96 protein-coding genes and 1 tRNA gene (2 of these 97 cut by a window edge) are annotated in these 113,184 nt (G+C 72.6%); 41 read left to right on the top strand and 56 right to left on the bottom strand.

Annotated elements, in window-relative coordinates:
* A protein-coding gene (locus ACIQGQ_RS11540; RefSeq protein WP_402393702.1) for a hypothetical protein crosses the window boundary here: on the bottom strand, nt 1–83 show its 5' end (the start). The gene continues 100 nt to the left of window position 1, outside the view; only the first 83 of its 183 coding nucleotides appear in the window; it begins with the start codon at nt 81–83; the stop codon falls past the left edge of the window.
* A gap of 261 nt (nt 84–344) precedes the next feature.
* Nucleotides 345–1,601: an MFS transporter gene (locus ACIQGQ_RS11545; protein WP_402393705.1), complete on the bottom strand. Its 1,257-nt coding sequence runs from the start codon at nt 1,599–1,601 to the stop codon at nt 345–347.
* Between the two features lie 88 nt (nt 1,602–1,689).
* On the opposite strand from ACIQGQ_RS11545, the gene ACIQGQ_RS11550 reads away from it, so the two are divergent.
* The gene (locus ACIQGQ_RS11550; RefSeq protein WP_402393708.1) at nt 1,690–2,670 is read left to right on the top strand and encodes an ArsR/SmtB family transcription factor; all 981 of its coding nucleotides are present in this window, start codon (nt 1,690–1,692) and stop codon (nt 2,668–2,670) included.
* A gap of 83 nt (nt 2,671–2,753) precedes the next feature.
* Here ACIQGQ_RS11550 and ACIQGQ_RS11555 read toward each other — a convergent pair whose 3' ends face one another.
* From ACIQGQ_RS11555 to ACIQGQ_RS11565, 3 genes are all read right to left on the bottom strand, one after another.
* Nucleotides 2,754–3,563 carry a maleylpyruvate isomerase N-terminal domain-containing protein gene (locus ACIQGQ_RS11555; RefSeq protein WP_402393711.1) on the bottom strand — a complete coding sequence of 270 codons (810 nt, stop codon included), beginning with the start codon at nt 3,561–3,563 and terminating at the stop codon, nt 2,754–2,756.
* Between the two features lie 125 nt (nt 3,564–3,688).
* On the bottom strand, nt 3,689–4,468 hold the full coding sequence (locus ACIQGQ_RS11560; protein WP_402393714.1) for a GntR family transcriptional regulator: 780 nt from the start codon (nt 4,466–4,468) through the stop codon (nt 3,689–3,691).
* Entirely contained in the window at nt 4,465–5,001 is a 537-nt protein-coding gene (locus ACIQGQ_RS11565; protein ID WP_402393716.1) for a GntR family transcriptional regulator, read from the bottom strand. The genes ACIQGQ_RS11560 and ACIQGQ_RS11565 overlap by 4 nt, the downstream gene beginning before the upstream one ends.
* A 153-nt stretch (nt 5,002–5,154) precedes the next feature.
* On the opposite strand from ACIQGQ_RS11565, the gene ACIQGQ_RS11570 reads away from it, so the two are divergent.
* The gene (locus tag ACIQGQ_RS11570; protein ID WP_402393718.1) at nt 5,155–5,556 is read left to right on the top strand and encodes an ATP-binding protein; all 402 of its coding nucleotides are present in this window, start codon (nt 5,155–5,157) and stop codon (nt 5,554–5,556) included.
* A gap of 66 nt (nt 5,557–5,622) precedes the next feature.
* On the opposite strand, the gene ACIQGQ_RS11575 is transcribed toward ACIQGQ_RS11570, so the two are convergent.
* On the bottom strand, nt 5,623–6,858 hold the full coding sequence (locus ACIQGQ_RS11575) for a PucR family transcriptional regulator (RefSeq protein ID WP_402393722.1): 1,236 nt from the start codon (nt 6,856–6,858) through the stop codon (nt 5,623–5,625).
* Between the two features lie 174 nt (nt 6,859–7,032).
* On the opposite strand from ACIQGQ_RS11575, the gene ACIQGQ_RS11580 reads away from it, so the two are divergent.
* Nucleotides 7,033–7,671, top strand: a complete 639-nt coding sequence (locus tag ACIQGQ_RS11580; RefSeq protein ID WP_402393725.1) for an AMP-binding protein — start codon at nt 7,033–7,035, stop codon at nt 7,669–7,671.
* The gene (locus tag ACIQGQ_RS11585) at nt 7,671–7,967 is read left to right on the top strand and encodes a hypothetical protein (protein ID WP_402393728.1); all 297 of its coding nucleotides are present in this window, start codon (nt 7,671–7,673) and stop codon (nt 7,965–7,967) included. Before ACIQGQ_RS11580 ends, ACIQGQ_RS11585 begins: the two co-directional genes overlap by 1 nt.
* A 39-nt stretch (nt 7,968–8,006) precedes the next feature.
* Here the strand turns inward: ACIQGQ_RS11585 and mfd are convergent, their stop codons facing one another.
* Nucleotides 8,007–11,540: a transcription-repair coupling factor gene (gene mfd / locus ACIQGQ_RS11590; protein WP_402393731.1), complete on the bottom strand. Its 3,534-nt coding sequence runs from the start codon at nt 11,538–11,540 to the stop codon at nt 8,007–8,009.
* A gap of 491 nt (nt 11,541–12,031) precedes the next feature.
* On the opposite strand from mfd, the gene ACIQGQ_RS11595 reads away from it, so the two are divergent.
* On the top strand, nt 12,032–13,033 hold the full coding sequence (locus ACIQGQ_RS11595) for a helix-turn-helix transcriptional regulator (RefSeq protein ID WP_402393734.1): 1,002 nt from the start codon (nt 12,032–12,034) through the stop codon (nt 13,031–13,033).
* 88 nt (nt 13,034–13,121) lie between these two features.
* On the opposite strand, the gene ACIQGQ_RS11600 is transcribed toward ACIQGQ_RS11595, so the two are convergent.
* Both ACIQGQ_RS11600 and ACIQGQ_RS11605 read right to left on the bottom strand, forming a co-directional pair.
* Nucleotides 13,122–13,391 carry a hypothetical protein gene (locus ACIQGQ_RS11600; protein WP_402393737.1) on the bottom strand — a complete coding sequence of 90 codons (270 nt, stop codon included), beginning with the start codon at nt 13,389–13,391 and terminating at the stop codon, nt 13,122–13,124.
* Nucleotides 13,388–14,638, bottom strand: a complete 1,251-nt coding sequence (locus ACIQGQ_RS11605) for an amidohydrolase (protein WP_402393739.1) — start codon at nt 14,636–14,638, stop codon at nt 13,388–13,390. The genes ACIQGQ_RS11600 and ACIQGQ_RS11605 overlap by 4 nt, the downstream gene beginning before the upstream one ends.
* A 205-nt stretch (nt 14,639–14,843) precedes the next feature.
* Here ACIQGQ_RS11605 and ACIQGQ_RS11610 point away from each other — a divergent pair, with 205 nt between their 5' ends.
* Entirely contained in the window at nt 14,844–15,020 is a 177-nt protein-coding gene (locus tag ACIQGQ_RS11610; protein WP_352276917.1) for a thiazolylpeptide-type bacteriocin, read from the top strand.
* A gap of 122 nt (nt 15,021–15,142) precedes the next feature.
* Here ACIQGQ_RS11610 and ACIQGQ_RS11615 read toward each other — a convergent pair whose 3' ends face one another.
* The 13 genes from ACIQGQ_RS11615 to ACIQGQ_RS11675 form a co-directional block, all read right to left on the bottom strand.
* Entirely contained in the window at nt 15,143–17,152 is a 2,010-nt protein-coding gene (locus ACIQGQ_RS11615) for a TOMM precursor leader peptide-binding protein (RefSeq protein ID WP_402393742.1), read from the bottom strand.
* Complete coding sequence (locus ACIQGQ_RS11620) at nt 17,149–17,904, bottom strand: ABC transporter permease (RefSeq protein WP_402393745.1); 756 nt, start codon at nt 17,902–17,904, stop codon at nt 17,149–17,151. The genes ACIQGQ_RS11615 and ACIQGQ_RS11620 overlap by 4 nt, the downstream gene beginning before the upstream one ends.
* 53 nt (nt 17,905–17,957) lie before the next feature.
* Entirely contained in the window at nt 17,958–18,923 is a 966-nt protein-coding gene (locus ACIQGQ_RS11625) for an ABC transporter ATP-binding protein (RefSeq protein WP_402393747.1), read from the bottom strand.
* A 39-nt stretch (nt 18,924–18,962) separates the two neighbouring features.
* On the bottom strand, nt 18,963–20,087 hold the full coding sequence (locus tag ACIQGQ_RS11630; RefSeq protein ID WP_402393749.1) for a M50 family metallopeptidase: 1,125 nt from the start codon (nt 20,085–20,087) through the stop codon (nt 18,963–18,965).
* Nucleotides 20,084–21,157: a lantibiotic dehydratase C-terminal domain-containing protein gene (locus tag ACIQGQ_RS11635; RefSeq protein ID WP_402393752.1), complete on the bottom strand. Its 1,074-nt coding sequence runs from the start codon at nt 21,155–21,157 to the stop codon at nt 20,084–20,086. Before ACIQGQ_RS11635 ends, ACIQGQ_RS11630 begins: the two co-directional genes overlap by 4 nt.
* Nucleotides 21,154–23,895 carry a lantibiotic dehydratase gene (locus tag ACIQGQ_RS11640; protein WP_402393755.1) on the bottom strand — a complete coding sequence of 914 codons (2,742 nt, stop codon included), beginning with the start codon at nt 23,893–23,895 and terminating at the stop codon, nt 21,154–21,156. Before ACIQGQ_RS11640 ends, ACIQGQ_RS11635 begins: the two co-directional genes overlap by 4 nt.
* Before the next feature lie 48 nt (nt 23,896–23,943).
* A complete protein-coding gene (locus tag ACIQGQ_RS11645) occupies nt 23,944–25,524 on the bottom strand; it encodes a nitroreductase family protein (RefSeq protein WP_402393757.1) in 1,581 nt (526 codons plus the stop codon).
* A 14-nt stretch (nt 25,525–25,538) separates the two neighbouring features.
* Nucleotides 25,539–27,506: a TOMM precursor leader peptide-binding protein gene (locus ACIQGQ_RS11650; RefSeq protein WP_402393760.1), complete on the bottom strand. Its 1,968-nt coding sequence runs from the start codon at nt 27,504–27,506 to the stop codon at nt 25,539–25,541.
* Nucleotides 27,496–29,844 (bottom strand): TOMM precursor leader peptide-binding protein, encoded by a 2,349-nt coding sequence (locus tag ACIQGQ_RS11655; RefSeq protein ID WP_402393763.1) that lies wholly within the window; start codon nt 29,842–29,844, stop codon nt 27,496–27,498. Before ACIQGQ_RS11655 ends, ACIQGQ_RS11650 begins: the two co-directional genes overlap by 11 nt.
* Before the next feature lie 5 nt (nt 29,845–29,849).
* Nucleotides 29,850–31,730, bottom strand: coding sequence for a BTAD domain-containing putative transcriptional regulator (locus ACIQGQ_RS11660; RefSeq protein WP_402393766.1), 1,881 nt, complete (start codon nt 31,728–31,730; stop codon nt 29,850–29,852).
* Nucleotides 31,731–31,741: 11 nt separating this feature from the next.
* Entirely contained in the window at nt 31,742–31,951 is a 210-nt protein-coding gene (locus tag ACIQGQ_RS11665) for a hypothetical protein (protein WP_402393769.1), read from the bottom strand.
* A gap of 272 nt (nt 31,952–32,223) precedes the next feature.
* Nucleotides 32,224–34,812, bottom strand: a complete 2,589-nt coding sequence (locus ACIQGQ_RS11670) for an ABC transporter permease (protein ID WP_402393771.1) — start codon at nt 34,810–34,812, stop codon at nt 32,224–32,226.
* On the bottom strand, nt 34,809–35,597 hold the full coding sequence (locus tag ACIQGQ_RS11675; protein WP_402393774.1) for an ABC transporter ATP-binding protein: 789 nt from the start codon (nt 35,595–35,597) through the stop codon (nt 34,809–34,811). Before ACIQGQ_RS11675 ends, ACIQGQ_RS11670 begins: the two co-directional genes overlap by 4 nt.
* Nucleotides 35,598–36,118: 521 nt before the next feature.
* On the opposite strand from ACIQGQ_RS11675, the gene ACIQGQ_RS11680 reads away from it, so the two are divergent.
* The 3 genes from ACIQGQ_RS11680 (at nt 36,119) to ACIQGQ_RS11690 (ending at nt 39,673) form a co-directional block, all read left to right on the top strand.
* Complete coding sequence (locus ACIQGQ_RS11680) at nt 36,119–36,529, top strand: DUF485 domain-containing protein (protein WP_402393777.1); 411 nt, start codon at nt 36,119–36,121, stop codon at nt 36,527–36,529.
* Complete coding sequence (locus ACIQGQ_RS11685; protein ID WP_402393780.1) at nt 36,526–38,151, top strand: cation acetate symporter; 1,626 nt, start codon at nt 36,526–36,528, stop codon at nt 38,149–38,151. Before ACIQGQ_RS11680 ends, ACIQGQ_RS11685 begins: the two co-directional genes overlap by 4 nt.
* 181 nt (nt 38,152–38,332) lie before the next feature.
* Entirely contained in the window at nt 38,333–39,673 is a 1,341-nt protein-coding gene (locus ACIQGQ_RS11690) for a multicopper oxidase family protein (RefSeq protein ID WP_402393783.1), read from the top strand.
* Between the two features lie 57 nt (nt 39,674–39,730).
* On the opposite strand, the gene ACIQGQ_RS11695 is transcribed toward ACIQGQ_RS11690, so the two are convergent.
* A complete protein-coding gene (locus ACIQGQ_RS11695; RefSeq protein WP_402393786.1) occupies nt 39,731–40,246 on the bottom strand; it encodes a GNAT family N-acetyltransferase in 516 nt (171 codons plus the stop codon).
* 286 nt (nt 40,247–40,532) lie between these two features.
* Here ACIQGQ_RS11695 and ACIQGQ_RS11700 point away from each other — a divergent pair, with 286 nt between their 5' ends.
* On the top strand, nt 40,533–41,081 hold the full coding sequence (locus tag ACIQGQ_RS11700) for a GNAT family N-acetyltransferase (RefSeq protein WP_402393789.1): 549 nt from the start codon (nt 40,533–40,535) through the stop codon (nt 41,079–41,081).
* A 64-nt stretch (nt 41,082–41,145) separates the two neighbouring features.
* On the opposite strand, the gene ACIQGQ_RS11705 is transcribed toward ACIQGQ_RS11700, so the two are convergent.
* From ACIQGQ_RS11705 to ACIQGQ_RS11720, 4 genes are all read right to left on the bottom strand, one after another.
* Entirely contained in the window at nt 41,146–41,931 is a 786-nt protein-coding gene (locus ACIQGQ_RS11705) for a MarR family transcriptional regulator (protein ID WP_402393792.1), read from the bottom strand.
* A 939-nt stretch (nt 41,932–42,870) separates the two neighbouring features.
* Complete coding sequence (locus ACIQGQ_RS11710; RefSeq protein WP_402393795.1) at nt 42,871–43,782, bottom strand: cellulose-binding protein; 912 nt, start codon at nt 43,780–43,782, stop codon at nt 42,871–42,873.
* 215 nt (nt 43,783–43,997) lie between these two features.
* Entirely contained in the window at nt 43,998–46,553 is a 2,556-nt protein-coding gene (locus tag ACIQGQ_RS11715; RefSeq protein ID WP_402393798.1) for an SUKH-4 family immunity protein, read from the bottom strand.
* Nucleotides 46,554–46,558: 5 nt separating this feature from the next.
* Nucleotides 46,559–47,536: an SMI1/KNR4 family protein gene (locus ACIQGQ_RS11720; protein WP_402393801.1), complete on the bottom strand. Its 978-nt coding sequence runs from the start codon at nt 47,534–47,536 to the stop codon at nt 46,559–46,561.
* 359 nt (nt 47,537–47,895) lie between these two features.
* On the opposite strand from ACIQGQ_RS11720, the gene ACIQGQ_RS11725 reads away from it, so the two are divergent.
* Together ACIQGQ_RS11725 and ACIQGQ_RS11730 are read left to right on the top strand one after the other, a co-directional pair.
* Nucleotides 47,896–48,420 (top strand): YwqJ-related putative deaminase, encoded by a 525-nt coding sequence (locus ACIQGQ_RS11725; protein ID WP_402393804.1) that lies wholly within the window; start codon nt 47,896–47,898, stop codon nt 48,418–48,420.
* Between the two features lie 10 nt (nt 48,421–48,430).
* Entirely contained in the window at nt 48,431–48,964 is a 534-nt protein-coding gene (locus tag ACIQGQ_RS11730) for an SUKH-3 domain-containing protein (protein ID WP_402393806.1), read from the top strand.
* 109 nt (nt 48,965–49,073) lie between these two features.
* Here ACIQGQ_RS11730 and ACIQGQ_RS11735 read toward each other — a convergent pair whose 3' ends face one another.
* Nucleotides 49,074–50,390: a sensor histidine kinase gene (locus tag ACIQGQ_RS11735; RefSeq protein ID WP_402393809.1), complete on the bottom strand. Its 1,317-nt coding sequence runs from the start codon at nt 50,388–50,390 to the stop codon at nt 49,074–49,076.
* A gap of 155 nt (nt 50,391–50,545) precedes the next feature.
* On the opposite strand from ACIQGQ_RS11735, the gene ACIQGQ_RS11740 reads away from it, so the two are divergent.
* From ACIQGQ_RS11740 to ACIQGQ_RS11770, 7 genes are all read left to right on the top strand, one after another.
* Nucleotides 50,546–51,418, top strand: a complete 873-nt coding sequence (locus ACIQGQ_RS11740) for a hypothetical protein (RefSeq protein WP_402393812.1) — start codon at nt 50,546–50,548, stop codon at nt 51,416–51,418.
* 11 nt (nt 51,419–51,429) lie between these two features.
* Nucleotides 51,430–51,500, top strand: a tRNA-Gln gene (locus ACIQGQ_RS11745).
* A gap of 148 nt (nt 51,501–51,648) precedes the next feature.
* Entirely contained in the window at nt 51,649–53,097 is a 1,449-nt protein-coding gene (gene glmU / locus ACIQGQ_RS11750) for a bifunctional UDP-N-acetylglucosamine diphosphorylase/glucosamine-1-phosphate N-acetyltransferase GlmU (protein WP_402393814.1), read from the top strand.
* Between the two features lie 118 nt (nt 53,098–53,215).
* Complete coding sequence (locus ACIQGQ_RS11755; protein WP_352276880.1) at nt 53,216–54,190, top strand: ribose-phosphate diphosphokinase; 975 nt, start codon at nt 53,216–53,218, stop codon at nt 54,188–54,190.
* Nucleotides 54,191–54,369: 179 nt separating this feature from the next.
* Entirely contained in the window at nt 54,370–54,954 is a 585-nt protein-coding gene (locus ACIQGQ_RS11760) for a 50S ribosomal protein L25/general stress protein Ctc (RefSeq protein WP_366292296.1), read from the top strand.
* Between the two features lie 127 nt (nt 54,955–55,081).
* Nucleotides 55,082–55,675, top strand: a complete 594-nt coding sequence (gene pth / locus ACIQGQ_RS11765; protein WP_366292299.1) for an aminoacyl-tRNA hydrolase — start codon at nt 55,082–55,084, stop codon at nt 55,673–55,675.
* A 126-nt stretch (nt 55,676–55,801) separates the two neighbouring features.
* Nucleotides 55,802–56,275 (top strand): hypothetical protein, encoded by a 474-nt coding sequence (locus ACIQGQ_RS11770; protein ID WP_402393818.1) that lies wholly within the window; start codon nt 55,802–55,804, stop codon nt 56,273–56,275.
* Nucleotides 56,276–56,312: 37 nt separating this feature from the next.
* Here the strand turns inward: ACIQGQ_RS11770 and ppc are convergent, their stop codons facing one another.
* On the bottom strand, nt 56,313–59,042 hold the full coding sequence (gene ppc, locus ACIQGQ_RS11775; protein ID WP_402393821.1) for a phosphoenolpyruvate carboxylase: 2,730 nt from the start codon (nt 59,040–59,042) through the stop codon (nt 56,313–56,315).
* A 325-nt stretch (nt 59,043–59,367) separates the two neighbouring features.
* Between ppc and ACIQGQ_RS11780 the strand changes: the two genes are divergently transcribed.
* From ACIQGQ_RS11780 to ACIQGQ_RS11790, 3 genes are all read left to right on the top strand, one after another.
* Nucleotides 59,368–60,387, top strand: a complete 1,020-nt coding sequence (locus ACIQGQ_RS11780; protein ID WP_402393824.1) for an acyl-CoA desaturase — start codon at nt 59,368–59,370, stop codon at nt 60,385–60,387.
* Nucleotides 60,384–61,070, top strand: a complete 687-nt coding sequence (locus ACIQGQ_RS11785) for a TetR/AcrR family transcriptional regulator (protein ID WP_402393827.1) — start codon at nt 60,384–60,386, stop codon at nt 61,068–61,070. The genes ACIQGQ_RS11780 and ACIQGQ_RS11785 overlap by 4 nt, the downstream gene beginning before the upstream one ends.
* A 255-nt stretch (nt 61,071–61,325) precedes the next feature.
* Complete coding sequence (locus ACIQGQ_RS11790) at nt 61,326–61,928, top strand: Uma2 family endonuclease (RefSeq protein ID WP_402394802.1); 603 nt, start codon at nt 61,326–61,328, stop codon at nt 61,926–61,928.
* 25 nt (nt 61,929–61,953) lie between these two features.
* Here the strand turns inward: ACIQGQ_RS11790 and ACIQGQ_RS11795 are convergent, their stop codons facing one another.
* Nucleotides 61,954–62,319 (bottom strand): VOC family protein, encoded by a 366-nt coding sequence (locus ACIQGQ_RS11795; protein ID WP_402393830.1) that lies wholly within the window; start codon nt 62,317–62,319, stop codon nt 61,954–61,956.
* On the bottom strand, nt 62,316–63,125 hold the full coding sequence (locus ACIQGQ_RS11800; RefSeq protein ID WP_402393833.1) for a trans-aconitate 2-methyltransferase: 810 nt from the start codon (nt 63,123–63,125) through the stop codon (nt 62,316–62,318). Before ACIQGQ_RS11800 ends, ACIQGQ_RS11795 begins: the two co-directional genes overlap by 4 nt.
* Before the next feature lie 88 nt (nt 63,126–63,213).
* Here ACIQGQ_RS11800 and ACIQGQ_RS11805 point away from each other — a divergent pair, with 88 nt between their 5' ends.
* Nucleotides 63,214–63,708 carry a MarR family transcriptional regulator gene (locus ACIQGQ_RS11805; RefSeq protein WP_352276865.1) on the top strand — a complete coding sequence of 165 codons (495 nt, stop codon included), beginning with the start codon at nt 63,214–63,216 and terminating at the stop codon, nt 63,706–63,708.
* Here ACIQGQ_RS11805 and ACIQGQ_RS11810 read toward each other — a convergent pair.
* The 4 genes from ACIQGQ_RS11810 to galT form a co-directional block, all read right to left on the bottom strand.
* Nucleotides 63,670–64,467: a response regulator transcription factor gene (locus tag ACIQGQ_RS11810; RefSeq protein WP_366292323.1), complete on the bottom strand. Its 798-nt coding sequence runs from the start codon at nt 64,465–64,467 to the stop codon at nt 63,670–63,672. The genes ACIQGQ_RS11805 and ACIQGQ_RS11810 overlap by 39 nt on opposite strands.
* A gap of 287 nt (nt 64,468–64,754) precedes the next feature.
* Nucleotides 64,755–65,924, bottom strand: a complete 1,170-nt coding sequence (gene galK, locus ACIQGQ_RS11815) for a galactokinase (protein WP_402393836.1) — start codon at nt 65,922–65,924, stop codon at nt 64,755–64,757.
* The gene (gene galE, locus ACIQGQ_RS11820; protein WP_402393839.1) at nt 65,921–66,901 is read right to left on the bottom strand and encodes a UDP-glucose 4-epimerase GalE; all 981 of its coding nucleotides are present in this window, start codon (nt 66,899–66,901) and stop codon (nt 65,921–65,923) included. The genes galK and galE overlap by 4 nt, the downstream gene beginning before the upstream one ends.
* A complete protein-coding gene (galT, locus tag ACIQGQ_RS11825) occupies nt 66,898–67,941 on the bottom strand; it encodes a galactose-1-phosphate uridylyltransferase (RefSeq protein ID WP_402393842.1) in 1,044 nt (347 codons plus the stop codon). Before galT ends, galE begins: the two co-directional genes overlap by 4 nt.
* Nucleotides 67,942–68,207: 266 nt before the next feature.
* Between galT and bla the strand changes: the two genes are divergently transcribed.
* The gene (bla, locus tag ACIQGQ_RS11830; protein ID WP_402393845.1) at nt 68,208–69,155 is read left to right on the top strand and encodes a class A beta-lactamase; all 948 of its coding nucleotides are present in this window, start codon (nt 68,208–68,210) and stop codon (nt 69,153–69,155) included.
* A gap of 26 nt (nt 69,156–69,181) precedes the next feature.
* Here bla and ACIQGQ_RS11835 read toward each other — a convergent pair whose 3' ends face one another.
* From ACIQGQ_RS11835 to ACIQGQ_RS11855, 5 genes are all read right to left on the bottom strand, one after another.
* Nucleotides 69,182–69,859, bottom strand: coding sequence for a LuxR C-terminal-related transcriptional regulator (locus tag ACIQGQ_RS11835; RefSeq protein WP_402393848.1), 678 nt, complete (start codon nt 69,857–69,859; stop codon nt 69,182–69,184).
* 168 nt (nt 69,860–70,027) lie between these two features.
* Complete coding sequence (locus tag ACIQGQ_RS11840) at nt 70,028–71,947, bottom strand: PQQ-binding-like beta-propeller repeat protein (protein ID WP_402393851.1); 1,920 nt, start codon at nt 71,945–71,947, stop codon at nt 70,028–70,030.
* A 169-nt stretch (nt 71,948–72,116) separates the two neighbouring features.
* Nucleotides 72,117–73,955, bottom strand: coding sequence for a PQQ-binding-like beta-propeller repeat protein (locus ACIQGQ_RS11845; protein ID WP_402393853.1), 1,839 nt, complete (start codon nt 73,953–73,955; stop codon nt 72,117–72,119).
* Between the two features lie 283 nt (nt 73,956–74,238).
* Complete coding sequence (locus ACIQGQ_RS11850; protein WP_402393856.1) at nt 74,239–76,023, bottom strand: PQQ-binding-like beta-propeller repeat protein; 1,785 nt, start codon at nt 76,021–76,023, stop codon at nt 74,239–74,241.
* 145 nt (nt 76,024–76,168) lie between these two features.
* The gene (locus ACIQGQ_RS11855; RefSeq protein ID WP_402393858.1) at nt 76,169–77,986 is read right to left on the bottom strand and encodes an ABC-F family ATP-binding cassette domain-containing protein; all 1,818 of its coding nucleotides are present in this window, start codon (nt 77,984–77,986) and stop codon (nt 76,169–76,171) included.
* Nucleotides 77,987–78,117: 131 nt separating this feature from the next.
* On the opposite strand from ACIQGQ_RS11855, the gene ACIQGQ_RS11860 reads away from it, so the two are divergent.
* On the top strand, nt 78,118–78,369 hold the full coding sequence (locus tag ACIQGQ_RS11860; RefSeq protein WP_376685884.1) for a type II toxin-antitoxin system Phd/YefM family antitoxin: 252 nt from the start codon (nt 78,118–78,120) through the stop codon (nt 78,367–78,369).
* Entirely contained in the window at nt 78,366–78,626 is a 261-nt protein-coding gene (locus ACIQGQ_RS11865) for a Txe/YoeB family addiction module toxin (RefSeq protein ID WP_376685883.1), read from the top strand. The genes ACIQGQ_RS11860 and ACIQGQ_RS11865 overlap by 4 nt, the downstream gene beginning before the upstream one ends.
* On the opposite strand, the gene ACIQGQ_RS11870 is transcribed toward ACIQGQ_RS11865, so the two are convergent.
* The 5 genes from ACIQGQ_RS11870 to rsmI all read right to left on the bottom strand — a co-directional run bounded on the left by ACIQGQ_RS11870 (nt 78,614) and on the right by rsmI (nt 82,945).
* Entirely contained in the window at nt 78,614–79,531 is a 918-nt protein-coding gene (locus ACIQGQ_RS11870) for a 4-(cytidine 5'-diphospho)-2-C-methyl-D-erythritol kinase (protein WP_402393861.1), read from the bottom strand. The two genes, ACIQGQ_RS11865 and ACIQGQ_RS11870, sit on opposite strands and share 13 nt — an antisense overlap.
* Nucleotides 79,528–80,424: a 16S rRNA (adenine(1518)-N(6)/adenine(1519)-N(6))-dimethyltransferase RsmA gene (gene rsmA, locus ACIQGQ_RS11875; protein WP_402393863.1), complete on the bottom strand. Its 897-nt coding sequence runs from the start codon at nt 80,422–80,424 to the stop codon at nt 79,528–79,530. Before rsmA ends, ACIQGQ_RS11870 begins: the two co-directional genes overlap by 4 nt.
* 44 nt (nt 80,425–80,468) lie before the next feature.
* Nucleotides 80,469–81,335, bottom strand: coding sequence for a TatD family hydrolase (locus tag ACIQGQ_RS11880; protein WP_402393865.1), 867 nt, complete (start codon nt 81,333–81,335; stop codon nt 80,469–80,471).
* Nucleotides 81,336–81,383: 48 nt separating this feature from the next.
* Nucleotides 81,384–81,770, bottom strand: a complete 387-nt coding sequence (locus ACIQGQ_RS11885; RefSeq protein ID WP_402393868.1) for a hypothetical protein — start codon at nt 81,768–81,770, stop codon at nt 81,384–81,386.
* Nucleotides 81,771–82,027: 257 nt separating this feature from the next.
* Nucleotides 82,028–82,945 (bottom strand): 16S rRNA (cytidine(1402)-2'-O)-methyltransferase, encoded by a 918-nt coding sequence (gene rsmI, locus ACIQGQ_RS11890; protein ID WP_402393870.1) that lies wholly within the window; start codon nt 82,943–82,945, stop codon nt 82,028–82,030.
* 53 nt (nt 82,946–82,998) lie between these two features.
* Between rsmI and ACIQGQ_RS11895 the strand changes: the two genes are divergently transcribed.
* The 5 genes from ACIQGQ_RS11895 (at nt 82,999) to ACIQGQ_RS11915 (ending at nt 89,083) form a co-directional block, all read left to right on the top strand.
* Complete coding sequence (locus tag ACIQGQ_RS11895) at nt 82,999–84,768, top strand: dolichyl-phosphate-mannose--protein mannosyltransferase (protein ID WP_402393873.1); 1,770 nt, start codon at nt 82,999–83,001, stop codon at nt 84,766–84,768.
* 717 nt (nt 84,769–85,485) lie between these two features.
* A complete protein-coding gene (locus ACIQGQ_RS11900; protein WP_402393876.1) occupies nt 85,486–85,815 on the top strand; it encodes an SH3 domain-containing protein in 330 nt (109 codons plus the stop codon).
* Between the two features lie 228 nt (nt 85,816–86,043).
* Entirely contained in the window at nt 86,044–87,684 is a 1,641-nt protein-coding gene (locus tag ACIQGQ_RS11905) for a penicillin-binding transpeptidase domain-containing protein (RefSeq protein WP_402393879.1), read from the top strand.
* A 53-nt stretch (nt 87,685–87,737) separates the two neighbouring features.
* Nucleotides 87,738–88,235 (top strand): YbaK/EbsC family protein, encoded by a 498-nt coding sequence (locus ACIQGQ_RS11910; protein ID WP_402393882.1) that lies wholly within the window; start codon nt 87,738–87,740, stop codon nt 88,233–88,235.
* Nucleotides 88,232–89,083 carry an EamA family transporter gene (locus tag ACIQGQ_RS11915; RefSeq protein WP_402393884.1) on the top strand — a complete coding sequence of 284 codons (852 nt, stop codon included), beginning with the start codon at nt 88,232–88,234 and terminating at the stop codon, nt 89,081–89,083. Before ACIQGQ_RS11910 ends, ACIQGQ_RS11915 begins: the two co-directional genes overlap by 4 nt.
* 38 nt (nt 89,084–89,121) lie before the next feature.
* Here ACIQGQ_RS11915 and ACIQGQ_RS11920 read toward each other — a convergent pair whose 3' ends face one another.
* On the bottom strand, nt 89,122–89,691 hold the full coding sequence (locus tag ACIQGQ_RS11920) for a GNAT family N-acetyltransferase (protein ID WP_402393887.1): 570 nt from the start codon (nt 89,689–89,691) through the stop codon (nt 89,122–89,124).
* Nucleotides 89,692–90,120: 429 nt separating this feature from the next.
* Here ACIQGQ_RS11920 and ACIQGQ_RS11925 point away from each other — a divergent pair, with 429 nt between their 5' ends.
* Together ACIQGQ_RS11925 and ACIQGQ_RS11930 are read left to right on the top strand one after the other, a co-directional pair.
* Entirely contained in the window at nt 90,121–91,287 is a 1,167-nt protein-coding gene (locus ACIQGQ_RS11925) for an SGNH/GDSL hydrolase family protein (protein WP_402393890.1), read from the top strand.
* A 324-nt stretch (nt 91,288–91,611) separates the two neighbouring features.
* On the top strand, nt 91,612–92,124 hold the full coding sequence (locus ACIQGQ_RS11930) for a hypothetical protein (RefSeq protein ID WP_402393892.1): 513 nt from the start codon (nt 91,612–91,614) through the stop codon (nt 92,122–92,124).
* On the opposite strand, the gene ACIQGQ_RS11935 is transcribed toward ACIQGQ_RS11930, so the two are convergent.
* The gene (locus tag ACIQGQ_RS11935; protein ID WP_402394804.1) at nt 92,057–93,652 is read right to left on the bottom strand and encodes an MFS transporter; all 1,596 of its coding nucleotides are present in this window, start codon (nt 93,650–93,652) and stop codon (nt 92,057–92,059) included. The two genes, ACIQGQ_RS11930 and ACIQGQ_RS11935, sit on opposite strands and share 68 nt — an antisense overlap.
* A gap of 308 nt (nt 93,653–93,960) precedes the next feature.
* On the opposite strand from ACIQGQ_RS11935, the gene ACIQGQ_RS11940 reads away from it, so the two are divergent.
* Entirely contained in the window at nt 93,961–94,953 is a 993-nt protein-coding gene (locus ACIQGQ_RS11940; RefSeq protein ID WP_402393895.1) for an Lrp/AsnC family transcriptional regulator, read from the top strand.
* Nucleotides 94,954–94,966: 13 nt separating this feature from the next.
* Here the strand turns inward: ACIQGQ_RS11940 and ACIQGQ_RS11945 are convergent, their stop codons facing one another.
* From ACIQGQ_RS11945 to ACIQGQ_RS11970, 6 genes are all read right to left on the bottom strand, one after another.
* Nucleotides 94,967–95,410: a nuclear transport factor 2 family protein gene (locus tag ACIQGQ_RS11945; protein ID WP_402393897.1), complete on the bottom strand. Its 444-nt coding sequence runs from the start codon at nt 95,408–95,410 to the stop codon at nt 94,967–94,969.
* A gap of 132 nt (nt 95,411–95,542) precedes the next feature.
* A complete protein-coding gene (locus ACIQGQ_RS11950; RefSeq protein ID WP_402393900.1) occupies nt 95,543–96,367 on the bottom strand; it encodes an SDR family NAD(P)-dependent oxidoreductase in 825 nt (274 codons plus the stop codon).
* Nucleotides 96,364–97,533, bottom strand: a complete 1,170-nt coding sequence (locus ACIQGQ_RS11955; RefSeq protein ID WP_402394807.1) for a serine hydrolase domain-containing protein — start codon at nt 97,531–97,533, stop codon at nt 96,364–96,366. The genes ACIQGQ_RS11950 and ACIQGQ_RS11955 overlap by 4 nt, the downstream gene beginning before the upstream one ends.
* A gap of 78 nt (nt 97,534–97,611) precedes the next feature.
* Entirely contained in the window at nt 97,612–98,391 is a 780-nt protein-coding gene (locus tag ACIQGQ_RS11960) for an energy-coupling factor ABC transporter ATP-binding protein (protein WP_402393903.1), read from the bottom strand.
* Complete coding sequence (gene cbiQ / locus ACIQGQ_RS11965) at nt 98,388–99,149, bottom strand: cobalt ECF transporter T component CbiQ (RefSeq protein WP_402393906.1); 762 nt, start codon at nt 99,147–99,149, stop codon at nt 98,388–98,390. Before cbiQ ends, ACIQGQ_RS11960 begins: the two co-directional genes overlap by 4 nt.
* Before the next feature lies 1 nt (nt 99,150).
* A complete protein-coding gene (locus ACIQGQ_RS11970) occupies nt 99,151–100,215 on the bottom strand; it encodes an energy-coupling factor ABC transporter permease (RefSeq protein ID WP_402393909.1) in 1,065 nt (354 codons plus the stop codon).
* Nucleotides 100,216–100,415: 200 nt separating this feature from the next.
* On the opposite strand from ACIQGQ_RS11970, the gene ACIQGQ_RS11975 reads away from it, so the two are divergent.
* The gene (locus tag ACIQGQ_RS11975) at nt 100,416–100,739 is read left to right on the top strand and encodes an SsgA family sporulation/cell division regulator (RefSeq protein WP_402393911.1); all 324 of its coding nucleotides are present in this window, start codon (nt 100,416–100,418) and stop codon (nt 100,737–100,739) included.
* Nucleotides 100,740–100,833: 94 nt separating this feature from the next.
* On the opposite strand, the gene ACIQGQ_RS11980 is transcribed toward ACIQGQ_RS11975, so the two are convergent.
* Both ACIQGQ_RS11980 and ACIQGQ_RS11985 read right to left on the bottom strand, forming a co-directional pair.
* On the bottom strand, nt 100,834–103,068 hold the full coding sequence (locus ACIQGQ_RS11980) for an MMPL family transporter (RefSeq protein ID WP_402393915.1): 2,235 nt from the start codon (nt 103,066–103,068) through the stop codon (nt 100,834–100,836).
* 238 nt (nt 103,069–103,306) lie between these two features.
* Complete coding sequence (locus ACIQGQ_RS11985) at nt 103,307–103,879, bottom strand: TetR/AcrR family transcriptional regulator (RefSeq protein ID WP_352276814.1); 573 nt, start codon at nt 103,877–103,879, stop codon at nt 103,307–103,309.
* 264 nt (nt 103,880–104,143) lie between these two features.
* Here ACIQGQ_RS11985 and ACIQGQ_RS11990 point away from each other — a divergent pair, with 264 nt between their 5' ends.
* From ACIQGQ_RS11990 to ACIQGQ_RS12000, 3 genes are all read left to right on the top strand, one after another.
* A complete protein-coding gene (locus ACIQGQ_RS11990) occupies nt 104,144–107,506 on the top strand; it encodes a S41 family peptidase (protein WP_402393919.1) in 3,363 nt (1,120 codons plus the stop codon).
* A 240-nt stretch (nt 107,507–107,746) separates the two neighbouring features.
* Nucleotides 107,747–109,294 carry a serine/threonine-protein kinase gene (locus ACIQGQ_RS11995; RefSeq protein ID WP_402393922.1) on the top strand — a complete coding sequence of 516 codons (1,548 nt, stop codon included), beginning with the start codon at nt 107,747–107,749 and terminating at the stop codon, nt 109,292–109,294.
* A gap of 212 nt (nt 109,295–109,506) precedes the next feature.
* The gene (locus ACIQGQ_RS12000; RefSeq protein ID WP_402393925.1) at nt 109,507–109,911 is read left to right on the top strand and encodes a hypothetical protein; all 405 of its coding nucleotides are present in this window, start codon (nt 109,507–109,509) and stop codon (nt 109,909–109,911) included.
* 75 nt (nt 109,912–109,986) lie between these two features.
* On the opposite strand, the gene ACIQGQ_RS12005 is transcribed toward ACIQGQ_RS12000, so the two are convergent.
* On the bottom strand, nt 109,987–110,658 hold the full coding sequence (locus tag ACIQGQ_RS12005; protein ID WP_402393928.1) for a hypothetical protein: 672 nt from the start codon (nt 110,656–110,658) through the stop codon (nt 109,987–109,989).
* A 241-nt stretch (nt 110,659–110,899) separates the two neighbouring features.
* Here ACIQGQ_RS12005 and ACIQGQ_RS12010 point away from each other — a divergent pair, with 241 nt between their 5' ends.
* From ACIQGQ_RS12010 to ACIQGQ_RS12020, 3 genes are all read left to right on the top strand, one after another.
* Nucleotides 110,900–111,625: a hypothetical protein gene (locus ACIQGQ_RS12010; protein ID WP_402393931.1), complete on the top strand. Its 726-nt coding sequence runs from the start codon at nt 110,900–110,902 to the stop codon at nt 111,623–111,625.
* Between the two features lie 224 nt (nt 111,626–111,849).
* Nucleotides 111,850–112,560 carry a chitinase gene (locus tag ACIQGQ_RS12015; protein WP_402393934.1) on the top strand — a complete coding sequence of 237 codons (711 nt, stop codon included), beginning with the start codon at nt 111,850–111,852 and terminating at the stop codon, nt 112,558–112,560.
* A 161-nt stretch (nt 112,561–112,721) separates the two neighbouring features.
* Nucleotides 112,722–113,184, top strand: the 5' portion of a protein-coding gene (locus tag ACIQGQ_RS12020; RefSeq protein ID WP_402393936.1) for a hypothetical protein. 17 nt of this gene lie beyond the right edge of the window; 463 of the gene's 480 nt are visible here — the first part of the coding sequence; it begins with the start codon at nt 112,722–112,724; the stop codon falls past the right edge of the window.

Here is a 113,184-nt window from a genome sequence, read left to right on the forward strand (position 1 = left end):
AGGAGCCCCGAGAGGCCCTCGTTCCACGACTCCGGCGTCTCGGCCTCATCGTCAGGGCCAGGATGCCATTCGACGCGGCCCACACCATGCCGGTATCGGAGATACAAGTACTGGTCGTCTGCGGTCCAGGCATCCCACTGCGACGGGTGGGCGGAACACGTCTGCACAACCCTCGACAGCTTCCGGCTCCCGTCCGTGCCCACCCGACGATGATCGCGCGGCATCGGACCCCTGACAACCGACGTCGGACCGCCGTCACGGGCACCGAGCACCGGTGGTCCCCTGTGGACGTGTCCGGGCTCCGGCCCGCCGAATCCCAGGAGACGGTCCGATCGTCGAGCGGCTCATGGGGCGGGGACCGGGGAGGCGGACGGGTGCCAGGTGAGCATCCAGCCGGCGGCAAGCGCCGCCGCGCCGCCGGCCAGGGCGATCGCGCCGCCTGTTCCGATGCCCGCGGCCACCGCGCCGAAGCAGACCGGTCCGACGCCCTGCAGTGTCATGCTGCCGGAGCCGAGCAGACCGAAGGCCTGGCCCTGGCCCTCCTTCGGCAGGGCGTCCAGGAACGGCCGTTGCAGGCCGAGACCGTAGGCGAATCCGAAGCCGCAGAGCAGCAGCAGGCAGGACGAGGCGCCCACCCCGGGCCCGGCGGCGAAGCCGACCAGCGGCAGTCCCATCAGCGCGGTCAACGGGACCACCAGCCGCTCCCGGGTGGGCGGCCGCAGCAGTCGCCCCACCAGCAGGTCGCCGACCAGCATGCCAACGGGCAGACAGCCCATCAGCACCGCGTACCAGCCGGGCGCGAAGTGGCGGCCTCCCGCGTAGGCGACGATCAGGCCTTCCCCGCCCGCCACGAACGCGGGCGGCAGCCACTGGGCCAGCATCAGTCGTCGCACCGTGGGTTCGCGCAACAGCAGACCGGCGCCGTGCAGGCTTGCCCGGACAGTGCCGTCACCGCCCCGAGCACCGTCGGCCGTGCCGCCGGACTCTCCCCGCTGGAGCCGGGGCAGCCCGATGCGGACAGCGAGCGCGCAGCCGAGGTAGAGGGCGGCACCGACCGCGAGCGCCCGGCGCGGGCCGAGTACCGCGACGACCGCGCCTCCCAGCGCCAGGCCGAACAATTGCGCGCCGGAGGCGGCGATGTTGTTCAGTGAGCGCCCCAGTACATAGGCGTCGCCCTCCAGCGACTGCGCGACCAGCCGACTCGACGCGCCGTGAAACACCGGTGTGGCGAGGGCGACCACCGCCACCACACCGAGGCTTGCCGCGACCGGCATCCGCACCAGGGCGAGCAGCAGGGCGGAGGCGCACGTCACGGCGTAGCCACCGGTGAGGAGCGCGCGGGCCGGCAGCCGGTCGGCCAGTGAGCCCAGCAGCAGCGAGCCGAAGAGCTGCGGGACGAAGCCGATGCCGAAGGCCAGTGCGCTCAGCGGCGCGGAGCCGGTGGACGAGAAGACCAGGACCGAGAAGGTGGTGATCCGCAGCGCGTCTGCGGTGATCGCGACGGTGCGGGTCGAGAAGAGCAGCCGGAACCGCGGCTCGGCCAGCACTTCCCGGTAGGTGGCACGGTGGTTGCCCTGCGCGGGCTCGGCGGTCGGGTTCATGACGCGCAGCCTCGCCGTACGCCCACACCCCCACCAATGATTCGTCGCTGGACGAATCGGAGCGGATGCCCCGCAGTAGCATGGCCGGATGCTGCGCTTCGAGGTATCCGTCGAGGACCTGCTGCGCAGCCGCTTCGCGCTGTCGCCCGCGATGGACCTGTGTTTCCTGTTGCGTTCGCTCGCCGGCCGGGAAAGGCCACTGCCGCGATCCTGGGCCGCCCGGCTCCTGCCGGCTTTTGAACGGCTCCGCCGCGAGAGCGAACTGGACGCCGTCCTCGCCCTGCACAGCCCGCGAGGCGGACCGGACTTCATCGCTCCGCCCCCGCGCGGCCTCAACCAGACCTGGGCGGACGACCTGGCCGTGATCCGGGCCACCCCGCTGGAGGCGGCCCGCCAGGAATGCGCCACCGCCGCGACCGGCCCGTTGGCCCGTGATCCCCGCGTACGCGCGGTGCTGGACTCGCCGAACGCCGTCTCCAGGATCGCCGGGGCGATGGACCGGGCGTGGCGGGAACTGCTCGCCCCGGACTGGCCGCAACTGCGCGCGATCTGTGAGCGCGACATCGTGCACCGGGTGGGCGTGATCGGCGAACGCGGCTGGGCCACGACCATCGAGGGCCTGCACCCGAGCATCGCCTGGCAGGCCGACCGCATCGAGATCGGCCACTTCCCACAAGCCGGAACAGTCCGCCTCACCGGCGACGGGCTCCTGCTGATCCCTTCGGCCTTTGTCAGGGACATCGCCGCCCACACGGAGGACCCCTGGCCCCGGACCTTGATCTATCGCGCCCGCGGCACCGCCGCCCAGTGGGGCGAACAGGACACCGTCCCCCAGCCGGACGCGCTGACCGCCCTGGTCGGCCGGTCCCGGGCCCGGCTGCTGTTGGCGCTGGACGCCCCGGCCAGCACCAGCCACCTCGCCCGGAGCCTCGCCATGGCACCCGGCGCGGTAGGAGACCACCTGGCCATCCTGCGGGGCTCGGGGCTGCTCGTCCGCGCCCGGTCCGGACGGTCCGTGCTGTACCGGCGCACCCCGCTCGGTGAGGCGCTGGTCGCCGGTTCGGGCTGAGGGCCGGGACAGCCCTCGCGCGGAGGTCATGAGATCCGCGGCGAGGACGGGCCGGCCCCGCTCCAGTGCGAGGGCCTGGACGCCTACTCGTCCGGCTCCCAGGCGCTGAGCTGCTCGAAGAGGCTCCGGTCGCCGTCGAGCTCCAGGGAGTCGATCGGGATGCGGTCGTGCAGGATGAGGACCAGCTCGTTGGCCGTGCCCCGGACGGAGGCGAAGGCGGCGGGCGTGTCCGGGTGCCGGCTCTGGTCGGCCGTGGCCGCCGGGGGCGTGCCGGGCCGGGGAAGACGGGCGGACCGTGCGCCGTCGGCGGAGAGCGAGAGGCGCCAGGAGTGGCCCTCGGAGGCATGGAAGTCGATCGCTGCGGGCTGGTGCGGCCAGGCACTCGCCGTCGCGACGCAGGTGGACAGGAACTCGTCGACACCGTCGAGCGCCACCTCCTCCAGCAGCGGCTGCGGGACGCCTGAGGTGATCTGGGCGTCGTACGTGTGCACCGCCAACTGCTGGAGCTGGTGCCGGGCCACCGCGCCGGAGGTGTGCGGCGACTGCAACGTCTCCCACCACGACCAGCAACCGCGATCCGGACCGGCCTCCCGCAACGCGTCCAGCAGCTGCCCCGTGGACTCCGCCAACCAGGCCAGCAGGGCCTCGCGCTCCCGGGGCGCGGCCGGGGCGCCCTCCGCCGCGGACTTGGCCGGGGCGGGCCCCGCGGCGACGGTGACGGCCCAGTCGCGGCGTCCCTCGCCTATGTGCTGCGCCAGGTCGAACAGCGTCCACTCGGGGCAGGTCGGCACCTGTGCGTCGAGGCTGGGCGCGGAGGCGACCGCGGCACGGAAGGCGGTCGACCGTTCTTCGATCAGTCGCAGCAGATCGGGGAACTCAAGTGTCATGGTCACGGTGAGTCTCTATCACCGCGTTCCGATCATCGGACAGCGATTTTCGCTGCCCGCCACTGCGGGCGGACCCGTACGCCTCGGATGTCCCGCCCCATTCGACGGACGTCGGCCCCGCACCGCCGCACTCATCCGGCGGCAAACTCGTACTGCAACTCGTACAAGTGCCCCGCCTTGACCATGACGGTCGCCTCAATGGGCCGGTCGTCGTCGCTGAACACCACACGCAACGTTCGGAGTACCGGCAGGCCGCCGGGCAGCCGCAGGGCCCGGTGCTGTTCCTGCGTCGGAATCCGCGCGGAAACCCGGTCCACAGCGAGCCTCGGCGGATATCCCAGCCCGGCAAGGAAGGTGGGAGTCCCGCCGGGGATCTTCCGGCGTTCCGTCATCGCCGTACCACTCACGATCTCCATCGGGTAGTACGAGGAGACCAATTCGGCCGGTTCGTCGTCGATGGTGAGCAGTTGGTGTCGCAGGAGCGCGGTCCCGGACGCCTCAAGCCCGAGGGCCTCCGCCACGTCCGACGGCGGAACGCGCTCGGCGACCTCCAGAAGGGTGACGCGGCCCCGAAGACCGTTCCTCTCGTTCTCCGTCAGCCAGCGGTACGGGTCACCCGCGGTCGCCGGGGCCATGAACGCGGCGGGGCGGACCGTGCGCTGCCGGTGCTCGCGGGCCGTCACCGCGGCACCCGGCCTGCCCACCACCAACTGCTCGTCCTTGAGTAGTTGCAGGGCCTTCTGGATCGTGGCATTCGAGGCGTCGAATCGTTCCTTGAGCCGTGCGGTGGAGGGCAGGGCGGCGCCCGGAGCGAGGTCACCGCTCAGGATCCGGTCCCTGAGGTCGGCCGCGATCCGCTCGTGCAGCGAACGGCGGTCAGCAGCATCAGCTTCGGCTCTGGGCACGGTCATCCGATCCTGATCTCGTACCGCAACTTCTGACGTCGCGGCGGCATGGCCATCATGTCGACCTGGATGGGCCGATTCGTGTCATCCATCGTGAGCCTGGTCAGTTGCAGAACCGGCTCCCCCGGCCCCAGCAGCAGTGTCTCCTGCTCCTGGCCGGTCGCCGGTCTCGCGGTCACGTCCTCGCGGACACGCGCGCCGACGTAGCCCATCTCCGACAGAAGTCGGATCGCCCCGCCCCGGATCTTCGCCGTCCCGGCGAGGGCTGTGCCGTCCGCGATGGCCAGCGGGTAGTACGTGTCCGTCAGCTCGCAGGGCTCGTCGTCGAGATACATGACCCTCCGGCGCGCCACGACCGGTTCGCCGACCGGTACGCCCAGCAGGTCGGCGACCTCCTGCGGGGCTGCGACCCGGCCCGCCCGGACGATGCGCTGACTGCCCCGCCGGCCTTCCGCCGCCGCCTCCGCGGCCCACGCGTCTCCCCCGGAGGCCGCAGCGAGATACGGCAGCGACGTGCTGGTCCATCCGTCCGTCCCCATGTCTTTCCCCTCCGCCACCGACGCCCGTACCTACCCGCCGCACCGCGCGGCAGGTGTCTCGGTCCCACTATCACAGAGCCACCTTGCCACCTTTCGCGAATAGCAGTACAGCCACCGTCACATCACAGACCGTGAGCAAGGCGGTGAGCCACCATGCCCCTGTCGCAGCGACAGCGATTCCCTCGCGGACGCGCCTCTGTCGGCGCTTCGCGCGATTTCGTCAGAGATGTCCTCTCCGAGTGGGATCTCCACTCCCTGATCGATGACATAGCGCTGTGCGTCTCGGAGCTCACCACCAACGCGTTGCTGCATGGTGTGCCGCCGGGGCGGGAGTTCTGCGTCGACCTCCAGCGGAACGGGAACTCGGTGCGGCTGGAAGTCCGCGACAGCGGCCCCGGGCGGCCGGCGATCCGACATGCCGACCCCGACGCCTGCTCAGGGCGGGGATTGCACATCGTGAACGAGCTCGCCGACAGTTTCGGGGTCGACGACCACGTCGTCGGCAAGACCGTGTGGCTCACCTTCGAAGCACCTCCACCGCCTCGCACCCAATGAAGTCCCGCCCTGTCCGCAGCCCTGGCACGGCGCTGCGGACAGGGCGCCGGGCCGAGGCGGAGCGTCCTACGCGCTCCGGGGCGGGACAGAGGGCTGGTTGGGCTCCAGGAGCATGGGGAAGGTGCCGACCGCGTCGAGGGCCATGGAGAGTTCGGCGACGATCTTGGGGTCGTCCAGGGGGCCGCGCAGGAACTCCTCCAGGCGGTGCATCCGGTAGCGGACGGTGTTCTGGTGGCAGAAGAGGCGGCGGCCCGCCTCGGCCGCCGAGCCGTGGGCCTCCAGCCAGCCTCGGGCGGTGGCCAGGAGAGTGGTGCGGTCCTCTTCCGGCAGGGAGAGGACGCCGCCGAGGATGCGCTGGACGGCGCGCTGGGTCGTCTCCAGGTTGTTCATCACCAGCTCGGTCAGCGGGGTGTCGTCGAGCTGGCGGACCGCGGCGCTGTCGGCGGCGAGCGACTGCTCGGCGACCTGGGCGTAGCGCAGGGCGCGGCTGGTCTGGTCGAGGCGTTCGTAGAGCGGGCTGACGCCCACCCGGCCGGTCGCGACGGCCCGTACCGCTTCGAGGATCTCCTCCACGGGCCGGCGCGCGGGGCAGGAGAGCACCCCGATCTCGGAGCCGGGCTGGGCCCGCCAGGCGTGGCCGACGTCGAGTGCGCGCAGTCGGCGGTCCAGGCCCGGGAGGGGCGGTTGGCCGCTGACGCGCACCTCCGCCGCCACGACGAGGAACCGTCCCTGGAAGGGGAAGTCGAGCATGCGCGCGACCTCCCACACGGTGTCGCTGCTCAGGGAGGGGCCGTCGATGAGTTCGGATACCAGGGCGGAGCGTCGGCGGTCCGTCTCCACCATCCGTTCCGCGCAGGTCTCGCGGTAGGCGTCGGTGAGGGCCGAGGAGTAGACGTCCGCCAGCTCCCAGATGTGCGAGGCGCAGTCCAGCAGCGCGTCGGGGGCCTCCCCTCCCATCTCCCTCGCCACGTCGAGGAGTTGTTCCCAGAAGTAGCGGAAGCTGATTCGGTACGCGCGCAGGACCTCGGGCAGCGGGGCGTTCTGGAGGGCGCGTTTGCGGCCGGTCTCCGTGGGGCCGATCAGGTCGACGCCCGAGGAGGTGTGGTCGGTGAGGTGCGCGAGGGTGTGGCCGACGTTCAGGCGCATCGAGGCGTGCAGGTCTTCGGGCCCCACGACCATGGACCGGTAGAAGTCGATGTTCTCGTAGGTGAGTTCCGACATGGCCGCCGCGATGGCGTCCAGTCGGGGCGTCAGGACCTTGGCCAACTCGGCCACCAGGAGGCGGGGTTCTTTCGGGGGCACGGGGGTGAGCCTAGGTCAGTCGGAGTCGCCCTCCGGTCACAACGAGAGAAAAGTGGACGAGGTGTTTGTCGGCTGCTACAGAGGTCCCTGTAGCCGTCGACATGGCGTGCGACGTCCGCCGACTGTGAGGATCGTCGGGTTGAGACCGACGTGTGCGCATGAAAGCGGAATGACGTGAGCAATCTCGCCAGTGTCCTGACCGGTGCGGCCGGACCGCATCCCCGGCGGCCGGTGCTGCGGATCGACGGGACCGTCCTGACCCTGCTCGACCTCGACGAGCTGAGCGCCCGCGTCGCCGGTGGGCTGGTGGCGCACGGGGTGCGTCCCGGTGACCGGGTGGAGCTGGCGGTGGCCGGTGCTCCGGTGCTGCCCGTCCTGTACTTCGGGGCGCTGCGCGCCGGGGCGGTCGCCGTGGTGGCGGCGCCCCGGCCCGTCACGGCCTGCGGTACGCGGCTGGTGTTCACCACCGGCGAGGGGGCGCACGGGGCGGGTACGGATGCCGTCCGGGTGGGGGCCGGCTTCCTCGACCAGCTGGTTTTCTGGCCGCAGCATTCCGAGGTCGTCCGCCGGGAGGACGACGAGGCCGCGGTAGTGGTCGGCTCCTGGGCCGGCCGGGGGCGGAGGGGGCGGCGGGACACGTACACGCACGGGGCGGCCCGTTCGGTGGTGGCGGCCGGGGGTGGCTGCCCCTTGTCCGCGCCGGGGCTCACCGGCCCCCGCGCGGTGCGGGAGTTCCCGGGCCGGGGCGCGGCCGGACACGTTCCGGCGGACCGGGTCGCACCGCTCGCCCGCGCGGCGGGGAGAGGCCGGTGATGCTGTGGCGGCTGGTCCTGAGCGCGCTCAAGGACGACACATTGGACGAGGACCGGCGACTGGCGATCCTGGCCCGGGGGGCCGCCCAGCTCGCCGCCCACCGCCTCCCCGACGGCCGGCGGCCCACGTCCGAGGACGTCGTACGGGCGGCGTTCGAGGAGTTCGCCGTCGTGATCGACGCCGCCCAGGCGCGTACCGCCCTGCGCCACCAGGAAGAATCCTCGCGCCGCCGGAAGGAGGGCCCGCACCATCAGGAGGAGGGCCCGCGCCGGGAGGCGTGGGGGCAGGAGTCCTGAGCCCGGGGCCCGCCGGTCGTCCGGCGGGCCCCGGGGTCGTCACGAGCCCAGGATCGTGGTCAGGAACTCGCCCGTCCAGGCCAGGAGTTCGCGGCCGACGACGGGCTTCCCGCCCACCTTTCCGGTGGTCGGGCGGGGCACCAGGATCTGGTGGACGGCGGGCTTGATGACCGTACGCGGGTACAGGCGCTTCAGGCGGAGCTCCTGGGACTCGCGCAGTTCGACCGGGGCGAAGCGGATGTTCGGACCCTGGAGGACGATCTCGCCGACGCCGCAGGCGCGGGCCAGCATGCGCAGACCGGCGACCAGGAGCAGGTTCTCGACCGGCTCGGGCAGCTTGCCGTAGCGGTCGGTCAGCTCCTCCCGTACGGCCCGGATGTCGTCCTCCGTGTTGGCGGAGGCGATGGCGCGGTACGCCTGGAGGCGCAGCCGCTCGCCGGGGGCGTAGTCGTGCGGGACGTGGGCGTCGACCGGGAGCTCGATCTTGACCTCCAGCGGCGGCTCCTCCTCCACGCCGCCTTCGAGGGAGGCCCGGTAGTCGGCGACCGCCTCGCCCACCATGCGGACGTACAGGTCGAAGCCGACGCCCGCGATGTGTCCGGACTGCTCGCCGCCCAGAAGGTTTCCGGCGCCCCGGATCTCCAGGTCCTTCATCGCCACGTACATGCCCGCGCCCATCTCGGTGTGCTGGGCGATGGTGGCGAGGCGTTCGTGGGCGGTCTCGGTGAGCGGCTTCTCCGGCGGGTAGAGGAAGTAGGCGTAGCCGCGCTCGCGGCCCCGGCCGACCCGGCCGCGCAACTGGTGGAGCTGGGAGAGGCCGAAGTTGTCGCCGCGCTCCACGATCAGGGTGTTGGCGTTGGAGATGTCGATGCCGGACTCGACGATCGTCGTGGAGACCAGGACGTCGAACTTCTTCTCCCAGAAGTCCACCACCACCTGTTCCAGGGCCTGTTCGGACATCTGACCGTGTGCCGTGGCGATCCGGGCCTCGGGGACGATCTCGCGGAGCCGGGCGGCGGCGCGGTCGATCGACTCGACCCGGTTGTGGATGTAGAACGCCTGGCCCTCGCGGAGCAGTTCGCGGCGGATGGCGGCGCCGATCTGCTTCTCCTCGTACGGGCCGACGAAGGTGAGGACGGGGTGGCGCTCCTCGGGGGGCGTGGTGATCGTCGACATCTCGCGGATGCCGGTCACGGCCATTTCGAGGGTACGGGGGATGGGGGTCGCGGACATGGTGAGGACGTCCACGTTGGCGCGGAGCTTCTTCAGCTGCTCCTTGTGCTCGACACCGAAGCGCTGCTCCTCGTCGACGATGACCAGGCCGAGGTCCTTGAACCGGGTCTCGGAGGAGAAGAGGCGGTGGGTGCCGATGACCAGGTCGACGGCGCCGTCCTTGAGCCCTTCGAGGGTGGCCTTGGACTCGGCCTCGGACTGGAAGCGGCTGAGCGCCCGGACGTTGACCGGGAACTGGGAGTAGCGCTCGGTGAAGGTGCCGTAGTGCTGCTGGACCAGAAGGGTCGTGGGGACGAGGACGGCGACCTGCTTGCCGTCCTGGACCGCCTTGAACGCCGCCCGGACCGCGATCTCCGTCTTGCCGTAGCCGACGTCGCCGCAGATCAGCCGGTCCATCGGGACCGACTTCTCCATGTCCTCCTTGACCTCGGCGATGGTGGAGAGCTGGTCGGGCGTCTCCGCGTACGGGAAGGCGTCCTCCAGTTCGCGCTGCCAGGGGGTGTCGGGGCCGAAGGTGTGGCCGGGGGCCGCCATCCGGGCCGAGTAGAGCTTGATCAGGTCGGCGGCGATCTCCTTGACGGCCTTCTTCGCGCGGGCCTTGGTCTTCGTCCAGTCGGCGCCGCCGAGCCGGTGCAGGGTGGGGGCCTCGCCGCCGACGTACTTGGTGACCTGTTCGAGCTGGTCGGTCGGGATGTAGAGGCGGTCGCCGGGCTGGCCGCGCTTGGCGGGGGCGTACTCGACGAGCAGGTACTCGCGGGTGGCGCCCTGCACGGTGCGCTGGACCATCTCGATGTAGCGGCCGACGCCGTGCTGCTCGTGGACGATGTAGTCGCCGGGCTCCAGGGTCAGCGGGTCGATCGTCTTGCGGCGGCGGGCCGGCATCCGGCCCAGGTCCTTGGTGGCGGTGCGCTGGCCGGTGAGGTCGGTCTCGGTGAGGACGGCGAGCCGGAGCGCCGGGTCGACGAAGCCGTGGTCGATCGCGCCGCAGGAGACGTGGACGACGGACGGGGAGATCTCCGCGAGGTCCGGGTCGAGGCGGGCGGCGATGCCCTCGCCGCTCAGCACCTCGACGGTGCGGGAGGCGAGGCCCTGGCCCTCGGTGACGTAGACCGTGCGCCAGCCGGCGGCGATCCGTTCCCGGGTGTCGGCGAAGGCGCGGGCGGTGTCGCCCCGGTACGCCTCCGGGGCGTGCATGCCGAGCTGGAGCGTGTCCTCGTCGACCTCGGCGTCGTCGGCGGCGAACGGGGAGACCGACCACCACATCATGCCCAGCTCGCGGGCCCGGTCCCGGACGTCCGCGATGCCCCACAGCGAGGCGGCGCCCACGTCGATCGGGGCCTCGCCGCCGCCCGCCGTGGCCGCCCAGGACGCCTGGAGGAACTCCTGGCTGGTGGCGACGAGGTCGGCGGCCCGGGTGCGGACCCGCTCCGGGTCGCAGACCACCGCCATCGAGCCCTGCGGCAGCACGTCGAGCAGCAGCTCCATGTCGTCGACGAGCACCGGGGCGAGGGACTCCATGCCCTCCACCGCGATCCCCTCGGCGATCTTGCCGAGCAGTTCGCCCAGCTCGGGGTGGGCCTCGGCGAGGACGGCGGCGCGCCGCCGGACCTCGTCGGTGAGCAGCAGCTCGCGGCAGGGCGGCGCCCACAGCCCGTGCTCGGCGATCTCCAGCGAGCGCTGGTCGGCGATCTTGAAGTAGCGGATCTCCTCTACGTCGTCGCCCCAGAACTCCACCCGCAGCGGGTGCTCCTCGGTCGGCGGGAAGACGTCGAGGATGCCGCCGCGCACGGCGAACTCGCCGCGCTTCTCGACCAGTTCGACCCGGGAGTAGGCGGCGGCGCCGAGCGCCTCGACGGTCTTGCCGAGGTCGGCGCTCTGCCCGATGGCCAGGGCCACGGGCTCCAGGTCGCCGAGCCCCTTGACCTGCGGCTGGAGCACGGAACGGATCGGCGCGACGACCACCGAGACCGGCCCGGTCTCCGGGTCGTCCGCGCGCGGGTGGGCCAGCCTGCGCAGCACGGCGAGGCGGCGGCCCACCGTGTCCGAGCGGGGCGAGAGCCGCTCGTGCGGCAGGGTCTCCCAGGACGGGAACTCGGCGATCGTGTCCGGCGGCAGCAGGGTGCGCAGCGCGGCCGCCAGGTCCTCGGCCTCCCGGCCGGTGGCGGTGACGGCGAGGACCGTGCGCCCGGTCTCGCGGGCCAGCGCGGCGACGGCGAAGGGGCGGGCGGCGGGCGGGCCGACGAGGTCGACGTGCATCCGGTGACCGTCGCCGGCGGCCCTGACCGCTTCGTCGAGCGCCGGATCACGTACGACGACATCCAGCAGACCGTGCAGGCTCATGAAGGGCTTCCGTCCGGTAACGAAGGGCAGGTCCCGGCAGCCGGCTGCTGCCAGGAACAGGGCAACGCGAAGGGCCCGACACGTGTATGGGGGCGGCTTCCGGTCCGGCACGATCCGGGGAGGGCCGCCCCTGGACGGGCCGGGGACCACCAGCCTACGACTCCCCCGCGCCGCCCGCGTGCGGGCGCCCGGGGCGCGCGGTGGCCGAAACCTCCGCCCGGAGCGGCACCGGCGACGCGCACGGGTACGGGAGCGGGTACGGGAACGAGGACCGGGCACGTCCGGGGCGGAAACGGAACGGTACGGGCCGGGGCCGGGCGGACCGTCCGTCGCACGGGGGCGGCCGCTCGTCGCAGGACACACACCGTTCATCTCCGGCCCGCACACAGTTGTGTCCTGGGTCCTCACAGAAAAGAACCCAGCGTCTACTCTTTGGCCGAAAGATTCCACATGGCAGGTGCGGGGGCAGGCGTACGGCAGCGGGGGCACACGTGGGCGACAACGAGATGTCCGTGTTCGGAGTCTCGGCGGCCGAGGAAGCGGTGTACCGGCATTTCCTGCGCAACCCGGGCAGCACCGTCCAGGACGCGCAGTTGCTGCTCCACATCACCCCGAGGACCGCGCGCGACTGCGTCGGACGGCTCCGGGAGCTGCGGCTGCTCCACCCCGAGGAATCCGGCCAGGAGGTCTTCCCGACCGATCCGGAGACCGCCGTCGCCCGGCTGATCGACCAGCGGGTGCACGCCCTGCACCAGGAGTTCCAACGTGTCACCCGGTCACGGCACGTCATCGACGGTCTACGCGCGGAGCAGCTGACCCGCAATCCGCCCCCGCTCGGGATCGAGCAGCTGGAGGGGCTGGCCCAGATCCGCAACCGGATCGACGACCTCGCGTTCTTCGCGCGGGAGGAGATCCTCTCCGTGGAGCCGTACACCAAGCTGTCGGCGGAGAACATCGCCCGGTCCCGTCCGCTGGACCTGCGCTGTCTGCGGCGCGGGGTGAGGATCCGGAACGTGGTGGTGCGGGAGGCGCTGCGGGACCGGGCGACCGCCGCCTACCTGCGGGAACTCGTCGAGCACGGGGCGATGATCCGGGTGACGGAGCAGAGCGCGGAGCGGCTGCTGGTCTACGACCGCAAGGCGGCGCTCGTCCCGCTGGACCCGCACGACACCTCGCGCGGTGCGCTGCTGGCCCACCGCAGCGGCCTGGTCAGCAACATCATCGCGCTCTTCGAGAAGATCTGGGACCAGGCGACGGACCTCGGCCGGGCGGACGACGCGGTGGCCCGGGAGGCCCCGGAGGAGTGCCTGTCGGAGACCGAGCGCCGGGTGCTGGTGTCCATGTGCTCGGTGGGCAAGGACGAGGCGGGCGCGCGCGAGCTGGGCGTGTCGGTGCGGACGTACCGGCGGCACGTCGCCGATCTGATGCAGACGCTCGGCGCCGCGAGCCGCGCCCACGCCGCGCTGCTGGCCCGGGAACGCGGCTGGATCTGACACCCGGCCGGGTCGGACAACACGGCTGGATCCGAACGGTCCGGTCCGGGTCGGTACGTTCCGGGGCGGTACGGCATGCCCGCCCCGCTCAGGGGCCCTCCGCCCAGCCGGTCAGGGCGCGGTCGGCGAAGGCTCCCGCGACCCGGCGGCGGACCTCGCCCCGGTCGACGGAGCCGTCCAGGTCGATCCGGAGGTCGATCCGGTCGGGGCCGACCGTGCGGGGTGTGCAGAGCCAGTGGGCGGGGAGCAGGCTCAGCAGGCGTACGACGGTGGTCTCGCCGGTCGCGGCGGTGGCGTCGCGGCGGACGGCGACCAGGTCGACGTAGTGGCCGTCCGCGTCCGGCCCCCTCCCCGTCATGCCCGGCCCCCTTCCGGTGGGGCCAGGAGCCGCCGGGCGGCCGTCGCCATGGCGGTGATCCCGGTGGGCAGGGCGGTGCGGGCGTCGGGGGCGAACTCCGGCGCGTGGTTCGACGGCACCGGCGGGCCGCCGTCCCGGGCCCGGCGCCACGGCCCCGCCCCGGTGGCCCCGAGCAGCCAGTAGACCGCCGGTACGCCCCCGGCGGCGTACCGGGCGAAGTCCTCGGTGGCGGTGATCGGTCCGGTGCCGGTGACCCGGTGCGGGCCGAACACCTCCTCGTGGGCCCGGCGCACCTCGGCGGTGGCGGCCGGGTCGGTCGGCAGGGCGGGCGAGCGGGCGGTGACGGTGATCGCCGGCTCCTCCGGGCAGCCGGCGGCCGCGCACTCGGCCCGGACGATCCGCTCCACGGCGGCCACCATCCGGTCGACGGCCGGTTCGGTCAGGGCCCGGACGCAGAGCGAGAGCTCCGCGGTGGCGGGGACGACGTTGCCGGGGCCGCCGGCCCGCAGGGCGCCCACGGTCAGCACGGGCCGCTCGGCCGGGGCGGTCTCCCGGGCGACCGAGGAGTGCAGCCGCAGCACCGTCGCCGCCGCGGTGAGGACCGGGTCGACGGTGAGGTGCGGCGTTCCGGCGTGGCCGCCCAGCCCGTGCACGGTGACGTCGACCGAGGCGCCGGCCGCCATCAGGGGCGTGCCCGGGTCCGCGACATGGGCGAGGGTGCCCGCGGGGGCGGGCGAGGTGTGCTGGGCGAGGACGGCGTCCGGGGTGCCGAAGCGCTCGTAGAGGCCGTCGGCCAGCATGTCCCGCGCCCCGGTCAGGGTCTCCTCGGCGGGCTGGCCGACCGCCAGGACGGTGCCCCGCCAGGCGGACCGGGTCCGGGCGAGCGTGTCCACCGCGCCGGCGAGCGCGGCGAGGTGGAGGTCGTGGCCGCAGGCGTGCGTCACCCCGGGCACGGTGCTCGCGTAGACCAGGCCGGTGCGTTCGGTGACCGGGAGGGCGTCCAGCTCGGTGCGGAGCAGGACGGTGGGGCCGTCCCCGTTGCGCAGCACGCCGACGACGCCGTGGCCGCCGACGTCCCGGGTCACCGCGCAGCCGCTCGCCGCCAGCCGGGCGGCGAACAGGGCGGCGGTGCGCCGCTCGGCACCGGACGGCTCGGGGTGGGCGTGGACGTCGAGATACAGCTCCAGGGCCGGACGCAGAACCTCCCGGTCCACCGTGGACGTGGCGGACGTGACCGTCTCCCGCATGTCATCTCACCTCGTTCCGCCGGGTGGGCCGCATCAGCGTGCGCCGTCCCGGCTTCAGTAGTACGGCGTTCCACTGACAGGGGGTGTCAGCGGTCTGACAGCGAAACCGCTGCCGATCCGACAGCGCCCGCCGCTGGAATGGGCCGGACGCAGGGGAACGGCGCCGGACAGGCCGGTCCGTCCCCGGGAACCAAGGGAGAACACCATGGCCCCCAAGACCGAGCTCGCCGCCCTCGCCGACGAGATCCTGGAGCTGGAGTCGGAGACCTTCGAGATCTCGGACTACTCGGACGCCGCCGAGGTCGTGCTCGCCGGTTCCACGTCCTGCTCCTCGACCTCCACCTGCTCCAGCACCACCAGCACCACCTCCTGCTGCGCCTGATCCGGCCCAGCGGTCTTACGGTCCGGCGGGACCGGGGCCCTTCCCGTGCCAGGGGCACGGGAAGGGCCCATGTGCTGTTCACGGGGGCCTCGGGAGTCGCCGGGGCCCGGGAGTCACCGGGGTCACGGGAACGGGTGCGGGACCCGCTTGATCCCGGACTCCGGCAGGTCGTCGGCGCGGCGGCCGGCGGCCCGGAGCGCGGTGCGCAGCCGGGGCATCAACAGGGCGCGCTGCCGGTTCCAGCCGAAGTCCAGCGGCAGCAGGCCGGGGACGACGGCGGCGACCGTGTGCAGGCCCATGCGGCGCTGCTCGGGGGTGGTCTGGTCGACGGCGACGACGTCGTGCCCGGCGGCGGCGAGCCGGTCGCGCAGCAGGTTCAGATCGTCCAGCAGGTCCCCGGTGCGGGGGCGGCGGGGCTGCCAGTCGGCGAACGTGTCCGCCAGTGGACGCATGTCGACGGGTTCCAGGTACTCCCGGGCGTGGACCGCCATCTCCGGCAGCCCGTAGAGCTGGGCGTGGTCCTTGAGCTGTCGCACCCGGCCGAAGTCGCTTGTCATGGCGGTGAGTTCGGCGTGGCGTTCGGCGACCTGGTAGGGCAGGTGCGGGATGTAGGTGAGGACCTCGGAGAGCGCGGACTCGACGGTGGCCTCCGGGTCGAATCCGGCGGCGGCGGCGAACGACAGGGTGCCGTACCCGCCGTCCCGGCGGACCGCGAGGGCGGTGACGACGGGCACGTCCAGGTCCATCCGGGTGTCGAAGGCGTGGACGTCGTAGCCGTGCAGTCCGGCCCGGTCGATCATGGAGCGGACGGCCGGGGAGCGGCAGGTGGTGAGGTCGATCGCGGTGAGCGGGGTCCGGCCGTGCCAGGCCAGCAGGAAGGCGTCCCGTTCGACGAGTTCCAGCAGCCCGTAGAGGATCGCCTCCTCCGGACTGCCCCCGGTGGCACAGCCGTTGGAGCATTCGAAGACGAAGTTGTCGGCCTCGACGCCGGCGCTGTAGTGGGCGAGCCGGGCGGGGACGAGGACGGGCCGGTCGTCGCGCAGGGAGTGGCCCCACACCCAGGGGATGGGCCGGTCGGGGTCGAACGGGGAGACCATCGGGTCGTTCGCGTAGGTCTCGGGGGCGTAGAGGCCGCAGGCGGCGGGGTCCACGGCGTGGTCGGCGAGGCGGTGGTAGCTGTCGACGACCGGGGTGGTGCCGCGCCGGCGGGTGGTGCCCGCGTACCGTTCCAGGCCCTCCAGGTGGGCGAGGAGGCGGCTGGTGTCGTAGCTGTTGGCCTGGCCGCTGAAGGTGACGTCGTTGAGTCCGGCGTAGCCGCGGACGAAGTGGGTTCCGGCGGCGGGGGCGGTGGTGGTGGAGGTGGGGTTGATCCAGAGGTCCGAACCGAGGGTGCCGCAGACCGGGTTGACGAGCGCGGCGGTGGGCAGCGGGTACGAGGACAGGGGGCGCAGCCGGTAGCCGTCGGGGTCGGGCTTGGGGGCCGGGCCGAGGTGCATGCGGGCGGCCCCGGCGGTGTCGGGGACCTGGCGCACGCAGGAGGGGCAGAGGGGTTCGGGCAGGATCGGGAAGGTCGCGGTGGCGAGGGTGGCCAGGTCGATCCGGCTGACCCGGGGCAGGGCCCGGTCGGCGGGGGTGGTGTCGGACGCGGTGGCCTCGGCCGGGCCGTGGGCGGGGGCGCCGAGGGCCGCCCGGTAGAGGGCCCAGACGGCGTCGGCGGCGTAGGCGGTGAGGACGGGCCAGTGGGCGGCGCCGTTCGGGGAGCCGCCCAGCTCCAGGGCCTCGCGTTCGGAGCGGCTGCGCAGCCGCTGCCAGCGCATGGCGAGGCACTGGCCGCAGGCGGTGGCGTCGGGCCCGCCGCCCCAGGGGCCGATCAGCACGGCGCGGGAGGTGAGCTGGACGTTGGCGGCCGGGCGGAGCTCCGCGTACGGGTCGGGGGCGCCGTGGCCGAGGGTGTCGGCGGCGCCGAGCGGGACGACGAGCGGGGCGGGCAGGGCGGCCGCGTCGGACGCCGCGCGGTGGCGGCGGGCGAGTTCGGCGTGGAGGGCGGTGCGGGCCTCCTCCAGCGGGGTCCCGCCCCGGACCGGCGGCGCGGGTACGGCCGGGGCCGCCGGTGCGGCGGGGGCCGTCGTCATGACTTGTCGCTCCAGCGGAAGGTCTTCAGGGCGACGGCGCCCAGCACGACGGCGAACCCGGCGAGGACCACGCAGGCCAGGCCGATGTCGCCGTTGGTGCCGTTGCCGGTGAGGGAGCCGGAGATCCCGTCGTTGAGGTAGCGCAGCGGCAGCACCCGGGAGAGGTTCTGCATCCAGCCCGGCATGGCGTCCAGCGGGAAGAACGAGCCGGACAGGAACGCCATCGGGATCATCAGGCAGTTGGCCACGGCGGCGACGGCCTCCGGCGTCTTCGCGTAGCTGCCGACGATGACGCCGAGGGCGAGGAACGCGGTGATGCCGAGGACCAGGACGGGCAGTGCGAGCGGCCAGCGCCCGTCCACCTCCAGGCCGAAGGAGGGCAGCATGGCGACGGCCACGAAGAGCACGGACTGCACGGCGCCGATGGCGAGGGCCAGCACGTACCGGGAGGCGAGGACGGCGGAGACCGGCGTCGGGGTCATCCGGATGAGGCGCAGGATGTCGTCGCGCCGCCACTGCATGAGGACGAAGCCGACCCCGAACACGGCGGCGTTGCCGACGCCCCAGGACAGGACGCCGGGGGCGATGTAGTTGATGTAGGGGCGGCCGCTCTCCTCGACGGTCTGGCCGTGGAAGATCAGGCCGAAGACGACGAGGAAGATGAGCGGGAAGGCGAAGGTGAAGAAGAGCGTGGTCTTGTCGCGCGTGTAGGCCCGGTATCCGGCCTGGCTCAGCGCCGCGTATGCGCTCATCGGGGTTCTCCGTATCACTTGCTGAGGTCTGTACGTGGGGGGCGGGCCGGGGGTCAGGAGGCGTCCGGGGTACCGGAGGTCAGCGCCAGGTAGACGTCCTCCAGGTCGGCGGTGCGGGTCTGCACGCCCCGGAGCCCGGCGAGGGCGTCGACCGCGGCGAGGACCTTGCCGGATTCGAGGGTCTCCAGCACGAGGGCGCCGGGCTCCTCGGTGACGGCGTCGACGCCGTCGATGGCCCGCGCCTGCTCGGCGGTGAGCCGGTCGTCGGGGACGACGAGGCGGGTGGTGGGCGCGGCGGCGGCGATGAGGTGGGCGGGGCTGTCCAGGGCGACGACGGAGCCCTCGACCATGATCGCGACGCGGTCGCAGAGTGCCTCGGCCTCGTCGAGGTGGTGGGTGGTGTAGATGATGGTGCGGCCCTCTCCCTTGAGTTCGCGCAGCACCTGCCAGAGCGCGCGCCTGGCCTGCGGGTCGAGGGCGGCGGTGGGTTCGTCCAGGAAGATGAGTTCGGGTTCGTGGACGAGGGCGGAGGCGATGGCCAGGCGCTGGCGCTGGCCGCCGGAGAGGTCGTCCACCCGGACGTCGCCCTGTTCGGTGAGGCCGACGGAGGCGAGCGCCCGGTCCGCCGCCGCGTTGTCCGTCCGGTAGAGCGCGGCCATGGTGCGCAGGTGCTCGCGGGCGGTGAGCCGGACGAAGAAGGCCGATGTCTGGGTCTGCACGCCGAGCCGGGGCAGCAGCTTCGGATCGCGCGGCCAGGGGCTGGTGCCGAGGACGGTGACGGTGCCGGAGTCGGCCTTGCGCTGCCCCTCCATGATCTCGACGAGGGTGGTCTTGCCGGCCCCGTTGGGTCCGAGCAGCCCGAAGAACTCGCCGCGCCGCACGGTGAACGACACCCCGTCGACGGCGTGCCGTTGACCGTACGTCTTGCGGACGGCGTCGAGGACGACGGCGGCGCCGGACCGGTCGTCGTCCGGGGCCGTCTGGTCGCCCGGGGAGGCGGAGGGGGCGGTGGGGGTCATGGACTTCTCCTTGCGAGGTGCGGGGGGCCGGGCGGCGGGTCAGGTGGTGAGCAGATGGCGGGCGGCGGCCACGACGGCGGCGGCGACGGCGGCGAGCGCCAGCACCGCCGCCAGCCCGTAGGCGCGGTAGGCGGCCCTGGCCGGGCGCGGGTAGTCGCCCGCCGCCGGGTCGCGGCGGGCGGCCAGCCGCAGGTAGGCGAGGGTCGAGGCGGCCAGTTCGGTGGCCCCGCAGAGCTGGCTCGCGATCCGGTACCCGTCCAGCGGGGGCAGCGGTACGAGCATGGCAAGCGCCTGCACACTGCCCAGGAGCAGCAGCGCGCCGAGCGCGTCGTGCGTGGCGGCGTCCAGGGGGGCGAACAGCCACAGCGCGCAGAACGGGAGCAGGAACAGCAGGTTCATCACCGCACCGGCCACCGCTGTCTGGATGCGTTGCCAACGGGTGCCGAGATAGAGGTAGTTGTCGACGGTGCAGTACATGATGATCACGGGCAGCCGCCAGCGCAGTCCGATTTCGGCCACGGTGCCGCCGTGGTGCCGGGCGACCACCCCGTGGGCGAGTTCGTGCAGCGCGGTGCTGAACCAGAGGAGCGTGGCGGCGCCCACCAGGAGCACCGGATTGGTGAACAACTCCTTTGTCACGTCCAGGAGTTCACCGATCCGTACGGCGACCAGGACCTCCATCGCCAGCACCAGGGCCAGCAGCGGCAGCAGGAAGCCAGGGACCAGCAGGAAGCCGACGGCCCGGTGCAGCCGGTCGGTGGTGGCGTCGGCGTCCGCGACCAGCCGGATGCTGCCCTTCAGCAGTCCGCGCTCCGGCGGCTCCGGCGCAGCGGCGGCCTCGGCGGCGGGCGCGGGCGCCCCGGCGAGCAGTCCGCGCGTCCCGAGCATCCGCAGGATCTGCTGCCAGCGGGCGCCGTCCAGCCTGCGCCCGTACTCCTTCGCGTACTCCTCGCCGAGCTCGGCGAGGGTGCGGCTGCCGTCCATCCGGGCGATCAGGAAGTGCTCCTTGGGGCCGACCTTGAAGGAGCCCCCGGCGGCGGTGTCCTTGATCAGGTGGACGGTGGCCGCGCCCTGGAGGAGGGCGTCGCTCAGCAGGACCCGGGGGCCGAGCGCGGGCCGGTACTCGGCGAGGCCCGGGGCGGCGCCGGGCGGGGTGGCGCTCATCCCGGCTCCCGCAGCGCCCGGCCGAGGACGTGCGAGAGGTAGGCCTCGTCCCGGATCGTCACATGCAGCCGGTTGTTGGTCATGTGCATGTACGGGGAGAGGAGCAGCGGCAGCGAGACCGCCGGGTCGGTGACGCGCTCGTCGCGCTCGCCGTCCCAGGAGCGGAACACCAGATCGCCGTTGCGGCTCAACCCGACGGCCCGTTCGCGCAGTTCGGCGCAGTGCTCGGCCCATCCGGCGAGGAAGCCGGGCAGCCGGGCGGCCTCCCCGTCGCCCGTGTCCGTCCCGTCCGCCCCCGCCGTGGCGGCGCGGACGCGGGCGAAGCGGGCGGCCAGTCCGGGCGCCATGGCGGCGTAGTTGCGGTCGTACTCGTCACTGCCGATGAAGCCGGTGCCGGGGAACGCCTTGTGCCAGAACTCGTAGTAGCTGTCAAGGTAGTCGGCGAGTTCGGTGCGGTCGGGGAGGAAGGCCGCGGACATCACCATCATCAGCTGCGCGGAGGTGCCGAGCAGCACGGTCCGCAGGTGCAGGTTCTTCGTCCGGAACGCGTCGATGACCAGGTCGCTGGAGTGCCGGAAGTGCCATTCGGCCAGCTCGATCCCGGCCGGTCCGCCGTACTTGCCGTACTCCGGCTCGTACGGTTCGGCGCTGCGCGAGTTGTTGGGGCGCAGCCGCATCCGGCCCTGGTCGTCGGTGTAGTGGCCGCGTTCGGCGCCGGGGAACTCGATGTCGAACAGGGTGTTGTAGAAGTCGTTGAGGAAGCCGGAGTCCACCTCGTACAGGGCGGGGCGCTCGGTGAGGAAGGCGTCGACCGCCGCTTCGGTGCGGCGCCGGACCTCGGCCTCGGCGGCGGGGCTCGCGGGCTTGATCCGCAGCCGTACGTGCGGCCCCTCCAGCCAGTAGTTGATGAAGAAGTAGCCGTCGATCAGGCCGTCCGCGTCCAGCTCCTCGATCAGCGGGCGGACGCACTGGGTCAGCATGGGGCGGGGGTTGGCGGCGTAGAAGATGTGGGTGGCCTGCCAGGCCCCGGCGGTGGTGGTGGCCTCGGATACGGGTGGTGCCGTGCTCATGACGGGTCTGTCCTTTCGGCCGGGGCGGCGGGGGTGGCGGTCTCGACCGCGAGTTCGGCGACGTGGTGGCCCCGGCCGGAGACGGTGTGCAGGCCGTTCTCGTCGGGGAGCATCTCCCGGAACACGACGCGCGCCTCGGCCGTCCTGATCAGGGCCTCGAACGCGGCCAGCGAGAGGGTGCTGTCGAAGTCGAGGTACGAGGGCTTGGCACCGGTCGCGCCGCGCGCCCCGCTGTCGGCGACGGTCGCGAAGACCCGGTCCGGCAGTCCGTGGGCGCGGCGGAACGCCTGCCAGTCCAGGAACCAGTCGTCGTCCGCCCGCCCCGGTCCGCGCAGCGGCAGCACGGCAGCGGGCGCGCTCCAGCTGCGCCGGGCGAGCACCACGCTGCCGTGCCGGACCCGGGGCCGCGTGGTGACCCCGTCGACGGCCACGCCCTCGGGGACGCCGCCCCACACGTTCAGCGGGGACATCGAGGTCGGCGAGAGCAGCAGCAGGGTGCGGGGCAGTTCGGGCAGCGCGAGCGGGACGAGGTAGCCGAGGTAGACCGGTACGACCTCCTTGCCGAGCCGGGTGGAGCGCAGCACCAGCCGGTCCGCGTCGCGGTCGTGGACGAGGTGGAGGTCGTCCAGGTGGATGCGGTTCTCCTCGGGGAGGGTGCCGCGTTCGCCGGGGCAGACGATCTCGTAGTCGGTGAGCCGGCCGTGCAGGTTGAGGTTGCTGGTGACGGGGCCGCCGGTGACCTCGGCGAGGACGGCGCCGTCGGGCAGCAGGTCGGCGGTGGCGGCGTGGAGCTGTTCGGCGAGTCCGTCGAAGAGGTGGGTGAACCGGCTGAACGGGAAGGACACCCCGCCGTAGGAGCGGTTGAGCACCACGAGCGGGTCGCCGGGCCGGTCGGCGATCTGCACATGGTGGGCGAGCGGGGTGAACTCGGACCGCAGGGTCGCGAGTTCGGCGGCGACCTCGTCCAGCAGTTCGCCGTCCACCCGGATCTCGCCGCCCCGGCCGGGGTCGGCCTCCCAGGCGGCCCACAGGGCCCGCATCCGCTCGACGAAGGTCTGCCGGGCGGTGTCGAGGGCCTTGAGCTGGGGCAGCCCCAGCCAGTTCTCCTCGGGGACGTAGTCGCCGTCCGCGTCGAAGGCGGTGCGCTTGGCGGTGAACGACATGTACTGGTCGAAGAAGTCCTCGTGGAAGTCGTGGACCAGCTTCAGCAGGTCGTCGCAGCGGCCGCCCTGCCCGTACCGGGCGAGGAAGAAGCCCTTGAACGTGACGCGCTGCGGCAGGGTCAGGTCGAAGGCGGGCAGGACGCGCTCCACCGCCCCGAGCGGGGCGGCGGCGAGCCGGTCCCAGGCCGCGGCGGAGAGCTCGGTGTGCCGCCCGGCCGCCACGTCCTCGTAGAGCAGGGTCTGCGGGATGCGGGCCGCCGCGCCCAGTTCCTCCTCCTGGAGGGTGCGCAGCGCGTCCCTCAACCCGCCGAGGAGTGAGCGGCGTTCGTCCGGGGAGGCGTCGGCGAACCGCTCGATCCCGGCGGCCGGGCCGTCCAGGTGTCCGGCGAGCCGGTCGGCCCAGGGGCGGCCGAGGCCGCGCAGCGAGTCCTGGAGGGCGCCGAGCGGGTCGGTGTCGTGGACCTCGGTCCGCAGGCACGGCACCTGCACCATCCCGATGTCCAGCAGCGCCCGGAGGTACTGGGCGCACTCCTGCGGGTCCGCGCCCCGGTCGGCGGCGAGCCAGTCGGCCAGCTCCCCGTACCGGAGGGTGTCGTGCTCCTCGAAGAGGCCGAGGAGGCGTTCCAGGGTGCCGCTGCGGCGCAGGAAGAACAGCCGGTCCTTCACCGCGTCGAAGGTGACGGCGGTGGACTCGTCGCCCTGGGTGACCCAGCGGCGCACATAGCGGACCCGGTCGTCGTCGCGGCCCCAGCCCGAGGCGGGGGCGACCGGGAGATCGGCCCGGCGGACCGGGTCGGCGACCACGGCCTCGGTGAGCCGGCCGATCGCGGCGACGTTCAGCCGGATCCGCCCGTCCCAGACGTCCTCGACCCGGGCCCGCAGGTCCTCCTGGCCACCGTCGGAGAACGTGCCGAGGGCGACCCCGGTGAAGGTGGAGAACGGGCTGGTCTTGCAGGCCGTGCGGTACAGGTACGAGAGCAGCGAGCGTTCGATCTTGCGCTGCTTCTTGTCCGGCGCGGCGGCGGCGTCGGAGCGGATGTACGTGTCGAGCTGGGCGTCCAGGGCCGGGGAGGCGAGCAGCAGCGCCCGGCGCAGCCGCTCCTCCCCCGCCAGCGCGCGCAGCCGGGCGCGGGCCTCGGCGGTCTCCCCGGCGAGCAGGGCGGCGCCCCGGGCCCGCCGCTCCTCCAGGCGGTGGCGCCCGTCGAGCCAGGCGGCCAGCGCGTCGGCGGTCTCCGCACCGGCCGCGGTGCCGAGGCCGCGCATCAGCTCCCGGGCCCGGTCGGCGGCCCCGGGGCGGGGCAGGCGGTTGTTGAAGATGTCGCGGCGCAGCGCGAGCAGGGTGCGGCGCAGCGCCTCGTCCTCGCTGCCGCCGACCAGGTCGTGGATCAGGTCGGCGAGCCGTTCGCCGTCCGCGCGCACCCGGTCGGTGGCGTGCAGGACGTCGTCGGCCCAGCGGCGGCTGTCCGGGCAGCGCAGGCCCCGCACACTGTCGAGCGGCAGCCCGGCGACCCGCAGCATGAAGCGGGGGCGGGTGGCGGCCGCGGGGGCGGCGGGGGCCGGGTGGTCCGGCGTCATGACGGGGTCTCCCCTTCTCGTTCCGGCTCTGTCGTCGTACGCACGGGCTCAGGCGATCTCGTACCGGAAGTCGGCCGGGGCGGGCCGCTCGTTGCCGATCATCATGATCAGCAGCGGGGCCTCGCCGGTGCCGTCGAGGCCGAGTTCCTCGATGTACGAGATGTTGTCGAAGCCGAGCGCGACACCGCAGCCGACGCCGAGCGCGGAGGCGGTGGTGTACGTGGTCTGGGCGATCGCCCCGACGGTGGCGTTGACCAGGCGGTAGCCCCGGTCCCCGACGGCGTCGAGGACGGCGTCGGTGCGGACGGTCGGCACCAGCACGGCGGCGGCCTGCTCCAGGTTGTAGTTGGACAGGAAGTAGTTCTTCTGGAGGAAGGCGCCCGGCGCCCCCGCCTTCACCAGGCGCAGCTCGTGCGCCTCGGGGTCGTACTCGTACGCCCCCGGCTCGATCCCTTCGACGTGTCCGACGAAGGCGTAGAGCTTCGCGAGCCGCTGCCCGCCGGTGTCCCCGCCGATCACGGACCCGGCCACCGAGGCCGCCAGACAGGACGCCAACTGTTCGGTCGCCATGGGGTGTTGGGCGTCGAACCGGCCGAAGCTGCTGCGCCGCTCGCGCAATGCGGTGCGTACGTCGACGGTGAGCGGCGGGCAGGGCGGCAGCGCGGTCACCGGCCGGTCCGGCACGGGCGGGTGCGCGGCGGCCGGGGCGAGGACCGCGGGGTCGGGGCGTTCGGTGGCCCCGGCGGCGGTGACGGCCTGCATCCGGCGCAGCGCGTCGAAGGCGAGGACGGTGCGGGAGCGTTCCCGGTCGCGGTGGCGGACGGCCACCGGGACGTCCGGGGCGGGGGTGCGTGCGGGCGCCGCGCCGGTCCACCGGAGCGGGACGACGGCGAAGACGCCCTCCTCGGCCGTGTCGACGCCGAGCAGCCGCCCGAGCCGCTCCTCGTCGAACCAGAGCGCGGGCTCGACGGACAGCCCGCGCGCCCCGGCCCACATCCGCCAGGTCTGGAGGCAGGCGCCGAGGTCCATGGTCACGGCGTGGAAGGAGAAGTTGTTGTACTTGAAGGCGTTCTGCCAGTACTTGATGGACAGGACGAGGTACTGGTCGGTGTCCGGGCCCGGCGCCCCGTCGCCGAGCGCCGCCCGCACCTCGCCGGTCACGTCGCCGGTCAGCAGCCGGCGCATGGCGTGGTGCCGGACGGAGTAGTAGTGCACCCCGGGCGGTACGGGGGCGCCGGGCCCGGAGACCCAGTGCACGGCGACGGGGTAGAGGCCGCCGCCGGAGGCGGTGCCCCGGGACCAGTTGGCGAGCGGGTAGAACGGCAGGGCGTTCAGGTCGGTGTTGGTCTGGACGCCGAGGCGGCGGCCGGTCAGCCCGTAGGAGTCGCGGAGCATCCCGGACAGCAGCGGGAGGTCGAAGGCGCCCTCTTTGCGGGCGGCCCGCCCCAGTCCCCGGTCCAGGCCGGCGTCGGCCGGGTAGCCGCAGTCGGGCAGCGGGAGGCTGTCGGTGCCGGGGTAGAACTTCGTCTTGCGGGGCCCGTCCGACCAGTTCGGCACGAAGTCGGCGGGGTCCATCGGGATGCGGCCGCGATGCAGGATCGCGTCGGCGTATTCATGGGCGTACCCCATGGCGGGCTCCTCGGTCACGGGAAGGGGTGCGGGGCGGGGTTGAGGTCGGCGTCGGTCAGGTCGTCCCCGCGCAGTCCGGCGGCGCGCAGCGCGGTGCGCAGCCGGTCCATGCCGAGGGCGCGCTGCCGGCTCCAGCCGAAGTCGATCGGCAGCAGCCCCGGCACGAGGACGCTGACCGTGGTCAGGCCCAGCCCGCGCTGTTCGGGCATGGTCTGGTCGACGACGATCACGTCGAACCCGGCGGCGGTGACGGCGTCCACGCACCGGTCCAGGTCGGTGCGCAGGTCGTCGGAGACCGGGAGCACCGAACCGTTCCCGTACAGCTCGTCGAAGGAGTGCCGGGGCGGGCGGGGGGCGCCCGGGGCGCCGAGGAGGAAGTCGGCGTGGCGGCCCATCTCGGGGAGCCCGTAGACCAGCGGGTGGTCGTGGAGCGCCTCGACCCGGTCGAAGTCGGCGGCCATGGCGCGCAGCCGGTCCCGTTCGCGAGCGGTGCGGTGCGGCAGGTTGACCGCGTCGGTGGCGATCTCGCACAGGGCCCCGGCGAGTGCCGCCTCCGGGTCGAGCCCGGCCCCGGCGCCGAAGCACATCAGGCCGGTGCCGCCGTCGCGGCGGACCGCGACCCCGGTGACGACCGGGACGGGGAAGGTGATCCGGGTGTCGAAGAAGCGGGCCTCGTAGCCGTACATCTCCAGCCGGTCGATCATCTGCCGGGTGGCGGGGCGACGGCTGGTGGCGGCGTCGATCTCCGGCAGCGCGGCCCGCCCGTACCAGGCGAGCAGGAAGGCGTCGCGCTCGACGACCTCCATCAGCCCGAAGTAGACGGCCTCCTCCAGGCAGCCGCCGGAGGCGCAGCCGTTGGAGCTCTCCTGGACGAACCGGTTCTCCAGCCCGGGGGCGTGGTAGTACGCCAGGATCTCCGGCACCAGGACCGCGCGCCCGTCGCGCAGCGACCAGCCCTGCACCCAGGGGACGGGCCGGTCCGGGGCGAAGGGGACGACGCGGGGGTTGGCGCGGTGGAAGGCGTCCGCGTACAGACCGCAGGTGCGGGGGTCGAGCGCGTGCTCGCCCCGGGCCCGCAGGGCGTCCAGCGAGTCGGTCGTCCCGGCCCGCCTGGCCCGGGAGCGCATCCCCGCGTACCGCTCCAGCCCCTCCAGCACCCCGATCCGCATGGACTCGGCGTACGTGTCGGCGTGTCCGCCCCAGAAGGTCTCGCGCAGGTACTCCCCCGAGCGCATGGAGAAGCAGCCGATCGTCGCGGACGTGGAGGTGGAGGAGACGTCCTGGACGACGGACGGTCCGAGCGAGCCGCACACCGGGTTGGCGTAGGGCTCGACCGGCAGGTCGTACGCCTCGATGTCCCGGACCCGGAAGCCGCCGGGGCGGCGCTTGGGCGCGGGGCGCAGCACGAGTGCGGCCGCCTCGGGGGTGTCCGCCTCGACGGTGCCGCAGCGCGGGCACTCCGGGTCGGGCACCAACGGGTAGTGGCGGACCGTCAGTTCCGCCAGGTCGACCAGGTGGACCGCCGGGCGGCCGCCGGTGCGCGGGCCCTCCCCGGCCAGCCGGGCGGCGACCAGACCGGCCAGCGCGTGCACGGCGAAGGGCGCGGGGTACGGGGACTCCCCGGCCGCCCGGGTGCCGGAGCCCAGCTCCAGCGCCTCGCGCAGGGCGACGGAGCGGACCGCCTGCCAGCGCCGCTCCAGGCAGCGCGCGCAGCCCGGCGCCCCGTCCTCCGGCGCGAACGGGCCGACAACGGCGTGCCGCCCGTAGAACCGCACGGGCACGGCGCCCGCCTTCCCGACGGCCCCGCCGTACGTGTCCGCCGCCTCCGGCACGTCGGCGAAGGCGTCGCGCACCCCGAGCGGGGCCACGTCCAGCGGGGGCGGGGTGCCGTACCGGGCCAGCGCCTCCCGGAGCGCCGCCGCGAGGGCCTGCGCGGTCCCGGACAGTACGGGGGCCTCCCGGACCGGGGCGTCAACGGGCATCGGTGCCGCCCGCCTTCCCGTCGGCGCCGCCCGCGTCCGGCACGGCACCGTCGACGGTGAGCAGCACCCGGGCCGTGCTGATGCCGCCCGCCGCGAGGTCGGCCGGGGTGGTCGGCAGGTACAGGGCGTCCCGGCCGGCTGCCCGCAGCGCGTCCAGCACCGCGTCGAAGGTGGTGTCGGGCCCGTCCACCGCGACCGGTGCCCCGGTCACCGCGACGCTGCCCGCCGCCAGGTCCCCGACCAGCGGGTCGCCGGTGTCCACCGGGCCGGCCGGGTCCTCGGCGGCGAGCTGCGCCTGCCCGAGCAGGTCCCGCAGCGCCGCGCAGGCCGCCGCCCGGCGCGAGAGCCCCGCGCCGACCGCCCAGCGGCCCCGGGCGCTCCCGCCGTCCGCCTCGCGGGCCAGCACCACATGGGCGGTGGTGCGGGCCTGCTCGCCCAGGTCCAGCAGTTCGACCGCGAGGTCCAGGTTGGCCGCGGACTTCAGCAGGAAGACCAGCTCGGGGTCGTCGCCGTCGGCCGCGACCGGGCGGACCCCGGTGGCGCCGCGCACCGCCCGCAGCAGGGCGTCGTGGGCCAGCGCGGACATCAGCCCGGTGCCCGCCGCCTCCCGCGCGTCGGCCCCGGCGCCCGATCCGGCGACCGTCGCGAGGTGCAGCCGCCCCCGGTTGTCCGGGCCGAACGGCCGCACGGCCGCGGCGGGCACCCTGGCCGCTTCCCCGCCGGTCAGCGAGGCGACGGTGGTCCAGGCGTCCGGGACCGCCCCGGTGCCGCCGCCGGTGGTCAGCGCGTCCGGCCCGAGGACCCGGCCCGCGCCGCCCTCGTGGGCGGACCCGGCGGGCGGCACCACGTGCTCGACGTAGGCGCTCGCCGCCGCGTACAGGGCCCGCATCCGCGCCCCCGCCAGGTGGTGGACGTCGAAGGCGGCGATCCGGCGGCGCCGTCCCGCCCCGAGGGCCACCTCGATCCGGCTGAGCTTCAGCGGGGTCTGGGTGAGTGCCTCGTCGTCCCAGCTCCGGAAGATCCCGGTGTGCGGGCGGACCATGGACGCGCTGATCCGGTTCAGCTCCTCGACCAGCTCCTCCGCGTCGCGGGCGGTCTCCACGGTCGCGGTCACCGGCAGGGCCAACCCGTCCGGGAGCGCCCCGGCGGGCTCCGGCGCGGCCGCCTCCGCGCAGCGCGCGCAGCGGGGGTGCGGGGCGACCGGTTCGGCCATGACGTCCAGCGAGGCGAGGTCCTGGATGAGGACCTGGCGGTCGGTCTCGGCGGGCAGCACGCCCGTGGTGAGGCGGAAGATCTCGTACCCCAGCAGGTTCCCCACCATCGCGGCGACCGGCCCGTCCACCGTGTCCGTGGCGGCGGGCACCGCCCCGGCCGCCGCGCCCCACAGCTCGGCCGCCGCGCCCGCGTCCACGTTGCCGCCCAGGCGCAGCACGGCGCAGGACCAGCAGCCGGTGGAGGCGGCGGTGGCCAGCGGGCCGACCACCAGGCGCTCGGCGAAGAGCCAGGCGGGGATGAGGGTGCGGCCCTCGGGCACCCCGGCGGCCAGCAGCCGGTGGGTGCGCGGACCGGCACCGGCACCGGTCACCACGACGACGTCGTAGCCGTCCAGCGCGGCCCAGTCGACGCCGGTCCCGTCCCCCGTTCCGGTCCCGGTTCCTGTTCCGGTGGTGATGCGGGGGGCGTGGGCGGCGGCCTGTTCCGCCTCGGCGGTGACGTCGTCGAACGCGGTGGTCGTACCGATCCGCACGCAGCCGTTGCGCAGCAGGCTCAGCGCGCACCAGCGGGCGATCTCGTCGTCGCCGAGCACGGCGACCCGGGTCGCGCGGAAGCGGGCGAACCGTTCCGGTGCCCGGTCGGTGTAGTGGTCGACGTAGGCGATCTGGGCGGCGAACCGCTCGGCCACGTCGTCGTCGACCGGGGCCGGCCCGCCGGCCGGCTCGGGCACGTCGCGGGCGAAGTCCCGGGCGTAGAGCGTCCGGACGAGCTCCGCGGCCATCGCGCGCTGGGCGGGGCCGAAGCCGGAGCAGAGGTCGGCGAGCCGGTGGTGGCCGGTCAGGTGGGGCACGACGAGGGAGGCGAAGCGGTAGGCGGTGCGCCCGGCCAGGTGGAAACCGCCGTCGGCGTTGTGGAAGAGGACCCCGCCGGGGGTCTCGGTGAACAGCACGTCGCGGCGGATCCGCGGCCGGGTCCCGGCCAATGTGTCGAAGACCGATGCGGTGGAGGCGGGTTCGGGCCCGGCGGTCGCGGACTCCGGTGCGGTCGCGGATGCCGGTGCGGCGGGGTCGGCCGTCGGCGCGGCGTCGGGGGCGCGCTCGGTGGTGGCGGCGGTCTCGGCCATGGGGGTCACACCTTCTCTGTGCGGCGGATGCGTTCCTGGTCGGTTCTCCGTGCGTGGGCGCGGAGCAGTTCGTGGATGCGGTACGGGCCCGGCGGACCGTCCTCCAGCAGCCCGGCGTCGGCGAGCCGTTCGAGCACCGCTTCCGGGGTGCCGGGGACGTCGTCGGCGGTGAAGGCGGGCCCGGCGCCGGTCGCGGCCCGGTGGAACGCCTCGGAGAGCCTCGGGTCGAGCCGGGCCAGCGCCCCGTCGAGGACGGCGGGGACGGACAGGCTCGGGGAGTCGGGGAGGACGAGCCGGGCCAGCGGGTCGTCGCCGAACCAGTCGACGGCGTCGCCGAGCGACAGCGCGGGCCGGGTGAGCAGCCGGGCCGTCAGGATGCGCAGGGCCAGCGGAAGGTGCCCGCACAGCCCGGCGAGCCGGCGGGCCGCCTCCGGTTCCGCCTCGACGCGTTCGGCGCCGAGGACGGAGACCAGCAGCGCGTACGCCTCGGGCTCGGTGAACACCGAGAGCCGGTGCACCCAGCCGCCGTGCGTGGCGACCAGCCCGGCCAGCCCCATCCGGCTGGTGACGACCACCGCGCCCCGGGCCTGGGCGAGCGCGGGCAGCAGCGGGCGTACCTGGTCGGCGTCCACGACGTCGTCGAGCACCAGCAGGACCCGCGCCCCGCCCGCCTCGTCCGTACCGCCCGTGTCTCCCGTTCCTGCCGCGCCGAGGGCCGCGTGGGCCTCGGCCGCCAGGTCGGCGGCGGGGCGGGCCTCGCCGTCCGGGCGGGTCGCCGTGACCACCGCGCGGCCGCCGGGGAAGGCGTCCCGCACCAGGTGGGCGACGTGGTGGGCGAGGGCCGACTTGCCGACGCCGGGCGCCCCCGACACCAGGATGATCGGCGGCTGCCGGTCCCCGCCCGCCCCGGTGCCGGCGGCGTACGCGGTGAGCCGGGCGGCCATCGCGGCGGTCTCGGCCTCCCGCCCGGTGAAGTCCGGCACCGGCCGGGGCACGGCGGCCTGCGGCACCGGGAAGGCCGCCGGGACCACGGGGGCCACGGCCGTACCGTCGCGCACCACGGACACCTCGCGCACCGGCACCGGTCCCTGCTCCCCCGCCGCGATCACCGTCCCCTCCAGCACACCCACCGCCGCCCCGGGGCCCAGGTCCTCGCCGCGCAGGATCGCGAGTTCCAGCTGCTGGAGGGCGGGCGAGGGGTCCACCCCCAGCTCGTCCAGGAGGAACTCCTTGACCCGCCGGTACTCGGCGAGCGCCTGGGTCTGCCGCCCGGTCCGGTACAGCGCCTCGATCAGCTGCTCGTGGAGCCGCTCGTGCCCCGGGTATACGCGCGTAGCGGTCCACAGTTCGACGAGCGCCTCACCGTGCCGGCCGAGCCCCAGCAGCAGGTCGCAGATCCGTTCCACACTGCGCAGCCGCTCCTCGGCCAGCCGCGGCACCTCGTCCCGGTGCAGGACGTCGGAGCGTACGTTGGCGAGCAGCGCGCCCTGCCACAGCGACAGCGCGTCCTTCAGTTCGAGGAGTTCGGCCTCCGGGTCGTGGGAGAGCAGGACGGCGCGGCGCACCTGTTCCCGGAAGCCGAGCAGGTCGAGGGTGTGCGGTTCGGCGGTGATCCGGTAGCCGCCGGGGACCGCCTCGATGACCGTCTCCGTCACGCCGTGCTTGGTGAAGAGCCTGCGCAGCCGGAGGACGCAGGTCTGGAGCGCGGCCTTGGCGGTGGCCGGCTGCTCCTCGCCCCAGACGGCCCGCTGGAGGTAGTCGGCGGAGACGACGGAGTTGGCGCGCAGGAGGAGCGCCGCCAGCAGGATGGTCGGTTTCGACGGCTGGAGCACCACGGATTCGGGGCCGTCGGCGAGGGTCAGGGGCCCGAGCAGCTGGAACCGCATCGGCCGCGGTCCTAGTCCCAGCCGTTGACCAGCTTGCACACCGGGACCGGCACGGAGACCGGCAGTCCGGCGAGGACGGCCTCCACGTTCTCGCAGGCCCGCTGGGTGCCCTGCGCGGCCCCCGGCCGGCCCGCCGCGTCCCCGGGGGCGGCGGAGGCGGTGGAGGCGCCGAACAGGAGCCCGGCAAGGGCGATCCCGGTGACCGCTGCGGTACGGATCACGCGGGCCGACCGACATGAAAGCGGAGAACTGAACACGTGTGTCCCCTTCGGCGGTGTCGTCCTGCCGGGGGTGTCCCGGCAGGACGACGATGCCAGCGGCAAGGGCGCGGCAGCAGGGGCCCCGGTGTCAGCATGCTGCACCGGTCGCGGCAGCTTCGTGCAACGCGGTGGCCGAACTCCGTTGATCTACCGGGGTGTACGCGATCCGGCCCCGGAGTGTTTGGAGGAACACCCCGGGGCCGGATGCGGCCAGTCTACGCGGACCGTACGGCTCAGCCGTCGGCGGCGATCGCGTTCAGGACGTTCATCCGCCCCGCCCGGAACGCCGGGACCAGTGCGGCGAACAGGCCCACGAAGGCGGAGGCGACGAAGACCGTGAGGATCGTCGGCCACGGGATCTCCAGGACGTCCAGCCCCTCCAGGGCCAGCAGCCGCTGGGCGGCGGTGCCCCAGCCCATGCCGAGCCCGAGGCCGAGCAGGGCGCCGAAGACCGCGATGACCACGGACTCCAGGCGGATCATCCGGCGCAGTTGGCGGCGGGAGAGGCCGATGGCGCGCATCAGGCCGATCTCCCGGGTCCGTTCGACCACCGACAGGGCCAGGGTGTTCACCACACCGAGCACGGCGACGATGATCGCGAGCGCCAGCAGCCCGTAGACGATGTTCAGCAACTGGCCGATCTGGTCCTTCAGTTCCTGCTTGTAGTCGGCCTGGTTGCGCACCACGTACTGGGGGTACTTGGCGAGCGTGGTCTTGAGCGCGGCGTACGTCTCCTTCTCCTTGCCGTCCACGGCCTTCGCGAACAGGAGCATGTCCTGCGGCATGGCGTCGGCGGGGACGTACCGTTCGGCGGTCCGGAGGTCGGTGTACATCGCGCCCTTGTCGATGTTCACGTCGTCCGAGGTGATCGCGCCGATCCGCAGCTTGGCGGTCTTCCCGTCCCGGAACGCGACGGTGAGCCGGTCGCCGACCTCGACGTGGTGCTTCGCGGCGTAGCCCTCGCCGACCGACATGGCGCCGGGGGCGTAGGCGTCGGCGAGTTCACCGGAGACGGTCTCGCGGCGCAGGTCGTCCTTGTACGTGGGGTCGACGGCGGAGAGGCCCTGCTTCTCGGTGGTGCCGTCGGGGGCGGTCACCCGGGCCTCGACGCTGCGGTAGCGGGTGACGTGTTCGAGGCCGGGTACGGCGGTGACGGCCTTCGCCGCCTGGTCCACGATCGGGGAGCCGTCCCCGGCGGACTGGACGATGAAGTCGGCGCCCACGGAGCGGTCCAGTTCCTCGGTGGCCGAGGCGACCATGGAGGAGCCGACCACGGAGAGGCAGGCGACCAGCGCGAGGCCGACCATCAGGGCGGCTCCGGTCGCCCCGGTACGGCGCGGGTTGCGCAGGGCGTTGCGTTCGGCGAGCCGGCCCACGGGGCCGAACACCCGCAGCAGGACGGCGCTGAGCACCCGGACCACGAACCCGGCGAGCAGCGGGCCGATCACGATGAAGCCGACCAGGGTGAGCAGGACGCCCACGCCGAGCGGGAGCGAGCCGCGGCCCGCGTCGTCGGCCCGTGCCGCGGCGACCAGCGCGGCGCCGCCGCCCAGCGTGAGGACCAGCCCGAGCGCGGCCCGGACGCGGCCGGTGCGGCCGTCCGACGGCGTACCGGAGTCGCGGAGCGCGGCCATGGGCGAGACCTTGCCCGCCCGGCGGGCCGGGAAGTACGCGGCGACGACGGTGACGACGACGCCCAGCACCAGGCCGGTCACCGGGGTCGTCCAGGCGACGGTGAGGTCGTCGGTGGACAGTTCCATGCCCACCGCGCCCATCAGCTTCATCAGGCCGACGGCGAGGCCGATGCCCGCTCCGACCCCGAGGAGCGAGCCGACGGTGCCGAGGAGCAGCGCCTCGACCAGCACGGACCGGTTGACCTGCTTGCGGCTGGAGCCGATGGCCCGCATCAGGCCGATCTCGCGGGTGCGCTGGGCGACCAGCATGGAGAAGGTGTTGACGATCAGGAAGATGCCGACGAGCAGGGCGATCCCGGCGAAGCCGAGCATGGCGTACTTCAGTACGTCGAGGAAGGAGCCCATGGAGTCCTTGTTGGCCTCCGCCGCCTCCTTCTGCGTCCGGAGCTCGTAGGCGGCCGGGTCGCCGACCGCCGTGGCGACGTCCTTCTTCAGCCGCTCGTGGGAGACGCCGGTGTCGGCGGTGACGTTGACCAGGCTGAAGACGTCGTCCCGGCCGAGCAGCATGCGCTGTGCGGTGGCGGTGTCGAAGTAGACGACGGCGGCACCGGGGTTGGTGATCCTGAAGGTGGCGATGGCGCTGATCCGTGCCCGGATGTCGCCGTGGGGGGTGATGGTGCGCAGTTCGTCGCCGAGCTTCAGGTGGTGCTTGTCGGCGGTGTCGGCGTCGACCATGACCTCGGTCGGGCCGCGCGGTGCGTGGCCGGAGGAGATCTCCATCGAGCGGAGGTCGTTGCGGGTCCAGTTTCCGGCGATGGTCGGGGCGCCGGTGGTCGAGCCCATGTTCTTGTCGTGGCTGTCGACGACGGTGACGGACATGCTGGTGACCGCGCCCTCGGCGCTCTTCGCGCCGGTGGCCTTCGCGGCCCGTTCGACGACGGAGGCGGGGACGGTGGCGGGCTTGCCGCCGCGCGGCCCCATCGGGTCCTCGTCCTCGGCGGTGCGGGGGCCGACGGTGACGTCGGCGGACGTCGCGGCGAAGAGCTTGTCGAAGGTGGTGCTCATGGTGTCGGTGAAGACGAGCGTGCCGCACACGAACGCCACCGACAGCAGGACCGCGACGGCGGAGAGCGCCATGCGTCCCTTGTGGGCGAGGAAGTTCCGCCGCGAGGTCTTCCAGACGGTCATGAGGTCCGCCCGCGCGCGTCGAAGTCCTTCATCCGGTCGAGGACCTGGTCGGCGGTCGGGTCGCGCATCTCGTCGACGATCCGCCCGTCGGCCAGGTAGAGGACCCGGTCCGCGTAGGAGGCGGCCACCGGGTCGTGGGTGACCATGACGATGGTCTGGCCCAGTTCGTCGACCGAGCGGCGCAGGAAGCCCAGCACCTCGGCCCCGGCCCGCGAGTCCAGGTTCCCGGTCGGTTCGTCCCCGAAGATGATCTCCGGCCGGGCGGCCAGGGCCCGGGCCACCGCGACGCGCTGCTGCTGGCCGCCGGAGAGTTCGGTGGGCCGGTGCTTCAGCCGTCCGGTGAGCCCGACGGTGTCCACGACCTGCTGGAGCCAGGCGGCGTCCGGGCGGCGGCCGGCGATGTCCATCGGCAGGGTGATGTTCTCCAGGGCGTTGAGCGTGGGCAGCAGGTTGAACGCCTGGAAGATGAAGCCGATCCGGTCGCGGCGGAGCTGGGTGAGCTTCTTGTCCTTCAGGCCGGTGATCTCGGTGTCGTCGAGGAAGATCTGGCCCGAGCTGACGGTGTCCAGACCGGCCAGGCAGTGCATCAGGGTCGACTTCCCGGAGCCGGACGGGCCCATGATCGCCGTGAACTCTCCCCGGGCGATGTCCACGTCGACATGATCGAGCGCGACGACCCGGGTCTCCCCCGCCCCGTAGGCCTTCACGACCTGTCGTGCCCGCGCGGCAACGGCCGTGCGTCCCGCGACACCCCCACGGCTGGGAACGGTTACCGCCGTTGTCACGATATTTCTCCTCTGTCGGCCGATGCCGGGAACGGCTCGGTGTTGCGTACGGAATCCGGTGCCGGAAACAGCCCGACACCTGCGCGTCCGGCCCATCCCCCCGGGCGGGGTCTCCCCCGCCCGTCCCCCCGGGCCCGCCATGTCCGCGGCGGGCTCCAGCCGCTCGTCGCGGCGTAAGAACACCGTAAGGAACCAGCCGTCCCGGCCACGTCCTCCGCCGGGAGGAACGACCCCTGCCCAGAACTGAGGAGCCACCCCTAAGGGTCTCGGCCTCTGGGTGGAGCCCTTGTAGGGGACTGCCCCCAGGGGTGCACCGGCCGCCCCGCAGGGGTCCCCCGCCCCGCCCCGGCGCCATCTTCCGTTCACCACCGGATGCTCAACTGAGCCAATACCAGAGGCAATTCACGTCACACACTCCCCAACGGCCGTACTCACGAGTAAGGTTCACGCTTCCGACCGCACCGCACTCCTGCCTTGCCGTCCCCGACCAGGACCCGAGCCACGCAAGGAGCAGCACCCCGATGTCGCACGGAACCCCGCCCCCGTCCCCTCATCACGCCGACTACCTGCTGCCCTGGCAGAGCACCGCTCCGGCCCCGCCCGACCCCCTGGCCGGCCCGTCCACCGCTCCGGTCCCCGCCGCCGTCCCCGGCCGCCACAGCGACCTGCGCCGGCTGCGCACCGCGTACCGGGCGCTGCGGCGCATCGCGACGCTGACCGCGCTTGGCTATTTCGTGGCCTTCCTGCTGCTGTCGGCCTTCGCCAAGGACGCGATGGCCACCCCGCTGTTCGGCGGCCTCAACGCCGGTATGGCACTGGGTGTCCTCCAGCTCCCGGTGACGGTCCTCGCCCTGGTGGTGTACGAGCGGACCGCCCGGCGCACGGTCGACCCGCTCGCCGCCCGTATCCGCAGAGCGGGAGCCGCACGGTGAACGGATTCGACAACTCCGCGCAGTCGATGTCCCTGGTGGCCTTCCTGGCGGTCGGCACCGTGGCGCTGCTGCTGTGCGTGATGACCGGCCCCGACCGTGACGACCTCGACGAGTTCTACACCGGCTCCCGCTCGCTGGGCCCGGTCCGGAGCGGGCTCGCCCTGGCGGGTGACTACCTGTCCGCCGCCACGGTGCTCGGCACCACCGGCATCATCGCGCTCACCGGGTACGACGGGACGATCCTCGCCCTGAGCATCACGCTCTCGCTCGTCCTGCTGATGTTCCTGCTCGCCGAGCCGCTCCGGAACACCGGCGGGTTCACCATGGGCGACGTGCTGGTGCGCCGCGCCCCCGGCCGCGCCGTCCGGGTCACCGCCTGCGCGGCCACGATCGCCGCGCTCGTCCCGATGATGGTCGTCCAGCTGGCCAGCAGCGGCGATCTGCTCGCGTTCATCCTGGGGTTCGACACCTCGGGCTTCCGGACCGGCGCCATCATCGGCCTCGGCATCCTGATGATCGCCTACGCGACGATCGGCGGGATGAAGGGCACGTCGCTGATCCAGATCGTGAAGATCGTGGTCCTCCTCGTGGCCGCCTTCAGCATCGCCGTCCTCATCATGAACCGGTTCGACTGGAGCACCGATTCGCTGCTCTCGGCCGCCCGGCAGAGCAGCGGGGCGGGGGCCGCGTTCCTGAGTTCGGGGCTCCAGTTCGAGGGCAGCGGGCTCGACATGGTCAGCTCCGAACTGACCGTGGTGCTCGGCGCCGCCTGCCTCCCGCACGTCACCATGCGGATGTCGAGCGCCCGCTCCACTCAGGCCGTCCGCCGTTCCATGTCCTGGGCGGTCGGCACGGTCGCCGCGATCTGTCTGCTGCTGGTGGTGATCGGTTTCGGCGCGGCGGCACTCGTCGGCCACGAGGGGATCACCGCCGCCGGGGCCTCCGGGAACAGCGCGATCCTCCAGATCAGCGGGGAGGTCGCGAACGGCACGCGGATGGGGGCGCTGATCATCACGACGATGACGACGGCGATCTTCCTGACCCTGCTCGCCTCCGTCGCCGGGATGATCCTGGCCTGCGCCAACTCCCTGGCCCACGACCTGTTCGCGCACGGGATCCGCGGAACCCGCCGACCGGGCCGGGGGCCGATGACGGGCCGTACCGAGATGCGTACGGCACAGACCTCGGCGATCGTCGTGGGCCTCCTCGCCATCGCCCTCGCCGTGGTGGCCCGGCACTGGAACGTGCAGGCCCTGGCCACGCTCTCGTTCTGCGTCGGCGCGTCGGCGCTGGCCCCGGCGCTGGTGTACAGCATGTTCTGGCGGCGCTTCACCCGTACCGGGCTGATCTGCACCCTGGTCGTCGGCACCGTCACGGTGCTGGTGCTGATCACCGGTACGAACCTGGTGTCCGGCTCGCCCACCTCGGTCTTCCCCGACCACGACTTCAACTGGTTCCCCTACACCACCACCGGCCTCGTCTCCATCCCGGCGGGCTTCCTGGCCGGCTTCCTGGGCACGGTGCTCCCCCGCAACACGGCCCCCGCCGCCCGCCGCGTCTACCAGGGCGAGGAACCCCGCATCCTGGCCGGCGCCCCACCGATCCCCACCGACCCGCACTGAGGCGCCACGCACGGGCAACGCCTCAGGAAACCCCTGCGACGACTGTTAATTTCGCGTCATGAGAAGACGTCAACTCCTGGGCGCAGCAGGCATATCCGCGCTCTCACTCCTCACCTCCGCCTGCGGCGGCGGTTCCGGGACGGGATCCGCGGACCGGCCCGATCTGAAGTTCGCCAACCCGGTGCGCATCCCGCCCCTGCTCCATCCCGCCCCGGCCAAGGACGGCAGCCGCCGGTTCACGCTCTCGCCGCAGGCGGGCCGGACGGCGATCCTGCCCGGAAAGACCACCCCGACCTGGGGCTTCAACGGCGCTTTCCTGGGACCGACGCTGCGCGCCACGCGGGGTGACGTGGTGCGCATGACCGTGCGCAACCGGTTGCCGGAGACCAGCACCGTGCACTGGCACGGCGTCCGGCTGCCCGCCGTGATGGACGGCGGGCCCCACCAGCCCGTCGCGCCGGGCGCCACCTGGACGCCGCACTGGACCCTGGACCAGCCGGCCGCCACCGCCTGGTACCACCCGCATCCGCACGGCCAGACCGCCCAGCACGTCTACAACGGCCTCGCCGGAATGTTCATCATCGACGACGGGACCGAGCCGGAACTGCCCTCCGACTACGGCGTCGACGACATCCCGCTGATCCTCCAGGACAAGAAGTTCGACGAGGAGAACGCCTTCACCGGCCGCGTCCTCAAGGGCACGTTCGGCATCCTGGGCGACCACCTGCTCGTCAACGGAACCTTCGATCCGCACCTGAAGGTGACCACCGACCACGTCCGACTGCGAATCCTCAACGGCTCCAACGCCCGCATGTACAACCTGGCCTTCGCCGACCGCCGCACCTTCCACGCGGTCGCCACCGACGGCGGCCTGCTGCCCGCTCCCGTACCGGTCGAACAGCTCGCGCTGAGCCCGGGCGAGCGCGCCGAGGTCGTCGTCGCCTTCGAGCCGGGCGAGCGGGTGGTGCTGCGCACCGTCGACAACGGGGTCGACATAGCCGAGGGCGACCTCGACGTGATCGAGTTCATCGCCGCGCCGGCGCTGAAACCGTCCCCGGCGCCACCCGCCGCCCTCGCGGAGCCCGACCCGATCACACCCGCCGCGGACTCGCGGGTGCGCCGCTTCGTCCTCAACGGCCATGACGCCATCAACGGCAAGCCGATGGACATGAGCCGCATCGACGAGGTCGTCCCCGCCGGGGCCGTCGAGATATGGGAGATCGAGAACAACGTCTACTCCCACAACTTCCACATCCACGAGGTGGCGTTCCGCGTCCTCTCCGTCGGCGACGGACGACCCGCGGCGTACGCGGACGGCCGCAAGGACACCGTCTTCGTACCCGGGAAGAGCAAGGTCAGACTCGCCGTGCGATTCGGCACCGCCACCGACCCCGAGTGGCCGTACATGTACCACTGCCACATCCTGCGCCACGAGGACTCGGGGATGATGGGCCAGTTCGTCCTGGTCGAACCGGGCACCGAGCGCACCGTCAGCCGCACCCTGAGGCCGGCCCACCACTGAGGGCCTCCCCCTTGCGGCAGGTGCCGCGTCGTGGCCAGCAAGCGGGCACGTCGGTGGTCAGTCCCGTGTCTTCGCGGATGAGTCGAACGAGATCCAGACGTCGGGCGGCAGGTCGGGCCGGCCGGGGACCGCTCGGCGCTCCTCCGTCCACGCGTCACCGGTGATCTCCGTCGCGACCCGGCGCCAGAACCGCACCGCCGCCGTGTTGGCGTCCTGGAACGCGATCTCCCACGGGCCCGGGTGCCGGGCCACGACCTCCTGAACAGCACACAGCCCGATCCCGGTCCGCCGCGCGCCGCGCGCCACGAAGAAGCTGTTCAGCACACGCGTCGCGCCGGTCAGGTTCCGGACGAAGGCGAACCCGGCCGGGCTGCCGTCACCGCTGGTGAAGACATAGGGCGCCCAGTCCGGGTCGCCGGAGAAGGCGGTGTGGAGCCGTTCGCTGCGGAAGGTTCCGTCGGCGTTGGGCAGCACGCTGTCGAACTCCGAGAGGTCATGACGGAACATCAGCCACAGCCGCTCCACTGCGGGGCGGTCGGCGCTGCTGGCGAGGCGGACGGATACGTCGGGCACGGGACTCCTTGTGGCAGAGGTGGTCGGCCGACGGGCTCCGCGTCCACAAAGGAGGTGACGCGGTGCCCCGGCCCTGGCTCCCGGTCCGGTTCGGTTCGACACCCACCGTTCTCCGGGCATGAAAAAAGCCTCCCTGTCGGGTGTCTTCATCCCGGCCAGGAAGGCTCGCTGCGGCGGAGACTCTAGCAGACGGATGCCCATGGGGACCGCCTCTCGTCGGGGGCGTGGCCCTGTTCCTGAGTGAGGGGCGTACGCCGTCCGGTGGGCCTCCGATAGGTTCCCCGCCATGACCGAACCGAAATCCGTTGTCTGGCCGCCCGAGCCGATCGGGACCGAGCGGCTCGTTCTGCGCGCGCCCGAGCCTCGGGACCGAGCGGCGTTCGTCGAGCTGTTCAGCTCGCCGGAGGTGGGCACGTACATCGGTGGCCACCGGCCCCGGGACGAGTGCGAGCGGGCGTTGCCCGAGGTACCCGGAAACCGTCCCGGCCTCTTCGTGGTCGAGCTCGACGGGACGATGATCGGCACCGTCGAACTCAACGAGCGCGATGCGGAGCACCGGAGCGAGACCGACCCGGGTTCGGGGATGGCCGAACTCGGCTACCTGCTCCTGCCGGAGGCCTGGGGGCAGGGGTACGCCGCCGAGGCGTGCGCGGCGGTGCTCGGCTGGTTCGCCGAAGCGCGCCCCGGCGAGACGGTGGCACTGCGCACCCAGACCGCCAACGCCCGCTCGATGCGCCTCGCGGCGAAGCTGGGCTTCACCGAGGCGCAGCGGTACGAGGCATGGGGCGCCGAACAGTGGCTCGGCACGGTGTCCCCGGTCGCACCATCCGCTTGACCGGGGTACCACCCCTGCCTCGCTTTTTTACGTGACACTTGGGGGGCAACTGTCACGTTTTTTCTCAGGGGGTGGGGTCGGGCTCGCGGCAGGGGCGGCAGAGTCCGTCGCGGAAGGCTTCGGGCCTTCCCGGTACGCCGCACTCGGTGCACTCCGGCATCACACGACGCACCGGGGCCTCCGCCGGTGCGGGCGGGGCAGGGGTCGCGGGCAGGCTCGGGGGGAGTTTGTCCTGGAGACGGCGGCGCACCAGCCCGAAGGGAGACCCGACCGCGTCGGGAAGCCCGGCGGTCAGGACCCGGGTCAGATAATCGGCATCCACACCCCGCGCGAACCACCCCGCCGCCAGCCCCTCCAACGCCGCACAGTCCGCCGCCGAAAGCGCCAGCCGGGAGTCCGTACGACCCAGCCGCGCCAGCGCCGCGAACGCGGGCGAGGGAGCATCACCCCGCGGCTGCGGCTGCGGCTGAACCGATACCTCCGGCTCCGCGACGCGCTGCTGCGGGACCTGCGCAGCAGGTACGGGCACGGAAGCAGAAGCAGGGGCAGGGGCGGCGGCCTGGGGGTCGGACTGGGTGGCGCGGTGGTTCTGGTCGGCGAGGAAGGTGGTCCACCACTCGTTGTCGTGGGCGACCCGCGACCAGAACGTGCGCGTGACCCAGCGGATCTGCCCGTTCTCGATGCTCACGCAACGCCCCCGGCGCAGGTGACCGGCCACGCTCAGGGCCCGTAACGCGCTGCCCACCGCCATCTGCCCGTACAACGGCAGCGACTTCGCAAGGGACTTGATGTCCATCGCCGCACCCTCCACCAACGCCTCCACATAGCCCGCGACATGCCGCTCACGCACCGGCAGCGACGCGAAATCGGCCTCGCACGGCGGGCGTTCCGCCGGTACGGAACGCTTCCCGTACCCCGGCCTCGCCCTCGAAGGGAGAACACGCGGAGCTGCGGACTCACAACGGTCGGGGATAAGCTCGGCTACAGCCAAGGGATCGTCTTTCTATTTGGTGAGATCTTGCGGTCAGACCCCGGCCGGTGCGCTAACACCGCGTCGGGGTCGATTCGTTCGCACCGTAAGCGGGCGCGACTCTGCGCCGCAACTCGATCACGATTAGTCATACTTGCTGGCCGTGACGGGTACGGGAGGGCGGGTTGGTTTCCCCAACCCACCCAGGAAACCAACCGCTTGGAACACACCGCTCGAATCCCGAAGCCCGAATCCCGGCCCCCGAATCCCGAAGCTCAAGCCCCGGCCCGGAGACCCGCCCCACACCCACGAAAGAGTGAACCGGCCCCTCCCGAAGCTCGGCACCCGAAGCCCGAAGCTCAAGCCCCGGGAAGTCCTAGGAAACGCCCTGGCTCCCCCGGCAGCTCGGCGTCCTTCCGCAGGGCACTCCCGTTCCGGTGGGGGCGCGCCGTCGCGTCGCCGTTCGCCGGATCAGCTTCCACATCCGCAGGCGCCATCGCGGTTTCCAGCTCCACCGGGCCCCGTTCACCGCGCCGCCGCAGCTCCCGCAGAACGCGCCGCCCCAGATTCGCCGCCTCGCCCACAGTGGCACTCTCCGCACGGGTCAACACCCCCACGCCATACGCACCCACGGCCGCCGCCTCATACGCGGCCCCGCCTGCTCCGCCGACTCCGCGACCCCACGGGGAGGCGCGCCGGAGTCCGCCGGTCCAGCGTAGGAAGGCCACGGCCGTCCCGTAACCCGTAACGCCGAATCCGCCGGCCCGGATTCGGGGCGGGCCAGGGCGGGCGGGGGCGCGAAGTCCGTTCCGGGCGGGGTCAGTTGCCGAGTTCGTCCGCCGGGGCGGTGACGCGGCCGGTGAGGGCGGCGAGGGAGTTGCGTACGTGGGCCATGTGCGCGTGGAGCTGCTCGCGGCCCTCGTCGTGCTCGCGGACGACGCGCTCCGTCTCCCGTACCACCCGCTCCTCGCGGACCCTGGCCTCGGCGATCAGTTCGGCGGCGCGCGCCTCGGCGTCCTCCTGGCCGTGCCGGGCGGCCTCCTCGGTCTCCGCGAGGGCGCGCCGGGCCTCCGCCAGCCGGGCCTCGGCCCGCTCGGTCAGGTCGTCGTGGCGGGCCGTCTGCTCGGTCTCGGCGTCGGCGAGTTCACGTTCGGCCGTCTTCAGGCGCTCCGCGTGCTCCTGCTCCTGGTGGGCCAGGACGCTCGCGGTGCGACTGACGGTCTCCGCCATCATGGCGCCCGTCCTCTCCCGCACCCCGGCGGCCTCCTCGCGGGCGTCGGCCACCGCCGCGTCGGCCGTCTCCCGCGCGGTGGTCAGCGTTCCGTCCGCGTACTCGACGGCCTCGGCCCGTATCGCCTCGGCGGCCTTCCCGGCCACGGCGCGGACCTCGCGGCCCGCCGTCTCCGCAGCGTCCCGCAGCTCCTGCGCCCGGTCCCGGGCGGCACCCCGTACGCTCGCCGCCTCGCCCTCCGCGAGGGCCAGGATCTGCTGGGCACGCTCACCCAGCGACTCGTAGGTCTGCGGAGCGAGCGTGGCGACGACCTCGGCCAGCCGGACCGACTCCGCCGACATCTCGGCCACCAGCGTGGTCAGCCGGTCCACCTCGGCCAGGGCCTCGTCCCGTTCCGCCGAGAGCGCGGAAACCGCCCGGTCCACCTGCTCCGGTCGGTAGCCGCGCCCCCGTACACCGATACCGACGAAGCCGTGCGCGGACACCGGTACAGAACTCATGCGTGAAGCCTCTTTCCGACTCTGCGACCATCAGCGACACGTCAAGGATGCGGCAGATCGGACCATAAGTCGGAATCGATCATCTGCTTTACGGACAGAAGCGACGGGCATCACAGCCGCACGGGCGCCACAGGGCACGGCGCCCGGCCCCCTTTCGGGAACCGGGCGCCGTACGCGGATGTCTCGGAGCCCCGCGAGGTGCGCAGGGCCCGTGATCAGAGCAGTCCGTCCCACATCTGTTCGAGCAGCACGGACCACCAGCTCTCCGGCGACGCCAGCGCCGCCGCGTCCAGCGCCATCAGCTGGGCCTGGAAGTCGACCGTCCAGCGACCCGCCTGCTCCGGGGTCAGCCCGAACCGCAGCCGCCACATCCGGCCGAGCAGCGCCATCGAGCGCTGGAACTCCGGCAGCCCGGTGTTCACGAACTGCGGCGGCACCGACTGCCCGCCCGGACCCGCCTCGACGGGCACCGCGACGATGTTCGCCGTCCCGTACTGGACACAGATCGCCCGGCCGAAATCGGACCCCATCACCAGGTACGAGCCCGCGTCGGGCGCGGCCTGCACCTGCCGCTGCTGGGCCAGCTCGCCCAGCGTCGGCACCACCGGCTGGCCCGGCTGCGCCCAGAAGAACGGCCCGAAATCGGCAGGCAGCCCCGCCCACACCAGCGCACGGGCCACCGTCTCGGGCACCCCCTGGCGGGACACCGCACGCTGGTCGAAACGGAGGATGCCCTGCGGCCCGAAGCTCTGCAGCAGCTCCTCCGCGACGACCTCCGGCGGCACCACGGGCGCGGCCGGCATCTGCGGGAGCGGCGCGCGGACCGGCGCCGGGCGGGCCGGGCCGTCCGCCACCTGGTGCAGCTCGCCCTGGTGGGTGAGGAGGTGCTGCATGCCCTGCTGGCGGCTGGCGTGGTCGGTGCCGTACGGGGCGACGCTGGTGATCCGCACCTGCGGCCAGGTCTCACGGATCATGCGCGCGCAGTAGCCGCCGGGCAGCTCGCAGGACTCCAGCTCGGTGTGCAGCTCGATGACCTGCTGCGGCGGCACGTTCATCGCCCGCAGCTCGTGCAGCATCTGCCACTCGGGGTGCGGGGTGCCGGGCGCCGAGCGGCGGATCAGCTGCTGCTCGCTGCCGTCGGGCGCGCGGTAACGCAGCACGGCCTGGTAGCCGGGGCCGACGGTCGGCTGACCGGACGGGGGCTGCTGCGGATAACCGTACGCGGGCGGCGGGGTGTGCGGACCCTGCGGCGGCACGGGGCCGGGGGCGCCGGGAGGACCGGGCGGGCCGGGGGGCTGTACGCCGCCGGGGCCGCCCATGCTCGGGTTGGCCAGCATCGTCGCGGCATGGTGCACCCCACCACCGGGCGGAGGCACGGCACCGGGCGGGCCAGGAGGCTGTACGCCGCCGGGGCCGCCCATGCTCGGGTCCGCCAGCATCGTCGCCGCGTGGTGCACCCCACCACCGGGCGGAGGCACGGCACCGGGCGGAGGCGGCGGCGTACCACCGGGCGGGCCGGGCGGGCCAGGAGGCTGCACACCGCCGGGGCCGCCCATGCTCGGGTTGGCCAGCATCGTCGCGGCATGGTGCACCCCACCACCGGGCGGCGGAGGCGGCACGGCACCGGGCGGGCCGGGAGGCGGCGTCGAACCGGGCGGAGGCGGCACCGAGGCACCCGGCACCCCGGGCGGACCCGGCGGCGGCACCGGCGCACCCGGACCACCCGGCGCACCGATCTGCGGGGCGAGCTGGGTCGGCAGATACCCGCCCGCCGGGGCACCGGGCGCACCCGGCCCCGAGGGCGGCGGCACAGGCGCACCCGGAACACCCGGCGCCCCAGGAACCCCGGGCGCACCCGGAGGCGGCGGGGGTACGGCACCGCCACGCGGACCGGGCGGAGCCACCGCGGCCTTGCCGGTGGTCGCGTCCGCGAAATCACCGGCCCCGGGCGCACCCGGCATACCCGGCGCGCCCGGAACCCCCGGCCCACCCGGCCCCTCCGGCGACGACAGACCCGGCACCAGCGCGGTCCGGGGCAACTGGCTGCCCCCCGACATCAGGGCGGTCGGAGCGTCGGCCGGCACCACCGGCGGCGGCGTGTTCTCGTCATCGGCACCCGAGAGCGGCGGCGCGAACACCGTCGCGGGCAGCGGCACCTCCGCGTCGTCGGAATCCGCACCCGTATTGGTGTCCGTACCGGCCCACGGGGTCGACCCGTCCGGCACACCCGCCGGAGCCCGGGGCGGCGCCACCGGAGCCGCTGCCGGAACCACCGGCGGGACCGGCGCCGGGGGCGGACCCGCCGGAACACCGTCGTTGGCGGTCGGCTCGTACGCCGGCTGCCCACCCTGCGAACCCGGCCCGCCACCAGCCGGCGCACCGTCCGCGCGACGGTCCGGGATGCCCAGCTTGTCCGCCGCCTCCTGGAGCCACTCCGGGGGGCTCAACAGGAACGACGTCTGATTCAGATCGATCCGCTGCGGCGGCTCCGGAGCGGCCGCCGCCGCGGCCAGCGCCCCGTACTCCTCCTCGAACCGCCGGATCACCTCACCCACCGGCAGCCCCGGCCACAGCGTCGCCTCACCACTGTCACGGGCGATCACCAGACGCTGGTTGCCACCGTCCGAGACAGGGCCCTCCGCCCGGTCCTCGCCCCACACCACGAAGCCCAGCTCGAACTCCCGCACCCGCACCTCACGGTGCTGGTACGCCGGAACGTCCCCGTTGATCCACTCGTCCGCGCGCTCCTGCGCCTGCGCAAAAGTCACCATCGCGCTCACCCCTCCACCGGGACGGCCCGCGCGAAGCCGCCGTCCACCATCAGGTTCGCCACGGTCTCCAGCTCCGGCGGATTGCCCGCCAGCCGCTGGAGGAAGGCGTCGAAATCCGCACCGCACGGCAGCAGCAGCCGGCCCACCCGGTCCTGCACCGACCAGCCGTCCCGGTCCCGGGCATCGTCATAGGCGCAGAACCACACCGACCCCACGCCGTCGCCCCGCACCTTCACCGCGACGATGCCGCCCTGGACGAAACCGACGCCCAGGAAGTCCTTCGTGAGGTGGTCGCGCAGACACTTGTTGACGTACACCAGGTCGTTCACCCCGGCCTGCTCGCGCACCGTGAAGAACGGCTGGTCCACCAGGAGCCCCAGCTCCGCGTCGAGCGCCGCGCCCACCGGCGCCGAACCGCCCGCCGCCTTCAGGAACGAGCGGTACGCCCCCGGCAACCGGTAACCGAGGTCCTCCTCCACCCCCAGGACCTGCGACTCGCTCACCGCCACGGCCCCCTTCGGCAGCCGGAAGTGCGCGGGCCGGGTCTCCTGCAACGGGCGGGTACCCCGCTTGTCGTGGTCGACGGCCGTACCGGCCAGCCCCGCATGGTGCCGCAGCAGCGCCTTCACCTCGACCGGAACCAGCTCCATCCGCCGGCCACCGGGCACGTGGTGCCAGGTCCAGCCGTGCGGAGTGGCGACCGCCGGAATCGTGTCCCAGAGCTCATGGCCGCTCGCCGCGAGCGCCGCGTTCGCCGAGACGTAGTCGGTGAGCCGCAGCTCGTCGACCCCGAAGCCCTGCGGCGGTTCGGCGACCTCGGCGGCGGCACGCGCGTACGGCGTGAAGACCGGGCTGCCGTTCCCGTCCATGCGCACACCGCCGGGGTGGCGGGACGCCCGGACCGGGTCCGGGAAATGCACGAGCTGCCCGGCGTAGGCCGCGTTCGGTGGCGCGGCTTGCTGACCGAGCCGACCTGTCGTCATGGCGGTTGCCCCCTGCTGCGTCTGGCTGGTGAGGACCGGCCCGCCCTGGAGCGGCGGTCCCGGCACAGCCTATGCGGTGACGCAAGGGCCGGTCCCGCCCATGTGACCTGTCCTACCCGCCCCTCCCCACAACCGTCACCAACCGTCACAACGGCGTGACGGACGAGCGACGCGCCCGGCAACGGCCCCCGTCCGAAACCACCCCGGCACGCGCCACGAAGCCGCTCCCCGCGCGACACGAAGGCACGTTTCACCGCCCCAGCTTCCACACCAGCCCGGACATTTGGCAGGCTGTCACCGCAACTCGGGGGCGTGCACATCGCGCAGCTACCGCTGCCGGCACGGGAGGGAAAGCACCAATGCACACAGCACAAACAGTCACATCCGGAGATCCGCGCCTCAGCTGGAGCAGCGCCGACGGCAACCGGGCACCCCGGCTGATCCACCGCCGCGACGGCATCCTGCCCGCGGTCGCGGCAGCGCTCTCCGTACGCGGCGAAACACTCACCTGCACCGCGGGCAAGGGCGACCAGCCCCCCGTACTGCACCCGCTCGTCCAGGACTTCCTGGACACCCTCCCCAGCGGCCGGCGCGAACGCTTCACCGGCCGCTGCCCCGAAGCGATACTCCTCTCCCGGCAGCTCACCGCCGCCGAGTCCACCCGCTCCAAGCGCGCCCAGCGCAAGCCGCTGACCAACGGCGAAGCCCGGCGCGCCCTCAAGCACTCCCGGCTCACCGCGCGGCGCATCCGCGAGGACGGCGACCCCATGCACGGCAGCTACGCGCCCCCGTGCCGCTCCTGCACGGCCATGCTCGCCCACTTCGGCGTACGCCCCGTCGACCTGGCGACGCCCACGGCCGCGACCACCGCCGAGAAGGGCTGACCGCACGCCGATGCGCGACCGAACCGACCTGCCCGCACAGACGGGCCCCGCCGAACGCGACCGGAACACCACCACCCGCTTCCCCGTCGCCGTCGACGCCGCCCTGCGCGCCGCCGGCTGGGAACCGGGCCGCTGGGACATCCGCCGGGCCGAGGAATGGGCCGACACGCTCAGCTCGCACATCTCCCCCGCCGGCCACCGGCACGCGGTCTTCCCCGCCGCCGTGGAGGCCTGGGCCGAATTCGGCGGGCTGCACATCACCGCCTCCGCCCCCGGCCGCCAGATCGCCCCCGCCTCCGTACGCATGGACCCACTGAGCGGACTCCACCTGGCCCGGACCCTCGGCGACCTCGGCCGGGCACTGGAGACCGAGGTCAGCCCCCTGGGCGAGGAGGGCGACGGGCAGGCCGTACTGGCCATCGACACCGAGGGCCGCGTCTACAGCATCGACCACACCGGCGACTGGTACCTCGGCCCGGACATCGACCAGGCCCTGGCCACCCTCGTCTCGGGCATCCAGCCGGCCCGCCTCGTCTCCGGCTGACCCGGACCGGGCCCCACGCCCGCCACGGACCACCCCGCACCGGCGGCCCGATCCCGAACCCGAGCCGGGACCGGGCCGCCGAAGCCGTACCCGTACGGAAGAGGGCCGCTCAGACCGCCGCCTCCCCCGCCGGCAGCACCGCCGACACCCGGAAACCCCCCGCCTCCGTCGGCCCCGACACGAACACCCCGCCCAGACCCAGCACCCGCTCCCGCATCCCGACCAGCCCGTTCCCCCCGCTCGGCAGCCCCGCGTCCGCCGTCGCCGCGTCCGACGGACCGTTCTCCACCTGCATCGCGACCTCCGCACCCCGATGCGCCAACCGCACCCAGGTCCGCGCCCCCGCCGCATGCTTGTGCACGTTGGTCAACGCCTCCTGCACCACCCGGTACGCCGTCTGCTCGACCTCGGGCGGATACCCCCGCGCCTCCCCGTCCACCGACAGCTCCACCGTCATCCCCGCCGCCCGGGACTCCCCCACCAACGTCTCCACCTCACGCAACCGGGGCCCGTCCTCCGCTGCCGCGGCCGCAGCCGCGGCAGCCGCCTGACCCACCGACGCCAACGGCACCCCGGCCGGACGCGACGACACCGGATCCCCCGCCCGCAGCACCCCGAGCATCTCGCGCAACTCCGTCAACGCCTGCCGCCCCATGTCCCCCACCAGCGCCGCGTTCCGCACCGCCTTCGCGGGATCCTTCGGCGCGACCGCCTGGAGCGCCGCCGCGTGCACCACCATCAGACTCACCCGGTGGGCGACCACGTCATGCATCTCCCGGGCGATCCGGTGCCGCTCCTCCGCACGCGCCCACTCCGCCCGCTCCTCGGCCCGGTCCGCGAGCAGCGACAGCTCCCGCTCCAGCGAGTCCGCCCGCTCCCGCAAGCTCTCCATCAGCCGCCGCCGCGCCCCTATGTAGAGGCCCAGCAGCACGGGCGGCGCGGTCAGCCCGAGCGACATGAACAGCGAGATCAGCGGTACGTACCAGTCACCGGGCCCGAAGTCCGCCTGCTCCGCCACGTTCTGCCGCAGCCGTACGTACGACACGATGAACGAACCCGCGAAGGACATCCCGCTGAGCACCGCCGTGATCCGGCGCGGCACCTCCGAGGCGGCCAGGCTGTACAGACCCACCAGCCCCATCAGGAACGCCATCCCGGCCGGCGCCGTCGCGATCGACACCAGCACCACCGCGATCGGCCACCGCCGCCGCAGCACCAGCACCGACCCCACCAGCAGCCCGAACAGCACCCCCACCGGCACCGGCAACCCGGCGTCCCCGGCGAAATCCACCCCCTCCAGCGCACACTCCAGCGCCGAGAGAACCCCGAGCCCCACGTCCAGGGCGACACTGCGCCGCCGCTCCCACCACCAGTAGCCGCGGGTGGTCGGTCCCGCCGCCTCCTGGTCTGCCCCCGTTGCGGTCATGGCATCCACCCTACGGGCGGCCGCCGCCCGATCCCGGAGAACCCGGACAGCACAGGCGACCACCACGGGAAGCCGAAACAGCCACTTATCGCTTGAAATGGCGAATCGATCAGCCTTTCGCACCGGACGCCCGCATTCCGGACGACGCTCACCGCATGACGAAGATCACGAGCACATATGCCGACTTCGAGAATCTGCGCGAACAGGCGATCACCCTGCGCCGGGAGGGCCTCAGCCTGCGCCAGATCCGCGACCGCCTGCACATCCACAACAACGACCTCCTGAACCGGCTCGTCCGGGGCGAGCCGGCCCCGGAATGGACGAAACGCCCGCGCGCCCGGGACGACCTCCGCGAGCGGGCCCGTGAGCTCCGCCTCCAGGGCATGACGTACGACCGGATCCAGCTGGAACTGGGGTGCTCGAAGAGCTCGATCTCGCTGTGGGTACGGGACCTGCCGAAGCCGGAGCGCAAGCGGTCCCGGGAGGAGGCGTCAGCCATCGCCAGGCGCGGCTGGGAAGCGGCTCTCCGGCGACGCGAGGAGGAGCGCGGGGAGACGAAGAGGAGGGCGGCGGCCGGGATCGGCCCGCTGAGCCCGCGCGAACTCTTCCTGCTGGGGGTGGGCCTGTACTGGGCGGAGGGCTCCAAGGCCAAGTCGCACCGGCCGCAGGAGAGAGTCACCTTCACCAACAGCGACCCGGGCATGATCGAACTGTTCCTCGCCTGGCTCCGCCTCCTGGGGGTGAGCGACGCACACCTCCGCTTCCACGTGCACATCCACGAGACCGCCGACATCGCGTCGGCGGAGCGGTACTGGGCCGCCCTGACGGGAGCCGGGGCCTCCGCGTTCGGCAAGACCTCCGTCAAGAAGCACTCGCCGCGGACCAACCGCAAGAACGTCGGGGAGAACTACCGGGGTTGCCTGGTGGTGCGCGTTTTGAAGAGCGCCGACCTGTACCGTCGCATTGAGGGCTGGTGGTACGGCATAGTAGAGGCCGGAAAGCGAGCCGATCAAGAAATTCGGACATAAAGGTCGATCTATCCCGGGTCGTCTAATGGCAGGACAAATGGTTTTGGTCCATTGAATGAGGGTTCGATTCCTTCCCCGGGAGCAGCGCGGAGCACCGTGAGACATCACGGAAAGCCCCGCGGAACGCCATCACGGGCCCCGATCAGCAGGTCGGGGCCCGTACCCATGCCCGGCCAACAGCCCCCCGGTATCCTTCGGGTGTCCACCACCCGAAGCCGAAGGGCATTTCCGTGAGCTCCGAACGCCCGGCAGCCGTCGTCGTCCTCGCAGCGGGTGAGGGCACCCGCATGAAGTCGAAGACCCCCAAGGTCCTCCACGAGATTTCCGGGCGCTCGCTCGTCGGACATGTCGTCACCGCCTCCCGCGAGCTGGACCCCGAACACCTCGTCGTGGTCGTCGGCCACGCGGGCGAGCAGGTCACCGCGCATCTCGCCACCGTCGACGAGCGGCTGCGCACCGCCCACCAGCCCGAGCAGAAGGGCACCGGCAACGCCGTGCGCGTCGGGCTCGACGCGCTGGGCGGCTCCGTCGGGGGGACCGTGATCGTCGTCTGCGGCGACACCCCGCTGCTCTCCGGCGGGACGCTCCGCGCGCTCGCCGCCACCCACGCGGCGGACGGCAACGCCGTCACCGTGCTGACCGCCGAGGTCCCCGACTCCACCGGCTACGGCCGCATCGTCCGCGACCCGGCCGACGGGGCGGTCACCGCGATCGTCGAGCACAAGGACGCCACCGACGCCCAGCGCGCGATCCGGGAGATCAACTCCGGGGTCTTCGCCTTCGACGGCCGGCTCCTGGCCGACGCCCTCGGCAAGATCGGCACGGACAACAGCCAGGGCGAGGAGTACCTCACCGACGTCCTGTCGATCCTGCGCGAGGCCGGTCACCGGGTGGGCGCCTCGGTCGCCGGGGACCACCGCGAGATCCTCGGCATCAACAACCGGGTCCAGCTGGCCGAGGCCCGGCGGCTGCTCAACCAGCGGCTGCTGGAGCGGGCCATGACGGCCGGGGTGACGGTCGTGGACCCGGCGTCCACGCTGATCGACGTCACCGTGACGTACGAGCGCGACGCGGTCGTGCACCCGGGCACGCAGCTGCTCGGCGCCACCCACCTGGGCGAGGACGCCGAGGTCGGCCCCAACTCCCGGCTGAAGGACACCGTGGTCGGCGAGGGCGCCCGGGTGGACAACACGGTGGCGGACGGCGCGGAGATCGGCGCGGGCGCGTCGGTCGGCCCGTACGCCTATCTGCGGCCCGGCTCCCGGCTCGGCGTGAAGTCGAAGGTCGGGACGTACGTGGAGCTGAAGAAGGCCACGCTCGGCGAGGGGGCCAAGGTCCCGCACCTGAGCTACGTCGGCGACGCCACGATCGGTGACCACACCAACATCGGTGCCGCGAGCGTCTTCGTGAACTACGACGGCGAGGCCAAGCACCACACCACGATCGGCTCCCACTGCCGCACCGGAGCCGACAATATGTTTGTGGCTCCTGTCACGGTCGGGGACGGCGTTTACACCGCCGCCGGATCGGTCATCACCAAGGACGTACCGCCCGGTTCGCTGGCCGTCGCACGCGGCCAGCAAAGGAATATCGAGGGTTGGGTGGCTCGCAAGCGACCGGGGAGCGGCGCCGCGCAGGCGGCCCAGGCCGCCGCTTCGGAGCGCACGAGCGAAAGCTGACCGGAAACAGGTACGTCGTGCACGGCGTACCGTGATAGATGCTCACCCCATTTCGGCTGGCTCGTCGCACATCGCGACACATGCGCGGGGCCAGGAACACGTCTGAGGAGACTGTGCTGTGACCGGGATCAAGACGACCGGCGAGAAGAAACTGATGCTCTTCTCCGGCCGCGCCCACCCCGAGCTGGCCGAGGAGGTCGCGCACCAGCTGGGTGTCGGTCTCGTGCCGACCAAGGCTTTCGATTTCGCCAACGGTGAGATCTACGTCCGCTTCCAGGAGTCGGCCCGCGGCGCCGACTGCTTCCTGATCCAGAGCCACACCGCTCCGATCAACAAGTGGGTCATGGAGCAGCTGATCATGCTGGACGCGCTGAAGCGCGCCTCGGCCCGCTCCATCACGGTGATCGTCCCGTTCTACGGGTACGCCCGCCAGGACAAGAAGCACCGCGGCCGTGAGCCGATCTCGGCCCGTCTGGTCGCCGACCTGATGAAGACGGCGGGTGCGGACCGCATCCTCACCGTGGACCTGCACACGGACCAGATCCAGGGCTTCTTCGACGGCCCGGTGGACCACCTGTTCGCGCTGCCGATCCTGGCCGACTACGTCGGTGCCAAGGTGGACCGCTCGAAGCTGACGATCGTCTCCCCGGACGCGGGCCGGGTGCGGGTCGCCGACCGCTGGTGCGACCGGCTGGACGCCCCGCTGGCCATCGTGCACAAGCGCCGGGACAAGGACGTCGCCAACCAGGTGACCGTCCACGAGGTCGTCGGCAACGTGAAGGGCCGGGTCTGTGTCCTGGTCGACGACATGATCGACACCGGTGGCACGATCTGCGCCGCCGCGGACGCCCTGTTCGCGCACGGTGCCGAGGACGTCATAGTGACCGCCACCCACGGTGTGCTCTCGGGTCCGGCCGCGGACCGGCTGAAGAACTCCAAGGTGAGCGAGTTCGTCTTCACCGACACCCTGCCGACCCCGGGTGAGCTGGAGCTCGACAAGATCACGGTGCTCTCGATCGCGCCGACGATCGCCCGTGCGGTGCGTGAGGTCTTCGAGGACGGCTCGGTGACCAGCCTCTTCGAGGAGCAGTAGAAGCAGTCGTTCGAAGATCCACTTTGGGGCGGCCTCCTTCGCCGGGTAGACTCAGTGAGTTGCTCGGCGAGGGAGGCCGTACTCATGGGTACGGCGGTCCGTTATCGACGCGCTCTTCGTAGCAGGCCAGTCGTGGCCGGGTGACCTTCCGTTTTCGTCATCCCACGAGGAGTGCAGTCATGGCCGAGGTCAAGCTCGACGCCCAGGTTCGTACCGAGTTCGGCAAGGGTGCCGCCCGTCGCACCCGCCGCGCCAACCAGGTTCCCGGCGTCATCTACGGCCACGGTGCCGAGCCGGTCCACATCACCCTGCCGGGCCACGCCCTGATGATGGCGCTGAAGACCGCCAACGTGCTGATCGCCCTGGACGTCGAGGGCAAGGACACCCTGGTCATCCCGAAGGCCGTGCAGCGCAACCCGCTCAAGGGCGACATCGAGCACGTCGACCTGCTCACCGTGAAGCGCGGCGAGAAGGTCAGCGTCGAGGTCGCGGTGCAGGTCGAGGGCGACCTGGCCCCGGGCGGCAACCTGCTGGAGTACGTCCAGAACACCCTGCTGGTCGAGGCCGAGGCCACCCACATCCCCGAGTCCGTGACCGTTTCGGTCGCCGGCCTGGACGCGGGTGCGTCGATCCACGCCAAGGACATCACGCTGCCCAAGGGTGTCTCGCTCGCCGGTGACGAGGACGCCGTGGTGCTCCAGGTCCTGGCCGCGCAGGCCGAGGAGCCGGCCGCCGAGGGTGCCGAAGAGGGCGCCGAGGCCTGAGCCTCGCCTCTCCTGCTTCACTGACGGGGTGGCGGTTTCCTGTTCGGGGACCCGCCGCCCCGTTTCCCTGTCTGCGGTGCGGCGCCCGCCGCACCCCGTCCGTCGTACGCGAGGAGACCGAGCAGAGATGTCCGACGCCACCGCACCCTGGCTCATCGTGGGCCTCGGCAACCCCGGCCCCGAGTACGCGGCGAACCGGCACAACGTGGGCTTCATGGTGGCCGATCTGCTGGCCGAGCGGATCGGCGGGAAGTTCAAGCGGGCGCAGAAGGCGCAGGCGCAGGTCGTGGAGGGCCGGGTGGGCCCGCCCGGTCCGCTGAGCCGGCGGGTGGTGCTGGTGAAGCCGATGTCGTACATGAATCTGTCGGGCGGGCCGGTCACGGCGTTGCGGGACTTCTACAAGGTGCCGGTGGACCGTGTCGTGGCGGTCCATGACGAGCTGGACATCGATTACGGGACGCTGCGGCTCAAGCTGGGTGGTGGCGACAACGGGCACAACGGGCTGAAGTCGATCACCAAGTCGTTGGGGGCGGAGTACCACCGGGTGCGGTTCGGGATCGGGCGTCCGCCGGGGCGGATGCAGGTCGCGGACTTCGTGCTGAAGGATTTCTCGTCCACCGAGCGCAAGGAGCTGGCGTATCTGGTGGACCGGGCGGCGGACTCGGTGGAGTGCCTGCTGGCCGAGGGGCTGGAGCGGGCGCAGAGCGCGTACAACTCGTAGGGGTACGGGGGCCGCACCCGCGTGGGGGTGCGGTGGTGCGTACAACTCTGACATTCCTGCCGGTAATCCGGCTTTTCGCGGGCGCGAGTTGACCGGTGGTGCCGGTCTGTCCAAGGATCGCTCCCCATGAAGCGGAGCTCCTCCTCCCACCGCGCCCTGGTCTACGCCCGCAATGCCGCCATGGGCTGTGCGGTTCTGTTGTTGCTGGTGGCGGGTGTGCTGTCGTCCTGGGACAAGGCCCATCACATCGTTCTGGCCAAGGGCCGTGAGCACGGCACGATGTCGGTGACCGGGTGCGGTGCCGATGTGTGCACGGGGCCGTTCGCGCCGTCGGACGGTGGGGTGGCGCGGGCCCGGGTGACGATCGAGCGGTCGGTCGCGGCGCGGCGCGGGGACCGGTTCCCGGTGGTGGTGCGGCCGGGTACGGACGATGTGGTGCGGACCGGGGCGCCGGGGTTTCTGCATGCCTGGGTGCCGCTGGGTGGTGCGTTGGTGCTGTCGGGGCTGGTGATCGGTGGCGGTCTGCGGCTGTCCCGGGTCGGCTGGTGCACCGGGATCGCGGGTGCGGCCCTGCTCGTGGCGACGTTCTTCGCGCTGTGAGCGGGCCGCACCCGGTCCGGTCGGGTTGCCTTTGCGGTCAGCCGGTGTTGCGCAGGCCGGCGGCGACGCCGTTGACGGTGAGCAGGAGGGCCCTGGCGAGCAGCGGGTCCGGTTCCTCGCCCTGGGCGGCGGCTTCCCGCTGGCGGGCCAGCAGGGAGACCTGGAGGTAGGAGATCGGGTCGAGGTAGGCGTCGCGGATGGCGAAGGTCTGCTGGAGGGCGGGGCTGGTGCCGAGGAGTTCGGTGGAGCCGGTGACCCGGAGGACCTCCTGGACGGTGAGCGCGTGCTCGGCCTCGATCTCGGCGAAGACGTGCTTCAGCTCGTCGGGGACGAGGGTGTCGACGTAGTGGCGGGCGATGCGCAGGTCGGTCTTGGCGAGGGTCATCTCGACGTTGGAGATGAAGTTCCGGAAGAAGTGCCAGTGCTCGTGCATCTCGTCCAGGACGGTGTCGAGTCCGGCTTCGCGCAGGGCCTTGAGGCCGGAGCCGACGCCGTACCAGCCGGGGACGATCTGGCGGGACTGGGTCCAGCCGAAGACCCACGGGATGGCGCGGAGTCCGTCGAGCGAGACGCCCGAGCCGGGGCGGCGGGAGGGCCGCGAGCCCAGGTGGAGGTCGGCGAGCTGGTCCACCGGGGTGGAGGCGAGGAAGTACGTCGGCAGGTCGGGGTCCTCGACGAGCTTGCGGTACGCCGCGTGGGCCGCGTCGGAGACGGTGTCCATGGCCGCGTCCCAGCGGGCGAGGGCCTCGTCGGACTGGCGGGGTGCGGTGTGCAGGGCGGAGGCCTGGAGGGTGGCGGCGACGGTCAGTTCCAGGTTCTCCCGGGCGAGGGCCGGGATGAGGTACTTGTCGGAGATGACCTCGCCCTGTTCGGTGACCTTGATCTCGCCCTCCAGGGTGCCCCAGGGCTGGGCGAGGATCGCGTCGTGGGAGGGGCCGCCGCCCCGGCCGACGGTGCCGCCGCGGCCGTGGAAGAGGCGGAGGCGTACGCCGTAGCGGTGGGCGACGTCGCGCAGGCGGCGCTGGGCGCGGTGGATCTCCCACTGGGAGGTGGTGATGCCGCCGAACTTGGAGGAGTCGGAGTAGCCGAGCATGACCTCCTGGACGTCGCCGCGGAGTGAGACGAGGCGGCGGTAGGAGGGGTCGGCGAGCATCTCGTCGAGGATGACGTCGGCGGCGCGCAGTTCGTCGGTGGTCTCCAGGAGGGGGACGATGCCGATCCTGGCCCAGCCGGCGTGCAGGTCGATGAGTCCGGCCTCGCGGGCGAGGACGGCGGCGGCGAAGACGTCGTCGGCGCCCTGGCACATCGAGATGATGTAGGACTCGATGACTTCGGGGCCGAAGCGTTCGAAGGCTTCCTTGACGGTGTGGAAGACGCCGAGGGTCTTCTCGCCGGCGGCGTCGAGCGGGGCCGGGGTGGGGGCGAGGGGGCGGCGGGAGCGGAGTTCCTTGGCGAGGAGCTTCTGCCGGTAGTCGCGGGGCATGTCGGCGTAGCGCCAGGATTCCTCGCCGAGCCGGTCGAAGAGCTGGCCGAGGGCGTGGTGGTGGGCGTCGGCGTGTTCGCGTACGTCCATGGTGGCGAGCTGGAGGCCGAAGGCGGCGAGGGTGCGGATGGTGCGGTCCATGCGGCCGTCGGCGAAGAGTCCGCCGCGGTGGGCGCGCAGGGAGGTCTGGATGAGTTCGAGGTCGGCGAGGAGTTCGGCGGTGCCGAGGTAGTCGCAGCCGGGGCGGTGCGGGGTGCCGGAGGCGAGGCGTGCGCGGGTGTTGACGAGCTTCTGCCGGATGCAGGTGGCCTTGAGCCGGTAGGGCTCCTCGGCGTTCAGCCGCTTGTAGCGGGGGCTGATCTCGGGGAGGCGTTCCAGGTCGGTTTCGAGGGAGGCGAGGAGTTCGTCGGTGGCTCCGGTGTAGCGGATGGAGTTGGAGAGCAGTCCGCGGAGCTGGTCGATGAGTTCGAGGGCGTCGGTGATGCCGTGTTCGTGCTGGAGGATCAGGACGTCCCAGGTGACGGCGGGGGTGACGTTGGGGTTGCCGTCGCGGTCGCCGCCGATCCAGGTGCCGAAGGTGAGGGGGCGGGTTCCGGCGGGCAGTTCGACGCCCACCCGGTCGAGTTCGGCGGCCAGGTCCTCCAGGACGTCGCCCACGGCGTTGGCGTGGAGTTCGTCGAGGTAGTAGATGGCGTTGCGGGCCTCGTCGGCGGGCTCGGGGCGGACGACGCGCAGTTCGTCGGTCTGCCAGATGAGGTCGATGTTCTCGGCGAGGCGGAGGTCCTGGCGGCGGCGGTCGGACTCGACGACGGGGGTGTCGAGGAGGGCGGCGATGCGGCGGAGCTTGTTGAGGACGGAGCGCCGGGCGGCCTCGGTGGGGTGCGCGGTGAAGACGGGGCGGACGTTGAGGTTCTTGACCGTTTCGCGCAGGTGGTCGGGGTCGGCGTCCTTGAGCCGGTCGGCCGTACGGGCGAGGAGGCCGCCCTCGGCGGCGCGGCGGTCGCGCATCTCGCGGGCGCGGTGCACCTGTTCGGTGACGTTGGCGAGGTGGAAGTAGGTGGAGAAGGCGCGGACGAGCCGGGCGGCGGTCTCCAGGTCCGTCTCGCCCAGGAGCTGGGCGGCGGCTTCGCCGTCGGTGCGGGTCAGGGCGCGGACCCGTTCGACGAGGTCGAGGAGTTCCTGGCCCTCCTGGCGGACGAGGGATTCGCCGAGGAGGTCGCCGAGGCGGCGGATGTCGGCGCGCAGTTCGGTGCTGGCGGCAGGTGTCTGGTCGGCACTGCTCACGGTGTGCGGCTCCTTGCAGTGGTTGAGCACGGGGGTACTCCGGGGCCGCGGCGGGCCGCGCCCCCAGGGGGTTTCCGGGCCGTGGCGGGCTGCGGGTCTGCCGCCGTCCCGGGAAAGCAGAGTGCGGACCGCGCTGTCCGACTCCACTCAGGATAGGTGTCCACGAAGTGGACATCCGCTCGCGGCCCGATCGGGTATCCCCGCTGGCGCGGCCCGGTCGCGCTCTCGTGCGTCGGGCCCTTGCGCTGCCATACTTACGTTGCCGTAGGTTACGGAACCGTAGCCGGAGCTGTCCTTCGTCTTTCTCTTCCCCAGGGGACCCCCCATGAACACCAGCCCCGCCGCGCTCGACGATCCCCGGTCCGCCGCGGCCGACGACGGCCGGCCCCTGCCCTCAGCGACGCTCGGCGGGGACAGCAAGCGGTCGATCGAGCAGATCGCCCTGCTGCTGTTCATCGTGGTGCCGTTCGTGGCGCTGGTCGCGGCGGTGCCGCTGGCCTGGGGGTGGGGGGTGAGCTGGCTGGATCTGGGGCTGCTGGTGGCGATGTACTTCATCGGCTGTCACGGGATCACGATCGGTTTCCACCGATACTTCACGCACGGCTCGTTCAAGGCGAAGCGCCCGTTGCGGATCGCGCTGGCGGTCGCGGGGTCGCTGGCGGTGGAGGGGCCGGTCGTGCGGTGGGTGGCGGATCACCGCAAGCACCACCGGTTCTCCGACGCGGAGGGCGATCCGCATTCGCCGTGGCGGTTCGGGGAGAGCCTGCCCGCGCTGATGAAGGGCCTCTGGTGGGCCCACATCGGATGGATGTTCGACGAGGAGCAGACGCCGCAGCAGAAGTACGCCCCCGACCTGATCAAGGACCCGGCGGTCCGCGCGGTCTCGCGTCACTTCGCGACGTTCACGGCGGTCTCGCTGCTGCTTCCGCCGCTGGTGGGCGGACTGGTGACGATGTCGTGGTGGGGTGCGGCGACGGCGTTCTTCTGGGGCTCGCTGGTCCGGGTGGCGCTGCTGCACCATGTGACCTGGTCGATCAACTCGATCTGTCACGCGGTGGGCAAGCGGCCGTTCAAGTCGCGCGACCGGTCGGGGAACGTGTGGTGGCTGGCGGTGCTGTCCTGCGGCGAGTCCTGGCACAACCTGCACCACGCCGACCCGACGAGTGCCCGGCACGGCGTGATGCGCGGTCAGATCGATTCGAGTGCCCGGCTGATCCGCTGGTTCGAGAAGCTGGGCTGGGCGTACGACGTGCGCTGGCCGGACGCGGCGCGGATCGACTCCCGCCGGGTCGGTGCCGGTCCGGCCGACGCCCGGCGCGACCGCGGACGTACCGAGACGGCATGATTGACGACGTGGCGACCGACTCCAGTACCAGCAGCGAGAACACCCGTCCCTCCTCCTCCCGGCGTACCCGCAGGGTGCGGATGACCGGGAAGGAGCGCCGGGAGCAGTTGCTGGACATCGGTCGCACGCTCTTCGCCGACAAGGGTTTCGAGGGCACGTCGGTCGAGGAGATCGCGTCCCGGGCCGGTGTCTCCAAGCCGGTGGTGTACGAGCACTTCGGTGGCAAGGAGGGGCTGTACGCGGTGGTCGTGGACCGCGAGATGCGCCAGCTCCTCGACATGGTGACCGGTGCGCTGACCGCGGGGCACCCCCGCGAGCTGCTGGAGCAGGCGGCGTTCGCCCTGCTCGACTACATCGAGACGTACACCGACGGCTTCCGCATCCTGGTCCGCGATTCCCCGGTGGCCCAGTCGACCGGGACGTTCGCCTCCCTGATCAGCGACATCGCCACCCAGGTGGAGGACATCCTGGGCCTGGAGTTCAAGGCGCGCGGCTTCGACCCGAAGCTGGCCCCGCTGTACGCGCAGGCGCTGGTGGGCATGGTCGCGCTGACCGGCCAGTGGTGGGTGAACGCCCGCAAGCCGAAGAAGTCGGAAGTGGCCGCCCACCTGGTGAATCTGGCCTGGCACGGCCTGGAGAACCTGGAGTCGAAGCCGAGACTGATAGGCCACCGGAAGAACTGAACCGGGGCTGTTCACCCGTTGTGATGACGGCTGGGCGATATGCGCCCTAGGGGGTGTCTGATAAATGAGTGCGGGTGAAGGAGCGGGGTCCGGTGCGTGCGATCGCAAGGCGCCGGGGCGTCCGCGTGGCGGAGCCACGTGGGCGGTTCGGCAACGCCGCGAGCGTGCGTGCCGGACCCCGCGACGCCGCAGGCATTTGTCAGACACCCCCTAGTGTGGTTTTGAGGGCCGAGGATCCCGCCTATGGGAGGAACCATGACCGCCGAGCCGTTCGCCGGGCACAGCAGCCGCTGGCCGGTGCCGCCCCAGGGCGGATACACGGTGGACGACCTGTTCACCTTGCCCGATCTCCCGCCGCACACCGAGTTGCTCGACGGGAGCCTGGTCTTCGTGAGTCCGCGGCGCCGTTTCCGCGCCAAGATGATCGATCTGCTGATGACCGGCCTGCGCGCCTGGATCCCGGCCGAGTTCAAGGCCGAGCGGGAGATGACGGTGATCCTCGACAGCCGCAACGGCCCCGAGCCGGACATCTCGGTGGTGCGCTCGGACGCGATCACCGATTACGACCAGACCCGCTTCCACGCCGCCGACGTACTGCTCGCCATCGAGGTCGTCTCGCCGGACTCCGAGGCCCGGGACCGGGACGCCAAGCCGCGCAAGTACGCGGAGGCCGGGATTCCGAACTTCTGGCTGGTCGACATGGCCGGTACCGACCACCACCCCGTGGTGCGGGTCTACGAGCTGGACCCGGTGTCCAAGGCGTACGCCCTGACCGGCATCCATCACGACCGCCTCAAGACGGCCGTGCCGTTCCCGGTCGACATCGACATCACCGGGGACGCCCTGGCCCGGCTGTGACGGCCGGGCCTTCGGGCGGCGGGCTTCAGCCGTCCACCGGTTCCAGGAACTCCAGACGGTTGCCCACCGGGTCCTCGGCGTAGAAGCGGCGGTGGCCGGGGAGGTGGTCGTCCCAGTGGACGTCGGCGCCGTGTGCCGCGAGGCGGGCGGCAAAGGCCTCGATGCCCGTGACGCGCAGGCCCGGGTGGGCCTTGCGGGCCGGGCGGAAGTCCGGCTCGATGCCGAGGTGGAGCTGGACGGGCCCGGCCCGGAACCAGCAGCCGCCGCGGGCCGCGAGCGCCGGGGGCTTGGGAATCTCCGTCATGCCGAGCACCCCCGCGTAGTAGGCGCGCAGGGCGTCCTCCGAGCCGGGCGGGGCGGCGAGCTGCACATGGTCGAGGGCGGCGATCAACGGCTCTCCTTGTGTGCGACGGCGAAGACGCGGCGGAACGGGAAGACCGTGCCGTGCGGGCCGGCCGGGTAGGCGGTGCGCAGCAGGTCGCGGTAGTCGGCGAGGAAGGCGTCGGAGGCCTCGGGGTCGTCGGCGAGGGCGGTCAGGACGGGGCGCAGGCCGGTGCCCTTCACCCAGTCGAGCACCGGGTCCTCGCCGGGCAGCAGATGCAGGTACGTGGTCTCCCAGACGTCCGCGGTGAGGCCGGGGGCGGTCAGCGCGTCGAGGTAGGCGGCTGGGGTGGCCACGGCGTCGGCGTGGCGCAGGTGGCCGGAGAGGCGGTCCCGCCAGCGCGGGGAGTCGGCGAGTTCCCGCATCAGGGCGTGGCTGGGCTGGTCGAAGTTGCCGGGGACCTGGAAGGCGAAGGTGCCGCCGGGGGTGATCGCGTCGAGCCAGGCGGGAAAGCGGGCGGTGTGGCCGGGGACCCATTGGAGCAGGGCGTTGGAGATGATCAGGGCGTGCGGTTCGGCGGGGGTCCAGGTGGCGGCGTCGGCCTCGGCGAAGTCCAGGCGGGGGCCGGTGTGGGCGCGGGCCCGTTCGAGCATCTGCGGGGAGTTGTCGTAGCCGGTGATCCGGGCGTCGGGCCAGCGGTCGGCGAGCAGGGCGGTCGCGTTGCCCGCGCCGCAGCCGAGGTCGGCGATGCGGGGTGCGGGGGTGGCCGGGAGGCCGGGGACGCGGGCGAGGAGGTCGAGGAAGGGGCGGGTGCGGTGGTCGACGTGGCGCAGGTACTGGTGCGGGTCCCAGGAAGGGGTGCCGGGTGCGGTCATGGGGCCAGGATCACGCCAGAATTATCTTGATGTCAAGACACTTGAATTCAAGAGACTTCATGTCGACAGACCAACTACACTGATCCGCATGGAGGACGAGGTCGACCGACTGGTCGCTGCATGGCGCCGCGAGCGCCCCGACCTCGACGTGGAACCACTCGAGGTGCTCAGCCGCGTCTCCCGCCTGGCCAGGCACCTGGACCGGGCCCGCCGGATCGCCTTCTCCGAGCACGATCTGGAGCCCTGGGAGTTCGACGTGCTGACGTCGCTGCGCCGGGCCGGGGCCCCGTACCAGCTCTCCCCCGGCCAGCTGCTCACCCAGACCCTGGTCACCTCCGGGACGATGACCAACCGGATCGACCGGCTCACCAAGAAGAACCTCGTCGAGCGGCTGCCCGATCCGAACGACCGCCGCGGCGTCCTCGTCCGGCTCACCGCCGAGGGCCGCGACAAGGCCGACCAGTCACTGGCCGGGCTGCTGGCCCAGGAGCGCGCCATCCTGGGCGAGCTCTCCACCCAGCAGCGGGGCGAACTGGCCGGGCTGCTACGCCAGTTGACCGCCCCGTTCGACAACATCCCCTAGCGCGCCGCCCGGCGGGGCCGGGTCGGCCGGGCCGACGCCCGCTCGGCGGGCCAGTGCGACCGCGGCCAGGGTGGAGTGCACGCCGAGCTTGCCCAGCACGTTCTGCATATGGGTGCGGACCGTGTGCGGGGAGAGGAAGAGGCGTTCGGCCACCGCCTTGCGGCCCAGGCCCGCCACCATGCAGCGCAGCACCTCGCGCTCGCGCGGGGTCAGCGACTCGACCAGCTGCTCGCTCTCGCTGCGGTGCTTGCGCGCCGCCGTCAGCTCCCGCAGTACGCCGGTGAGCAGCGCCGGGGGCAGATGCGTCTCGTCGCGCAGCACGCCCCGGACGACCGCAAGCAGGCGTTGCAGCGAGCAGTCCTTGGCGACCCAGCCGGCGGCCCCCGCCTGGAGGGCGAGCGCGGCGCGCCGGGGGTCGTCCCGCTCGGCGAGCACCACCGTGCGCACCGAGGGGCGCCCGGCGCGGACGCCGGCCACCAGCGAGATGCCGTCCACCGGGGCGTTCCCCCCGTCGGCCGGGACGGGGACGGGGCCCGGGGCCGGGCGGTCGCCCGCCGGATCCAGGGTGCCGAGGTCGGCGTCGACCAGCATCACGTCGTAGCCGCGTCCCTCCGCCGCGCCCCGCTCCAGGCACCGTAACGCCGCGGGGCCGCTGCCCGCCGCCGACACCTCGACGTCCGGTTCGGCCGCCAGCGCCGCCGCGAGCGACTCGGCGAAGATCCGATGGTCGTCCACCACGAGAACCCGGATACGAACCACAGGCACCCCCCTACGTGTCTGTCCCTGGGGCCACCCCGGGGACGACGAAAAGGGGCCGGTCAGTGCGGGTACGGCGCCCCGGATCGGGAATTCGGACCGCAGTCCCACGGCCGCCGCCGTGTGCCGACTGCGAACCCTCCCCGGGTGCCGTACCCGACTGTCTCGTACCCCTGAATCAGCACCGGCCCCCACCGGTGCTGTGCATCAGGGTACGGGCGCCGGGCCCCAGTGGAAGTGAATTCACAGAACTGGCCCATGCCGCTTGGGTGTTCGGGCCATAACCGGGGTTACGCGAGGCGGCGGGCACCTGCCGAGGGGACGGCCGGGAAGATGCGCGGGGCCGTGTACCCGGCCTCGGCGAACGCCTTCCGTACGGCGTCGGAGACCTGCTCCGCACGCTCCTCCTCGACCAGGACGATCGCCGAGCCGCCGAAGCCGCCGCCGGTCATCCGCGCGCCGAGCGCCCCGGCCGTCCCGGCCGCCGACACCACCAGGTCGAGCTCCGGGCAGGAGACCCGCAGGTCGTCGCGGAGCGAGGCGTGCCCGGCGTCCAGGACGGGGCCGACGGCGCGCGCGTCGCCCGCGTCGAGGAGCGCGATGACCCGCTCCACCCGCTCGTTGTCGCCGACCACATGGCGTACGTAGCGGATCACGGACTCGTCCACCCCGGCCCCGGCCAGGGTCTCCAGCGCCTCGCCGAGCCCGGCGTACGGGATCTCGCGCAGGGTGGCCACGCCGAGCGCCGCGGCGCCCGCCTCGCAGCCGGCCCGCCGCTCGGCGTAGGCGCCGTCGCCGAGCGCGTGCTTGACCTGGGTGTCGACGACCAGCAGCCGCAGCCCCTGGGCGGACAGGTCGAAGGGGACCTGGCGCCGGGTGAGGTCGCGGGTGTCGAGGTGCAGGGCGTGGCCCTCGGTGCAGCAGGCGGAGGCCATCTGGTCCATGATCCCGCAGGGCACGCCCACGAAGGCGTTCTCCGCGCGGCGGCCGATCACCGCCAGCTCGGGCAGGGAGAGCCCGAGGCCGAAGAGGTCGTTCAGGGCGAGGGCGGTGACGACCTCCAGCGCGGCGGAGGAGGACAGGCCCGCACCGGTGGGAACGGTGGAGCTGAGCTGGATGTCCGCCCCGGTGACCGGGTGCCCGGCCTCGCGCAGCGCCCAGGCCACCCCGGCGGGGTACGCGGCCCAGCCGTGGCCCTCGTGCGGGGCCAGTCCGTCGAGCCGGAGCCGGACGACACCGCCGGGCACGTCGGTGGAGTGGAGCCGCAGTTCGCCGTCGGTGCGGCGGGCGGCGGCGGCGAGCGCGGTGTGCGGCAGGGCGAGCGGCATCACGAAGCCGTCGTTGAAGTCGGTGTACTCGCCGATCAGGTTGACCCGGCCGGGGGCGGCCCAGATCCCTTCCGGCGCGTACCCGTAGAGCTCGGTGAAGGAGGCGGTCAGGGCACCGGTCTCGGTGGTCATGGGGCGGTGGGCTCCTCTCGGCGGGCGAAGTTCCAGGCGTCGGTGACGATTCCGGCCAGGTCGGCGCGGGACGGGGTCCAGCCGAGCCGTTCCCGGGCGGTGGCGGCGGAGGCGACGAGGACGGCGGGGTCGCCCGCGCGGCGGGGGGCGACGACCTCCGGGACGGGGTGGCCGGTGACCTCGCGGACGGTCTCGACGACCTCGCGGACCGAGAAGCCGTTGCCGTTGCCGAGGTTGCAGATCAGGTGCTCGCCCGGGGTCGCGGCGTCCAGGGCGAGCAGGTGGGCCTCGGCCAGGTCGGCGACGTGGATGTAGTCGCGTACGCAGGTGCCGTCGGGGGTCGGGTAGTCGTCGCCGTACACCGAGATCGAGGCGCGGCGGCCGAGGGCGACCTGGAGGACCAGCGGGATCAGGTGGGACTCGGGGTCGTGCCGCTCCCCGCAGGTGCCGTACGCCCCGGCCACGTTGAAGTAGCGCAGGGAGACGGCGGCCAGTCCGTGCGCGGCCGCCTCGCCGGTGATCATGTGGTCGACGGCGAGCTTGGTGGCGCCGTAGGGGTTGGTGGGCGCGGTCGGGTCGGTCTCGGTGATGGGGGTGGTGGCCGGTTCGCCGTAGGTGGCGGCGGTGGAGGAGAAGACCAGGGTGCGCACCCCGGCGTCGCGCATCGCGGCGAGCAGCGCGAGGGAGCCCCCGACGTTGTTCACCCAGTACTTCTCGGGGTCGGTGACGGACTCGCCGACCTGGGAGTACGCGGCGAAGTGGAGGACCCCGTCGTAGGAGGCGTCGAGCCACTTCCCGGCGTCCTGGACGCGGCCCTCGATGAACTCGGCGCCGGCCGGGACGCCCTCGCGGAAGCCGGTCGAGAGGTCGTCGAGGACGGTGACCGTGTGGCCGGCCTCCAGCAGGTGCTGGGCGACCACGCTGCCGACATATCCGGCACCGCCGGTGACCAGGTACTTCTTCCGGGGCTCGCTCACTGGCTCGCTACCTCTCTCAGTCGGCTCGCCGCTGCTTCCGGCGGCACGTCGTTGATGAACACGTTCATGCCGGATTCGGAACCCGCGAGGAACTTCAGCTTGCCGGAGGTGCGTCGGATGGTGAAAAGCTCCAGATGGAGCCCGAACTCCTCCCGCCCCTCGACGCCGAACGGGGCCTGGTGCCAGGCGGCGATGTACGGGGTCGGCGGCTCGTCGGGGCCGAAGATCCGGTCGAATCGACGCAAGAGTTCCAGATAGATCTGTGGGAACTCTGTGCGCGCGGCCTCGTCCAGCTCCCGCAGGTCCGGGACGCGGCGGCGCGGGTGGAGGTGGACCTCGTACGGCCAGTGCGCCGCGTACGGCACGAAGGCGACCCAGTGTTCGCCGGCGAGGACGATCCGGGAGCCGTCGGCCTCCTCGCGGGCCACCACGTCGTCGAAGAGGTTGCCGCCGGTCCCGGCCCGGTGGGCGGCCAGGGAGCGGAGCATCAGCTCGGTGCGCGGGGTGACGAAGGGGTAGCCGTAGATCTGCCCGTGCGGGTGGCCGAGCGTGACGCCGATCTCGGCGCCCCGGTTCTCGAAGCAGAACACCTGCTTGACCTGCGGGAGTTCGGCGAGGGCCGCGGTGCGGTCGGTCCAGGCCGCGAGGACCAGGGCGGCCTGTTCCTCGGTGAGGTCGGCGAAGGACGCCTCGTGGTCGGAGGTGAAGCAGACGACCTCGCAGCGGCCGGAGTCGCCGGCCAGCGAGGGGAAGCGGTTCTCGAAGACGGCGACGTCGTACGCGGCCTCGGGGATCTCGCTGTGCTTGCCGCCCTGCGAGGGGCAGAGCGGGCACTCGTCGGCCGGCGGGTGGTAGATACGGCCCTGGCGGTGCGAGGCGATGGCCACGCTGTCGCCGAGGAAGGGGTCGCGGCGGATCTCGGAGGAGGTCGACACGGCGCCGAGCGGGCGCTGGTCGACGGCCTCGCGCACGGTGTCCTCGCGGCGGTCGTAGTAGATCAGCTCCCGGCCGTCGGCGAGCGTCGTAACCGTCTTCTTCACCAGTCTCCTCCCAAACATAACCAAACACAATGAATCACAAGTCAACAAAGGCGTCAATGAGTGGTCCCCGCTCCAGGGCGTGCGGGAGGGCCCGGAAGGGGGCGGAAAGGTGCGGAGAACGCACGGAACCGGCCATTCGCTGTTGGACCGTCCGACCGTGCCGGAGCCAGAGTGTCCCCACTCCCCCGCCACCACCGGGACGGAGCCTTCTGCCGCTCCGTCCCCCGACTGCCCTGCCCCGAGCGGGGCGACCGGAGGTCCGGATCATGCGCCATGTCACTTTCCGCCGCACCAGGCTCGGTGCGCTCGCCGCCGTTCTCGCGTTGACCCCGCTGACGGCCTGCGGTGCGGAGTCAGAGGACCGGGCCGCGTCCCCGTCGTCCGTACCGTCCCCGTCCGCCCCGGCCCCGGCGGGGAAGGGCGCCGTGAAGCCGTACGCGGGGCGGCTCAAGGCGCTGGAGCGCGAGTTCGACGCCCGGCTGGGCGTGTACGCCGTCGACACCGGCACCGGGCGGGAGGTGGTGTTCAACGACCGCGAGCGGTTCGCCTTCAACTCCACGTTCAAGGCCCTGGAGGCCGGTGCCGTGCTGCGCAAGTACTCCCTCGGCGGGATGGACAAGCGGGTCAGGTACACGCGGGACGATCTGATCCCCAACTCTCCCGTGACCGAGAAGAACGTCGGGACCGGGATGACGCTGGTCGAACTGTGCGACGCCGCCGTCCGCTTCAGCGACAACGCGGCGGCCAACCTGCTGTTCGACGAGCTCGGCGGGCCCGCGGGACTCGACGCCGTACTGGAGGGCATCGGGGACGACGTGACCCGGATGGACCGCCGCGAGACCGCGCTGAGCCGGTGGGTGCCGGGTGAGCAACGGGACACGACGACGCCCCGGGCCATCGCCGGGGACCTGCGCGCCTTCGTCCTCGGTGACGTCCTCGCGAAGCCGGAGCGGGCGCAGCTCACGCGGTGGCTGCGGGACAACACCACCGGGGACGAGCTCATCAGGGCCGGGGTGCCCAAGGGGTGGGAGGTCGCCGACAAGACCGGGACCGGCACCTACTACGGCGGCCGCAACGACATCGCCGTGGTGTGGCCGCCGGGATCCGCGCCCGTCGTCATGGCCGTCCTCTCCCACCGCAACGCCAAGGACGCCCCCTACGACAACCGGCTGATCGCCCGGGCGGCGGCCGTGGTCGGCGCGTCCCTGTCCTGACGGCGGAACGGGCTTCGGGACACGTCCTACGCGGTTCCGGGGCGGGCGGCGCGGTCCAGCAGTCCGGTGCGGGCGGCGAGGGCGGCGGCCTCCAGGCGGGAGCCGACGCCCAGCTTCATCAGCACCCGCTGCACATGTGTCCGCGCGGTGCTCGGCGCGATGCCCATCCCGGCCGCGATGACCCGGGTGTCCTCGCCCTCGGCGACCCGGACCAGGACCTCGACCTCGCGCGGGGTGAGCAGCCGGAGCAGCCGCCGGCCCTCGTCGTCCGGTGCCGCGGCCGGGTTGAGGAGTTCGGTGAAGGCGGTGCGCAGCAGTTGCGGCGCGACCGCGGCCTCGCCGGCCCGCGCCTTGACCATGGCCCGCTCGACGCCCTCCATGCGCTCGTCGTGGCGGACGTATCCGGCCGCGCCGGCCGCGAAGGCCGCCGCGATGCCGCGCGGGCTGGGCACCGGTCCGAGCACCACGACGGCCACCTGCGGGCGCTCCCGCCTGATCCGTGCGACCGGGTCGAAGATGCCGGGGGCGGCGGGGGCGGCGGTGCCGAAGAGGCAGACCTCCGGGGCCCTGCTGACGACCAGTTCGGCCGCGCCGGCCGTCGGCGCGGTCGCCGCGAGGACGCGGTGGCCGCGGAGTTTCATCGCCGAGGCGAGCGCCTCGGCGAGCAGCCTGTGATCATCGACCACCATCAGCCGCACGCCCATCGCACACACCCCCGTCGCACCGGCACGCCGGGCCCCCCGGCTTTCCTGGTCCGGCAAGTTACACGCTTGTTCGACGCCGGGGGGCGCCTTACGGCCAAAAGGCGACGGGACACGCGAAGGGGGGTGGCGCCCGTCCCCGGGCACCACCCCCCTCGTACCTGCGCGCGGTCAGCCCCGGCTGAAGCTGATGACCAGTCGCCGGTCGTTGTCCAGCGAACCGCTCGGCTTGCTGACCATCGTGCTGGCCAGGAAGAGGTGGCCGTCGCTGTAGAGGAACTCGGAGTAGTCCGGCGTGAAGCTGGTCTCCGCGTTGCGGACCGATTCGTCGCTCGGGTTCTCCATCAGCACCGTCTGCTTGAAGGTGGCGCCGCCGATGGAGACGACCTGGCCGCCCTTGTCGTACGGCGGTTCCCGGTACGCGATGATGTTGCCGCCGTCCATCCGGAGCGGGAACATCGTGTAGCGGTTGCCCGCGTCGGCCCGGTCGCCGGTCTGCTTTCCGGTGGTGAGGTCGAAGGAGACGATCTCGTTGGTGTTGCCGTAGTCGCCGGTGCCCTCGTGCTCCTCGGTCGGCAGGTAGATGCGGTTGTTGCCGACCGCAAGCTGGCTGCAGCTCTCGACCTCGGTGGAGGCGCAGCGCGCCGCGTACTTCTCGGCGTCGGCGGCGATCCGGGTGGTCAGCTTGCCGGTCTCGGCGTCGATCGAGAAGAAGTCCGAGATGCCGCTGCCGTCACCGGCGGTGTCGCCGACGTCGGCCGCGACCACCAGCGGCTTGGTGGAGACGATGCTCGCGTAGTCGACGCCGGGCGGCATCTTGTACGAGGAGATGGGGGCCCCGGAGGTGGGGTTCAGCGCCTGGATGACGAGCTGCGGGTCGTCGTACTTGCCGCACTTGCGGACCACGGCGAGTGCGGGGCCGCCGCCGTAGCCGAGGTCGTAGCAGCCGTCGGAGGAGGCCTTCGGCTTCCAGCGCTCGGCGCCGGTGTTCAGGTCGAAGGCGGCGCCGCCCTCCAGGCCGCCCGCGGCGACGGTGGTGCCGCTGACGGTGACCTCGGCGAACCTGACCGGGGCGTCACCGCTGGTGGCGGCGGTGATCGACTTGCTCCAGAGCAGCTTGCCGGTCTTCAGGTCGAGCGCGCCGACCTGGTTGCACGGCGGGTACTTGAGCTGCTTGGTGGGCTTGCTCTGCTGGAAGAGGATCGCGGTCCGGAAGTCGTCGGACATGTGGCGGGAGGCGGCGCAGACCTGGCCCGCGAGCGGGATGGACCAGAGCTTGGCGCCCTTCTTGGCCGGGTCGTAGGCGACGATCTCGTTCAGCCCGGTCTTGACGTACGCCTTGTCGGTCAGCCAGGAGCCGTCGACCTTGGTGACCTCGGTGACCTTGGGCACCGGGAGCTGGAAGGCGACCGTGGACTTGGGGTCGGAGGGGGCCTTCTCCTTGCCCGCGCCGTCGGTGGCGCCGCCGCCCTTGTTCTCGCCGTCCGTACCGCCGGTGGTGCCGCCGGACTGGGTGGCCTGGTCCTTCTTGCCGTCGCCGCTGTTGGCGTACCAGATCCCGCCGCCCACGATGAGGACGACGGCCACGGCGGCGGCCACGATGATCTGCATCTGGGTGGTGAACTTCTTGCCGCCGCCGGTGTTCTGCGGCGGCATCGGCTGCTGCTGCATCGGCGCGGTCGGGTAGCCGTAGCCCTGCTGGGGCGGCGCGCCGGGCGGCATGCCCTGCGGGAAGCCGTAGCCCTGCTGCGGCTGGCCGGGCACGGGGGCCTGCGGGTAGCCGTAGCCGGGCTGCGCGGGCTGGGTCTGCGGGTAGCCGTAGCCCGGCTGGGTCTGCGGGTAGCCGTAACCGGCGCCCGGCTGCTGTTGCTGCGGCGGGGTCGGGGCGCCGTACCCGCCGGGCGGCGTCGCGGGGGACTGCGGTGCCTGGGGCGTCTGGGGTGCCTGAGGAGGCTGGGCACCGGCGGGCGGCGGGGTCGGAGCGCCGAATCCGCCGGGCGGCGGGTCCTGCGGGGCACCGAACCCACCCGGCGGCGGGTCCTGCGGGGCGCCGAATCCGCCCTGGGGCGGCTCGTTGGGCGGCTGCGTCATGGCGTACGTACCTCTGGGAGGGGACTGGAGGGACTGGAAGGAAAGAGAGTGGTGGGACGGGGGCCGGCGGGGCGGGCGGTGCGATCCGGCCGCCCCGCCGGCCGTGAGCCGTGGGGCTTCGGCGGCCGGTCCCCGGTGAGGTCCGGCCGTCGAGGGACTTCCTGAGCCGTCAGTTGCCGAAGGCCATCATGGTCTTCGTCTCCAGCTCTTCCTTGTCGTTTCTGGCGCTGACCCGGCCGCTCGCGAGGAAGGAGCGGCCGTCCGCGTAGAGGATCTGCGGCCGGTAGAAGCTCTTCTCCAGCTGGGACGTCGACGCGGGGTGCGTCAGCACCGTCTTCATGGCGCCGCCGGTCGGGGCGAGGGTGGCGATGCCGCCGCCGCGCTGGTAGCCGGGCTCGACGTAGAGCAGCACGTTGGCGCCGTCCATGCGCAGCGGCTTCACCGTGGTCTTGGCCGGGGCCGTGGCCTTCCACTTGGGCTTGCCGGTGTTCAGGTTGAACGCCACGACCTTGTTGGTCTGTTCGAGCCTCGTGCCCGCGTCGGTCGCGATGTAGAAGGTGTTGGCGTCGGCGGCGACCCCGGTGCACCCGTCGAGGGACTTGCCGAAGACGGCGAAGGCGCTGCCGCAGTCCGGGGCGAACGAGTCGCCCTTGTCACTGGAGAGGCCGGAGCGCAGCGTGCCGTCGTGCTTCAGCGCGAGGATGCTCCACTCCTTCTCCTTCTTCAGCGAGACGACCAGCGGGTCCACCGAGTAGACCTTGTCGATCTCCCAGCCGCGCTTGGGCTGGTACGTCCACCGGGCCTTGCCGGTCGCCGGGTCGATCTCCTGGATCTGGTGCTGCGGGTTGTCGACGTCGTCGGTGCGGCAGTTGGCGGCGGCGATCAGCTTGGACCCGCCGGCGAAGGCGAACGGCTGGCAGTTGCCCGCGGGCTTGCCGAACAGCTCCTTGCCGTCGCTGACCCGGTACGCGTTGGAGTTCCCGGTGCGGGCGACGGTGACCGTGTCGCCGCTGATGGCGAGGGAGATGTCCGAGAGGAAGTCCCAGGTTCCGTTCTTCTTGACGGCCTTCTTCCAGCCCGCCTTGCCGGTCTTCAGGTCGATCATCTGGAGGTCCGCGCAGTCGGCCCGGCTGGTGGTGCCGTTCTTGACCCCGATGACGATCTTGCCGTCGGCGGTGGTCTGGTTGGGGGCCGCGCACAGGTCGGCGGGCAGGTCGATCGACCACTTCTTCTTGCCGTCGGCGACGGAGTAGCCGGCGATCTGGCGGTACATGCCCTTGACGATCGTGTCGCCGACCACCCAGGGGCCGCGTACGTCGGAGCCGCTGCGCGGCAGGTCGACGTCGTTCGTCTGGAGCCAGAGGACCTTGGCCTCGCCGGACTTGCGCCCTGCGTTGAGGTCGCTGTCGCCGCTGCGGCCCGTACCGTTGCCGTCGCCCTGGTCGACGGAGGCGGAGACGCTCGGCTTGGCGCTCCCGCTCTCCTTCGCGACGGGCTTGTCGTCGGAGCCGCCGCTCGTGGCGACGTAGACGCCGGTGCCGATCACCGCGAGCGCAGCGACCGCGGCGCCGATGATGATCGCGGGCTTGCGCTTGGCGGAGCCGCCGCCCGGACCGTCCGGGACCGGAGCGCCTGGGTACTGCTGCTGCGGGTAGCCGTAACCCGGCTGCTGCTGGCCGTACGGGCCGGGCTGCTGGCCGTAGGGTCCGGGCTGCTGGGCGTACGGGCCCGGCTGCTGCTGGGTGTGGGGGCCGGGCTGCTGCCCGTACGGACCCGGCTGCTGGGCGTACGGTCCGGGCTGCTGCTGGCCGTACGGGCCGGGCTGGGGCTGGGGTGGCTGCTGCGGCTGTTGAGGGGCCTGCTGCGGGTAGCCGTAGCCCGGCTGGGTCGGCGGCGGGGCCTGGGGCGGCTGGGGCGGGGCCTGGGGCGGCTGAGGACTTCCCGGCGGCGGGTCCTGCGGCGCGCCGAAGCCTCCCTGCGGCGGTTGCTGGCTGGGCGGCTGGGTCATCAGCACGTCCCCCTTCGTGCGGTCCGGATGCCCGTTCCGTTCTCCCCCGCGATTCCGCGGAACACCACGGGGCCGAAGCCCCGCCGAATTCCCCGGAAAGGAGCGAATCGGGCATGGATCCCGCGGCGTTACGTCAGTCGAGCGGGGCTTCTTTGTACCACCCGCGCGTGCCCGGACAGCGGGTCGGTCCATCCCCTGTTCCCAAGGGAGAACCGCCCCGTGATGGCTCCGTTACGCCTGGGACCTTGCGTTCGTACCAAGGTCTCCACCCGTCGGCGGCCGGTCAGTCGCCGAACATCTCCAAGGACTTCGCCCGCACTTCGTCCCCGTCCTTGATCCCGCTCATGAACGTGGTCATCACCAGGGAACGGCCGTCCCGGTAGACGACCCGGGGCTGGAAGAGGGAGCGCTCGGTCGGCGATCCCGCGTCCGGGTGCTGGAGCAGCAGTTCGGGCTTGCCGCCGGTCTGCGGCAGGGCGGCGATGGCACCGCCCTTCTTCGATTCCGGTTCCACGTAGAGGATCAGCCGGCCGTTCTCCGTCCGCAGCGGCATCATGCCCTGTCCGGCGGGGGCCTGGGACCGCCAGCGGGGCTTGCCGGTGGCCAGGTCGAAGGCGACGACCTTGTTGTCGACGGCGGAGTCGGAGGCGTCGGCGCCGAAGGGCTTGGTCGCCAGGTAGACCGTCCGGTCGTCGGCGGCCACCCCGGCGCAGTTGTCGAGGTTCCCGTTGCCGGTGATCAGGTCGGAGTCGCACTGCACCCGGTAGTCCTCGCCCTTGCCGCCGACCAGCTGGGAGCGGTAGGTGCCGTTCGGGTTGAGCGTGATGATGGCCCAGCCCTTCTCCTCCTTCTTCTCCAGGGAGACGACCAGCGGATCGACGGAGTAGAACTGCCCGACCTGCCAGCCCTTCTTGACCTTGTACTTCCACAGGAGCTTCCCGGTGGCCGGGTCGATCCGCTCGACCAGCTGCTCCTTGTGGTCGTCCTCGGCCGTCTGGCAACTGGCCGCCGCGATGCCCTCGGGCCCACTGGCGAATCCGAACGGCTGGCAGTTGCCCGGGAGTTCACCGAAGAGCACCTTGCCGTCACTGATCCGGAAGGCGTCCGTCCGGGTGGTGCGGCCGACGGTCACGGTGTTGCCGTTGGTCGCCATCGCGAGGTCGGAGAGCATGTCCCAGGCGCCCTGGCGCCGGTAGCTCTTGAACCAGCCGGCCTTGCCCGTCCTGAGGTCGACCATCTGGAGCCCGTTGCACATCGCCTTGTCGCCGTTGCCGACCTCGACCCCGAGGACGATCCTGCCGTCGGCGGTCGCCTGCGACGGGGCCCCGCACATCCGGCCGGGCAGCTGGAGGTTCCACTTCTCGGCGCCGTCGCCGACCGCGTAGGCGGAGACGGTGCGGTACATCGCCTTGACGACGGTGTCGCCGACGAACCAGGGGCCGTACGCGCTCTGGCCGTTGCGGGGCAGGTCGATGCCGCCCTCCTGGAGCCAGAGGACCTTCGCCTCGCCCTTGCCGCGCAGCTTGTTGATGCCGTCGGCCTCGCCGCGCAGGTCGCTCGGGCCGGGGCTCTCCTCACCCTTGCCGGTGGGCTCGGGGGCGGGGGTGGTGGGGCCGTCGCTCGCCTTCGCGCCGGGCGGCGGGTCGTCGCTGCCGCCGGTGGCCAGCCAGACGCCGGCCCCGGCGAGCAGCGCGATCGCGAGCGCGCCGCCGACGATCGCCCCGCGCCGCCCCCGGAAGAAGCCGCCCCCACCGGAGGAGCCGCCCGGCGGAGGGCCGGGGGGTGTCCGGGGCGGTGCGCCGTACGGGCCGGGCTGGGCGGGCACGTTGTACGGACCGGGCTGGGCCGGTGCGTTGTACGGCCCGGGCTGCTGGGACGGGGCGCCGTACGGGCCCGGCTGTTGCGGCGGGGCGTTGTAAGGGCCCGGCTGGGCGGGTGCGCCGTACGGGCCGGGCTGCTGCGGCGGCTGGCCGTACGGGTTCGGCTGCTGACCGTACGGGTTCGGCGGTGGGTCGTACGGAGCCCCGAAGCCCTCCTGCGGCGGTTGCTGGCCAGGCGGCTGGGTCATCAGCACGTCCCCCTTCGTGCGGATCGGCCCGGCTGCGGCACCGGGGCAAGGTTTCTTTCTATCACCCGCCCCGTGAGCCGCATCCGTCACACCTGACGCATCCGCCGCACCCGTCGCGCCTTCGTCGGCTACCGGGTGTCAGCCGTCAGGCGTCCTCGGCCAGTTCGAGCCAGCGCATCTCCAACTCGTCGCGCTCGGCGACCAGTTCGCGCAGTTCCGCGTCGAGCGCGGCGACCTTCTCGAAGTCCGTGGCGTGCTCGGCGATCTGCGCGTGCAGCTTGGTCTCGCGGGTGGAGATCTTGTCGAGCTGCCGCTCGACCTTCTGGAGCTCCTTCTTCGCCGCGCGGGCGGCCTGCGGGGAGACCGCCGCCGCCGGGGCGGCCGTCTCCTTGGCCGGGGCGGGGGCGGCGGACGGGGTGGCCGCCTCCTCCATCCGCTGCCTGCGCTCCAGGTACTCGTCGATCCCGCGCGGCAGCATCCGCAGCGTGCGGTCGCCGAGCAGGGCCATCACCCGGTCCGTGGTGCGCTCGATGAAGAACCGGTCGTGGGAGATCACGACCATCGACCCGGGCCAGCCGTCGAGGAGGTCCTCCAGCTGGGTCAGGGTCTCGATGTCGAGGTCGTTGGTCGGCTCGTCGAGGAAGAGGACGTTCGGCTCGTCCATCAGCAGGCGCAGGATCTGGAGCCGGCGCCGCTCACCGCCGGAGAGGTCGCCGACCGGCGTCCACTGCTTCTCCTTCGTGAAGCCGAACCGCTCGCAGAGCTGGCCCGCGGTCATCTCCCGGCCCTTGCCGAGGTCGACCCGGTCGCGTACCTGCTGGACGGCCTCCAGGACCCGCAGCGCCGGGTCGAGCTCGCGGACCTCCTGGGAGAGGTAGGCCAGCCTGACGGTCTTGCCGACGACGACCTTCCCGGCGGCGGGCTGTACGTCGCCCTGGGTGCGGGCCGCCTCGGCGAGCGTCCGCAGCAGCGAGGTCTTGCCCGCGCCGTTGACCCCGACCAGGCCGATCCGGTCGCCGGGGCCGAGCTGCCAGGTGAGGTGCTGGAGCAGGGTCTTCGGGCCGGCCTGGACGGTCACGTCCTCAAGGTCGAAGACGGTCTTGCCGAGCCGGGCGTTGGCGAACCGCATCAGCTCGCTCGTGTCGCGCGGCGGAGGCACATCGGCGATCAGCTCGTTGGCCGCCTCGATGCGGTAGCGCGGCTTGGACGTACGGGCGGGGGCGCCGCGGCGCAGCCAGGCCAGCTCCTTGCGGACCAGGTTCTGCCGCTTGACCTCCTCGGTGGCGGCGATCCGCTCGCGCTCGGCGCGGGCGAAGACGTAGTCGGAGTAGCCGCCCTCGTACTCGTAGACCGAACCGCGCTGGACGTCCCACATGCGGGTGCAGACCTGGTCGAGGAACCAGCGGTCGTGGGTGACGCAGACGAGCGCGGAGCGGCGGGCGCGCAGATGGCCGGCGAGCCAGGAGATGCCCTCGACGTCGAGGTGGTTGGTGGGCTCGTCGAGGACGATCAGGTCCGGCTCGCCGATGAGCAGCTTGGCCAGGGCGATCCGGCGCCGCTCGCCGCCGGAGAGCGGGGCGATGACGGTGTCCAGGCCGTGCTCGAAGCCGGGCAGCGCGAGGCCGCCGAAGAGGCCGGTGAGCACGTCGCGGATCTTGGCGCTGCCCGCCCACTCGTGGTCGGCGAGGTCGCCGATCACCTCGTGGCGGATGGTGGCCCCGGGGTCGAGCGAATCGTGCTGGGTGAGGACGCCGAGCCGCAGCCCGCCGCTGTGCGTGACGCGTCCGCTGTCCGCCTCCTCCAGCCGGGCGAGCATCCGGATCAGCGTGGTCTTGCCGTCGCCGTTGCGGCCCACGACGCCGATCCGGTCCCCCTCGGACACACCGAGGGACACCCCGTCGAGCAGGGCACGGGTGCCGTACACCTTGCTGACCTGCTCGACATTGACCAGATTGACGGCCATTTCACTCCTGCCCGGATGGATCGATCGGCTTCCCAGGGTACGGGGCGCCGATCTCTTGCCCACCCGGTTCCTCCGCCGTACAGTTCCCTGTACGTACAGATTCCTGTACATCACCACACCGGGAGGCGAGCATGCGCACCATGACCTACACGGAATCGCGTGCCAAGTACGCCGAGACCCTGAGCTCCGTCGTCAACGACCGTGAAGAGGTCATAGTGACGCGTGCCGGTCACGAGCCCGTGGTGATCGTGGCACTCGACGAGTACGAGGCCATGAAGGAGACGGCCTACCTCTACCGCAGCCCGGAGAACGCGCGGCGCGTCCTGGCCGCGATCGATGACCTGGAGAACGGTGGCGGCACCGTACGGGAGCTCACCGAATGAAGTTCGTCTGGCACGAATCGGCGTGGGCGGACTACGTGTGGTGGCAGGCCCAGGACCGCAAGATCCTCAAGCGGATCAACACCCTCCTCCAGGACATCGCCCGCAACGGAAACGAAGGCATCGGCAAACCCGAACCTCTGCGGCACGGATTCCACGGCTACTGGTCCCGCCGGATCAGCGACGAACACCGGCTCGTCCACCGCGTGGTCGAGGACGAGGTGCGCATCGCCTCGTGCCGCTACCACTACGGGAGGTAGTTCCCGCCCTCCCGGACGACCGTGGCCCCCGGGGCCGGGGACGCGGCGGTGCGGGCCTCGCGGCAGGTGCCGGAGGCCATGAGGGCGTCGGCCACCTTGCGGGCCGACTCCTCGTCCGCCGCCAGGAAGGCGGTGGTCGGGCCGGAGCCGGAGACCAGGGCGGCCAGGGCCCCCGCGGCGGTGCCCTCGGCGAGGGTGTCGGCGAGCGAGGGGCGCAGCGAGAGCGCGGCGGGCTGGAGGTCGTTGGAGACCGCCGCGGCCAGGGCCTTCGGGTCGCCGGTGCGCAGGGCGTCCAGGAGGGCGGGCGAGGCGGTGGGCGCGGGGACGTCGGTGCCCGCGGTGAGCCGGTCGAACTCGCCGTAGACGGCCGGGGTGGAGAGGCCGCCGTCGGCGACCGCGAAGACCCAGTGGAAGGTGCCACCGACCTCGATCGGGGTGAGGTGCTCCCCGCGCCCGGTGCCGAGGGCGGCGCCGCCGACCAGGCTGAACGGGACGTCGCTGCCGAGCTCCGCGCAGATGGCCAGCAGCTCCTCGCGGTCGGCGCCGGTGTTCCAGAGGGCGTCGCAGGCCAGCAGGGCGGCGGCCCCGTCGGCGCTGCCGCCCGCCATGCCGCCGGCGACGGGGATGTCCTTGGCGATGTGGAGGTGGACGTCGGGGGCGATGCCGTGCCGTTCGGCCAGCGCGATCGCGGCGCGGGCGGCGAGGTTCGTCGCGTCCAGCGGGACCTGGGCCGCGTCCGGGCCGGAGCAGGTGACGCGCAGCGCGTCGGCGGGGGTGACGGTGACCTCGTCGTACAGGCCGACCGCGAGGAAGACGTTGGCCAGGTCGTGGAAGCCGTCGGGGCGCGGGGCGCCGACGGCGAGCTGGACGTTGACCTTGGCCGGTACCCGGACGGTGATGCTCACGCGTCGCTCCCTGTGGGCTCGCTGGTGCTGCTGCTCGGCTTGTTCTCGGCGATGGCGGCGAACTCCTCGACGGTGAGCGCCTCGCCCCGGGCCTGCGGCGAGATCCCGGCGGCGAGCAGGGCGGCCTCGGCGGCGGGGGCGGACCCCGCCCACCCGGCCAGGGCGGCCCGGAGCGTCTTGCGGCGCTGGGCGAAGGCGGCGTCCACGACCGCGAAGACCTCGGTGCGGCTCGCCTTCGTGGCGAGCGGTTCGGTGCGCCGGACCAGCGAGACCAGCCCGGAGTCGACGTTGGGCGCGGGCCAGAAGACGTTGCGGCCGATGGAGCCGGCCCGCTTGACGTCCGCGTACCAGGCGGCCTTCACGGAGGGCACCCCGTAGACCTTGTTGCCCGGCCGGGCGGCCAGCCGGTCGGCGACCTCGGCCTGCACCATGACGAGCGTGCGCTCGATGGACGGGAACCGCTCCAGCATGGTCAGCAGGACCGGCACGGCGACGTTGTACGGGAGGTTGGCGACCAGCGCGGTGGGCGCCGGGCCGGGCAGCTCCCGGACGAGCATCGCGTCGGAGTGCACCAGGGCGAACCGGTCGGCCCGCTCCGGCAGCCGGGCGGCGACGGTGGCGGGCAGCGCACCCGCCAGCACGTCGTCGATCTCCACGGCGACCACCCGGTCCGCCGCCTCCAGCAGGGCCAGCGTCAGCGAGCCGAGCCCCGGGCCGACCTCGACGACGACGTCGTCCGGGCGGACCTCCGCCGTCCGTACGATCCGGCGGACCGTGTTGGCGTCGATGACGAAGTTCTGGCCGCGCTGCTTGGTGGGGCGTACGCCCAGCGCGGCGGCCAGTTCACGGATGTCTGCGGGGCCCAGGAGGGCGTCGGGCTCTGTGGTGCTCACCTGTAAAGCGTAAGGGCACCCCGCGCGGCGCCCCCGCGCCTCGGTCAGTAGTCGAAGGCCCTCGCCGTGTTCGTGGCGACCGCCTCGGCCAGGACGTCCTCCTCGACGCCCTTCACCTCGGCCATCGCGCGCAGGGTGACCGGGATCAGGTACGGCGCGTTCGGCCTGCCCCGGTACGGGGCCGGGGTCAGGAACGGCGCGTCCGTCTCGACGAGCAGCAGCTCCAGCGGGGCGACCTCCAGGGCGTCCCGCAGCGGCTGGGCGTTCTTGAAGGTGACGTTGCCCGCGAAGGACATGTAGTACCCGGCGTCCGCGCAGATCCGGGCCATGTCGCCGTCGCCGGAGTAGCAGTGGAAGACGGTGCGCTCGGGGGCGCCCGCGTCGGCGAGGACGCGCAGGACGTCCTTGTGGGCCTCGCGGTCGTGGATGACCAGCGCCTTGCCGTGCCGCTTGGCGATCTCGATGTGGGCCCGGAAGGACTCCTCCTGGGCGGCCATGCCCTCGGGGCCGGTGCGGAAGTGGTCGAGCCCGGTCTCGCCGACGCCGCGTACGTGGTCGAGGGCGGCCAGGGCGTCGATCTCGGCGAGGGCCTCGTGGAGTGCGGCCCGTCCGCCGGCCGGGCGGGCGCCCTGGCGGGCGGTGCCGTCCGGGTCGCCGTGCACGATGCGCGGGGCCTCGTTGGGGTGCAGCGCCACCGCCGCGTGGACCTGGGGGTGTGCGGCGGCGGTCTCGGCGGCCCAGCGCGATCCGGCCAGGTCGCAGCCCACCTGGACCACGGTGGTCACATTGACCGCGGCGGCCCTGGCCAGGGCCTCCTCGACGGTCGCGTCCTGCATGTCCAGGTGGGTGTGCGAGTCTGCGACCGGCACCCGGAGGGGTTCGGGCAGTGGCGGGGCTTCGGTACGGCTCATGCGGACGATCGTACGAGGGCGCGCCGGTGGCCCCGTGCCGTTCCGGCGCTACTTCCGGTGGAAGGGGTGCAGCAGATCGGACAGGTGCCAGTGGTGGCCGGTGGCCGCCGGTACGGGGGTCGCGCCCGCGGCCTCCTGGGCGTCGGCGGCGTCGGCGGGCCTGAACCGGGCAGGCGGGGTGTGGCGGAGCAGCTGCTGGACGGTGGAGACCCGGCCGGACCGCATGATGCGGACGACCTGTCCGCCGCAGTTCGCGCAGCTGGGCCTGGAGAGCGGCGAGGGGACCTGTTCCCCGTCCGCCTTGTAGATGACGAATGCGTTGTTGGAACCGTCGACGTGGTGCTCTATCTCGTACGCCTGTTCCCAGCCATACCCGCACCTCATGCAGGCGAAGGCATACGCCTCGTGTGCGGTGGTTGCTGCGATGTCGCTCATGCCCGCTCCTTTGTCCGCCGGACAGGCACTCCGGGCAAGCGGCCCGGAGAGCCGGAGAACGCGTCCCCGAACCAGTGGACGCCTTCACCAGGAGGAGCGCACCGGGCCCGGCCGACTGTTGGAGTCCTTTTGGCCTTCTCGTGGCGGAAAAGCCCGGTGCGCGGCTCTTGCTTTGCTTTTTACGATAGTCCTTTTGACCTACTGAAAGCAGGTGCACGATCAAGGACCGGTGGCGGCACACCGGACCAGCGTTCCGCTCAGTCCTTCGCCGCGTCCTTCGTTCCGTTCTTCGCCGCGCCCTTGGCCGCGTCCTTGGCCACGTTCTTCGCCGCCACGACCGCGTCGAACACCTCCCGCTTGGGCAGCCCGGCGTCGGCGGCGACGGCGGCGATCGCCTCCTTGCGCCGCTCCCCCGCCTCCTCGCGCACCAGCACCCTGCGCACCAGCTCCTCGGCGTCCAGCTCCTCGGGCCCGGACTCGGCGGCGCCCTCGACGACGACGGTGATCTCACCGCGTACGCCTTCGGCCGCCCAGGCCGCCAGCTCGCCCAGCGGGCCGCGCTTCACCTCTTCGTACGTCTTGGTCAGCTCCCGGCAGACGGCGGCCCGGCGGTCGGCGCCCAGGACCTCGGCCATCGCGGCGAGGGTGTCGTCGAGCCGGTGCGGGGCCTCGAAGAAGACCATGGTGCGGCGCTCCCCGGCCACCTCGCGGAGCCTGCCCAGCCGCTCACCGGCCTTGCGGGGCAGGAAGCCCTCGAAGCAGAAGCGGTCCACCGGCAGCGCGGACAGGGCGAGCGCGGTGAGCACGGCGGACGGGCCGGGCACGGCGGTGACCTTGACGTCCTTCTCCACCGCGGCGGCCACCAGCCGGTAGCCGGGGTCGGAGACCGACGGCATCCCCGCGTCGGTGACCAGCAGCACCCGGGCACCGCCGGTCAGCGCCTCGACGAGCTCGGGCGTACGGGCCGCCTCGTTGCCCTCGAAGTAGGAGACGACCCGGCCCGTGGTGTGGACGCCGAGCGCCTGGGTGAGGCGGCGCAGCCGCCGGGTGTCCTCGGCCGCGACGATGTCCGCCGTCTCCAGTTCGGCGGCGAGCCGGGGCGGGGCGTCCGCCACGTCGCCGATCGGGGTTCCTGCCAGTACCAGCGTTCCAGTCGTTCCAGTCACGGGAACCATCCTCCCAGCACGGGGGACAGCGTTCCCACAGACGCGTTCCCTACGATGGCGCGGTGACGAGTACAGCGCCCGAAGCCCGGCAGGGCCAAGACGCCGGGGAACCGCACGGCGAAGAATCGGCCTCCTGGCAGCGGCGGCTCCGCCGCTTCGGCCATGTGCCCAGGCCCGCGATCGGACTGCGCGAGCGCCTGGTCCCGCCGTACACGCGGCCCGGCGCCCAGCTGTGGGCGGTGCTCGGGGTCTCCCCGCGCCTGGCCGACCGGCTGGTGCGGTGGTCGGCGTGGGGCGGTCCGCTGCTGGTGGCGCTCGTCGCCGGGGTGCTGCGGTTCTGGAACCTGGGCAGCCCGCACGCCCTGATATTCGACGAGACGTACTACGCCAAGGACTCCTGGGCGCTGATCAACCAGGGGTACGAGGGCAACTGGCCCAAGGACGTCGACAAGCTGATCCTGGCCGACCCGTCGAAGGTCGACATCCCGGTCGATCCGGGGTACGTGGTGCATCCGCCGGTCGGCAAATGGGTGATCGGCCTCGGTGAGCAGCTCTTCGGTTTCACGCCGTTCGGCTGGCGGTTCATGGTGGCGCTGCTCGGCACGGTGTCGGTGCTGATGCTCTGCCGGATCGGGCGGCGGCTGTTCCGTTCGACGTTCCTGGGCTGCCTGGCGGGAACGCTGCTGGCGGTGGACGGCCTGCACTTCGTGATGAGCCGGACCGCGCTGCTCGACCTGGTGCTGATGTTCTTCGTGGTGGCGGCGTTCGGTGCGCTGCTGATCGACCGGGACTGGGCGCGGCGCAGGCTCGCCGCCGCCCTGCCGGTCGACGAGGAGGGGGTGCTGCGGCCGGACGCGCGGACCGCCGACCGCCTGCGGCTGGGCTGGCGGCCGTGGCGGATCGTCGCGGGCCTGATGCTGGGGCTGGCGTTCGGCACGAAGTGGAACGGCCTGTACATCCTGGTCGCCTTCGGCCTGATGACCGTCCTGTGGGACGTCGGCGCGCGCCGCACCGCGGGCGCGGCACAGCCGTACCTCACCGTGCTGAAGCGGGACCTGCTGCCGGCCTTCGTGTCGACGGTGCCGGTCGCGATCGGCACGTACCTGGTCTCCTGGACCGGCTGGATCGTCACCGGCAAGGGCTACTACCGGAACTGGGCGGCGACCGACGGGCAGGGCGGCCACTGGACGTGGCTGCCGGACTGGCTGCGCAGCCTGTGGCACTACGAGTACCAGGTGTACGAGTTCCACGTGAACCTGACGTCCGGCCACACGTACCAGTCCAACCCCTGGAGCTGGATCGTGCTGGGTCGCCCCGTCTCGTACTTCTGGGAGGAGGAGCCCGGCTGCGCGGCGTCGGAGAGCGGCAAGTGCGCCCGCGAGGTGCTGGCCATCGGGACGCCGCTGCTGTGGTGGGCGGCGTGCTTCGCCCTGGTGTACGTGGTGTGGCGGTGGATCTTCCGACGCGACTGGAGGGCGGGCGCGATCGCCTGCGGGGTGGCTGCGGGCTGGCTGCCCTGGTTCCTGTACCAGGAGCGGACGATCTTCCTCTTCTACGCGGTCGTCTTCGTGCCGTTCCTCTGTCTGGCGGTGACGATGATGATCGGCGGCCTACTGGGCCCGGCGGCCGGAACCGGCCCCCGCCCCCCGGAACTCGCGACAACGGCCGACGACCCGACCGGCGAGCGACGCCGGACCCTGGGCGCGGTGGCGGCGGGTGTCCTGGTCCTGCTGATCATCTGGAACTTCATCTACTTCTGGCCGATCTACACGGGCGCCTCCATCCCGGACGGCTCGTGGCGCGACCGGATGTGGCTGGACACCTGGATCTGAGCGCGAGCAATCGCGTGGAGGGGCCGCGGTCGTCGACTGCGGCCCCTCGGTCGGTTGTTGGCCATCACCAGCCCCTGGTGGCGGCCCACAGACGGCCCACAGGTGTTGTGCGTGGTGTGATGGGTCCGCCCGCTCAAGGGGGAGGGAAGGGCTGTGTTGAGATCGGCACGGACGTCTGCTGCGGGTGGCGTGAGCCAGAAGCAACCAAACGAAAACGTCCGCCTTCCCGAGTAAGGCCCCAGCTCAAGAAGGGTTGTCCCCGCAGGCGCGGGGGTGGTCCCGGGGGACGCACCCAGGTCAGCTCGGGCGGGGGGTTGTCCCCGCAGGCGCGGGGGTGGTCCGGCCGACGGCGGGACTGCCTTCGTCGACCGCACGTTGTCCCCGCAGGCGCGGGGGTGGTCCGGGCGAGAAGGTCAGCCTGGAGGCCATGCCGGAGATGTCCCCGCAAGCGCGGGGGTGGGTCGCCCGGCTGGTTCCGGGGGCAGGGGGCGCGTCGCGGGGCGGAATTCCTCAGGCGTGCCCGGCGGGCTCCGCCCGGCTGGCACCGGCGTTCGAGGGTGTCGCTCTCTCGGGCGGTCATGACCCCCTTCCCGGCACTGTGGTGAGAAAGGCCCTTCTCGGTCGGTGTCGGCGAAATTACCCTTCAGCACATTGGGAAGGTTCTCGGCGAAAGGGTAAAAAATGCGTTTTTCCATGCGGGCCCTGGTAGTTGGCGGCATGTCTGCGGCCGCACTCTCGTGCGCGGCGGCCTTCCCGGTGAACGCCACCGAGGCACCGGCCGACGCGCCCGTCATCGCGGCCACCGGCTGTTACATCCACAACGTGTCGGGCGGCACCCTCAACATCCGCAGCGGGCCCGGAACCCGGTACACGGGCATCGGTTCCATGGCGGCGGGCAGTCGGCTGCCCTGTGGTGTCGACAAGGACAGCGTGACGAAGGGGCAGAGCTACACCTCCTGCGGCGGCGGGAACGGCTGGATGACCGTGAAGATCGACGGCCGGGACGGCTGGGTCGCCGAGGAATGCGTGGCCGTGGGCGCCAACTGACGCGCCGCCAAAGTGACGGAACGCCCCCGGAGGTCGGCCTCCGGGGGCGTTCCGTCGTACCGGAGCCGGTGCGCGCCACCCGCACCGCGTCCGACCCCCGTACCGCGTTCCACCCCGCATCGCGTTCCGGTAACAACCGTCACGGCTTCAACCATCCTCCCGTAGGGTGCCGAGAAGTGTTCCGTTGAACATGTTCAACAGAAACTTCCGGGGAGGGGGACTGCGGATATGCGCAGTGGAGTGAAGATAGGAATGGTCAGTGGGGTCCTCGCCGTCGTGGTCGGCGGGGCGGGATACGGGGCGTACAACGTCCTGTCCGCGTTGAACGACGGGAACGGGGGCGGGGGTACGGACGCGGCGTCCACCTCCACCGAGGTGAAGTCGGGCCCCGTCACCAAGGAGGAGATCGCGGACGCCTCCAAGAAGTTCCTGCTGGCCTGGGCGAACGACGAGTCGGACGCCGCGTCCCAGCTCACCAACAACCCCGTCGAGGCCGCGCCGCTCCTCGCCGGGTACCGAGGGGACGCGCATGTCACCAAGGCGGTGATCACGCCCGGGACACCGACCGGCGCGAAGGTCCCGTACACGGTGAAGGCGACCGTCTCCTACGGCGGCAAGTCCGCGTCGTGGTCGTACGCCTCGGAGCTGACCGTGGTGCGCGGGGTGACCACCGGCCGCCCGCTGGTGGACTGGTCCCCCTCCGTGGTCCACCCGGACCTCACCGACGGCGCCAAGCTCCGGACGGGCGGGCCGAGCACCCCGGCGATCAAGGCTCTCGACCACACCGGCCGGGAGCTCACCAAGGAGAAGTACCCCTCCCTGGGCCCGGTCCTGGACACCCTGCGCGAGAAGTACGGGCAGAAGGCCGGCGGCACCGCGGGCATCGAGACCTGGATCGAGTCCGGCGAGGCGAAGGGCCCGAACAAGACGCTGCTCACCCTGTCCAAGGGCCGTCCCGGCGAGCTGCACACCACCCTGGACGCCCGGGTGCAGGCGGCGGCCGAGGAGTCGGTCAAGAAGTTCAGCCAGGCGTCGGTGGTCGCGATCCAGCCGTCCACCGGGTCGATCCGGGCGGTCGCCAACAATCCGGCGACCGGGTTCAACGCGGCGATGCTGGGCAAGCAGGCCCCCGGTTCGACGATGAAGATCGTGACCTCGGCGCTGCTCATCGAGAAGAACCTCGCGGCGTCCGGCCGGCCCATCGAGTGCCCGGAGACCGCGATGTACCAGGGCCGCACCTTCAAGAACCTGGACGGGTTCTCGATCCCCAACGGCACCCTCACCACCAGCTTCGCCCGGTCCTGCAACACCGCCTTCATCAAGCTGATCGACGACACGAAGGACGACGCCGCGCTGGCGAAGGAGGCCCGTGACGTCTTCGGCATCGGCCTGGACTGGCAGACCGGCGTCGCCTCCTTCGACGGCAGCGTCCCCGAGGAGACCGGCGGCGAGGCGGCCGCCCAGTACATCGGCCAGGGCACGGTCCAGATGAACGCCCTCAACATGGCGTCGATCACCGCCACCGCCCGCAACGGCACCTTCCGCCAGCCGGTCCTCGTCTCCCCCGAGCTGGACAACCGCCCGATCGCGCGGGCCGCCCGCCCGCTGCCCGCCTTCGTGTCCGGGCAGCTCACCGAGATGATGCGGCAGACGGCGAGCTGGGGCACCGGCAAGCAGGCGATGGCCACGGTCGGCGGCGACAAGGGCGCCAAGACGGGATCGGCGGAGGTGGACGGCCAGTCCACGTCGAACAGTTGGTTCACCGGGTTCAGCAACGACCTGGCCGCCGCGGCGGTCGTCCAGTCCGGCGGCCACGGCGGCGACGCAGCCGGCCCGGTGGTGGCGGCGGTCCTGCGCGCGGGCCCGTGACCGAGGAACGGTACGTCCGTGGGAGCGAGTTGCCGGGACCGTAGAGTGCGGCCATGACCACTCCTGACACCACCGCCGCCGAAGCCCACCCCCGATTCGCCGAGGCCCTGCGGGAGCTGGGCCTCGGCGTCGAGGTCCGCCGCTTCCCGGAGGCCACCCGTACCGCCGCCGAGGCCGCCGCCGCGATCGGCTGTGAGCTCAGCGCGATCGTCAAGTCGCTGATCTTCGAGGCCGACGGTGTGCCGGTGCTGGTCCTGATGGACGGCTCCTCGCGCGTCGACGTGGAGCGGGTACGGGTGGAGCTGGGCGCCGCGAAGGTGAAGCGGGCCGGGGCCGACCTGGTCCGCGAGACCACCGGGTACGCCATCGGCGGCGTACCGCCCTTCGGACACCGGACCCGGACGCGGGTGCTGGCCGACCGCGGCCTCCTCGGCCACGACGTGGTGTGGGCGGCGGCGGGCACCCCGCACACGGTCTTCCCGCTCGACCCCACGTCCCTGATCGGGCACGCCGGAGGCACCGTGGTGGACGTGCGCGAGCAGACGAAGTGACCCCGCTGGTCGCCCTGGCGGTCCTGGTCGCGGCGGTCACCCACGCGAGCTGGAACGCCATCGCGCACGCCATCCGGGACCAGCTGGTCTCCTTCACGCTGATCTCCGGGGGCGGGCTGCTGATCGGTGCGGCCCTCGCCTGCTTCACCCCGCTCCCGGCGGCCGGGGCCTGGCCGTACCTGCTGGTCTCGGCGGCGCTCCATGTGGCGTACATGCTGCTGCTGATGTGCTCGTTCACCCTGGGCGACTTCGGGCAGATGTACCCGATCGCCCGGGGCACGGCCCCGCTGGTGGTGACGGTGCTGGCCGCCGTGTTCGTCGGTGAGCGGCCCGGTGGCTGGACCACCGCGGGGGTGGCGGTGGCCTCGGCGGGGCTCGTCGGGCTGGCGCTCTGGGGCATCCGGGGCTCGGGCCGGCGCCCGGACTGGCCCGCCCTGCTGGCCGCCGGGGCGACCGGCCTGGCCATCGCCGGGTACACCACCGTGGACGGGGTCGGCGTACGCGCCTCCGGCACCCCGCTCGGCTACATCGCGTGGCTGATGGTCCTGGAGGGCCTGGCCATCCCCGCGTACGCCCTGTACCGCCGCCGCGCCGGACTACTGCCCGCGCTCCGCCCGTTCGCGACGCGCGGACTGCTGGGCGCGGCCCTGTCGGTGACCGCGTACGGCCTGGTCCTGTGGGCGCAGACCCGTGCCGCGCTGGCCCCGGTCGCCGCCCTTCGCGAGTCGTCGATCATCGTCGGCGCGGCCATCGGCACGGTCCTGTTCAAGGAGCGCTTCGGCGCCCCGCGCATCGCCGCGGCCGGTCTGATGGTCATCGGCATCGGCCTGATGCTCCACCCGGGCTGAGCGCGTCGCCCCGCACCGTCCGTGCCCGGACCCGTCGTTCAGGCGGGCCGGGCGCGGATGTGCAGGTGGCCCTCGCGGGGGAAGGTGGGCGGCGCCGGGGGCAGGACGCGGTCGAAGACGTACCGGCTCTTCTCCGCCACGCGGCACGAGGCCGGGTTGTCCACCTGGTGCAGGAGTTCCAGCCGCTCCAGGACGTCCGGCCCCCAGGTGGCGAAGGCCCAGTCGGTGACGGCTTCGAGGGCGCGCGGGGCGACGCCGCGACCGCGTGCGTGCGCCGCCGTCCAGTAGCCGACCTGGGCCGAACGGCTCGTGAAACCCACATCCTTCTTGAAGATCAGCTGTCCCGCCAACTCCCCCTGCGGCACGTCGGCCCGCTCCTCCAGGACGGCGAACCCGAACCGGCTCCCCGCCTCCCAGCCGGCTTCCCGGTCCCGCACCCACTGTTCCGCGTCGGCCCGGCCGTCCAGGGGCGGGCCGGCCCAACGACGCAGGACGGGGTCCCGGAACGCGTCGACGAGGGCCGGTACGTCGGCCGGCCGCCAGGGGCGGAGCAGCAGGGCGGGGGCGGACGGCGTCGCGTCCGCGCGCAGGGTGGTGGCAGCGGGCATCGACCGATCGTACGGATCGGCGCCCCGCACCACCAAGGGGCGCGGACGCGGCGGGAGTACGGTCCGGGCCGCGCCCATGGCGGGGGGGTCGCGAAACGATGTGACAGGTCGGGGGGAGTGAGTGTCACGTCTTTCGTCCCGGGGGCACTGCGGGGGCGCGGGTTCGGCCGATGTCCGGGCGCCGGAAGCGGCATTCCTCGCCCGCCGCCTCGGCCGATCTCGTCGCGGGCGTCAAGTACGGGCATTTCGGAGGGCGGTTCGGTAACTCTCAAGGTTGACCCGGGGCTCTTCTGACATGCGGTGATTCACAGGTATGCCGCTGCCGATAGACCCAGTGGAGTGAATGATCGGCAGCCCGCTGGACTGGCGCGAAACGTAGCTGTTTGGGTGCGATACGTAATCGATTTGTTTTGCCGCAGGAGGCTTTACGTGTTCCACCGCAAGACGTCCCCCGCCGCCGGTTCCGGGCACGGCGGGGGCTTCGTCCGCAAGGTCGCGCTGGGGGCGGTGGCCGCACTGACGCTCGTGGCCACCGCACAGGCCGGCGCCTCGGCGGCTCCGGCATCCGATCCCGCCCCGGCCCCGGGCCCCGCTCCGGCCCCGGCGGCCGAGCCCGCGCAGTGGGTGGTGCTCGGCGACTCGTACACGAGCGGGGAGTTCGTCGGCAACCCGAGCCCGGCCCTGGGCAATCCCGGCCGGGACGGGTGCGACCGGACGGCGGGCGCGTACCCGAGCCTCGTCGAACGCAAGCTGGCCGCCGACCCGCCGGGCGGCCGGGCCGTGAAGCTGACCGACGTCAGCTGCGGCGGCGCCACGATCAAGGAGATCACCACCGACCGGCAGACCCCCGTCAGCCCGGTGGAGCCGCCCGAGGGCGGCTGGCCCAGCCTGTCCCCCCAGATCGGGCGGTCCGCGCTGGGCGCCGGAACCGACGTGGTCACGATCAGCGCCGGCGGCAACAGCCTGCCGTTCAGCAAGATGTTCGTGTCCTGCCTGATCGGCGGGATCGGGCAGTCGGACGGGGCCGCCCCCTGCCGGGACGCCTACGAGGCGAACGGCCCGGTCTTCGACCCCGAGTCGATCCAGACCAAGTACGACCGGGTCACCCGGGAGTACGCCGCCATGCTGCGCGCCGTCCACCAGAAGGCGCCCGGGGCCAAGGTCATCACGGTCGGCTACCCCACGATCGTGCCGTCCGACCCCGCCACCTGCGACCGGCAGGACTCCAGCGAACTGGCCGCCGACGTCCAGGGCCTCGGCCGCATCTCCGTCACCCATGGGGACATCGCCTGGCTGAACGGGGTCAACACCCACCTCAACGCGCTCATCAAGGCCCTCACGAAGCTGAGCGGCGACACCTACATCGACATCGCGGCCCCCAGCGTCGGCCACGACGCCTGCCAGCCCCGGGCCAGGAAGTGGGTGGAGGGGATCTGCGGCGAGGGCGGCCCGTACTGGCCGCAGGAGACCGCCCTCGGCCTGGTCACCCTGTCGTGCCCCGATGACGAGCGGGCCACCCTCATGCACCCCAACTCCACGGGTCAGGCCGATACCGCCACCCGGGTCGAGGCCGCCGTCCGCAACGCCCTGAAGTAGCCCCGGCCGCCCGGCGGGCCCTCTTCGGCCCCGGTCGGCCCGAGGGCCGGTCGGGGTTCGGGCGAATGCACCGCCCCCTGTCCCTCCGTAGCGCCGGAAGCCCACCGCGAGGTGGGCGGCAGGCCGTCGTTCGGAGGGACTTGGCGTTCCGTCCGCCACCCGGAGCGGGCCCGCGTCCACGCCGTCGACGCGTACTTCGCCCGTGGACGGCCGGGCGCGAAGCCTGGGGTTTTGACGAAGACTTGATCGAACACCGGGCGACCGGAACGGCTTTCTGTCCGATGCTTCTGCCGTCGGAGTTCCTACGATTCGGGGGAGTGGCGAATGCCGGACAGGGTCAGGCCGATGCGGACGGTGCCGCGCCTGGGCACGTACAACGGGTTCGGGCGGACGTTGCTGGGCAGGACGAAGCCGGATGCCGACGGGGCCTGTTTCGCCACCCACTGGTTCACCCTGCTGTTGCTGCCGATACGGCCGCTCGGGCGCTACTACGTCAAGGAGGGCGCGACGGTCGAGCGGTCCACGGGGCCCGGGGCCTCGACCAGTACCACGGAGTACGTGTTCCTGGGCGAGGCCGAGCTCCGCGCGAGCGAGGTGATCCGGACCTATCTGTTCCGCTGGGTGGTGGTGCCGCTCGTCGTGGCCGGGCCCGTGACGGTGTTCGGGCTCAACAGCGACGCGTACAGCCGTGAGCACCCGCTCCTGTTCCTGCTGCTGCTCCTCGGGATCCCGATCGGCGGCATCATCGTGCTGGCGGTGGCGCTGGGGCTCAGGGAGAAGTTCCTGTCATCGGCGCGGGTACCGGAGTGGGTCGGCTCCGGTCCGCCCCGGGGCTGATCCCGGCAGGCACGTCGGCGGGCGCGTCGGCGGGTCGGGCGGACGCACCCGGCGCGCCCGACGCGGCCGGGCGCAGGAGCAGGGCGCAGGCGAGGGCGGCCAGCAGGGCGAGGGAGCCCGCCACGGTCATGCAGAGCCGCATGCCGTCCAGGAACGACTCGCTCAGCGCGCCCAGGGCCTGACCGGTGGCCGCGTCCAGGTCGAGCCCGGCCACGGCGCCGAGCCCCTGCTCGCGGGCGGTGTCGACGACGAGGGCGGCGGTCCGGTCCGGGACGCCCGCGTCGGCGAGGCGGCCGGGCAGCGCGTCCACGGCGCGGGTGGTCAGCAGGGCACCGAGCACGGCGGGGCCGAGGGCACCGCCGACCTGGCGGAACGCGTTGTTCCCGGCGGCGGCCATCCCGGCGAGCCGGAACGGCACGGAGGAGACCGCGGAGGCCGTCATCGGGGTCATCACGGCGCCCATGCCGAGGCCGAGCAGGACCAGCCGCCAGGCCATCGCACCGTAGGAGGTGCCGGCGTCGACGGTGGTCAGCGAGAACATCGCGCCCGCCGCGACGACCAGGCCCGAGGTGATCAGGACCCGGGCCGGGACCCGGTGCATCAGGCGCCCGACGGGCACCGCGACCAGCAGCGACGTACCGGACATCAGGGCCATCCGCAGCGCCGCGTCGATCGTGCTCAGGTGCTGCACCATGCCGAAGTACAGGCTCAGCACGAAGAAGAAGCCGATCAGCCCGAGGAAGCTGATCATGGCGACCAGGGTGGTGGCGGTGAAGGCCGGGCTGCGGAACAGGGCCAGGTCCAGCATCGGGCTCGTGCTGCGCCGCTCCACGAGGACGAAGACGACCGCGGAGACGGCGCCGAGCGCCAGGGTCGCCACCACGGCGGGCTCACCGAACCCGTCCGCGCCGCCCTCGATGACGCCGTAGACGACGGCGGTCACCGCGACGGCCGCACTGATCTGGCCCGGCCAGTCGAGACGGCGGCCGTGCGGGGCGCGCGAGTCGGGCAGCAGGAACGCGGCGACGACCAGGACGATCAGCGAGACCGGTATGGGCAGCAGGAAGATCCAGCGCCACCCGACGTGCTCCAGCAGCGTTCCGGCGATCAGCGAGCCCACGGCGAGCGAACCCATCAGGGACATCGCCCACAGGCCGATGAACCTGCCGCGCTCCCGGTGGTCGGGGACGGCGTGGCTGATCAGGGCCAGCGTCGTGGGCAGCAGCGCCGCCGCACCGAGGCCGGAGGCCGCCTGACCGGCCCACACGCCCTGCACCGAGTCCGAGAACAGCGAGATCGCCGCGCCCAGGGCGCAGAGCGCCATGCCCGTCTGGAACACCCGCTTGCGGCCGTGGACGTCACCCCACACGCCGGTCGTCAGGATCAGCGCGGCCATCGGCAGCACGAACGCGTCCGACACCCAGGACAGCTGGGAGGTGGAGGCGCCCAGGGACCGCTGGATGGCCGGGAGGCTCACCGAGACGGTGGTCACGGGGAGGTAGGCGACGAAGACGCCCAGGCAGGCCATGAGCAGGGTGATCCGGCGCCCCGATGCGCCGCCCGGCCCCGGAGTGCCCGTTCCCGGTATCTCCGGCCCGGCCTGTGTCGTTGGGGGATTCACTGATGGTTCCTTCGGCTGCGTGCGTGGGCGCCGCCGTCCGGCGTACGCCCGGTCCCGGGCCGGGCGCACCGGCGCACCACCACGGTCCGCGCGGGCCACCGGTCGCCCGCGGAGCCGCCGACCAGCTTCGCCCCGGACCTCGCTGAACTCCCAAAAGATCCCGCCGGATGTCCTGGAACCCTCGTACAGGGCGCCACACGTGTGAGGATTCCTCCATGGCCGACGATCTGGACCGCAAAATCATCCACGGACTGAGCTGCTCGCCCCGTGTCTCCTTCCGCCGCCTCGGCGAGGTCGTCGGGGTGTCCGAGCAGACCGTGGCGCGCCGCTACAACGCGCTGAAGCGCAGCGGGGTCGTCCGGGTCGTGGGGCTGGGCAGCCCCGTCGCCCGGGGCCGGTCCGAGTGGGTCGCACGGCTGCGCTGCCGCCCGGACGCGGTGGGGCCGCTCGCGGACTCGCTGGTGCGCAGGCCGGAGGTCACGTACACGAGCATCGCCTCGGGGGGCTCGGAGATCATCTGCATCATCCGCTCCCCCGCCGGGACGGCCTCCGACAACGTGCTGCTGCGTCGGCTGCCCCGGTCGGCGTCGGTCCTCGACATGAGCGTCGACCTGCTGATCCACCCCTTCGGCTCGCCGGGGACGACCGGCTGGACGGGCGGGGAGGGCTCGCTCACCGACGCGCAGGTGCGGCGGCTGACGGCGGACCGGCCGGTGGTGACCGGGTCCCCGCGTCCCGCCGCCGACGAGGACCGCCCGCTCCTCGAAGCGCTGGCGGAGGACGGCCGGGCCTCCCACACCCGCCTCGCGGAGGTCACCGGCTGGTCCGCGCCGCGCGTGGCCCGTCGGCTGGAGGCCCTCGAAGCGTCGGGCGCGCTGGTCTACGACGTGGACGCCGTGCCCGAACGCCTGGGCTACGAGCTCAACGCCACCCTCTGGCTCCAGGTCGACCTCCCCCGGCTGCAGGAGGTCGGCGAGGCGCTGAGCGGGCACGACGAGTGCGCGTTCGCCGCGGCGGTCAGCGGCAGGCACAACATCATGGCCGTCGTCATCTGCGAGGACGCCCAGCACTTCTACCGCTACCTCAGCGGCCGTCTCGCCCGGACCGAGGGGGTCAGGGGGTACGAGATCAGCGTGCGGGTGCGCCGCCTCAAGCTGGCCGCCTCCCTCATCCTGAACGGGCGGCTGATCCACCCCGCGCTCGCCTGAGGGGCGGGGTGGCTCAGGAAGGGGTGCACGCCTCGGCGATCGACACGCTGTTCTCGTAGAGGTGGAAGCGGACGATCCGGCCCTCCTCGACGGTGACGCGCAGCGCGTAGGGGCCCTCGAAGGACTTCCCCGTCGCGCGCACGGTGCCCGCGAGGTGCCCCATCAGGACGGCGTCGGTGCCGTCGACGAGGAACGCGTCGACGGAGGCCCGCGCGTCCTCGGGCACGGTGTGCGCGGCCAGCTCCCCGAACTGGGCGGCGCATTCGGCCGCGGTGGAGCGCGGCCGGATCCACGGGACGGCGGGGTTCTCGGCGAGCTGCCAGTCGACCTCGTCCGCGAAGAGGGCGACGAGCCGCTCCGTGTCCTCGGCGGCCCGCGCGGTGAAGAACTCCTGGACGACCCGGCGCGTGGCCTCGGCGGCGTAACTCGCGGTCTTCTCGGCCGGCTTGACGGTCATGGTCGCTCCTCTGTCCTCGGTACCGGAACCCCTGTCGGGTCTCGTCGACCTGCCCCACCCTGCCCCGGCGGGGACACGCGGTCGATTACGTCCGGGGTAATGACCAGGGCGGCAGGCGGATCGCGGGGCGGGTCAGCCGTCCGAAACGGCCTGGTGGAAGCCGTAGTTGGAGGAGGTCAGGCCGCCGTCCACCCGGAGGGTGGTGCCGGTGATCCAGGAGGCGTCGCGGGAGGCGAGGAAGGCGACGGCGGACGCGATGTCCTCCGCCTCGCCGACCCGGCCGAGCGGGTAGAGGGCGGCCGCCCGGGCCAGTTGCGCGTCCTTGCCCGCCCAGGCGTCGGTGCGGATGGTGCCGGGGGCGATCAGGTTGACGCGGACGCCGCGCGGTCCGGCGTGGCCGGCGAGGGTGCGGGTGAGGCTGGCGAGCCCCGCCTTCGCGGCGCTGTAGCCGTGGTTGCCGAAGTCCTGCTCGCCGTTGACCGAACCGATGTTGACGATCGCGCCCCGGCCCGAGGCCACCAGGTGCGGGAGGGCGGCACGGGCGCAGCGGTAGGGGCCGGTGAGGCTGACGTCCAGGTCGCGCTGCCAGGACTCGTCGGGCTCGTCCTCGAAGAGCGGGACATCGGTGGAGCAGGCGTACGCGTTGTTGACCAGCACGTCGAGGGTGGAGAAGGCGGTGACGGCGCGGGCGACCGCCGCTTCGACGGCGCTCCGGTCGGCCACGTCGCAGGCGAGCGCCTCGGCGGTGCCGCCCGCCGCGCGGACCGCCGGGGATTCCCGTATCGCCTCGGCGGTGCGGGTGGCGCGGGCGCCGTCCAGGTCGGTGACCAGGACGCGGGCGCCCTCCGAGGCGAGCCGGTGGGCGGTGGCCGCGCCGATGCCCTGGCCCGCCCCGGTGATCAGTACGCCGTATCCGTCGAACCTCGGTGCCGTTCCGGTGGGTTGAGTGGGTGTCATAGCGCCGACCGTACTGCCCTGACCAGTGCCTGGGCACGGGGGTCGGCGGTGACTCCCTTCTGCAGGCCGTTGGTGACGTAGCCGAGCGCGATGCCCGATTCGGGGTCGGCGAAGCCGAGCGAGCCGCCCCGGCCGGGGTGGCCGAAGGAGCCGGGGGCGAGCAGCGGGGCCGCCGGGCCGTGCAGCATGTAGCCGAGGCCGAAGCGGGTGCTGACGACCAGGACCCGGTCCGGGCCGGCCGATTCCTCGGTGCGGGCCAGGGTGAGGGTGGCGGGGGCGAAGAGGCGGTGGCCGTCGACCGGGCCGATCATCGCGGCGTAGGCGCGGGCCAGCGCGCGGGCGGTGGAGATGCCGTTGGAGGCGGGGAGTTCGGCGGCCCGGTAGCCGGGGTCGTTCTCGTCGGGCAGCGGGTCGATGGCGCCGAAGGCGCGGCGGGTGAGGGACTCCGGGTCGCGGTAGGCCTCGGTGACGGAGCGTTTGGGGCGCATCCGCAGGACGCCGCCGTCCGATGTGCCGGTGGCGGCGGGCGGTTCGACGGGTCCGATCCGGCCGACCCGGTGGGTCTCGTCGGCGGGGAGGCCGAACCAGAAGTCCAGGCCGAGCGGGCGGGCGATCTCCTCGGCGATCCACCGGCCGACGGTGCGTCCGGTGACCCTGCGGACCAGCTCGCCGACGAGCCAGCTGTAGGTCTGGGCGTGGTAGCCGTGGTCGGTGCCGGGCTCCCACTGGGGGCGCTGGGCGGCGACGGCCTGCGGCCCGGAGATCCCGTCGGCGGCCTCGGAGGGGGTCAGCGGGCAGTCGAGGGCGGGGAGTCCGGCCCGGTGGGCGAGGAGGTGGCGGACGAGGGTGCGTTCCTTGCCGGCGGCCTTGAACTCGGGCCAGTACGTGCTGACCGGGGCGTCCAGGTCGAGTTGGCCTCGCTGGTGGAGGAGGAGCGGTACGGCGGCGGCGATGCCCTTGCCGGCCGAGCGGACGATCTGCACGGTGTCCAGGGCCCAGGGTTCGGTGCCGTCCACGTCCCGGGTCCCGGCCCAGAGGTCGACGACCTTGTGGCCGTCCCGGTAGACGGCGACGGCCGCGCCGCGTTCGCCGCGCTGCTCGAAGTTACGGACGAAGGCGTCCCGGACCGGTTCGAATCCGGCCGCCACCGTGCCGCGTACGTCCACGCCCGCACCGGCGCCTGCTTCTGCGCTCCCGCTCATCCCCCCATGGTGCACGCCGGAGCGCGTGGTGCGGGGACCGGGTCACCCGTGGCGGACGGTCACCGAGCGCGGGTCGAAGCCGAAGGGCAGCTCCAGCCGGTGGGCGCGCATCAGTTCGTCGTCGCAGAGGAGGTCCTGGGTGCGGTCGTCGGCGGTGATGACGCCGTCGCTGAGGATCACCGAGCGCGGGCAGAGCTCCAGGGCGTACGGCAGGTCGTGGGTGACCATGAGCACGGTGACGTCCAGGGACCGCAGGATGTCGGCGAGTTCGCGCCGCGAGGCCGGGTCCAGGTTGGAGGACGGCTCGTCCAGGACCAGGATCTCCGGCCGCATGGCGAGGACGGTGGCGACGGCGACGCGGCGGCGCTGGCCGAAGGAGAGGTGGTGCGGCGGCCGGTCGGCGTACTCCGCCATGCCGACCCGGGTCAGCGCCTCGGTGACCCGTTCGTCCAGTTCGGCGCCGCGCAGCCCGGAGGCGGCCGGGCCGAAGGCGACGTCCTCGCGGACGGTGGGCATGAAGAGCTGGTCGTCGGGGTCCTGGAAGACGATGCCGACGCGGCGGCGGATCTCGGCCAGGTTCCGCTTCTCGACGGGGAGCCCGGCGACCCGGACGGTGCCCGCGCCCGCGTCGAGGATGCCGTTGAGGTGGAGGACGAGGGTGGTCTTCCCGGCGCCGTTGGGGCCGAGCAGGGCGACGCGTTCGCCCCGGCCGACCGTGAGGTCCACGCCGAAGAGGGCCTGGTGGCCGTCGGGGTAGGCGAAGGCGAGGCCGCTGACCTCCAGCGACGGGGCGGTTTCGGGGGACGCGGTGGACTGGCTCATAGGGTCCATCCCAGCAGACAGACGGCGAGGGCGAGCAGGGGGAGCACCGCGGCGTGCGCCCACTGGGCCCGGGAGGCGGTCACCTCGTCGATGACCGGCATGGTGCCGGTGTAGCCGCGGCTGACCATGGCGAGGTGGACGCGTTCGCCGCGTTCGTAGGACCGGATGAACAGGGCGCCCGCCGTCTTGGCGAGCACCCCCCAGTGGCGTACGCCGCGCGCCTCGAAGCCCCGGGAGCGGCGGGCGATCGACATCCGGCGCAGTTCGTCGGTGACGACGTCGCCGTACCGGATCATGAAGGAGGCGATCTGGACGAGGAGCGGCGGGAGCTTGAGCCGCTGGAGGCCGAGGAGCAGTTCGCGCAGTTCGGTGGTGGAGGCGAGGAGCACGGAGGCGGCGACGCCGAGGGTGCCCTTGGCCAGCACGTTCCAGGCGCCCCAGAGGCCGGGGACGCTGACGGAGAGGCCGAGCACGTGGGTCTGCTCGCCGGGCACGACGAACGGCATGAGCAGGGCGAAGGCGACGAACGGCACCTCGATGAGCAGCCGTTTGAGCAGCAGGCCCGCCGGGACGCGGGCCAGTGCGGTGACCGCGCCGAGCAGCGCCGCGTACAGCCCGAAGGCCCAGACCGACTCGCGCGGGGTCAGGACGACGACCACGACGAAGCAGAAGGCCGCGGCGATCTTGCAGTGCGGCGGCAGTGCGTGGACGGGCGAGTGGCCGTGCCGGTAGAGCTTGTGCGCGTGCCCGGCGCCCATGTCAGACGGTTTCCTTGTCGTGGGCGGGGGCCTCGGGGGTGTCCTGGGCGCGGCGGCGGCGGAGCACGTAGAAGACTCCGCTGCCGACGACGACGGTGGCGCCGACGCCGATGATCCCGGCGAGGCCGCCGGAGAGCCGGGCGTCGGCGACGTCCTTGACGCCGTAGTCGGCGAGCGGGGAGTCCTTGGCCGCGTGCTCCTCGGTCTTCTTGTCGATGCCCTGGTCGGCGGCGACCTTCTCCAGGCCGTCGGGGCTGGAGGAGGCGTAGTACGAGACGAAGCCGGCCAGGACGAGCGCGGTGACCAGGCCGGTGGCCCACAGGCCGCGGTGGGAGCGGGCGGCGGCCGGGGCGGGGGCCGGCTCGGCCGCGGTGGGGGCGTCGACGAGTTCGCCGTCGACCCGGAGCTTGAGGGTGGTGGCCAGGCCCCGGGCGCCGTGCACCAGGTCGGGGCGGACGGCGATGACGGCGCCGACGGTCAGGGCGGTGATCAGCGCCTCGCCGATGCCGATGAGGACGTGGACGCCGACCATCGCGGTGAAGACCTTGCCGATCGGGATGTCGGTGGTGCCGCCGACCCAGTAGACCAGCGTGAAGGCGACGGCCGCGGCGGGCACGGAGACCAGCGCGGAGACGAACGAGGCGACGGTCACCGAGCGGCGCGTCCTCGGCAGCACCTTGAGCAGCCCGCGGAAGAGGGCGTAGGCGACGACGACGGTGACGACGCCCATGTCGAGCACGTTGACGCCGAGCGCGGTGAGGCCGCCGTCTGCGAAGAGGATGCCCTGCATCAGCAGGACGACGGTGACGCAGAGGACCCCGGTGTACGGCCCCACCAGGATCGCCGCCAGCGCCCCGCCCAGCAGATGGCCGCTGGTGCCGGCCGCGACCGGGAAGTTCAGCATCTGCACGGCGAAGATGAACGCGGCGACGAGCCCGGCGAGCGGCGCGGTCCGCTCGTCCAGTTCGCGCCGGGCCCCGCGCAGGCCGACCGCGACCGCGCCCGCGGCGACGACGCCGGTGACGGCGGAGACGGGCGCGTCGATGAATCCGTCGGGTACATGCATGGAGGACTCCGCTCCCTGCGGTCCGGGGCCGCACGGACGGCGCGACCAGGAATGTCGTGAACCGCTCAATAGTAGGGCCTTATTGCGAAGACTTCGCAAGAGCGTACGTACAACAACTGCCCGCCATGCCGCCCGGGAAATCATTGGTGAAGATAGGGGACATTGGATAACAAAGCAGTACGAACACGAGGAGTCGTTCCATGTCCCCCGTGATCCATGAGCAGGCCGACGCCTGGCTCGTCAACGACACCCCCGACCTCCCGGCGGTCCCGGTCGACCTGCTGTACGACGCCGAGAAGGACCCGCGCACCGTCCACGTCTCGTTCCCCGGCGGCGCCGACTGGGCCTTCGCCCGTGATCTGCTGGAGGGCGGGCTGACCGCCCCCACCGAGCGCGGCGGCGTCCGGGTCTGGCCCTGCGGGCGTACACAGCTCGTGGTGGAGGTGCATTCGGCGGAGGGCGTGGAGGTGGTGCAGCTCGACAGCGCCCCGGTGCTCCGCTTCCTGCACCGCACGCACGCCTGACCCGCGGACGGGCCGCACGCACACCCGGTACGCGGACGGCCCGCACCCGCGCCGGGGAGGCGGGGTGCGGGCCGTCCGCGTACCGGCGGAAGGGTCAGACGCGGGCCAGCTCGCGCCCGTCCGCGCCCCCGGCACCGTCACCGGGGCCGTCGCCGGGCGTTTCGTCGAGCTGCTTGCGCAGGCCCTCGCCCTCCACGTCCACGTTGGGCAGGATCCGGTCCAGCCAGCGCGGCAGCCACCAGGCACGGTGGCCGAGCAGGGCCAGGACGGCGGGCACGATCGCCATCCGGACCACGAAGGCGTCGAAGAGGACGGCGATGGCGAGCGAGAAGCCGATCATCTTGACCATCTGCTCGCTGGAGCCGATGAAGCCCGCGAAGACCGCCATCATGATCACGGCCGCGGCCGTGACGACCCGGGCACCGTGCTGGAAGCCGGTGACGACGGCCTGGCCGGGCTTCTCGCCGTGGACGTACGCCTCGCGCATCCGGGTCACGAGGAAGACCTCGTAGTCCATCGCGAGGCCGAAGACGACACCCACCATGAAGATCGGCATCATCGACATGATCGGACCGGTCTGCTCCACCCCGAAGAGCGAGCCGAGCCAGCCCCACTGGTAGACCGCGACGACCGCGCCCAGGGCGGCGACCACCGAGAGCAGGAAGCCCAGGGCCGCCTTCAGCGGCACCAGCACCGAGCGGAAGACCACCATCAGCAGGAGGAAGGCGAGGCCGACGACGAGTGCCAGATAGGGCAGCAGGGCATCGTTCATCTTCTGCGAGAAGTCGATGTTCATCGCGGTGGAGCCGGTGACCAGCAGTTCGGCGCCGGTGTCGGACTTGATGTCCTGGCCCGCGTCCCGGATCGCGTGGACGACGTTCTCCGTCTCGACGGAGCTCGGCCGGTCCTTCGGGATCACGGTGATCATCGCGGCGTCGCCGGCCTTGTTGAACTGGGCCGGGGTGACGGCGACGACGCCCTTCACGCCGGAGATCTCGTCGGTGACCCGCTTGGCGGCGACCTTGCCGTCCGAGCTGTTCGCGGTGTCGACGACGACCATCAGCGGCCCGTTGAAGCCGGGGCCGAAGCCCTCGGAGAGCAGGTCGTAGGCGCGGCGCTGGGTGGTGCTGGTGGGCTGGGAGCCCTCGTCCGGCAGCCCCATCTCCAGGGACGCGGCCGGTACGGCGACGGCACCGAGGCCCAGGACGCCGACGAGCAGCACCCACACCGGGCGGCGCAGCACGAACCGGGCCCAGCGGGTGCCCATGTTCGGCTTGGCGTCGGCGGTCTTCCCGGCCGCCTCGGCCTTGCGCGCCTTGCGGCCCATGACCCGCTTCCCGGCGAAGCCCATCACCGCCGGGACCAGGGTGAGCGCGATGAGGACGGCGATCACGACCGTGCCGGCCGCGGCGAAGCCCATCTTGGTGAGCATCGGGATGTTGACGACGGCGAGACCGGCCAGCGCGATGACGACGGTGAGCCCGGCGAAGACCACCGCGGACCCGGCCGTGCCGACGGCCCGCCCGGCCGCCTCCTCGCGCTCCCGGCCCTCGGCCAGCTCGGCGCGGTAGCGGGAGACGATGAACAGCGCGTAGTCGATGCCGACCGCGAGGCCGATCATCATCGCCAGGATGGAGGTGGTGGAGCCCAGGTCGAGCACGTTCGCCAGCGCGGTGATCGTCGAGACGCCGACGCCGACGCCGATCAGCGCGGTGAGCAGCGGCAGCCCGGCGGCGACCAGCGAGCCGAAGGTGATGACCAGTACCACCGCCGCGATCGCGACGCCGATGATCTCGGTGGCACCGGTCTCCGGCATCACCTGGAGCGCGTCACCGCCGATCTCCACGGTCATCCCGCTCTTCTGCGCCGCGTGGCCCGCGTCCTCCAGGGCGTCCCGGGTCGCGTCGGTCAGCTCCATCGAGTTGACCTTGTACGAGACCGAGACGTAGGCCGTGGAGCCGTTCTTGCTGACGGCGTTCGCGGTGTACGGGTCGCTGACGGAGGCGACCTGGTCCGAGCCCGACTTCAGCTCGGCGACCGTCTTGTTCACCGCGGCCTTGTTGGCCGGGTCGGCCATCTTCTCGCCCTCGGGGGCCTTGAAGACGACCCGGGCGGTCGCGCCGTCGGCGCTGGCCCCGGGGAACCGCTGTTCCAGCAGGTCGAAGGCGCGCTGCGCCTCCGTGCCCGGTATCGAGAACGAGCTGGAGGTGGGGGTGGACGCGGTGGCGGCGCCGAATCCGGCGAGCGCCAGCAGCATCACCCAGGACAGGGCGACGTACCAGCGGCGCCGGAACGCGAACCGTCCGATTCGGTAGAGGAATGTGGCCACGGAGGGGGTCTCCCGGGTCGGGTCGTGGTGGAAAAAGGGCGTGCGGTGCCGGCCCGACGACGAGAGCGGCGTGTCAGGTGGACCTGGGGAGGGGTCGTGAGGTCGTACGGGGACCGGGCCGCTCGGGACGGCCCGGGGCGACCGGGGACCGGGACCGTACGGAACGGACCGGAGGCCGGAAGACCGGGACCGTACGGAACGGGACCGGGGACCGGGCCGCGCCTGGGCGCGTCCGGGGTCAGACTCCGAGGGCGGGGAGGACCACGGAGTCGACGTAATCGATCAGGAACGCCTGGTCGACGGAGCGGTCCTCGACCAGCTGCCGGGCGGCGAAAGCGCCGATCAGCATGTGCGACACGTATTTCAGCGCCGGGTTGTCCGGACGCACCTCGCCCCGGTCCACGGCTCGGCGCAGCAGCAGTTCGAGACCGGTCATCTCCGGCTCGATCAGCAGGTCGCGCAGGGCCTGGTGCAGATCGGGATTCTCGTGGACGGCATGGCTCAGACCCCGCATCAGCGCGGAGTCCTTCTCCATCTGGCAGTCGTCGGTGCGGCTCAGCACGGCGTGGAAGTCGCCGCGCAGCGAACCGGTGTCGATCTCCACGAGGGACACCGGTTTGTTGTGCCGCAGTGCTTTGACGACCAGCTCGGGCTTGCTCCCCCACTGGCGGTAGAGGGTGGCCTTGCTGGAACGGGTGCGAGCGGCGACGGCGTCCATGGTCAGGGCGTCGTAGCCGACCTCGCGCAGGAGGTCGAGCACGGCGGCGTAGAGCTCGCTCTCGCGCTCGGGCGTGAGCCGGGTACGTGCCATGTCGGCCTCCTTTCTCGTACGCGTACGGCAGCCTCGTAAGGCGGCGGGTCTCGCACACCAGTCGATCGAACGAAACCGTTTCGTACACATCGACGGTACCCCGCCCGCCGAGCGAAACGAAATCGTTTCGCTTGTGTTCCGCACCACAGGCGACGCGCACCGTGGGGCCGCGACCGCGTTCCCCGCCGCGCGACGGCACACCGCGCTCCGACACACCGCGCACCAGGAGTTGCCGGGGCCGTTGAGCGCGGAAAGCATGGGGGGGTGAGTGACGACGTCGCGTATCTCCGTTTCCCGCACCTCCACGACGATCTGCTGTGCTTCGCGGCCGAGGACGACCTCTGGGTCGCCCCTCTCGCGCCCGAGGGGCAGCGGCCCGGCCGCGCCTGGCGGCTCACCGTCGACCGGACCAGGGTCGGCCACCCGCGCTTCTCCCCCGACGGCAGCCGGATCGCGTACACGAGCTGGCGCAGCCTCGACCCGGAGATCCATCTCGTGCCGGTCGACGGCGGACCGGCCCGCCGGCTCACCTACTGGGGCTCGACCGACACCCGGGTCTGCGGCTGGACCCCCGACGCCGGGGACGCCGCCCAGCTCCTCGCCGTGTCCTCGCACGGCCAGCCGTTCTCGTACGTCTCCTGGGCCTACAGCGTCCCCACCGACGGCAGCCCCGGCGGCAAGCTGCCCTGGGGCCCGGTCTCCGACATCGCGGTCAGCGACGTGGACGGCGAACGGCGCACCCTGCTGCTCACCGGCACCCCGCCGCACGAACCGGCCGCCTGGAAGCGGTACCGGGGCGGCGCGACCGGCCGGCTCTGGCTGCACGGCAAGCGGCTGCTGCCGGACATCGGCGGCCACCTCGCCTCCCCGATGTTCGTCGGCGGCCGGATCGCCTTCCTCTCCGACCACGAGGGCGTCGGCAACCTGTACTCCTGCCGCCCCGACGGCACCGACCTGCGCCGCCACACCGACCACGACGCCTTCTACGCCCGCCACGCCTCCAGCGACGGCCACCGGGTCGTCTACCAGTGCGCGGGCGAGCTGTGGCTGGTGGACGACCTGGCCTCGCCGGACGCGGTCCCCCGGAAGCTGGAGGTCCGGCTCGGCGGCCCGCGCACCGGGCGGCGCCCCTACCAGGTGCCCGCCGCCAGCCACGTCGACTCGCTCTCCGTGGACGAGACGGGCCGGGCCAGCGCCGTCACCGTGCGCGGCAGCCTCTACTGGCTCACCCACCGCGACGGCCCCGCCCGCACCATCGCCGACACCCCGGGCGTCCGGGTCCGGCTGCCGGAGATGCTGGGCAGCAGCGGCCGGGTCGCGTACGTGACGGACGCCGAGGGCGAGGACGCCGTCGAGATCGCGTACCTGCCGCGCGCCAGCGGCGACCGCGCGCCGCGCAGGCTGGCCTCCGGGCGGATCGGCCGGGTGCACGAGATGGTCGCCGACCCGGAGGGCGAACGGCTGGCCCTCGCCACCAACGACGGCCGCCTGCTGCTCCTGGAGACGGGCGAGGAGGCCATGGCCGCGGAGGGTGCGGGGAGCGCGGCCGCCGAGGGCGGACCGGAAGCCCCGGCCGCGACCCCCGCCCCGTCCCCCGGCGAACCCGCCGAGCTGATCCGCTCCATCAACGGCCCCGTCCGCGACCTGGCGTTCTCCCCGGACGGCGCCTGGCTCACCTGGTCGCACCCCGGCATCGGCCGCTCCCTGCGCCAGATCAAGCTGGCCCGCATCCTGGGCACCGGCGCCCCGGTCATCGTCGACGTCACCAACGGCCGGTTCGAGGACGAGAACCCGGTCTTCACCGGCGACGGCCGCTATCTCGCCTTCCTCTCCTGGCGCGGCTTCGACCCGGTGTACGACGTCCACACCGGCGACCTCTCCTTCCCGCTGGGCTGCCGTCCCTACCTCGTGCCGCTCTCCTCCGCCACCCCCTCCCCCTTCGCCCTCTCCCCGGAGGGGCGCCCGGCGGCGGGCGGGCTCGACCCGGCCGACGACCTCCCGGACACCGGCACGGGCGAGGGCCCCGCCCCGGTCACCGTCGAGTTCGAGGGGCTGGAGAACCGGGTGACGCCCTTCCCCGTCTCCGCGTCGAAGTACTCGGCCCTGTACCCGGTGAGCGGCGGCGGCCTGGTCTGGCTGCGCTGGCCGATCTCCGGCGCGCTCGGCGAGACCTTCGCCAACCCGTCGGACATGTCGGGCCGCCCCACCCTCGAACACTTCAACATCTCCAAGGCCAGGAAGACCGAACTCGTCGCCCACCTCGACTGGTTCGCGGTCAGCGGCGACGCGACCCGGCTGGTCGTCATGGACGAGGGCGAGCTGCGCGCGGTCCCCGCCACCGAGCCCGGCGACAACGACTCGACCGTCTACCTCGACCTGCGCCGCATCCTCCACGAGGTCGACCCGGCGGCCGAGTGGCGCCAGGCGTACGCCGAGGCCGGCCGCATCATCCGCGCGTACTTCTGGGAACCGGACATGTGCGGCATCGACTGGGACGCCGTGCTCGACCAGTACCGCCCGCTGCTCGACCGGGTCGCCTCCCCCGACGACTTCGCCGATCTGCTCCGCGAGGTCCTGGGCGAGCTGGGCACCTCGCACGCGTACGTGTCCCCGGCCCGCCGCAACGAGGGCCCGCCGCACTACCAGCGGGCGATCGGCCTGCTCGGCGCCAACCTGGTCTGCCGGGACGGCGCGTGGACGGTCCGCCGCATCCTGCCCGGCGACTCCTCCGACTCCAAGGCCCGCTCCCCGCTGGCCGGCACGGGCATCCGGGAGGGCGCCGTCCTCACCCATGTGGACGGCCGCCCCGTCGACCCGGTCGCCGGCCCGTACCCGCTGCTCACGGCGGCGGGCGGCACCACGGTCGAGCTGACCTTCCGCCCGGCGGAGGGCGGCGGGCGGCCCCGCCGGGTCGCGATCGTCCCGCTGGTCGACGAACGCCCGCTGCGCTACCAGGACTGGGTCGCCAAACGCCGCGAGGTCGTACGGGAGTTGAGCGGCGGCAAGTGCGGCTACCTGCACATCCCGGACATGGGCGGATCGGGCTGGGCGCAGTTCAACCGGGACCTTCGCATGGAGGTGTCGCGCCCCGCCCTGATCGTCGACGTACGGGGCAACGCGGGCGGACACATCAGCGAGTTGGTGGTGGAGAAGCTGACCCGCACCATCCTCGGCTGGGACCTGACCCGCAACGCCCAGCCGGTCAGCTACGCCTCCAACGCGCCCCGGGGCCCGGTGGTCGCCCTGGCCGACGAGGCGACCTCCTCGGACGGCGACATGATCACCGCCGCGTTCCGCCTGCTGAAGCTCGGCCCGGTGGTCGGCCAGCGGACCTGGGGCGGGGTGGTCGGCATGACCGGCCGGAACCGGCTGGGGGACGGCACGGTGATCACCGTGCCGATGAACGCGGCCTGGTTCGACACGTACGGGTGGTCCGTCGAGAACCACGGTGTCGAACCGGATCTGGAGGCCCTACGCACCCCGCTCGACTGGGCCGAGGGCCGTTACGCGGTGCTCGACGACGCGGTCCGCATCGCCCTGGACCTGCTGGCCGCCCAGCCGGCGGCGGCCCCGCCCACGTACGAGGACGTCCCGGACCGCCGCCGCCCGCCCCTGCCCCCGAGATAGCCCGGGACGAACCGACCGGAAGGCCGCCTCCGAAACAGCCCGGTTCCGGCCTCACCCGGCCCCGTTCGATCCCATCCGATCCGTTTCGGACAGAAGGTCCCGGCCAGCGGAATCCGATGCTCCGCTCCGGGCCGGGGCCTTCTCCGTCCTGTCCACATCGCCCCGGAACGGGTGACATGATCGTGTTGGGCGATTCGCCACGAGCGGAGAGCCACACGATCAGGACCGGGGAGGACCGTGATGCGCGATCAACTCCTGGGAAACCGCTACCGCCTGGTGCGTCAGCTCGGCGAGGGCGGCATGGGGGAGGTCTGGGAGGCACAGGACGAGACCCTGGACCGCCGGGTCGCGGTCAAGGTGATCTCCCTGCTCGCCGGTGGCGGCAGCCGTGGCAGCGAGGCACGGGCCCGCTTCCTGCGCGAGGCCCGGATCACCGCCGGTCTCCAGCACCCGAACGTGGTGACCGTCCACGACCTCGGCGAGAGCGGTACGGAGAACGGCGACGCCCCGTTCCTGGTGATGGAGTTGCTCCAGGGCGAGACCCTGGAGACCAAGCTGGGCCGGGGCCCCGTTCCGCTGGTCGCGGCGGCCCGCTGGGGTGCCCAGGTGTGCGACGCGCTGGCCGAGGCGCACGCGGCGGGTGTCATGCACCGGGACATCAAGCCGTCCAACATCGTCATCACCGACTCCGGGACGGTGAAGGTCCTCGATTTCGGGGTGGCCCGCGCCGCCGACCCGTACGCGACCTCCGACCGGCTCACCCGCACGGGTGTCATCGTGGGCACGCCCCCGTACATGGCGCCCGAGCAGGCCCGGGGCCGCCCGGTGCCGGGCAGCGACCTGTACGCGCTGGGCTGCCTGCTCTTCGAACTCATCACGGGGCGGCTGCCGTTCGACGCCCCCGACGCGATGGGGTTCCTCACCGCCCATCTCAGCCAGGACCCGCCCGCCCCCAGCGCGGTGGCCCCGGGCATCCCGGCGCCCTGGGACGACCTCGTCCTCACCCTCCTCCACAAGGACCCGGACGAGCGGTACGCGTCCGCCGCCGAGGTGGCCCTCGCGCTGCGCCGTCTGGACCGGGTGCCCGGTCCGGCGCCCGCCCCGACCTCCGCCTCCCTCGCCCCGTCGCTGCCGACGCTGAGATATCCGGCGCCCCGGCCCGCGCCGCCGCCCGCCCGGCCCAGGAACCCGATCCCGGCCGGCACCTGGCGTGCGGCCGGGATCTGGCTCCTGGTGGTGATGGTGAGCACCCCGCTGGCGGTGGGCAACACGAACGGGGTCGGGGACGCCCGGGACATCTCCTCCGCCGTCGGCATGATCACCCTGGCCACCGCCGTGTTCATCAGCTACGTGGTGCTCGCGGTGCCCGGCGGGGCGGGCGTGCAGCTGCTCGACTGGCGGGCGAAGGCGGCGGCGCTCTTCCGCTTCCTCCCGCCGACCCTTCTGTTCGGCGCCTACGTCACGGCGGCCGCGCCGAACGCCGAGTTCCACCCGTACATCACCAGCGCCGGTTCCTCGGCCGCCCTGGCGGGTCTGCTGGTGCTGGCCGCCGCCCTCACCCCCCGCTCGGGGCGCGGGACGCGCGGGGTGGGCTACGTGTTCCTGGGGCTCAACGCCGCCGCCGTGTTCAACACGGAGATCCTGGTGCTGATGGACGTACGGTTCCCGTATCTCGCGCTGGTCCCGCCGCTGACGGTCAGCCTCGGGGTGACGGTCCTGGCCATCGCCCTGTTCCGCGTACGCGAGACCGCCACCCGCCGCATGGGCCACCAGCCGGACACCGCGTAGTCGGGCTCCGGCCCCCGGCCCGGCGAAGGGGCAACTCCCGCGCCCCTTCCCGTCGTTGCGTGGGAGAACTTCATCAGCGCGACGTCAGCCGGGCGTGAGCGAAAGGCACGCGGCACGTCAGCGACGGCGTGCAGGGTGAGGGCCGCCGCCCTGTCCGGACCCCCTGCCGGGCCGGGCGGACACCCGCCCGAACACACTGGGAGAGGCAAGCAATGAAGAGACTCAAGGCAGCCGTCGTGGCGGCCGCCGTCGTCGCGGGCACGGCCGTCGCCGCGACCCCGGCCCATGCGCTGAGCTACTGCAACGTGGGCAGCGGCACCATCATCTGCGAGTACGGGATCGCCAGCTACCGCCCGTCCAGCGGCCGCATGTACCAGTTCGCCATCGGCACCGACCGCGCCGCCTACGTCCGCTGGGAGAACGGCTACGGCGGCTGGACCGACTGGAGCTCCATGGGCGGCGAGTGGCGCAGCGGCGTGATCATCCGCGACCGGGAGCTGCCGGGCCGGGTCGAGTTCGGCATCATCGCCACCGGCACGGACAACCTGCAGTGGGTCAACTGGTACATGGTCGGGAGCAACTGGACCGGCTGGGGGCACCTGCCCGACCCGATGTGACCGGTCGCGGCCCCTCCTCAGGGGCCGCTCTCCCGCGCCCGCCCGGACGGGCCGGCCGGTCCCCCGCCGCCCCGGTCAGCCGGTGATCTTCCGGCTGAGCAGCGCCTGTACGCGTTCGGCCTGGAAGAGGGCGAAATCCGACGCCTCACGGACCTGGTCCGGCCCGCCCGCCTCCGTGGAGACCTCGGCGAGGACCGTTCCGACGCGGAAGACGACGACGTTGTCCGTGCCGCCGCCCGCGGTGCGGGTGAAGTACTGCGACTCGTTCCCGGCCGCCGCGCCTCGGGACTTCACCTCGCCCTCGCCACCGGCCGCCGCGGCGGCGAACCGGGCGCGCGCGTGCTCGATGCTGTCGTACGCCTCAAGGCCCGATTGGGTGACCACCCCGGCGGCGTCCTTGTACTCACCCGTCGCGGTGAACAGCGCCCCGGTGCAAGGGACCGGCTCGATCAGGCAGTCGTCCTCGACATCGTCCACCGGATCGGCCCGGAGCGCTTCGGCGCCGCCCGACGTGGACCAGCCCTCGATCAGTTCGCCGCGCGCGGGAAGCATCCGCTTCAACTCGTCCGCGCTCCGCAGCACAACGTCCGGGTCGGCCCCGGCCGGCGGAGACTCCACGGGCCGCGGCGACCTGATGGCGGACGGCGGCTCGGGGTCGGCGCCCGTGTCCGAGCCACCGCCGCAGGCCGTCAGCCCCATCAGAGCCGCCGCCGTCACCACCGCGACGCGCACGTACCCGGCCTTCATGCGATCCCCCGTCCGTGTATTCACCAACAACATCAACCACGTTCTCACGGCCGTCCGTTGCGATGGAACACCGCTCTCCGGCCCGTTCGCTCCCCGGCACCGGCCGTCCACCTTTCGTAGCCAGCCGTGACGAACATGTCACGCACCGCCGCACCGGCCTCTACCGTTGAGGCATTTCGTGTCCCCCGTCCGACCGGATCCGTCAAGGAAACCCGCACCCCGTAACACCCCCGGAGAGCCGATGAACGAGATGAACGAGCTGGAACAGATCAACGTCGCGTGGGACCGGATCGAGGCGTGGCTGGGGCGGCATGCGCCCCGGACGCTGTACTCGCTGGACGACCCGGTCGACGAGGGGATTCTGCGCGAGGCGCAGCGGATGCTCGGCCTGCGGTTCACGCCCGCCATTGCGGCGTCCTTACGGCGACACGACGGGGCCTCGGCGTTCCTGCCGATGGAGCCGCCGACCTCGGACGAGGCCGTGTTCTTCCTGCCCACCGGATGCCGTCCGCTCTCCGTGGTGGAGATGATGATCGGCACGTACAAGCTGCGTTCCCTGGAGGCCGAGGACGGCGAGGGCGCCGCGATGTGGGAGCACGGATTCGCCCCGATCGCCATGGACACCACCACCAACCACTGCCACTTCATCGACTGCCGGTCGACCTACGAGACCCACGGCCGCCTCGGTACGTTCACCCCCGAATCCGGTGTCGAGTTCACCGAGCCCGGCAGCATCGGCACGCTCCTCCTCGACGCCGCCGAAGCGCTCGAGGCGGGGAAAGGGAGGCTGGTCGACCGGCACGGCCGGGAGGTCGACGAGGACGATCCGGGCGCCGTGTCGTTCAGGGAGCGCGCGCTGATCTGGGGAGAGCCCAGGCCGCCCATCCCCGACGTGATCGAGGAGCTCGACGGTCCCGGCCGGTTCGGCGGGACCGGCGGGACCGGCGTGCCGGGCGAAGCCGCCTGAGGCTCGTCGGCCGCTCCGGTTCCTCTGCCGGGTGCGCCCCGATGGGCGGCCGGTGACTGCCCTGTTCACGGATTGGCCCGAAGCCGCGTCAGCTCCGCGCATGCCTGTGGCACGTGCGGGTGGTTTCGGGCCTTCGGTGTGTTGAGCCTCGGGATCGGCGAACACGATGACCTAGGTGGTTCACATCTGAATCGCCTACGCCCACTGCCGAACCGAGGAACACGATGAAGCTTTCCCGCACTCTGTCGATGATGGCCTCAGCCACCGTTCTCGGCACGCTCGCTCTGGCCGGTCAGGCGTCACCGGCGTCCGCCGCCTCCTTCGTGGTCAGCGAGGCCCAGTTCAACCAGATGTTCCCGTCGCGGAATGCCTTCTACACGTACAGCGGTCTCACCGATGCCCTGGGCGCGTATCCGCAGTTCGCCAACTCGGGCAGTGACACCATCCGCAAGCGCGAGGCGGCGGCGTTCCTCGCCAACGTCAGCCACGAGACGGGTGGGCTGAAGTACGTCGTCGAGCAGAACACCGCCAACTACCCGCACTACTGCGACACTTCGCAGCCCTACGGCTGCCCGGCCGGCCAGGCCGCGTACTACGGGCGCGGGCCGCTCCAGTTGAGCTGGAACTTCAACTACAAGGCCGCCGGGGACGCCCTCGGTATCGACCTGCTGAACGACCCGTACAAGGTGGAGAAGGACCCGGCGGTCGCCTGGAAGACCGGGCTCTGGTTCTGGAACACGCAGTCCGGCGCCGGAACGATGACCGCGCACGACGCCATCGTGAACGACAAGGGCTTCGGCGAGACCATCCGCAGCATCAACGGCGCCCTGGAGTGCAACGGCAACAACCCGGGCCAGCGCGACGACCGGATCAACCTGTACAAGCAGTTCGCCTCCGTGCTGGGCACCGACCCGGGCGGCAACCTCTCCTGCTGAGGGGCCGCGGACAGTCCGACGAATGATTCTCCCGGTACGGGCCGGTGCCTCACGGCGCCGGTCCGTGCCGGTGTTCCCCGTGGCTTCCCGGTGGCTTCTTCGTGGTTTTCCGCTGGTCCTCCACTGGCGCCGGCACACCGGCTTTGGACAAGCTGCGGCGCATGGACCTGATGCCTCTGCTCTCCACACTGACCGGTGCCGTCATCGGTATCGCGGCCACCCTGCTCGCCGACCGGAACCGGTGGCGGCGCGAGGAGGCCAGACGGGCTCTGGACGTGCGGCGGGAGGTCTACACGGAGTACGTCTCCGCCCTCAAAGCCGCGGGTGAGGAGATACGTGCGGTCGCCCTCGGCGACCACATGTCCGAGTCGGCGCGCGATGCGGCGGTGCGGGAGGCGGTCCGCGGCACCGGCATCTACACGGTGAGCGAACGTCTGTGGCTCGTGGGGCCGCCGCAGGTCGTGGCAGCGGGGAACGAGGCGTTCCACTGCCTGCGCGCGATCCGCGACGCCTACGCCCGTGGAGTGGCTGTCGGTTCCTCCGACGCCGCACTCCTGCTGGAGCGGCGACGCACGGCCATGGCGCGCATGCGTCACCTGATGCGCGAGGACCTGGGCGTCGGCC

The sequence above is a fragment of the Streptomyces sp. NPDC092952 genome (assembly GCF_044754785.1).
GTDB lineage: Bacteria > Actinomycetota > Actinomycetes > Streptomycetales > Streptomycetaceae > Streptomyces.

Bases quoted from the DNA above. Each gene is read 5' to 3' on its own strand.
- ACIQGQ_RS11545 (WP_402393705.1), bottom strand. From the start codon at position 1,601: ATGAACCCGACCGCCGAGCCCGCGCAGGGCAACCACCGTGCCACCTAC.
- ACIQGQ_RS11550 (WP_402393708.1), top strand. From the start codon at position 1,690: ATGCTGCGCTTCGAGGTATCCGTCGAGGACCTGCTGCGCAGCCGCTTC.
- ACIQGQ_RS11560 (WP_402393714.1), bottom strand. From the start codon at position 4,468: ATGACCGTGCCCAGAGCCGAAGCTGATGCTGCTGACCGCCGTTCGCTG.
- ACIQGQ_RS11565 (WP_402393716.1), bottom strand. From the start codon at position 5,001: ATGGGGACGGACGGATGGACCAGCACGTCGCTGCCGTATCTCGCTGCG.
- ACIQGQ_RS11570 (WP_402393718.1), top strand. From the start codon at position 5,155: ATGCCCCTGTCGCAGCGACAGCGATTCCCTCGCGGACGCGCCTCTGTC.
- ACIQGQ_RS11585 (WP_402393728.1), top strand. From the start codon at position 7,671: ATGCTGTGGCGGCTGGTCCTGAGCGCGCTCAAGGACGACACATTGGAC.
- mfd (WP_402393731.1), bottom strand. From the start codon at position 11,540: ATGAGCCTGCACGGTCTGCTGGATGTCGTCGTACGTGATCCGGCGCTC.
- ACIQGQ_RS11600 (WP_402393737.1), bottom strand. From the start codon at position 13,391: ATGACGGGGAGGGGGCCGGACGCGGACGGCCACTACGTCGACCTGGTC.
- ACIQGQ_RS11605 (WP_402393739.1), bottom strand. From the start codon at position 14,638: ATGCGGGAGACGGTCACGTCCGCCACGTCCACGGTGGACCGGGAGGTT.
- ACIQGQ_RS11610 (WP_352276917.1), top strand. From the start codon at position 14,844: ATGGCCCCCAAGACCGAGCTCGCCGCCCTCGCCGACGAGATCCTGGAG.
- ACIQGQ_RS11615 (WP_402393742.1), bottom strand. From the start codon at position 17,152: ATGACGACGGCCCCCGCCGCACCGGCGGCCCCGGCCGTACCCGCGCCG.
- ACIQGQ_RS11620 (WP_402393745.1), bottom strand. From the start codon at position 17,904: ATGAGCGCATACGCGGCGCTGAGCCAGGCCGGATACCGGGCCTACACG.
- ACIQGQ_RS11625 (WP_402393747.1), bottom strand. From the start codon at position 18,923: ATGACCCCCACCGCCCCCTCCGCCTCCCCGGGCGACCAGACGGCCCCG.
- ACIQGQ_RS11630 (WP_402393749.1), bottom strand. From the start codon at position 20,087: ATGAGCGCCACCCCGCCCGGCGCCGCCCCGGGCCTCGCCGAGTACCGG.
- ACIQGQ_RS11635 (WP_402393752.1), bottom strand. From the start codon at position 21,157: ATGAGCACGGCACCACCCGTATCCGAGGCCACCACCACCGCCGGGGCC.
- ACIQGQ_RS11640 (WP_402393755.1), bottom strand. From the start codon at position 23,895: ATGACGCCGGACCACCCGGCCCCCGCCGCCCCCGCGGCCGCCACCCGC.
- ACIQGQ_RS11645 (WP_402393757.1), bottom strand. From the start codon at position 25,524: ATGGGGTACGCCCATGAATACGCCGACGCGATCCTGCATCGCGGCCGC.
- ACIQGQ_RS11650 (WP_402393760.1), bottom strand. From the start codon at position 27,506: ATGCCCGTTGACGCCCCGGTCCGGGAGGCCCCCGTACTGTCCGGGACC.
- ACIQGQ_RS11655 (WP_402393763.1), bottom strand. From the start codon at position 29,844: ATGGCCGAGACCGCCGCCACCACCGAGCGCGCCCCCGACGCCGCGCCG.
- ACIQGQ_RS11660 (WP_402393766.1), bottom strand. From the start codon at position 31,730: ATGCGGTTCCAGCTGCTCGGGCCCCTGACCCTCGCCGACGGCCCCGAA.
- ACIQGQ_RS11670 (WP_402393771.1), bottom strand. From the start codon at position 34,812: ATGACCGTCTGGAAGACCTCGCGGCGGAACTTCCTCGCCCACAAGGGA.
- ACIQGQ_RS11680 (WP_402393777.1), top strand. From the start codon at position 36,119: ATGTCGCACGGAACCCCGCCCCCGTCCCCTCATCACGCCGACTACCTG.
- ACIQGQ_RS11700 (WP_402393789.1), top strand. From the start codon at position 40,533: ATGACCGAACCGAAATCCGTTGTCTGGCCGCCCGAGCCGATCGGGACC.
- ACIQGQ_RS11710 (WP_402393795.1), bottom strand. From the start codon at position 43,782: ATGAGTTCTGTACCGGTGTCCGCGCACGGCTTCGTCGGTATCGGTGTA.
- ACIQGQ_RS11715 (WP_402393798.1), bottom strand. From the start codon at position 46,553: ATGGTGACTTTTGCGCAGGCGCAGGAGCGCGCGGACGAGTGGATCAAC.
- ACIQGQ_RS11720 (WP_402393801.1), bottom strand. From the start codon at position 47,536: ATGACGACAGGTCGGCTCGGTCAGCAAGCCGCGCCACCGAACGCGGCC.
- ACIQGQ_RS11725 (WP_402393804.1), top strand. From the start codon at position 47,896: ATGCACACAGCACAAACAGTCACATCCGGAGATCCGCGCCTCAGCTGG.
- ACIQGQ_RS11730 (WP_402393806.1), top strand. From the start codon at position 48,431: ATGCGCGACCGAACCGACCTGCCCGCACAGACGGGCCCCGCCGAACGC.
- ACIQGQ_RS11735 (WP_402393809.1), bottom strand. From the start codon at position 50,390: ATGACCGCAACGGGGGCAGACCAGGAGGCGGCGGGACCGACCACCCGC.
- ACIQGQ_RS11740 (WP_402393812.1), top strand. From the start codon at position 50,546: ATGACGAAGATCACGAGCACATATGCCGACTTCGAGAATCTGCGCGAA.
- ACIQGQ_RS11760 (WP_366292296.1), top strand. From the start codon at position 54,370: ATGGCCGAGGTCAAGCTCGACGCCCAGGTTCGTACCGAGTTCGGCAAG.
- pth (WP_366292299.1), top strand. From the start codon at position 55,082: ATGTCCGACGCCACCGCACCCTGGCTCATCGTGGGCCTCGGCAACCCC.
- ACIQGQ_RS11770 (WP_402393818.1), top strand. From the start codon at position 55,802: ATGAAGCGGAGCTCCTCCTCCCACCGCGCCCTGGTCTACGCCCGCAAT.
- ACIQGQ_RS11780 (WP_402393824.1), top strand. From the start codon at position 59,368: ATGAACACCAGCCCCGCCGCGCTCGACGATCCCCGGTCCGCCGCGGCC.
- ACIQGQ_RS11785 (WP_402393827.1), top strand. From the start codon at position 60,384: ATGATTGACGACGTGGCGACCGACTCCAGTACCAGCAGCGAGAACACC.
- ACIQGQ_RS11790 (WP_402394802.1), top strand. From the start codon at position 61,326: ATGACCGCCGAGCCGTTCGCCGGGCACAGCAGCCGCTGGCCGGTGCCG.
- ACIQGQ_RS11800 (WP_402393833.1), bottom strand. From the start codon at position 63,125: ATGACCGCACCCGGCACCCCTTCCTGGGACCCGCACCAGTACCTGCGC.
- ACIQGQ_RS11805 (WP_352276865.1), top strand. From the start codon at position 63,214: ATGGAGGACGAGGTCGACCGACTGGTCGCTGCATGGCGCCGCGAGCGC.
- galK (WP_402393836.1), bottom strand. From the start codon at position 65,924: ATGACCACCGAGACCGGTGCCCTGACCGCCTCCTTCACCGAGCTCTAC.
- bla (WP_402393845.1), top strand. From the start codon at position 68,208: ATGCGCCATGTCACTTTCCGCCGCACCAGGCTCGGTGCGCTCGCCGCC.
- ACIQGQ_RS11835 (WP_402393848.1), bottom strand. From the start codon at position 69,859: ATGGGCGTGCGGCTGATGGTGGTCGATGATCACAGGCTGCTCGCCGAG.
- ACIQGQ_RS11840 (WP_402393851.1), bottom strand. From the start codon at position 71,947: ATGACGCAGCCGCCCAACGAGCCGCCCCAGGGCGGATTCGGCGCCCCG.
- ACIQGQ_RS11845 (WP_402393853.1), bottom strand. From the start codon at position 73,955: ATGACCCAGCCGCCCAGCCAGCAACCGCCGCAGGGAGGCTTCGGCGCG.
- ACIQGQ_RS11850 (WP_402393856.1), bottom strand. From the start codon at position 76,023: ATGACCCAGCCGCCTGGCCAGCAACCGCCGCAGGAGGGCTTCGGGGCT.
- ACIQGQ_RS11855 (WP_402393858.1), bottom strand. From the start codon at position 77,986: ATGGCCGTCAATCTGGTCAATGTCGAGCAGGTCAGCAAGGTGTACGGC.
- ACIQGQ_RS11860 (WP_376685884.1), top strand. From the start codon at position 78,118: ATGCGCACCATGACCTACACGGAATCGCGTGCCAAGTACGCCGAGACC.
- ACIQGQ_RS11865 (WP_376685883.1), top strand. From the start codon at position 78,366: ATGAAGTTCGTCTGGCACGAATCGGCGTGGGCGGACTACGTGTGGTGG.
- ACIQGQ_RS11880 (WP_402393865.1), bottom strand. From the start codon at position 81,335: ATGAGCCGTACCGAAGCCCCGCCACTGCCCGAACCCCTCCGGGTGCCG.
- ACIQGQ_RS11885 (WP_402393868.1), bottom strand. From the start codon at position 81,770: ATGAGCGACATCGCAGCAACCACCGCACACGAGGCGTATGCCTTCGCC.
- rsmI (WP_402393870.1), bottom strand. From the start codon at position 82,945: ATGGTTCCCGTGACTGGAACGACTGGAACGCTGGTACTGGCAGGAACC.
- ACIQGQ_RS11900 (WP_402393876.1), top strand. From the start codon at position 85,486: ATGTCTGCGGCCGCACTCTCGTGCGCGGCGGCCTTCCCGGTGAACGCC.
- ACIQGQ_RS11905 (WP_402393879.1), top strand. From the start codon at position 86,044: ATGCGCAGTGGAGTGAAGATAGGAATGGTCAGTGGGGTCCTCGCCGTC.
- ACIQGQ_RS11910 (WP_402393882.1), top strand. From the start codon at position 87,738: ATGACCACTCCTGACACCACCGCCGCCGAAGCCCACCCCCGATTCGCC.
- ACIQGQ_RS11920 (WP_402393887.1), bottom strand. From the start codon at position 89,691: ATGCCCGCTGCCACCACCCTGCGCGCGGACGCGACGCCGTCCGCCCCC.
- ACIQGQ_RS11930 (WP_402393892.1), top strand. From the start codon at position 91,612: ATGCCGGACAGGGTCAGGCCGATGCGGACGGTGCCGCGCCTGGGCACG.
- ACIQGQ_RS11935 (WP_402394804.1), bottom strand. From the start codon at position 93,652: ATGGCCTGCCTGGGCGTCTTCGTCGCCTACCTCCCCGTGACCACCGTC.
- ACIQGQ_RS11940 (WP_402393895.1), top strand. From the start codon at position 93,961: ATGGCCGACGATCTGGACCGCAAAATCATCCACGGACTGAGCTGCTCG.
- ACIQGQ_RS11945 (WP_402393897.1), bottom strand. From the start codon at position 95,410: ATGACCGTCAAGCCGGCCGAGAAGACCGCGAGTTACGCCGCCGAGGCC.
- ACIQGQ_RS11950 (WP_402393900.1), bottom strand. From the start codon at position 96,367: ATGACACCCACTCAACCCACCGGAACGGCACCGAGGTTCGACGGATAC.
- ACIQGQ_RS11960 (WP_402393903.1), bottom strand. From the start codon at position 98,391: ATGAGCCAGTCCACCGCGTCCCCCGAAACCGCCCCGTCGCTGGAGGTC.
- cbiQ (WP_402393906.1), bottom strand. From the start codon at position 99,149: ATGGGCGCCGGGCACGCGCACAAGCTCTACCGGCACGGCCACTCGCCC.
- ACIQGQ_RS11970 (WP_402393909.1), bottom strand. From the start codon at position 100,215: ATGCATGTACCCGACGGATTCATCGACGCGCCCGTCTCCGCCGTCACC.
- ACIQGQ_RS11975 (WP_402393911.1), top strand. From the start codon at position 100,416: ATGTCCCCCGTGATCCATGAGCAGGCCGACGCCTGGCTCGTCAACGAC.
- ACIQGQ_RS11985 (WP_352276814.1), bottom strand. From the start codon at position 103,879: ATGGCACGTACCCGGCTCACGCCCGAGCGCGAGAGCGAGCTCTACGCC.
- ACIQGQ_RS11995 (WP_402393922.1), top strand. From the start codon at position 107,747: ATGCGCGATCAACTCCTGGGAAACCGCTACCGCCTGGTGCGTCAGCTC.
- ACIQGQ_RS12000 (WP_402393925.1), top strand. From the start codon at position 109,507: ATGAAGAGACTCAAGGCAGCCGTCGTGGCGGCCGCCGTCGTCGCGGGC.
- ACIQGQ_RS12005 (WP_402393928.1), bottom strand. From the start codon at position 110,658: ATGAAGGCCGGGTACGTGCGCGTCGCGGTGGTGACGGCGGCGGCTCTG.
- ACIQGQ_RS12010 (WP_402393931.1), top strand. From the start codon at position 110,900: ATGAACGAGATGAACGAGCTGGAACAGATCAACGTCGCGTGGGACCGG.
- ACIQGQ_RS12015 (WP_402393934.1), top strand. From the start codon at position 111,850: ATGAAGCTTTCCCGCACTCTGTCGATGATGGCCTCAGCCACCGTTCTC.